This is a genomic window from Thermogutta hypogea, from assembly GCF_055386265.1.
In genome coordinates, this window is the sequence record NZ_AP042425.1 from 2,941,249 (window position 1) to 3,056,591 (window position 115,343).

85 protein-coding genes and 1 tRNA gene (2 of these 86 only partly in view) are annotated in these 115,343 nt (G+C 64.0%); 36 read left to right on the plus strand and 50 right to left on the minus strand.

Annotated elements, in window-relative coordinates; genetic code table 11:
- A protein-coding gene (locus tag ACZ5B4_RS10570; RefSeq protein WP_464911192.1) for an AAA-type ATPase lid domain-containing protein crosses the window boundary here: on the plus strand, positions 1-970 show its 3' portion. Its footprint begins 470 nt before the window's first position; the window shows 970 of its 1,440 coding nt (coding positions 471-1,440); the start codon falls outside the window, past its left edge; it ends in the stop codon at positions 968-970.
- Between the two features lie 277 nt (positions 971-1,247).
- Positions 1,248-2,936 (plus strand): HDOD domain-containing protein, encoded by a 1,689-nt coding sequence (locus ACZ5B4_RS10575; protein ID WP_464911193.1) that lies wholly within the window; start codon positions 1,248-1,250, stop codon positions 2,934-2,936.
- A gap of 21 nt (positions 2,937-2,957) precedes the next feature.
- Here ACZ5B4_RS10575 and ACZ5B4_RS10580 read toward each other — a convergent pair whose 3' ends face one another.
- Entirely contained in the window at positions 2,958-5,783 is a 2,826-nt protein-coding gene (locus tag ACZ5B4_RS10580) for an NPCBM/NEW2 domain-containing protein (protein WP_464911194.1), read from the minus strand.
- 648 nt (positions 5,784-6,431) lie between these two features.
- On the opposite strand from ACZ5B4_RS10580, the gene purN reads away from it, so the two are divergent.
- Together purN and ACZ5B4_RS10590 are read left to right on the plus strand one after the other, a co-directional pair.
- Positions 6,432-7,106: a phosphoribosylglycinamide formyltransferase gene (purN, locus tag ACZ5B4_RS10585; RefSeq protein ID WP_464911195.1), complete on the plus strand. Its 675-nt coding sequence runs from the start codon at positions 6,432-6,434 to the stop codon at positions 7,104-7,106.
- Between the two features lie 123 nt (positions 7,107-7,229).
- Positions 7,230-9,002, plus strand: a complete 1,773-nt coding sequence (locus tag ACZ5B4_RS10590; protein ID WP_464911196.1) for a formate--tetrahydrofolate ligase — start codon at positions 7,230-7,232, stop codon at positions 9,000-9,002.
- A gap of 56 nt (positions 9,003-9,058) precedes the next feature.
- Here ACZ5B4_RS10590 and ACZ5B4_RS10595 read toward each other — a convergent pair whose 3' ends face one another.
- Positions 9,059-9,475 carry a PilZ domain-containing protein gene (locus tag ACZ5B4_RS10595; RefSeq protein WP_464911197.1) on the minus strand — a complete coding sequence of 139 codons (417 nt, stop codon included), beginning with the start codon at positions 9,473-9,475 and terminating at the stop codon, positions 9,059-9,061.
- Positions 9,476-10,005: 530 nt separating this feature from the next.
- Between ACZ5B4_RS10595 and ACZ5B4_RS10600 the strand changes: the two genes are divergently transcribed.
- The 4 genes from ACZ5B4_RS10600 (at position 10,006) to ACZ5B4_RS10615 (ending at position 13,698) form a co-directional block, all read left to right on the plus strand.
- A complete protein-coding gene (locus ACZ5B4_RS10600) occupies positions 10,006-10,593 on the plus strand; it encodes a DUF6677 family protein (RefSeq protein ID WP_464911198.1) in 588 nt (195 codons plus the stop codon).
- A gap of 113 nt (positions 10,594-10,706) precedes the next feature.
- Positions 10,707-10,889: a hypothetical protein gene (locus ACZ5B4_RS10605; RefSeq protein ID WP_464911199.1), complete on the plus strand. Its 183-nt coding sequence runs from the start codon at positions 10,707-10,709 to the stop codon at positions 10,887-10,889.
- Positions 10,890-11,012: 123 nt separating this feature from the next.
- A complete protein-coding gene (gene trkA / locus ACZ5B4_RS10610) occupies positions 11,013-12,362 on the plus strand; it encodes a Trk system potassium transporter TrkA (protein ID WP_464911200.1) in 1,350 nt (449 codons plus the stop codon).
- Between the two features lie 160 nt (positions 12,363-12,522).
- Complete coding sequence (locus ACZ5B4_RS10615; RefSeq protein ID WP_464911201.1) at positions 12,523-13,698, plus strand: aminotransferase class V-fold PLP-dependent enzyme; 1,176 nt, start codon at positions 12,523-12,525, stop codon at positions 13,696-13,698.
- A 99-nt stretch (positions 13,699-13,797) separates the two neighbouring features.
- Here ACZ5B4_RS10615 and ACZ5B4_RS10620 read toward each other — a convergent pair whose 3' ends face one another.
- The 5 genes from ACZ5B4_RS10620 to ACZ5B4_RS10640 form a co-directional block, all read right to left on the minus strand.
- Positions 13,798-14,529, minus strand: coding sequence for an energy-coupling factor ABC transporter ATP-binding protein (locus ACZ5B4_RS10620; RefSeq protein ID WP_464911202.1), 732 nt, complete (start codon positions 14,527-14,529; stop codon positions 13,798-13,800).
- 10 nt (positions 14,530-14,539) lie between these two features.
- On the minus strand, positions 14,540-15,301 hold the full coding sequence (gene cbiQ, locus ACZ5B4_RS10625; protein WP_464911203.1) for a cobalt ECF transporter T component CbiQ: 762 nt from the start codon (positions 15,299-15,301) through the stop codon (positions 14,540-14,542).
- On the minus strand, positions 15,298-16,032 hold the full coding sequence (locus ACZ5B4_RS10630) for a hypothetical protein (RefSeq protein ID WP_464911204.1): 735 nt from the start codon (positions 16,030-16,032) through the stop codon (positions 15,298-15,300). Before ACZ5B4_RS10630 ends, cbiQ begins: the two co-directional genes overlap by 4 nt.
- A gap of 70 nt (positions 16,033-16,102) precedes the next feature.
- A complete protein-coding gene (cbiM, locus tag ACZ5B4_RS10635; protein ID WP_464911205.1) occupies positions 16,103-16,726 on the minus strand; it encodes a cobalt transporter CbiM in 624 nt (207 codons plus the stop codon).
- Positions 16,727-16,741: 15 nt separating this feature from the next.
- Positions 16,742-17,530 carry a DUF4198 domain-containing protein gene (locus ACZ5B4_RS10640; RefSeq protein ID WP_464911206.1) on the minus strand — a complete coding sequence of 263 codons (789 nt, stop codon included), beginning with the start codon at positions 17,528-17,530 and terminating at the stop codon, positions 16,742-16,744.
- Between the two features lie 657 nt (positions 17,531-18,187).
- Here ACZ5B4_RS10640 and aceE point away from each other — a divergent pair.
- Positions 18,188-20,938: a pyruvate dehydrogenase (acetyl-transferring), homodimeric type gene (gene aceE, locus ACZ5B4_RS10645; protein WP_464911207.1), complete on the plus strand. Its 2,751-nt coding sequence runs from the start codon at positions 18,188-18,190 to the stop codon at positions 20,936-20,938.
- Between the two features lie 6 nt (positions 20,939-20,944).
- Here aceE and ACZ5B4_RS10650 read toward each other — a convergent pair whose 3' ends face one another.
- The 3 genes from ACZ5B4_RS10650 to ACZ5B4_RS10660 form a co-directional block, all read right to left on the minus strand.
- Complete coding sequence (locus ACZ5B4_RS10650) at positions 20,945-21,439, minus strand: hypothetical protein (protein ID WP_464911208.1); 495 nt, start codon at positions 21,437-21,439, stop codon at positions 20,945-20,947.
- A complete protein-coding gene (locus tag ACZ5B4_RS10655; RefSeq protein ID WP_464911209.1) occupies positions 21,436-23,133 on the minus strand; it encodes a HEAT repeat domain-containing protein in 1,698 nt (565 codons plus the stop codon). The genes ACZ5B4_RS10650 and ACZ5B4_RS10655 overlap by 4 nt, the downstream gene beginning before the upstream one ends.
- A 369-nt stretch (positions 23,134-23,502) precedes the next feature.
- A tRNA-Asp gene (locus ACZ5B4_RS10660) sits at positions 23,503-23,576 on the minus strand.
- Between the two features lie 457 nt (positions 23,577-24,033).
- On the opposite strand from ACZ5B4_RS10660, the gene ACZ5B4_RS10665 reads away from it, so the two are divergent.
- A complete protein-coding gene (locus tag ACZ5B4_RS10665) occupies positions 24,034-24,180 on the plus strand; it encodes a hypothetical protein (RefSeq protein WP_464911210.1) in 147 nt (48 codons plus the stop codon).
- Positions 24,181-24,196: 16 nt separating this feature from the next.
- Here the strand turns inward: ACZ5B4_RS10665 and ACZ5B4_RS10670 are convergent, their stop codons facing one another.
- Positions 24,197-24,469, minus strand: a complete 273-nt coding sequence (locus ACZ5B4_RS10670) for a Trm112 family protein (protein ID WP_464911211.1) — start codon at positions 24,467-24,469, stop codon at positions 24,197-24,199.
- Positions 24,470-24,565: 96 nt separating this feature from the next.
- A complete protein-coding gene (locus ACZ5B4_RS10675) occupies positions 24,566-25,858 on the minus strand; it encodes a S1C family serine protease (RefSeq protein ID WP_464911212.1) in 1,293 nt (430 codons plus the stop codon).
- Between the two features lie 587 nt (positions 25,859-26,445).
- On the opposite strand from ACZ5B4_RS10675, the gene ACZ5B4_RS10680 reads away from it, so the two are divergent.
- From ACZ5B4_RS10680 to ACZ5B4_RS10690, 3 genes are read left to right on the plus strand one after another with little or no spacing between them, the layout of a single operon-like run.
- Positions 26,446-27,315: an ABC transporter ATP-binding protein gene (locus tag ACZ5B4_RS10680; protein ID WP_464911213.1), complete on the plus strand. Its 870-nt coding sequence runs from the start codon at positions 26,446-26,448 to the stop codon at positions 27,313-27,315.
- Complete coding sequence (locus tag ACZ5B4_RS10685) at positions 27,312-29,621, plus strand: ABC transporter permease subunit/CPBP intramembrane protease (protein ID WP_464911214.1); 2,310 nt, start codon at positions 27,312-27,314, stop codon at positions 29,619-29,621. Before ACZ5B4_RS10680 ends, ACZ5B4_RS10685 begins: the two co-directional genes overlap by 4 nt.
- Positions 29,614-30,927, plus strand: a complete 1,314-nt coding sequence (locus tag ACZ5B4_RS10690) for an amidohydrolase family protein (RefSeq protein WP_464911215.1) — start codon at positions 29,614-29,616, stop codon at positions 30,925-30,927. Before ACZ5B4_RS10685 ends, ACZ5B4_RS10690 begins: the two co-directional genes overlap by 8 nt.
- Positions 30,928-30,963: 36 nt before the next feature.
- On the opposite strand, the gene ACZ5B4_RS10695 is transcribed toward ACZ5B4_RS10690, so the two are convergent.
- Together ACZ5B4_RS10695 and ACZ5B4_RS10700 are read right to left on the minus strand one after the other, a co-directional pair.
- Positions 30,964-31,779, minus strand: a complete 816-nt coding sequence (locus ACZ5B4_RS10695) for a sugar phosphate isomerase/epimerase family protein (RefSeq protein WP_464911216.1) — start codon at positions 31,777-31,779, stop codon at positions 30,964-30,966.
- Positions 31,780-31,971: 192 nt separating this feature from the next.
- The gene (locus ACZ5B4_RS10700; RefSeq protein ID WP_464911217.1) at positions 31,972-33,807 is read right to left on the minus strand and encodes a DUF4838 domain-containing protein; all 1,836 of its coding nucleotides are present in this window, start codon (positions 33,805-33,807) and stop codon (positions 31,972-31,974) included.
- 415 nt (positions 33,808-34,222) lie between these two features.
- Between ACZ5B4_RS10700 and ACZ5B4_RS10705 the strand changes: the two genes are divergently transcribed.
- Positions 34,223-34,867, plus strand: a complete 645-nt coding sequence (locus ACZ5B4_RS10705; protein ID WP_464911218.1) for a hypothetical protein — start codon at positions 34,223-34,225, stop codon at positions 34,865-34,867.
- Between the two features lie 707 nt (positions 34,868-35,574).
- The gene (locus ACZ5B4_RS10710; protein WP_464911219.1) at positions 35,575-35,820 is read left to right on the plus strand and encodes a hypothetical protein; all 246 of its coding nucleotides are present in this window, start codon (positions 35,575-35,577) and stop codon (positions 35,818-35,820) included.
- A 118-nt stretch (positions 35,821-35,938) separates the two neighbouring features.
- Here the strand turns inward: ACZ5B4_RS10710 and ACZ5B4_RS10715 are convergent, their stop codons facing one another.
- From ACZ5B4_RS10715 to ACZ5B4_RS10730, 4 genes are read right to left on the minus strand one after another with little or no spacing between them, the layout of a single operon-like run.
- A complete protein-coding gene (locus ACZ5B4_RS10715) occupies positions 35,939-36,922 on the minus strand; it encodes a ThuA domain-containing protein (protein WP_464911220.1) in 984 nt (327 codons plus the stop codon).
- Between the two features lie 50 nt (positions 36,923-36,972).
- Positions 36,973-39,111 carry a hypothetical protein gene (locus tag ACZ5B4_RS10720; protein ID WP_464911221.1) on the minus strand — a complete coding sequence of 713 codons (2,139 nt, stop codon included), beginning with the start codon at positions 39,109-39,111 and terminating at the stop codon, positions 36,973-36,975.
- On the minus strand, positions 39,108-41,051 hold the full coding sequence (locus tag ACZ5B4_RS10725; RefSeq protein ID WP_464911222.1) for an ABC transporter permease: 1,944 nt from the start codon (positions 41,049-41,051) through the stop codon (positions 39,108-39,110). The genes ACZ5B4_RS10720 and ACZ5B4_RS10725 overlap by 4 nt, the downstream gene beginning before the upstream one ends.
- A complete protein-coding gene (locus ACZ5B4_RS10730; RefSeq protein WP_464911223.1) occupies positions 41,035-41,988 on the minus strand; it encodes an ABC transporter ATP-binding protein in 954 nt (317 codons plus the stop codon). Before ACZ5B4_RS10730 ends, ACZ5B4_RS10725 begins: the two co-directional genes overlap by 17 nt.
- Before the next feature lie 498 nt (positions 41,989-42,486).
- Here ACZ5B4_RS10730 and ACZ5B4_RS10735 point away from each other — a divergent pair, with 498 nt between their 5' ends.
- Complete coding sequence (locus ACZ5B4_RS10735; RefSeq protein ID WP_464911224.1) at positions 42,487-43,266, plus strand: hypothetical protein; 780 nt, start codon at positions 42,487-42,489, stop codon at positions 43,264-43,266.
- Between the two features lie 28 nt (positions 43,267-43,294).
- Here ACZ5B4_RS10735 and ACZ5B4_RS10740 read toward each other — a convergent pair whose 3' ends face one another.
- Complete coding sequence (locus tag ACZ5B4_RS10740) at positions 43,295-44,176, minus strand: 3-keto-disaccharide hydrolase (protein ID WP_464911225.1); 882 nt, start codon at positions 44,174-44,176, stop codon at positions 43,295-43,297.
- A gap of 758 nt (positions 44,177-44,934) precedes the next feature.
- On the opposite strand from ACZ5B4_RS10740, the gene ACZ5B4_RS10745 reads away from it, so the two are divergent.
- The 4 genes from ACZ5B4_RS10745 (at position 44,935) to ACZ5B4_RS10760 (ending at position 51,580) form a co-directional block, all read left to right on the plus strand.
- Positions 44,935-46,077, plus strand: a complete 1,143-nt coding sequence (locus ACZ5B4_RS10745; RefSeq protein WP_464911226.1) for a DUF1559 domain-containing protein — start codon at positions 44,935-44,937, stop codon at positions 46,075-46,077.
- Between the two features lie 258 nt (positions 46,078-46,335).
- Positions 46,336-46,890, plus strand: a complete 555-nt coding sequence (locus ACZ5B4_RS10750; RefSeq protein ID WP_464911227.1) for a manganese efflux pump MntP — start codon at positions 46,336-46,338, stop codon at positions 46,888-46,890.
- 244 nt (positions 46,891-47,134) lie between these two features.
- Entirely contained in the window at positions 47,135-48,955 is a 1,821-nt protein-coding gene (locus tag ACZ5B4_RS10755) for a glycosyl hydrolase family 28-related protein (protein WP_464911228.1), read from the plus strand.
- A 324-nt stretch (positions 48,956-49,279) separates the two neighbouring features.
- Positions 49,280-51,580 (plus strand): diguanylate cyclase, encoded by a 2,301-nt coding sequence (locus tag ACZ5B4_RS10760; RefSeq protein WP_464911229.1) that lies wholly within the window; start codon positions 49,280-49,282, stop codon positions 51,578-51,580.
- A gap of 66 nt (positions 51,581-51,646) precedes the next feature.
- On the opposite strand, the gene ACZ5B4_RS10765 is transcribed toward ACZ5B4_RS10760, so the two are convergent.
- Positions 51,647-52,636 (minus strand): aldo/keto reductase, encoded by a 990-nt coding sequence (locus ACZ5B4_RS10765; RefSeq protein ID WP_464911230.1) that lies wholly within the window; start codon positions 52,634-52,636, stop codon positions 51,647-51,649.
- A gap of 354 nt (positions 52,637-52,990) precedes the next feature.
- Between ACZ5B4_RS10765 and ACZ5B4_RS10770 the strand changes: the two genes are divergently transcribed.
- Positions 52,991-54,886, plus strand: coding sequence for a hypothetical protein (locus ACZ5B4_RS10770; protein WP_464911231.1), 1,896 nt, complete (start codon positions 52,991-52,993; stop codon positions 54,884-54,886).
- A 109-nt stretch (positions 54,887-54,995) separates the two neighbouring features.
- Here the strand turns inward: ACZ5B4_RS10770 and ACZ5B4_RS10775 are convergent, their stop codons facing one another.
- On the minus strand, positions 54,996-56,924 hold the full coding sequence (locus tag ACZ5B4_RS10775; RefSeq protein WP_464911232.1) for a coiled-coil domain-containing protein: 1,929 nt from the start codon (positions 56,922-56,924) through the stop codon (positions 54,996-54,998).
- A 262-nt stretch (positions 56,925-57,186) separates the two neighbouring features.
- Positions 57,187-58,749, minus strand: coding sequence for a sialate O-acetylesterase (locus ACZ5B4_RS10780; RefSeq protein WP_464911233.1), 1,563 nt, complete (start codon positions 58,747-58,749; stop codon positions 57,187-57,189).
- 165 nt (positions 58,750-58,914) lie between these two features.
- Here ACZ5B4_RS10780 and ACZ5B4_RS10785 point away from each other — a divergent pair, with 165 nt between their 5' ends.
- The 6 genes from ACZ5B4_RS10785 to ACZ5B4_RS10810 all read left to right on the plus strand — a co-directional run bounded on the left by ACZ5B4_RS10785 (position 58,915) and on the right by ACZ5B4_RS10810 (position 65,945).
- Positions 58,915-60,366, plus strand: a complete 1,452-nt coding sequence (locus ACZ5B4_RS10785) for a Gfo/Idh/MocA family protein (protein ID WP_464911234.1) — start codon at positions 58,915-58,917, stop codon at positions 60,364-60,366.
- 388 nt (positions 60,367-60,754) lie between these two features.
- Positions 60,755-61,432 carry a 3-keto-disaccharide hydrolase gene (locus ACZ5B4_RS10790; RefSeq protein ID WP_464911235.1) on the plus strand — a complete coding sequence of 226 codons (678 nt, stop codon included), beginning with the start codon at positions 60,755-60,757 and terminating at the stop codon, positions 61,430-61,432.
- A gap of 108 nt (positions 61,433-61,540) precedes the next feature.
- Complete coding sequence (locus tag ACZ5B4_RS10795; RefSeq protein ID WP_464911236.1) at positions 61,541-62,626, plus strand: ROK family protein; 1,086 nt, start codon at positions 61,541-61,543, stop codon at positions 62,624-62,626.
- A gap of 251 nt (positions 62,627-62,877) precedes the next feature.
- Positions 62,878-63,804 (plus strand): glycosyltransferase, encoded by a 927-nt coding sequence (locus ACZ5B4_RS10800; protein ID WP_464911237.1) that lies wholly within the window; start codon positions 62,878-62,880, stop codon positions 63,802-63,804.
- Positions 63,805-64,354: 550 nt separating this feature from the next.
- Complete coding sequence (locus ACZ5B4_RS10805) at positions 64,355-64,990, plus strand: RNA polymerase sigma factor (protein WP_464911238.1); 636 nt, start codon at positions 64,355-64,357, stop codon at positions 64,988-64,990.
- Complete coding sequence (locus tag ACZ5B4_RS10810) at positions 64,983-65,945, plus strand: hypothetical protein (RefSeq protein ID WP_464911239.1); 963 nt, start codon at positions 64,983-64,985, stop codon at positions 65,943-65,945. The genes ACZ5B4_RS10805 and ACZ5B4_RS10810 overlap by 8 nt, the downstream gene beginning before the upstream one ends.
- Positions 65,946-66,025: 80 nt before the next feature.
- Here the strand turns inward: ACZ5B4_RS10810 and ACZ5B4_RS10815 are convergent, their stop codons facing one another.
- The 10 genes from ACZ5B4_RS10815 to ACZ5B4_RS10860 all read right to left on the minus strand — a co-directional run bounded on the left by ACZ5B4_RS10815 (position 66,026) and on the right by ACZ5B4_RS10860 (position 78,970).
- On the minus strand, positions 66,026-67,543 hold the full coding sequence (locus tag ACZ5B4_RS10815; RefSeq protein WP_464911240.1) for a sulfatase family protein: 1,518 nt from the start codon (positions 67,541-67,543) through the stop codon (positions 66,026-66,028).
- Between the two features lie 287 nt (positions 67,544-67,830).
- Positions 67,831-70,143: a beta-L-arabinofuranosidase domain-containing protein gene (locus tag ACZ5B4_RS10820; protein WP_464911241.1), complete on the minus strand. Its 2,313-nt coding sequence runs from the start codon at positions 70,141-70,143 to the stop codon at positions 67,831-67,833.
- A gap of 341 nt (positions 70,144-70,484) precedes the next feature.
- The gene (locus ACZ5B4_RS10825) at positions 70,485-71,360 is read right to left on the minus strand and encodes a DUF2231 domain-containing protein (protein ID WP_464911242.1); all 876 of its coding nucleotides are present in this window, start codon (positions 71,358-71,360) and stop codon (positions 70,485-70,487) included.
- Positions 71,361-71,524: 164 nt separating this feature from the next.
- Complete coding sequence (locus ACZ5B4_RS10830; protein WP_464911243.1) at positions 71,525-72,637, minus strand: hypothetical protein; 1,113 nt, start codon at positions 72,635-72,637, stop codon at positions 71,525-71,527.
- A 12-nt stretch (positions 72,638-72,649) separates the two neighbouring features.
- Positions 72,650-74,020, minus strand: a complete 1,371-nt coding sequence (locus tag ACZ5B4_RS10835) for a replication-associated recombination protein A (protein ID WP_464911244.1) — start codon at positions 74,018-74,020, stop codon at positions 72,650-72,652.
- Positions 74,021-74,055: 35 nt separating this feature from the next.
- Positions 74,056-74,724 (minus strand): endonuclease III domain-containing protein, encoded by a 669-nt coding sequence (locus ACZ5B4_RS10840; protein ID WP_464911245.1) that lies wholly within the window; start codon positions 74,722-74,724, stop codon positions 74,056-74,058.
- A gap of 188 nt (positions 74,725-74,912) precedes the next feature.
- Positions 74,913-76,283 (minus strand): neutral/alkaline non-lysosomal ceramidase N-terminal domain-containing protein, encoded by a 1,371-nt coding sequence (locus tag ACZ5B4_RS10845; RefSeq protein ID WP_464911246.1) that lies wholly within the window; start codon positions 76,281-76,283, stop codon positions 74,913-74,915.
- Positions 76,284-76,357: 74 nt separating this feature from the next.
- Positions 76,358-77,407, minus strand: a complete 1,050-nt coding sequence (locus tag ACZ5B4_RS10850) for a zinc ribbon domain-containing protein (protein WP_464911247.1) — start codon at positions 77,405-77,407, stop codon at positions 76,358-76,360.
- 43 nt (positions 77,408-77,450) lie between these two features.
- The gene (gene ruvA / locus ACZ5B4_RS10855; protein WP_464911248.1) at positions 77,451-78,074 is read right to left on the minus strand and encodes a Holliday junction branch migration protein RuvA; all 624 of its coding nucleotides are present in this window, start codon (positions 78,072-78,074) and stop codon (positions 77,451-77,453) included.
- 50 nt (positions 78,075-78,124) lie between these two features.
- A complete protein-coding gene (locus ACZ5B4_RS10860) occupies positions 78,125-78,970 on the minus strand; it encodes a sugar phosphate isomerase/epimerase family protein (RefSeq protein WP_464911249.1) in 846 nt (281 codons plus the stop codon).
- A gap of 668 nt (positions 78,971-79,638) precedes the next feature.
- On the opposite strand from ACZ5B4_RS10860, the gene metK reads away from it, so the two are divergent.
- Positions 79,639-80,799: a methionine adenosyltransferase gene (metK, locus tag ACZ5B4_RS10865; RefSeq protein ID WP_464911250.1), complete on the plus strand. Its 1,161-nt coding sequence runs from the start codon at positions 79,639-79,641 to the stop codon at positions 80,797-80,799.
- A gap of 27 nt (positions 80,800-80,826) precedes the next feature.
- A complete protein-coding gene (locus ACZ5B4_RS10870; RefSeq protein ID WP_464911251.1) occupies positions 80,827-81,600 on the plus strand; it encodes a hypothetical protein in 774 nt (257 codons plus the stop codon).
- Positions 81,601-81,609: 9 nt separating this feature from the next.
- On the opposite strand, the gene ACZ5B4_RS10875 is transcribed toward ACZ5B4_RS10870, so the two are convergent.
- Both ACZ5B4_RS10875 and ACZ5B4_RS10880 read right to left on the minus strand, forming a co-directional pair.
- Positions 81,610-82,242 (minus strand): histidine phosphatase family protein, encoded by a 633-nt coding sequence (locus ACZ5B4_RS10875; RefSeq protein WP_464911252.1) that lies wholly within the window; start codon positions 82,240-82,242, stop codon positions 81,610-81,612.
- Between the two features lie 150 nt (positions 82,243-82,392).
- Entirely contained in the window at positions 82,393-83,406 is a 1,014-nt protein-coding gene (locus ACZ5B4_RS10880; protein ID WP_464911253.1) for a sugar phosphate isomerase/epimerase family protein, read from the minus strand.
- Positions 83,407-83,890: 484 nt separating this feature from the next.
- Between ACZ5B4_RS10880 and tkt the strand changes: the two genes are divergently transcribed.
- Positions 83,891-85,954: a transketolase gene (gene tkt, locus ACZ5B4_RS10885; protein WP_464911254.1), complete on the plus strand. Its 2,064-nt coding sequence runs from the start codon at positions 83,891-83,893 to the stop codon at positions 85,952-85,954.
- Positions 85,955-86,064: 110 nt separating this feature from the next.
- Here the strand turns inward: tkt and metH are convergent, their stop codons facing one another.
- The 4 genes from metH to ACZ5B4_RS10905 form a co-directional block, all read right to left on the minus strand.
- Positions 86,065-89,874 carry a methionine synthase gene (metH, locus tag ACZ5B4_RS10890; RefSeq protein WP_464911255.1) on the minus strand — a complete coding sequence of 1,270 codons (3,810 nt, stop codon included), beginning with the start codon at positions 89,872-89,874 and terminating at the stop codon, positions 86,065-86,067.
- A gap of 534 nt (positions 89,875-90,408) precedes the next feature.
- Positions 90,409-91,290: a phytanoyl-CoA dioxygenase family protein gene (locus ACZ5B4_RS10895; RefSeq protein ID WP_464911256.1), complete on the minus strand. Its 882-nt coding sequence runs from the start codon at positions 91,288-91,290 to the stop codon at positions 90,409-90,411.
- A gap of 162 nt (positions 91,291-91,452) precedes the next feature.
- The gene (locus ACZ5B4_RS10900; RefSeq protein ID WP_464911257.1) at positions 91,453-92,445 is read right to left on the minus strand and encodes an NADPH:quinone reductase; all 993 of its coding nucleotides are present in this window, start codon (positions 92,443-92,445) and stop codon (positions 91,453-91,455) included.
- 245 nt (positions 92,446-92,690) lie between these two features.
- A complete protein-coding gene (locus ACZ5B4_RS10905; RefSeq protein ID WP_464911258.1) occupies positions 92,691-93,689 on the minus strand; it encodes a bile acid:sodium symporter family protein in 999 nt (332 codons plus the stop codon).
- Positions 93,690-94,080: 391 nt separating this feature from the next.
- Between ACZ5B4_RS10905 and ACZ5B4_RS10910 the strand changes: the two genes are divergently transcribed.
- The 3 genes from ACZ5B4_RS10910 to ACZ5B4_RS10920 all read left to right on the plus strand — a co-directional run bounded on the left by ACZ5B4_RS10910 (position 94,081) and on the right by ACZ5B4_RS10920 (position 99,762).
- On the plus strand, positions 94,081-95,544 hold the full coding sequence (locus tag ACZ5B4_RS10910; RefSeq protein WP_464911259.1) for an alpha-L-fucosidase: 1,464 nt from the start codon (positions 94,081-94,083) through the stop codon (positions 95,542-95,544).
- A 330-nt stretch (positions 95,545-95,874) separates the two neighbouring features.
- The gene (gene gyrA / locus ACZ5B4_RS10915; RefSeq protein ID WP_464911260.1) at positions 95,875-98,655 is read left to right on the plus strand and encodes a DNA gyrase subunit A; all 2,781 of its coding nucleotides are present in this window, start codon (positions 95,875-95,877) and stop codon (positions 98,653-98,655) included.
- 138 nt (positions 98,656-98,793) lie between these two features.
- Complete coding sequence (locus tag ACZ5B4_RS10920; protein ID WP_464911261.1) at positions 98,794-99,762, plus strand: NAD-dependent epimerase/dehydratase family protein; 969 nt, start codon at positions 98,794-98,796, stop codon at positions 99,760-99,762.
- 66 nt (positions 99,763-99,828) lie between these two features.
- On the opposite strand, the gene ACZ5B4_RS10925 is transcribed toward ACZ5B4_RS10920, so the two are convergent.
- From ACZ5B4_RS10925 to ACZ5B4_RS10935, 3 genes are all read right to left on the minus strand, one after another.
- The gene (locus tag ACZ5B4_RS10925; protein ID WP_464911262.1) at positions 99,829-101,955 is read right to left on the minus strand and encodes a serine/threonine-protein kinase; all 2,127 of its coding nucleotides are present in this window, start codon (positions 101,953-101,955) and stop codon (positions 99,829-99,831) included.
- A gap of 255 nt (positions 101,956-102,210) precedes the next feature.
- A complete protein-coding gene (locus ACZ5B4_RS10930; protein WP_464911263.1) occupies positions 102,211-102,360 on the minus strand; it encodes a hypothetical protein in 150 nt (49 codons plus the stop codon).
- 45 nt (positions 102,361-102,405) lie between these two features.
- Positions 102,406-103,380 carry an aldolase catalytic domain-containing protein gene (locus ACZ5B4_RS10935; protein ID WP_464911264.1) on the minus strand — a complete coding sequence of 325 codons (975 nt, stop codon included), beginning with the start codon at positions 103,378-103,380 and terminating at the stop codon, positions 102,406-102,408.
- 305 nt (positions 103,381-103,685) lie between these two features.
- On the opposite strand from ACZ5B4_RS10935, the gene ACZ5B4_RS10940 reads away from it, so the two are divergent.
- The 3 genes from ACZ5B4_RS10940 (at position 103,686) to ACZ5B4_RS10950 (ending at position 106,718) form a co-directional block, all read left to right on the plus strand.
- The gene (locus ACZ5B4_RS10940) at positions 103,686-104,573 is read left to right on the plus strand and encodes an HAD family hydrolase (RefSeq protein ID WP_464911265.1); all 888 of its coding nucleotides are present in this window, start codon (positions 103,686-103,688) and stop codon (positions 104,571-104,573) included.
- A 78-nt stretch (positions 104,574-104,651) separates the two neighbouring features.
- Positions 104,652-105,635, plus strand: a complete 984-nt coding sequence (locus ACZ5B4_RS10945) for a GSU2086 family protein (RefSeq protein ID WP_464911266.1) — start codon at positions 104,652-104,654, stop codon at positions 105,633-105,635.
- 60 nt (positions 105,636-105,695) lie between these two features.
- A complete protein-coding gene (locus ACZ5B4_RS10950) occupies positions 105,696-106,718 on the plus strand; it encodes a ribonuclease H family protein (protein ID WP_464911267.1) in 1,023 nt (340 codons plus the stop codon).
- Positions 106,719-106,765: 47 nt separating this feature from the next.
- Here ACZ5B4_RS10950 and ACZ5B4_RS10955 read toward each other — a convergent pair whose 3' ends face one another.
- From ACZ5B4_RS10955 to ACZ5B4_RS10995, 9 genes are all read right to left on the minus strand, one after another.
- The gene (locus ACZ5B4_RS10955) at positions 106,766-107,722 is read right to left on the minus strand and encodes an exonuclease/endonuclease/phosphatase family protein (protein ID WP_464911268.1); all 957 of its coding nucleotides are present in this window, start codon (positions 107,720-107,722) and stop codon (positions 106,766-106,768) included.
- Positions 107,723-107,734: 12 nt separating this feature from the next.
- On the minus strand, positions 107,735-108,418 hold the full coding sequence (locus ACZ5B4_RS10960; protein WP_464911269.1) for a glycosyltransferase family 2 protein: 684 nt from the start codon (positions 108,416-108,418) through the stop codon (positions 107,735-107,737).
- 411 nt (positions 108,419-108,829) lie between these two features.
- A complete protein-coding gene (locus ACZ5B4_RS10965) occupies positions 108,830-109,171 on the minus strand; it encodes a cytochrome C oxidase subunit IV family protein (protein WP_464911270.1) in 342 nt (113 codons plus the stop codon).
- Between the two features lie 75 nt (positions 109,172-109,246).
- Positions 109,247-110,068 (minus strand): cytochrome c oxidase subunit 3 family protein, encoded by an 822-nt coding sequence (locus tag ACZ5B4_RS10970; protein ID WP_464911271.1) that lies wholly within the window; start codon positions 110,066-110,068, stop codon positions 109,247-109,249.
- 78 nt (positions 110,069-110,146) lie between these two features.
- Complete coding sequence (locus ACZ5B4_RS10975; protein WP_464911272.1) at positions 110,147-111,979, minus strand: cytochrome c oxidase subunit I; 1,833 nt, start codon at positions 111,977-111,979, stop codon at positions 110,147-110,149.
- A gap of 75 nt (positions 111,980-112,054) precedes the next feature.
- The gene (coxB, locus tag ACZ5B4_RS10980; RefSeq protein ID WP_464911273.1) at positions 112,055-113,227 is read right to left on the minus strand and encodes a cytochrome c oxidase subunit II; all 1,173 of its coding nucleotides are present in this window, start codon (positions 113,225-113,227) and stop codon (positions 112,055-112,057) included.
- A 76-nt stretch (positions 113,228-113,303) separates the two neighbouring features.
- The gene (locus tag ACZ5B4_RS10985; RefSeq protein WP_464911274.1) at positions 113,304-114,185 is read right to left on the minus strand and encodes an SCO family protein; all 882 of its coding nucleotides are present in this window, start codon (positions 114,183-114,185) and stop codon (positions 113,304-113,306) included.
- 104 nt (positions 114,186-114,289) lie between these two features.
- On the minus strand, positions 114,290-114,727 hold the full coding sequence (locus ACZ5B4_RS10990; RefSeq protein ID WP_464911275.1) for a hypothetical protein: 438 nt from the start codon (positions 114,725-114,727) through the stop codon (positions 114,290-114,292).
- A 65-nt stretch (positions 114,728-114,792) separates the two neighbouring features.
- Positions 114,793-115,343, minus strand: the final stretch of a protein-coding gene (locus ACZ5B4_RS10995; RefSeq protein WP_464911276.1) for a quinol:cytochrome C oxidoreductase. The gene runs 697 nt beyond the window's last position; only the last 551 of its 1,248 coding nucleotides appear in the window; its start codon lies off the right edge, out of view; its stop codon occupies positions 114,793-114,795.

Genomic DNA, 115,343 nt, shown 5'->3' on the forward strand with positions numbered 1-115,343 from the left:
GCTCTTGCAGGACTTTCGGGCGGAACGCGCATCGCGGGGAATGCCCGCCCTGCTGTTGGGAAATAGCGCCGCGGCGGCGCGGCTGCGATCGCAATTTCGGGCGGCCGCCGGTACGGACGAGAACGTTCTTTTCCTCGGGCCGGCAGCCGGCGGAAAGCGTCTCTTGGCCGCGGCGTTATTCGACGCCTGGCGGAATTCGCCGGACCAGACGCTGATCCCCATCCCCTGCCCGGACTTGGATCCCGACGTCCTGGAGGGCGTGATTCAAGCCTTCCAAGCGGCAAGCGACAAAAAGTCCCGCCCCGATATGCTGCTGCTGGAGGACGTCGATCGGCTGCCGAGCGACGCTCAAGTGGTTTTGCGGAGATGGACGGCCTCGGCATCGCTCCGCCTGCGCATCGTCGCCACCTCGCGCGAACCGTTGCTGCAGGCGGCCGAGAAAGGCCTCTTCGCCGCGGATCTGGCCGCCTGCATCAGCATCTTGATCGTGGAAGTGCCGGAGATCCGCTCCCGGCGCGACGATCTTCCCCTCTTGGCCCAATCCGTGCTGGAGGAGTGTAATGCCGAGGAAACCAAGCAGGTCATGGGCTTCTCGCAGGACGCCCTCGATTTGCTGAGCGTCTACGCTTGGCCGGGCAATTTCCACGAATTGTGCGACGTCGTACGCCTGGCGCACGGAAAGGCCGCCGCCCCGCTGATCGGCGTGGCGGACTTGCCGCGGTCGTTCCTTTCGGCCGTTCGATCCCAGCTCGAAGCGACTGCGCGGCCGGCCGCGATCTCCTTGCCGCAATTCCTGGCGGATGTGGAGAAGGAACTGCTGCAACGGGCCTTGCGCCGCGCCCGCGGCAACAAGACGCTCGCCGCGAAAATGCTGGGGGTGTCGCGGCCCAGACTCTATCGGCGGCTCGTGCAATTGGGGTTGGAAGAACGCCCCGGCAACGATTCAGAGGGCGAGAGCCTCGAGCTCTGAAGGCGACCGTTACCGCCCGCATCCCCCTCGGCAGATTCGCTATGGCCGGAAAAATAGGCCGAGGCCGGCGCATCCCGCGGCGGAAAGCTAGACTTGTCATGGGAGCGCACCTCCCGAGTCGCGCCGCGGTCAGAAAGGCCTTGCCGGCGAAGGGGGGCCTCTTGCTTTCTCTCCAACGTCGCGGCAAGGGCAAGCCGCCGCGGCGCTTGTCAGCCGTGCTGTGCCGCCGGGCGCGCAGCGCCTTGGAGCTTGAGATCGGTTCGCAAAGGCGGGAAACGTGTCCACGCTAACGGAAGAACTGAACGAGACCTTGAATCGTCTGGCGGGGATGGCCGGGCGCCTGTACTCCCTGCCCGGCGTGGCCATGAAAGTCCTCGAACTGGCCGATTCGCCGGACGCCGATTCCACGACCCTCAAGGCGTGCATCGAGAAGGACCCGGCCCTGACGGCCAAGATTCTCCGCGTGGTCAACAGCTCCTTGTATTCGCCCGGCCGACCCATCGGCGACTTGGGCCAGGCCCTGGCCATGCTCGGATCCAAGCCGCTCAAACTGCTGGTCCTCGGCTTCAGCCTGCCGCCCGACATGTTTCAGGGCCTGGAATCCAAGACTTTGGCCATGTACTGGCGGCACACGCTCACCAAGGCCGTCGCCGCCCGCGCATTGATGGAGAACCTATTTCGTCGGTCGGGCGACGAAGCGTTCCTTGCCGGTTTGCTGCAAGACTTGGGCATGCTGGTGCTGATCCAGACGTTAGGGCCGCCTTACCAACGCTTGCTGGAAAAGATTCGCGAATGCGGTGAGGACGTTTACTATCGGGAGCGGGAATCGCTGGGGTTCGATCATACGGCGCTGACGGCCAGATTGCTCCTGCATTGGCAGATGCCGGACACGTTGATCGAGGCGGTGGCCGTCCGTTGCGGCGACGACCAAGCCGAAGGCCGGGAATCCACCTTTCGGCGAGTCCTGTCCGCGGCCGAGACCCTGGCGCGCGTGCTGGCCGACGACCGCCCCGAGTTGTGGCCCCAAGCCGTCGCGGACCTGAGGGCGTTGGGCGGCCGGTCGAAACAGGACCCCGAGGCCCTATTGCGGGAAATCCAGGAAAAGGTCCGGCAGTTGGCGGAGATCTTCTCCGTGCGCCTGCCGCCGGAGCGATCGGTGGATTCGCTACTGGCGGCCGCTCAGGCCAAGATGGCGGAAACGGTGGAGGCCATGCTCCGCGAAGGCGATCCGGCGGCTGAAAAACACTCGTGGAATCCGCCTGCCCCCGGCCTGAATGATGCCTTGCGGCGCTACGTGCAAGGTATCCCGATCGAATCGCACGCGAGGGAGTTCGGCGGGCCGGGGAACCTTGCGTCCGCACCCGGCGGGGCGGAAAATCGTACCCCATCCCCCGCCCTGCCGCTCGCACGCCCGGAACCGCGCGTCGCGGCATCGGAACCGACGGCGGCACGCCGGAGCACGCCGATTACCTCCGCTTGGGACGATGCGAGCCTCGATCCCGGCCTGATGGGGCACCTACGCGCGGCCGTGGCGATCTGCCGCCGCGATCGTGTCGGCCTGAGCCTGCTGTTGGCCGAATTCGTCGACGGGCCGTCGCTGATGATGACGCTCGGGCTGGAGAGACTCGCCGTGCTCCGCCGGGTGCTGGAGGCGGCCTGCCGCCGCTGGGAACACCCGGGGAGCGTGTGCCTGCCTTACCACGATTTCGGTTGCGCCTGGATCTTGCCCGACTGCGATCGCGAGACCGCGGTTGGATACGGCTATCAACTGATGCGGGTCATCAGCCGCCTACCGGCCGAGGATTGGCGGACCGCGAAGGCGCTGACCTTGCAGATCGGGGTGGCCTTCGTCGCGACGCCCGCCCCCAACTTTCCACCCGAGGACTTGTACTCGGCGGCCGCTCGCTGCCTGGCGGCGTCCGCCGCTTCCGGCGGCGGCGTCGTCAAGAGCATCGAGATTTACTGACGGCCGCGGCGCCGGCGCCCCTCAACGCCGGTCCGCGTCTTCGCTTCCCGCCGCATCGTCCTCCTCCGCCTGGATGGAGATCGCGTACCATTCCACCCTCGCTCCCGGCTCGGCGGCCGTACACTCGATGCGCAAACTCACCGCTCGGCCGCGAAGCGATGTCAGGGGAGCGGTGATCGCCTCGGGCGTTTCCTTGTTGCCGCGGCCGGGCAATGGTGCCTCCGCGAGCAGGTCGCCGTCCGCCTCCAACCGCACGCGAACGCGCGGAGACGGCGGAACCGTACGCGCCCGCACCTGAAGCTCCGCGGCGTCGGCGGGAATCATCAGGCGGCGAGAGAGAACCAACGGCTGATCGGAAAGGGTCGTAACCCAACCGAATCTCGGACGGCGTGCGTCTTCCAAGTCGGCATACGTTTCGAGCGTCCAGCCGGGATTCTCGCGGTCGCCGCCGACCTGCCAGCCGTTCCAGGCCGCGATCGCCGAAGCCCACCGCCGCTGCAATTCCCGTTGCATCCACGTCCGGTCGAGAAGCAACAGCGGTTCGCCCCAATCGACGCAGTCGCGAACGTTCCAAGCGTCGGCTGCGGGCGGGCGTTCTTGCTCGGCGTCCTCGGTGAAAAGAACGAGCCGCGAGCCGGCTTCATCGCCCAAGTCCAGGCGGCCGGTGGCCCCCACCGTTCGCGAACCGATCAAGAGATCGCTTCGGAACAGCGCCCGCTGCGAGTCGCCGGCCCAGGCGACGCCGACGCGGACGGAACCGCCGTCACCCGCGGTGCGATCGAGGCCGAACCACGATTGGAATGCAACCGGCACGGGCGGGAGCGGAAAAGCGATTCGGGCAGGAGCGGTCAACGACACTCCCCAACCGAACAGTCGGTCGCCCACGGCAAGCGGTCCGCCCGCCAAATTGCGATCCATGCTCGGTCCCCAATATCCGCCCAGCTTCGGTTGCTCCTCGTATTCCTCGATCGGCAGATGCGTCAAGGGAACGCGGTAGGGCGAGAAGAATCGCCACGCGCGAATCGAACGGTAGGGAATCCACAGCGGTTGCACCGACCACGCAGGAACGACTACGTGGAACCACTGCTCCGGCTGTTCCCCCGGCTGGATCGCCGCGAAAAAGCGGCGGGAGGTCGTGACGGACATGCCCTCGGCAAGCTCCAACCGCATCAGGACGTCGTCACCGTCCGGCGCGACGACCGCCCATTGCGCGGGAAAGACATCCCAGATATCGGCTCGCGGTAGGTGTATCTCGGCCACGGCCTGCAAATCGAGCCGCACCACACCCTGATCGGTCAAGAGGCGGATGCCCTCGGCGTCCCACTGCAATGCACGGAAGGGAATCCGCCGGCCGTCATCAGCGAACACGGTCCCGGGTTGATAGGGGACGTCGAGCGGGCGAAGGATCACGCGTTGCAACCACGTTGTCGTGACGAGAAGGCCGGGCGAGGTCGCGGCGGTGGGAGAGCCGACGGCGGTCTGCGGCAACACTTCGAGACAAGTCGGGACGGAACGCCCCGCAACGACGCCGGCGGGCACGACCCGCAGCACGCGCCCCGGCAGCCGATCGCCGCCGAGGAACTCGATTCCCGGCCCCGCCGCGGTCGCCGCGGCATCCTGCCGCTGCCGTACCCAGAGGACGGGGTTGGCGGGGTCGAAGAACGCTTTGCCGCCGAGTTGGGGCGAACCGCCGCCGGGTCCCCAGCCGCTTATTTCTTCGCCGCCGACGGTCGTACCGTCTTCGAACACCGCAACGTATCGCGCGTCGGGGAGGCTGGGGCGCAGAAAGAACTTGGCCAAGCGGAGGGCGTCGGCGCTCCCGCGGTTATCCATCCCGGCTCGGCGGTAGAGCGACAGCAGGTAATCGCGGGTGCCGGAGGAAAAGGCCTCCGCGTTGCGGACGCCGCGATAGCGCAGCTCGTCCGCCGTCAAATTGAGGACCAATAGGTTGGCGGCATCCCAGGGTACGGCGGCTCCCTTGGCCGCGTATTCGCTCGGTTTGACGGCGGGATTCATCACGCTCTCGCCCTCCGAGAGATCGAAGGCTCCCAGCCAGTGGGCGAATTCGTGCAGCAGCAGCCACCATTGCTCTTGCGGCGTCAAGCCCGCATGAACGTCCGGGATCAAAATATGGGACGCCAGGGGAGTCCGGGGCGCGTGCTGCATGGCCGCCGAAAAGGGAGATTGCAGCCGACTGCTGAAACCGACGATCACGCGGGCCGAATCGGAAGAGGTTTTCTCACGGAAGTCGGCCTCCCGGGCCTCGCGCGCAACCGATTCGTCGCCCGGCGAATCCCACGTTCCGACGGTCGTTACTTGCAACCCCACGCCGCAGGTCGCCGTGAGAACCTCGGAAACGGCCGCCAGCTGAGCGCGCAACCGCGGCTCCCAAACCGATTGCCGGGCAGGTTGGGCATCGTCCGCATAAATCGCCACCGGGATGATGACTTGCCGCGGCGGCTCCGCCAAGATCGCCGGAGCCAGCCACAGCGGCGGCTGCGCGCGTGCCGTCAACGCATTCTCCACCCGGAGTGTTCCCTCCTCGCAACGCAGGGTGTGGATCTCCCAGGGACGCAAGGTAACCTCGGCCGTCGTCGTACCGACCGTTACTCGCGCCGACAACGCCTGAGGCAGGAACAGGGCCGCCGTGGCTTTGGGGGCGACCCGCTGCGTCCGGGCGGAACCCCAAATCGGCTCCGTGGTGACGACGGCCCCACCGTCGCACGCGTTCACCAGCACCGCGACGGCGGCACCGGCGGGGGCGACGGAGAAGATCGCCGACCCCGGCCCGGCAAGGATCCACGCGACGACGACGAGCCGTATTCTTGCCTGATTCCTGAGAGACATGCCGGGCATGGGAAGATGGGAATATGGGGCACCACGGTTCCACTGATAGAACGCCGACCCACGCCGCAGGCTTGCAATCCGGCGAGGGCGACCGCAACCCGCACGCCGCCCCCAAGGGACGCACGATGTGCGAGCCGGACGGTTTCGGCGACGGTGTCTTCCACCGCCATCGGCCATGGGCGACGGCCGGCATGCTCCATTATAACTCCACGGAACGGCTCGGACGCGAAGACACGGCGGAGCATGCCGCCGTCGGGCGCGCTTGCCTCGCAGGGTACGATTTGGCGATGATCGGGCGGAGAGGATCGGTCGCGACGGAGCGCGGTCCTCCATCGCGCCGGAAGTCGGCCATAGCGCCGCAAGTGATTCCCATGGTGCCGTGCATGATTCCCGCATTGCGTCACGGGATTCCATGTACGGCACACGCTCCATCGCGCGGTGCGTACTCCCTGCCGCCGCTCCCGAAAGGAACGGCCTCCGTCGCATCCCGACGCGCCGCGCAATCTTTCCTGAATCTCAATCCATGATCGCGAGGGCGCCGGTTGAGAAAGCGCCGCGCCGCCATTAAATTGTCAATTGATCGTTGTTCATTCTTTCGGGAGCGACTATTCGCTCGCGCGAACTCCATTTTGCGGCCGGGAGGGGAGTGTGCCGTTATCTGGCGGAAGGACGCGAACCACGAAGCGCATCAGGTTGGCGGTCTTGATCTCCGGCGGAGGCACGACGCTGAAGAACCTGATCGAAAAGATCGCGGCCGGCGAACTGCCTGCCGAGATCGTCAAGGTCATTGCAAGCACGGATAAGGCGGGCGGCTTGGACCACGCTCGCAATGCCGGATTGGCGTGGGAAATCGTCGACTGGAAACAGCTTTCCGTCGACGACGCAAGTCGTCGAGTCTTCGAGACGTGCCGTACCTTGCGCGTGCAACTGGTGGTTTTGGCGGGCTTTTTGAAGCCGCTGGTCATCCCGCCGGACTACGAAAACCGTGTGGTCAATATTCACCCGGCCCTGATTCCCGCCTTTTGCGGAAAAGGTTTCTACGGGCGGAAAGTACACGAGGCGGTCCTGGCCTACGGCGCCAAACTCAGCGGCTGTACCGTCCATTTCGCGGACAACGAGTACGACCACGGCCCGATCATTCTCCAGGAGGTCGTGCCGGTCTTGGACGATGACACGCCGGAAACGCTGGCAAGCCGCGTGTTTCAGGCGGAGTGTCGCGCTTACCCGGAGGCCCTCCGCTGGATCGCCGAGAACCGTGTCCGCGTGGAGGGGCAACGGGTACGGGTTCTTCCGCCGCCCTCCGACGGAGTCGAGGAAGTCTAGGGAGATCGCCCGCCGCGCATCGGCTCGGATTCTCCGAGAAATCCGGTGTCTGCCCACCGTACTCGCAATCGGCATGTGCGGCGCGAAAACCGGAGTTCGTTTACAAGAAGAAAGTGGACTCGCATGCCTCTGGATCCCACGCAACACCCCGACTGGGAGATCGCCCTCGACGCCGAATCTCGGATGAAAACCTGCCTGCAACTCGGTGAAGAGTTGGGTTTGCTGCGGGATGAAGTGCTTCCGCACGGTCACTACGTCGCCAAGGTGGACTATTTGGCGGTGATGAATCGCTTGCGGGACGCCCCCGACGGCAAAATGATCGAGGTTACCGGCATCACGCCGACGCCGCTGGGCGAGGGCAAGTCCACCACCACCATCGGCTTGCTGCAAGGCATCGGTAAACGAAAACGTCGCGTTACCGCCTGCATTCGGCAACCTTCCGGCGGCCCGACCATGAATATCAAGGGTTCGGCGGCGGGAGGCGGACTATCCCAGGTCATTCCGTTGGCGGACTTCTCCTTGGGGCTGACCGGCGACGTCAACGCCGTGATGAACGCCCACAACCTCGCCATGACCGCCTTGACCGCCCGGCTTCAGCACGAGCGGAACTACGATGATGAGCGGCTCGCGAAGAGCAATCTGAGACGCCTGGACATCGACCCGACGCGGGTGGAACTGGGTTGGGTGATCGACTTCTGCGCCCAATCGCTGCGGAACATCGTCATCGGGATGGGCGGCCGCATGGACGGCTACATGATGCAGAGCCGCTTCCAAATCGCCAGCTCCTCGGAAGTCATGGCCATCCTCGCCGTTTCCCAAAGCCTGCAAGACCTCCGCCGGCGTCTTGGTGACATCATCGTGGCCTACGACAAGAAGGATCGGCCGATCACTTGCGAGGACCTCGAAGTGGCCGGCGCGATGACCGCCTGGTTGCGATCGGCGATCAATCCCAACCTCATTCAATCCATCGAGGGGCAGCCCTGCTTCGTGCACGCCGGCCCGTTCGCCAACATCGCCATCGGCCAGTCCTCGGTCATCGGCGATCAAGTCTGCTTGAAACTGGCCGATTACCACATCACCGAAAGCGGCTTCGGAGCCGACATCGGCTTCGAAAAGTTCTGGAACGTGAAGTGCCGCTACCTCGGCAAGACGCCCCATGTTTCGGTGATTACGACCACGATTCGCGGGCTGAAGCACCACGGGACGGCGGCGGGAGCGCCTCCCTGTCCGCCGGGCAGGCCGATCCCCAAAGCCTATTTCCAAGAGAACCTGGCCTGGCTGGAGGCGGGGGCCGCCAACCTCTTGCACCACATCCGCACGGTGAAAAAGTCGGGCATGCACCCGGTCGTGGCCATCAACGTCTTCCCCACGGATACCGCCGCCGAAATCCGATTGCTCAAACGGATCGCGGAGGGGGCCGGCGCCCGCGTCGCCGTCTCCAATCATTGGCGCTACGGCGGCGACGGCGCGCTGGAGCTGGCCGACGCCGTCCTCGACGCCTGCGAGGAACCGGTTCACTTCCAGTACCTGTACGAAATGGAGATGCCCTTGAGCGAGCGGATCGAACGGATCGCCCGCGAGGTGTACGGCGCCGACGGCGTGGAGTACACGCGCGAGGCCGAGGCCAAACTCCGCCAATTCGAGGGCAACGAGAAATACCGCGACTTCGCCACGATGATGGTCAAGACCCACCTCAGCCTGACGCACGATCCCACGGTCAAAGGCGCCCCCAAGGGCTGGACCCTGCCCATCCGCGACATCCTCGTTTACAACGGGGCCCGATTCCTTTGCCCCATGGCGGGAGAAATCTCGTTGATGCCGGGAACGGGTTCCGATCCCGCCTTCCGCAGGATCGACGTGGATGTGCAAACCGGCCTGGTCAAGGGGCTGTTTTGATCGTGACGCCGCCAGGGTCGATCGCCGCGAAGGCTTCGTCCCGCGGCGATCCGGCTTCAAAACGCGAGGTCGGCCAGCTCGGGAAAGTCCGAGACGCGCAGCATTTCCGAAAAGCGCAAGCCGAGTTGGTAGAAGCCCGGGCCGATCGGGCTGAGATGAACGGCCTTGGCCAAAATGTAATGCGTTTCCGCCTCGAAACGAACCCCCACGATCACCTGATCCCCCCCCCGAGGCTCCGAGAGAATGACCGACAGCCCGGTCGTGCTCCAGTCCTTCGTGAATCCGGAGAACATCTTCTCGAGCTGCGGCCGGTGATCGCGATACGGTATCAAAAGCACGACCGTGTTGATTCGCACTCGGGTTTCGTTCCGTTTGCCGGGATCGAATTCCGTGAGAGATTCCGCATGATTATTGAGATACTTGAGCAGGAAACTCTGGACTTGATTGAGGCGTTTGCGGGCCGAAAATACCACGGCATCTTCTCCGTTGACCATTCAGCGCAAGAAAACCCGAAAGCGTTCCGCATCGCAATGCTCGCCCCGGGGCCGCGCGAGGTTTATCGGACCAAGGGGCCGAAGGGAACGGGATACGACGGCGAAGCCCTTTCCGCTCTTTGCAAATGTAGGTTGCAGCAGAGCCGACGGATTAGCGGTGGAAAAAAACGTCGAAGCGATCTGCTCCCAAAGAAGTGGGCCCCCGCAAAGTCGTAATAACCCCTTCAATACGATCCCAGCCCCTCATTTAGGTGCATCAAAGACGTTCGCTGCCGATCGTCGTACACTTTTAATAAGGGTTCGCTTGCAATACTCCGTGGGGGAATTTTCACCGCAAAACGGACCGTCTCGCCGCGCCGGAGTTGCAAGATCGGGCCCGGGGGACTAGTTTCAATGGTTTGGCGAACTCGAATTCTCGAACTTTGACGCGGCGCCGGCGTTGGGTCGCGTAGGAGCAATTGTCCTCGCGGGTTGCAGCGGATGACGGTAGCTTGGCACGAGAAATCGGCATGAACGAATCGTTTGTCGATGAGACGGGTCAAACCGTCTCTTTGAAGGATCCTTGGACGGCGGCGTTTTTGGCCTGGCTGCTGCCGGGTCTCGGCCACTGGTATCAAGGACGCCGTGAAAAAGCGGTCCTGTTTTTTGCGTGCATTTTGGGAACGTTTCTTTACGGGTGCTATTTGGGGGGAAGCTCGCAACTGGGCTACGCCCGGGTGGTGTACTATTCCTTCCGCCCCGGCGACACTCGGCTGTACTATTTGTGCCAGGTCGGAGTAGGTCTACCGGCACTGCCCGCCCTTGTGCAGGCGATGCGGGTGCGGCAAGGGAAGCCGGCCTTATGGAACAACTTCATGGCCCCCCCGCGATTGGGTAGCGATGATCGGGATCCTCCGACGCTGGACCGCCTGAATTACGAATTGCACAGTTACTTCGACCTGGGCAGCCTTTTTACGGCCGTGGCAGGTCTGCTTAATATCTTGGTGATATTCGACGCCTGGGGCGGCCCGGTCTTTCCGGAACCGAAACGGCCGGCCGATCCGGGCAGTCGGAACCGGTCCCCAGGGAGCGCCGAGGACGAATCCCGGTCGGCGTGACGCCGCGAAGCCCGCACCGGCCTGGGTTGTGTCACGAGTCGCACACGACGGCCGGATCATTTCTCGGCAGAAGGTACGCCCGAGTTCACGACGTTCCAGCGATTGCATTTGCCATGCACATCAATTACTTGTGGTATTTCGTGCCCCTCTTGGCGACCGTCAGTCTGGTCTACGCCGCAACGCGGCAAGAGCGGATGCGGCCGATTCTGACGCACGCTTTGCACACCGCCGCTTGGATCCTAGGCTTCATGGCGGCCATTGCCGTGATCCTGCAAATTCTCGATGCCTTCTCATGAAGCGCCGCCGGGTCCTGCGGAGATCACCGGCCGACGAGGGATCAGGCGGCCCGCCGCGCCGACGCAGTTCGCGCCGGCAAAGCGGCACGGAGTCGGCCGAAGGGGGGAAGTAGGAGCCGTTTCATGCGGATTTTGGTCTTGGGCGGAGGGGCGATCGGGGCGTCGGTCGCCGAGGTCTTGTGTCCCAAACACCGGGTCACCATCGTGGAGCGCGACCCCGACGTCGTGCGATTGATCGATGACAATCCCGCCATCGACGCCCGCATCATTCAAGGCTCGGCCTCGCAGTCGTCCGCGCTATTCCAGGCGGGTGCTTTGGACTCCGATCTGTGCCTGGCCGTCACCAACGACGACGAGGTGAATTTGGTAGCCGCCTCCGTCGCCAAGGCCATGGGTTCCCGGCGATCCATCGCGCGGGTATATCAACCGATCTTCCTAGACACCAGCACCTTCGATTATCGGCGTCACTTCCACATCGATCGATTGGTCAACCTGGAGTTCCTCGCGGCGCTGGACCTGGCGCGAGCGGTCCGCTTGCCCGGCGCGCTGGCCGTCGAAAACTTCGCCGTGCGAGATTTGGAGCTGCAAGAGATCGAGATCAAGAACGCCACCGCCGCCCTGCACGTGCCCCTGCGGCAATTGAAGCTGGGCAAGGGCGTGCGCGTGGCGGCCATCGTGCGCGGTGACGAGGTCTTCATCGCCGGAGCCGAGGATACGATTGAAGTCGGCGATCGCGTGACGTTGCTCGGCAAACGGGAGGAGATCGACGCCGCGAAGGACCAGTTCGAAATCGAACCGCCCCAACGCATGGGGGTCGTCATCGCCGGAGGCGGCGAAACGGGCTACCATTTGGCCCGGCTCCTGGAAGGCAAACGCTTCGCCGTCTTGCTGATGGAATCCAATCGCGAACGGGCGGAGTTTCTCGCCGCCCACCTCGATCGCACGACGGTCGTCTGCCGCGACATCCGCAATCGGGCGGACTTGGAAGAGGAAGGCGTGCCCAGCGCCGATTTCTTCATAGCCTGCACGGGCGACGATGAGAATAATATCATAGCGTGTGTCGAGGCCAAGGAGCTGGGCGTCAAGAAGGTGGCCGCGGTCGTGGGGCGGACCGACTATCTCCACATCCTCGCCAAGCTGGGAATCGACTATGTGACGACGCCCCGGCAGGTGGTGATTCGCGAGGTCGAGGCCCACCTCAACACGGGCGCCGTCATTTCCCGCAAGCCGCTGGTGCCCGATTCCCGTTTGCTCGTGGTGGAATTGGAGGTCCCGGAAGACGCCCCCGTCACGCAACATGTCCTGGCGACGGTCGGGTTGCCGCATCATTGCCTGATCGCCGCCAGAATTCGCGGAGAATCGGTGACGCTGCCGGGCGCCGACGATCGCATCAAACCCGGCGACAACGTCATCGCCCTGGTCCACGCCGACGTTCTCGACGAACTGGTCCGCTTGTTTTCGCCGAGCGAATGAAGTCCCCGGCGGATCGCAGGGCGGGCGCATCGTTCTCCATCCCGACCTTGGTTCTCGTTTTCTCGCGCCTTGCGCGGCGGATCATCGCTCGGAAGACGCTTTGACGGCTGGAAGGATTCGTGGATACGTCCTCGCCGGCCCGGGGCCGGAGAAAGTCGATATGGCGGAATTGCAACGGGTGTACTTGGACAACGCGGCCACCAGTTGGCCGAAACCGGAATCGGTCTATCGGGCCGTCGATGATTATCAACGGCGGTTGGGCTGTTCGCCCGGCCGCGGCGTGTATCGCAATGCGTCCGACGCCGACCGGGTGGTGGCCGACGCGCGGCATCGCGTCGCCCGCTTTTGGGACGCCGAGGACCCGCTCCACGTGATCTTCGCCTTCAACGGCTCCGATGCGCTGAATTTGGCGATTCGGGGCACGCTTCGGCCGGGCGATCATGCCGTGACCACGGCCGCCGATCACAATTCCGTCCTCCGACCCCTACGATTCCTGGAGGAGACGCAAGGCGTTCATGTGACGCGCGTCCCCTGCGATGCGGCCGGCCGAGTCGATATCGACGCCTTCGTTCAAGCCGTCCACCCCAAGACGCGTTTGGTTGCCGTAAACCACGCCTCGAACGTGACGGGCACCCTCCAGGACGTACCCCGGCTCGTCGAGATCGTGCGACGTCGCGCGCCCGATGCCCTGATCCTCATCGACGCGGCGCAGTCGCTGGGGCACCTCCCCCTCTCCGTCCGCGAATGGGGCGTCGATCTGGCCGCGGCTCCCGGCCACAAGGGTCTGCTGGGACCGATGGGGACGGGCGTGCTCTATATCCGTCCCGGCGTGGAGGAAAGACTCTCACCCTTGCGGCTGGGCGGTACCGGCTCGCAAAGCGACGAGGATCGGCAGCCCGCCATGTTGCCGGACAAATACGAACCGGGCAACCACAACGCCTCCGGCCTGGCCGGCCTATCCGCCGGGCTGGCGTGGTTGGAAAGCCGGACCCCGGCCGCCCTGCGGCGCCACGAGCTGACGCTGATCGAGAACCTCTTGGAGGGTTTGCGCGGCGTTCCGGGCCTGACGTTGTACGGTCCCGAAGACCCCGCGGAGCGCGTCGGCGTGGTCAGCTTCCGCTTAAACGGCTTCGAGCCGCACGAGCTGGCCGCCCTCTTGGATGTCCGTTTCGGCATCCAGGTTCGTTCCGGCATCCACTGCGCGCCGCGGATGCACGCAGCGATCGGTACCCTGGAGCGTGGGGGCACGGTGCGGATCAGCACGGGGCCTTTCACCACGACGGAGGAAATCGAATACGCCGTGGCGGCACTGCGGGAATTGAGCCGCGCCGCCTGATGCAGCCTCCGACGACGACCGTCGAATCGGATCGGCCCGTCGAGCGCGGCGCCTTCCCGCGCATCGGACGCGGGCGGCCGGGCAATCACCGCCGCGGGGTCAGAAATCTTGCACCGCGCGGAGTCGGCCGTCCTCCAATGCCACCAACCGACGGCAAACTCGCCGCAAGAGCGGGCGATCGTGGGAGACGATCAATTTGGCTTGCGGCAGCCGGGTCAAAACGGATACCACACGTTCCGCGGCAGTTTCATCCAGCCCGGAGGTCGGCTCGTCCAGCAGCAAGGCGGCCGGCTCCATCGCCAGCACGGCGGCCAAGGCGACCAGCCGCTTTTCCCCGCCGGAAAGCCGGTAAGTGACGCGGTCCTCGTAGCCCCGCAGGCCGAGCTCCTCCAGCGTGCGAGTTACCAACTCCGCAACCTCGCGGCGGGATCGCCCTTGGTTGAGCGGACCAAAGGCGACGTCCTCGGCCACGGTGGGGCAGAAAAGTTGATCGTCGGAATCTTGAAACAGCAGTCCGACGCGGCCCAGAATCTCGTCGAAGTCCTTGGGACGCCGGGCCTTGCCGAGCACTTCCAAACAACCGGAACGCGGAGCCAACAACCCGCCGAGCAGGTGCAACAACGTCGTCTTGCCGCTGCCGTTGGCGCCGATCAATCCCACCGCTTCACCGGCGTGGATTTCCAAGGAGACGCCGCGCAAGACGTCGCGATCGGGGGAATAGCCGAAAACGACGTCGCGGAGCCGGATCACCGGCGTATCGGCTTGTCCCGGCTCGGGCAAGCCCCGGCCGTGATCTTGGGAGGACGGTCCTGGGGTTGCGGCATGCTTCATGTCCGGGATCTCACGACATCCATTCCAAAACGGCACACGTTGCGAACAAAGCCGCTGCGCCCAGCAGGAAGACACCGTCCCGGGCCGAAAAATGAAAGTGCCGCCACACATGGAATTGCCCGCGAAAACCCCGGCAACGCATGGCCGCCATGATGCGTTCGCTCCGCGCCATGCTGCGCACGAGCAGCATACCGACCATATTTCCATAGGCGCGAAACGTGCGGCGGTCCCATCGCGGCCGAAACCCCCGGATCAGCATGGCGGTGTGAAGTCGCCGGTATTCATCGTGCATGACGTGCAGATAGCGGACCGTGAAAAGCAGCAGGTGGACCAGCTTCCGCGGTACGCGGAGGTGGATCAAGGCGTGGCCCAGGGTGGGAATCTCCATCGTGCCCACCAGACCGGACATCCACAGCACGATGGCATTCGATTTCAGGGCGATTTCCGCGACCACATCCAGTGCGGTGATATCGAACCGTGCCGCCCCATGGCCCGAGCCGAGGCCGGCGGTCCATGGCACCAACACGGCCGAGGCGATCACCACCACGTTGACGGGGATCAGCCGAGTCAGCAGCGTCTTCGCGGAAAGCCCGACCGAAGCTGCGACGACCAGAGCCGCCGCCGGCATCAAGAGCCATACCGTGGGCTTCGTGCTCAATACGATTACGATCGCCGCCGTCAGCAGGGCCGCGATCCGCAGCCGGGGATCGAAACGATCGATCCAGGTCCGCGTAACCGTCGGAACATCGGGCCACCGCGCCACGCGATTCATGAAGCAGCTCCCCTCGCGCGATCGGCTGCCGGCGGAAGGTTCTTCGCGTCGCCGCGGCTCGCACGACGGCGGGCCGACAGGTAGAAGGCGATGCCGGTCAAACCCAAAATATAGCCGATGCCTCCCAAGACGTCGCGCCATTCCGCCCTGTTGCGCGAGGTCTGGATGTCCTCGCGGAGACGTATCACCTCGTCCCGGAGCCGCTCGATCGCCGCCGGAAGCGGCGACGGCTCGCCGATGGATTCGCCCGTTGCGGCCGGCCCGGTCTCGGCCGCAAGGGCCGGTCCGCTTCGCGGGTCCCGACGCCCGGAACCGTTCGGCGGAACGTCGTCGCCCGGCGCGGCGCGGTTGGGCGTTTCGGACGCGGCGTTTCCCGTCTCGGCGGTCATCGTCCCTAACTCGTACTCCGTGGCATGGCCGTCCTCCAGTATTCCCACCAATCGCATCTTCCCCGAGAAGCCGGGCTGAAAACGAAACCGTCCCTCTTCGTCGCAGGTCAGTTCATGCCTTTTGGCGCCGTCGGCGTCGTACACCTCGACTTTCGCCCCCGCGGCCCCGCTGCCGCCGCGGAAATAGACCTTGCCCTCCACCTGATCGCCTCTTTGAGTCGCAAAGATGTACAGCGAATGGGCGTATGCCGTGGAATTGCACAGCATGGCGCACGCGAAGAAGAATGCCGCCGCCCGGGCGGCACAAACCCGACGCAACACACAGCGGCGAGATTGGTTCATCATTTCGTTCCTACCGGAGACCTCGCAGGGGACCGCCGATGCCGCAGCGAGTTTCACCGCCGAAGGCCGGTCACGATGCGGCGGCGGGACGCAGAGCCTCGGGACGGACTTGATGCAAGAAGGCGACGGCCGCGGCGGTCACCAGACCTTCACCGAACGCCAAGCCGCCGTCCGTGATCCACACCAGGACCGAAAGGCCCTGGAGATTGCGTCCCACGGCGAAAATGCACAAGCCGGTCAAGGCGGCGGACAGCACGATGCTGACAAATCCCGCCCCAAACCCCGACCACCACACGGCGGCCGGCCGTGCCGACCGCACGCCGCCGAAGAGCCGATAAACGACTACGGCGGGCAAGGCCATGTTGACGGTATTGATTCCCAGCGTGGTGATTCCCCCTTCGCCGAAAAACAGCCATTGGAGGAGGAGGGCGATCATGATTGCCGGAAAGGCCGCCGCTCCGAGAAGCAGGCCCATCAAACCGTTCAAAACCAAATGAACGGCGACGGGTCCCAAGGGGATCTGCACCGCGGAAACGGCAAAGAAGACCGCCGACATCACCCCGACCAAGGGAATCCGCTCGTAGTCCAGTCGCCGCAACGACCAGCCGACTCCCGCCGCCGCGCCGAGCCAACCGGCAGCCATGATGCCCAATCCCGTGGGCGAAACCGACAAGACCACGTCATTCAAGTGCATGGCGATCGCAACGTGTCACTTCATGTCCACCGTTCGGACCCAGATCAAGTCGCCCAACTCCACTTCGGCAGGCGCTCCCTCGGGGTCGGGCCGTCGTTCCCTGCCCTCCACCAGAGCGGCGAATCCCCACCAACCGGCGCGCGGCATGGCGTAACAAAACACACCGGCGGCGTCGGCCTTGATGACTTGGGTGACATAGGCGTCGTTGGGCGGCGCGACACGGCCGCCTTCGTTCCAATACTCGACTTCCACCGTGGCGAAGGGCACCGGCTCACCTTCCCGCAAGACAATGCCCCGGAATACGTTGCCCGTCCATAAACCGTAGGGGCGTGTCAGCGGCTGGATTTCGACGGGCAGCCCGACCGCTCGCTCCCAGCCGCCTTCATTGCCCAGAAAGTTGGCGACCACCTTGGTGTAGTGGATGATCCACTTCCTCTCGGCCGGTTCCCAATAGGGAGCGGGTAAAACGGTGAAAACATGATCGCCCGGTTCCTCGAATCGGTAGCGGACCGAATAGGTCGAAGCCTTGCCCACGCGACGCTCTTGCAGACTCGCCGACAGATCCGCCTTGGACTCGCCGGCGAACACGGCGCACGCGAGCGGTCGGGCCATCGGCATGATCGGGCCCTGTTCCATGGGATGCGTGAATTGCATTTCGAGCACGACCTCGGGCGGGTCGCCCGGCCCGACCACGTCACGCGACGGCAAGAGGACCAAAAAATGGGCCGATGCCCAGCGGTCGCAAAACAATGCCAACACAAGCCACAAGATCGGATGGAAGGCGCGGGCGATTCGACGCGGCATAGGACGAACCCAGAGGCAAACCGGAACCTGCGACGGCGGTCTCAGGCGGCGGGAAGCGGCATATTACGTTTGCCGTCATTATAATACCGCACATCTCCTGCGTCCATGCGGCGAAGTCCCGGTCCAAGCTCAGCGACATAAAATCCGGCTGTTTGAACGCTCGCCGCGCCGTGCTCCGACTACGTTCTCTTGGTAACGTCATCATCGCAGGCGAAGCACCGCCCTTCTCCGAGGAATGGGCAAAGGCCGGCGACAAGACGGTCGCGGACGGCTTCGCGAATTGCCGCGATCACCGGGTCTCGACCGCAGCTCGCCGAGATGTCCGGAGCTTGCCGACATGTCCGGATGCGAGGAATGCGTCCAACACGTGCCAAATCGCACGCGAGGGTGCAGCAAGCGCCGGCGGAGGCTGCGATGGGTCGCGCGCTCTCATATCTCTTGCGGCGGTCGGCTCGACCCCACCGCCAAGCACACCCCATTTCGGCGTATAATACAACGTTTGGTCGATTTGCGTGAAGAAGGAACGTCAAGGGGGCATCTGGAACTACGCAAGAAGGGTGGTAAATTCGGTGGTGAGGCGATGGCCGCCGCCACGGCGCAACCGGGACAAGACCTCCCGCCCAGCTTTCGCACGGTTTTGATGTCGAAGAGGACGCAATGAGTTCGGTGACACGTGACAAGGCGCAGCTCGATCCGGTGGATCCCGACGCACAGGCGGCGAAGCCCGGAACCAACGGCTTCTCGCCGATCGCCGTGGATTCCGATCCCGCCGAGACGCAGGAGTGGCTGGAAGCGTTCGAATACGTGCTTCAGCGGGAGGGCGGCGATCGCGCGATCTACCTGCTCGAACGGCTGAAGGACAAGGCGTTTCGGTCCGGCGTACCGTTTGCCTCCGCCGCCACCACGCAATATGTGAATACGATCCCGCCGGAGAAAGAGCCGCCGTATCCCGGCGATCGCGCCTTGGAACGGCGCATCAAAAGCCTGATTCGCTGGAACGCCCTGGCCATGGTGGTGCGGGCGAACCGAGAGAGTTCGGGAATCGGCGGACACATCTCCACGTTCGCCTCGGCCGCCACGTTGTACGAGGTCGGTTTCAATCACTTTTTTCGCGGAAAACAGGGCACGGAATCGCCGGACTTCGTGTACATCCAGGGCCATGCGTCGCCGGGGATTTACGCCCGAGCCTTCCTCGAAGGACGGATCGACGAACAACACCTGGAGAATTTCCGCCGGGAATTGGCACCGGGCGGCGGCCTGTCGTCCTATCCTCACCCCTGGCTGATGCCGGACTTTTGGGAATTTCCCACCGTTTCGATGGGTCTGGGGCCGATCATGGCGATTTACCAGGCCCGCTTCAACCAATACTTGGCGGATCGCGGCATTCGTCCCCAAGCCCGCGACTCCAAAGTCTGGTGCTTCGTCGGCGACGGCGAATGCGACGAACCGGAGACGCTGGGCGCCATCACGTTGGCCGGCCGCGAGAAGCTCGATAATCTGATTTTCGTAATCAACTGCAATCTGCAACGGCTGGACGGCCCGGTCCGCGGCAACGGCAAGATCATCCAGGAATTGGAAGGTGCGTTCCGCGGCGCCGGCTGGAACGTGATCAAGGTCATCTGGGGAACGGACTGGGATCCGCTCTTCGCCCGCGACACGGAGGGCTTGTTGGCCCGCCGCATGATGGAGGTCGTGGACGGCCAGTACCAAAAATACACGGTGATGCCGGGAAGCTACATCCGCAAGCACTTCTTCGGCGTGGACCCGCGGCTGGAGGCCCTGGTCGCCGATTTGACCGACGAGCAGATTCGCCGGCTGAAGCGCGGCGGACACGACCCGCTCAAGGTTTATGCGGCCTACAAGGCGGCGGTGGAGCATCGAGGCTCGCCGACCGTCATCTTGGCCAAGACGATCAAGGGCTACGGATTGGGCGAGGCCGGCGAAGGCCGGAACATCACGCACCAACAGAAAAAGCTCAACGAGGACGAGCTGCGCGAGTTCCGCCGTCGCTTCGATATTCCCATTCCCGAAGAGCGCGTCGCGGACGCCCCCTTCTATCGCCCGCCCGACGACAGCCCCGAGATTCGCTATCTCCGCGAACGCCGGCAGGCGTTGGGCGGCCCCGTCCCGCAACGGCGGCACCCCATGACCAAGCTCAAACCGCCGAAATGGGAGGACTTTTCCGAGTTCTTCTCGGGCAGCGAGGGCCGCGAGGTCTCGACCACCATGGCCTTCGTGAGACTCTTGGTCCGGCTGATGCGCGATAAGAACATCGGACGGTACGTGGTCCCCATCGTGCCCGACGAAAGCCGCACCTTCGGCATGGAGGCCCTCTTCCGGCAGTTCGGCATCTACTCCCACGTCGGTCAGCTCTACGAGCCGGTCGACTCCGACACGGTGCTGTATTATCACGAGGCCAAGGATGGCCAGATCTTGGAGGAGGGAATCACCGAGGCCGGTTCGATGTCGTCGTTCATCGCCGCGGGCACGGCGCATTCCACCCACGGCGTGAACATGATCCCCTTCTTCATCTACTACTCGATGTTCGGCTTGCAGCGCATCGGGGACCTGATTTGGGCGGCGGGCGACATGCGTTGCCGCGGCTTCCTGATGGGCGGCACGGCGGGTCGCACGACTCTGGCGGGCGAAGGCCTGCAACACCAGGACGGCAACAGCCACCTCTTCGCCCTGGCGTATCCCACTCTCCAAGCCTACGATCCCTGCTTCGCCTACGAGATGTCCGTAATCGTCTTGGACGGCATCCGGCGTATGTACTACGAAGAAGAAGACATTTTCTATTACATAACCTTGATGAATGAAAACTACGAGATGCCCATCCTTCCCATGGGATCCACCGAGGGCATCTGCCGCGGCATGTATCCGCTCTCGCTGCGGGATTTGGGCAAGGACAGGCCGTTCGTGGACCTGATGGGCAGTGGGGCCATCCTCCGCGAGGTCTTGCGGGCACAGGATATTCTGGATCAGAAATTCGCCGTCTCCAGCCGCGTCTATAGCGTGACCAGTTGGAAGGCCTTGCTGGAGAACGCCCGAGCCGCGGAACGCGCCAATCGCCTCCACCCGCTGGATCCGCCCAAGCCGGCCTACGTGCAAGAGGTGCTGAGCGACTGCCGTGGTCACGTCGTAGCCGCTTCCGACTATGTCTCGGCCGTGCCGCTCTCGTTGGCCAAGTGGATTCCCGGCCGCTACACGGTCTTGGGAACGGACGGATTCGGTCGCAGCGAGGCCCGACGCGAACTTCGGCGGTTCTTCGAGGTGGATGCCGAGCACATCGCCTTTGCCGCACTGTCGTCGCTCGCCGGCGAGGGGCGATTCCCCGTGGAGAAGCTGCCCGTGGTGCTGGAGGAGTTGGGATTGGACCCCGACACGCCGCCGCCCTGGACGCGGTAGCGGAACCTACCCTTGCCGCAGCCTGGGGCCGGACTCCGCCCCGCCGGCCGTAACGCCGACCGAGCAGGGTGCGCCGACCTCTCGCGGAAACAGCCGATCCGCGAGACGCTCCGACATTTCCAAACAGTCGCCGTCCTCCGGTTCCGAAAACACGTCGGGCGACAAGAACACTTGCGCGGCGGGACGCAGACCTTTTCGTCTGGCCAGGCGCCAAAGATGGAAGGACTCGCACCAAGTCAAACCGTGGGCGCGGCAGAGCGACACGAACAACAATCCGCCGCTGCGATACGGCTTGCCCGTCCGAAAGACGTCCACGATTCGCAGGATGACGGCCGTCGCGCCGACGGCCGCAAGGACGGCCGCCGCCCCCCAAAGAAGCGCCCCGACGTCGATCGGCCGACTGCTGCGCCGCTGGAACTCTTGCTGGAGTTGCTCGAGCGGAAAGCGGGAGGAGCCCAGCAGCAGGTTCTTCGCGATCGCGGTGAAGGAAGGCACGATCATGACAACGGCTCCCGGCACTCCGCCAAGGGGAGTAAGGACTGTCCCGGCGGCACAACGCTCGCGAGCGAGGGAGAACGATCCACGGGAGATTCACCGGCGGACGCCTCGCGTGCGTTTTGAGCGCGTTGTTCCTCGCGCAAGCGGAGGCTGTTTTCAGCGACTTCCCGGACCAGTGCGTTCGGATCGCTCAAGGTATTTCTCAGTGCTTGCAAACCCTGGGGGGAATCGGTCAGCGCCAGCGCCGCGGCGGCCTCCGCGCGGATGGCCGGGTCTTCATCCACAAGCAAGGGAATGACCGAGGATTCCACGCGAAAGACCAAATCCAACTCTTGCACGACCAGCAGCGCCCTCAGTCGTCGGGAGCGAAACGGCGAAGCCAACTCCGCTCGTAAGAGACCCGCCGTGCGTCCGTCCACTCGTTTGACCAGCATTCCCGTGTCGCGGCGAATATCCGGCGGAAGCATATCCCAAGCTTCCAAGAATCGGCGGAACGAGAACTCCTTAAGACACCGTCGGGCGGCACGGCGAACCATGGGATGCGTGCTTTCCAGGGATTGCAGGATGACCGGCAGAGCGCCGGCCATGCCGCGGCCTCGAAGCTGCGGCAGCACGGCCGCCACCACCAGAGGATCGGGGTCGTGCGCGGCTTGAATCGCCAACGCATTGGCCTCGGCTCCGTGGTAATGCCCCAAGGCTTCAGCCGCCGCCGCCCGTGCCGCCGGCAGCCCGCGACGCAGAATCTCCCCCACCGCCGCCAGGGCCTGCGCGGCGGGAACCGCCGTCCTCACAACCAGGGATGGGATCAGACTTTGTTCGGTTTCATTCAACTCGGGCAGGATTCGAGGCAAGTTGCTCAAGCACTTCAACTGCCGCAAACGCTTGAGATTGCGGCGCACCTCGGCCGGCGGATCGGCACCCACTTGCTTCACGAATGCCCGCACGAAGGCGGGATCGTCCCGTTGAGACAAAACGCCCAGGATCGCGGTCGGGATATCCCGGAGTTGCAGGAACCCGCACAGGGTCTGAACCGCGGACGGATCCGAGGCGTTCCGGAACATCCGCAGAAGGGCATTGCGAGCCGGATGAACGGTGGAACTTAGAACTTCGCGCAAGATGCCTACGTTGCCTCGGATCAGCGGAAGATACGCCTCGATCACCTCCCGCCGCTCGTGCTTGCCGTAGCGATCCACGCTCAAGGCGAGCGCGCGGCGTGCCTGCTCGGCAGCCCTCTGCAAACCCGAGACTTCCTGGGATGGATGCGACGCCGCCAAGGCATCGGCCAGGCGCCGACTCAGTTCCAGCAAGACTTCACCCGCCCGTTCCGACTGCTCCGCTTCGGGACGCTCCAGAAGATTCACCAACAGGGGAATCATGTCGTAGAGAGAAGACCACAGAACCACCTGATAGGCGCCCTCGCGGAGGTCTTCATCAGTCGAAACCAAAGCCTCGCGGAGGCTTTGCAGGAAGCGGATCGGCAACTGCTCGAATCGGGGAGGCCACGCCGGATCCGCGGGATCGATGCGTCTCAAGACGGCGAAATGGCCGCGTTGCTCGGGCCGCCGCAGAAGGCCCGCGATGGCCCGTTCTCTCACCTCCGCCAAAGGTGAATCCATCGCCCTTTCCAACACGATGCCTGCCGCCGTGTTGGGAGTGCGAACGAGGCGGTCGAAAGTAATGTCCCAGGCTTCGGCCATGCGACACGGACGGGGATGCTGTGCCGATCGTCTGAACTACGTGCGCGGAGTGCTCGCAACCGGCCCGCGCCGGCATTCCGTGAACGTTTCGGCGCCTCCGCGATTCGCGCTGAGTCGATGACACGGTGTCTTAAAAAGTGTAGGTCACGCTGCGAGAAAAGGCGTTTCGAATCCCACACCGGACCACGCAACACCCCCTCGGTTTACGGGAAACGACGGAACAGAGCGCAAATCTCGGCGCGTAAATCTCGTCGTCTGAGAGAGCGCAAAAAAACCGCCGGCGAAAACCGGCGGCTTGGGAACCGCGACATAGGTACAAAAGACAAGCGAGCGTCCCACCACGAAAGGTGACGCAAATGAGACTACAAGCGAGGGCGACGGGACTCGAACCCGCAACCACTGGATCGACAGTCCAGTACTCTAACCAATTGAGCTACGCCCCCGTAGCTAGCGACCCTAAACCGGCCTCCACCGTCGCCCCCCCGCAGCGGAGTTCCTCCCGAACACAACGGTCGGAAGGCCTTCGACGCTTGGAAGCAGGCGATTCGTGACCGGCTGCATCGCAATCGATCGACAAGGCTCGCCTCCCAGGCATTGCCCTGCGATCCACAATAGTATTCTAGCCCTTACTGCCGACCTCTCCAAGTCGGGGAGGCGACAACGCAAGCGACGGCGGCGCGGATCTCGCTCCGCCTTTTTCGATTATCCCGGCGGTTCCGATTTCGGCAAGGGGGTGCGCCCGAACCGGTCGCCGACCCGGGCGTTGCCCTCTCGGCCGAATTGTGAGCTAAGCTTAAGTAGGGCCGCGGGCATTTTCGCGCGTGCTGCCGGAAGACCCATTGCCCCCAATCAGGGGCCTGCCGAGTTGGTCTCGTTCGTGTTTCTCATCGAGATCGGCCTATGTGGTACTATCTGAATCGCGGTTTGAACCTTGCCGCTCGAGAGATCGGCCGCCTGGAACCGGAACATTGGTTGCTGCTCGGCATGCTCGCCGTCGTCTTGGGCATGCTTTGGTTGCGGGGTTTTGGTTCTCGTCGCAACTATTGAATCCGCCCCGGAACGCTCAAAGCCCAGGCTTGAAGGCCAACCCCTCCAAAGGAATGCCTTCGTCAATCAAGAGGACGGGGATTTCCTCTCGAACAGGATAGGCCACCGCCCCGTCTTCCCGGACCAACAGTTCCTCGACCGGTTCGTGGATCACTTGCCCTGCCCGATTCGTTACCCGTCCTGCGGCAATGGCTTCATTGACCGCGGCCAGCAACGCCGGTTCGGCAAGTCGCAGGGGTCGGCGTGTTTCGGGACAGGCCAGGATGGCCAGCAATTGCGCGTCCAGCATCTCTTTCTCCGTTTGCAAAACGTACCGCGGGTTAGGTAGCCCGCTCGTTTCGAGGCTTTGCGTGCACGATCCGCGGCGGCCCCGTTTCGCCGGGCATCAGAACTGCCGCGGCCTTTCGGCGACTTCCACTTCCAATTCCAGTCGCTCCTTGCCGCGGAGGATACCGACTTTGACTTTGGTTCCCACGGCGGATCGGGCCACGGCAATACTCAGGGCGGCCGGCTCCGGGATGGGTTTGCCGTCCCAGGTGAGGATAATGTCGTCGGGCAGCATGCCGGCGGCTTCGGCGGGAGAGCCTGGTATCACGCGGACCACTTTCGCGCCGGATGCCGCTTCCAGGTTGCCGCGCCGGGCGTCCCGTTCCGAGACCTCTTCCATTTGCACGCCCAGCCACCCGCGGCTGATCCGCCCGGTCTGGCGAAGCTGCCTGTACACATCCTGAACGACCCGGCTGGGAATGGCGAAACTGATACCGCGATAAGCCTCGCCGAAAATGGCCGTATTGATGCCGACGATACGCCCCTTCATATCGACCAAGGGACCGCCGCTGTTGCCGGGATTCAAGGCCGCGTCGGTTTGAAGGAATTCCTGATAACCGCCGGCGTTGGTGGCCGCCCGGCGCTCCTTGGCGCTGATGATTCCCGCGGTCACGGTATGACGCAGGCCGTAGGGGTTGCCGATCGCCAGCACGGTATCGCCGACCTCCAATTGATCGCTGTCGCCCCAGGGCACGGCGGAGAGCTTGTCGGCGGAGATCTTCAGTACGGCCAGGTCATTGACGGGGTCGGCGCCCACCACGGCCGCGTTGTGCAGGGTTCGCCCGTCGGCCAAACGCACCGTAATCCGCGAGGCATCGTTGATGACGTGGAAATTCGTGACCAGGTAACCCTCCGGATCGACGATGACGCCCGATCCCATGCCCTCCTCACGGAACTCGGGTTGGAAAAAATGCCGCCATTCATCGGGGACCGAAGCCGGCACGTCGCGGCGCACGGTCTCGATGCCCACGACTGCGGGAGACACGCCGCGGACGATCCAGCGGAACCGTTCGCGGGGTTCGGGCGACTCCTCCAAGAGCCGGCGGGCCACCTCGAACTCAGCCCGCAGCTTGCCTCGCGTCCAAGCGTACGGAATGGCTTCCAACAGATAGGGCGAGGCCAGCAGAGTCGCCAACATCAGCAACAAGAAGAGCAGCAAGCCGACACGCACGCGCCGCGGCGGCCGCTGCACGGTCAGCGGTTCGGGGTGCGGAGGCCACGGCGAGAATTGCGACTCGCCCACCGCCACGGCCGAGATCGGTTCCCCCGCGGGCCACGTTTCATGTTCGCCCGCGGAAAGACTTCTTTCATCCGGGGAAGGCCTGTCCGGTCGGCTCTCGAAAACGCTCATGGCATTCCTTCCAACGCTGGACTACACACCCGACAGCGCTCAAGGCGCCGCGAGGATGCGGCGAACTTTCCCGCAGGACAGACCGTGCGGGCGGCGCGATTACTCACTCCTTCATTGTATCGTTCGTGCCAATCCGCGGCCGCAGCGGGAGGTTGCGGATCGAATCGAACCGGCGTCCTACCGGCAGGGGCAACGGACACGAGCACATTCTTGATGCCGCGCGGATTCCTCGGCGGAAGGCTTGAGCCGCGGCTCCCGCGTGCGGGAACGCACCGCCGACGGAATCGCCGGGACCGGTGACGTGCATCGCGTCGGGTCCACGCCGACTTCGCTCCCCGAGCTGTGCTAAAAGGAAGACGCTTAAAGGAAGACAATGCCACGTCGGACAGGTCGCACCCGGCACGATTGATACAATCGAATCGTCGGGCATTGCTCGACGGCCGACGTGCAACCCGGACGCCGGGGCGACGTACGCACGCCCGGCGGCATGGGATACAATCGCAAAGATGGAGCGTTCGGGCGTCGGGTCACCGGCGTTGATGAGGCCCCGGAATTTGCTAAGCATGACCGGCGGGCGAGAGTCGCGGATGGTCAAGACGAAGAACCTGACGAAGTATTACGACGATCCGCGCGGCGGCATAGTTCGCGCCCTGGACGGGGTCGATTTCGAGGCCCGGCCGGGGGAAATCTTCGGTTTGCTCGGTCCCAATGGGGCGGGCAAGACGACCACGCTGCGGATCCTGAGTACGCTGCTGCGTCCCAGCGGCGGGCGGGCCGTCGTGGCCGGCTTCGACTGCCTCCGCCAACCCGCCCAAGTCCGCAGGAACATCGGCTTCATGTCGGTCAACACCGCCGTCTACGACCGCATGACCGCTTGGGAGATGGTGGAATACTTCGGCCTGCTTTACGGCTGGACGCGGGAACAACTGCGTCCCCGCATGGAGCATCTGTTTGATCGTCTGAAGATGAACGAGATTCGCGACGTGCCGGGCGGGCGGATGTCCACCGGCATGAAGCAAAAGGTCTCCATTGCCCGGGCCTTGGTCCACGATCCGCCCGTGCTGATCTTCGATGAGCCGACCTCCGGCCTGGACGTGCTGGTGGCGCGCAATCTGTTGCAAACGATTCGCGAGCTTCGTGACCAGGGCAAATGCATCATTTTCTCCACGCACATCATGCGCGAGGTCGAGAAGCTCTGCGACCGCGTGGCGATCTTGTGTCGCGGACGCATCCTTACCCAGGGAACCCCCGACGAGCTGCGCGCGCATTTCGGCGAGGCTGACCTGGAAGAGATTTTCTTCCGGCTGATTACGGAGGCGGAGCTTGTCCGGAACGGCGACGGCCGGGAGCAAGGCGAACGTCCCCACTCGGACCGCCGCCGCGGCGAAACCGAGGAGATGGGCGACGCGCCGGGCGCCGCACCGAATCCGTGGACGAAGGAGATGCGGAAGTCATGACCGGGCGGAACGTGCGGATCATTTTCGAGCGTGAAATCCGCGATCAATTGCGGGATCGCCGCACGCTCATGATGGTCGCCGTGCTGCCCGTCCTGCTTTATCCGCTGATGGGGCTGAGCTTCTTCCAAATCTCGCAGGTGATGCATCCCAAGCCCAGCCGGATCTTGGTGCTTGGCGCGCAAGAGCTGGGCGACCCGCCGCTTTTCGAGGAAGGCCGCTTCGCAGCGCACCTGTTTCGGAATCCCGAGGAAGCCCGGCAACTGGAGCTCGAATTCTACACTCCCGAAAAGGCGGCCGCCCTGGGCATTGACCCCGAAAAGGCGGACGACGACCCGGCGGTGGCGGAGGCCGTCTTGCGAACCCGGGCGTTCGACGCCGTCCTGCTTTTTCCGCCCCAGTTTGCTCAGCGATTGGAGACCTTTCGCGAAGAGGTGCGGCGCGCGATCGAACGCTTGAGATTGGAACGGTCGGCGGAGGGTGAGGGGCCGAACGGGGAGCCCTCGCTCTCAGGCGGCGCCGTGGCCCTGATCGTGCCTGAAATCCCCAATCCGCAGATCTTCTACTCCACCGCCAACGAGCGTTCCACCGAGGCCTTTCGGCGGCTGAATGACGTTTTGATGCAGTGGCGGGAGCACGTGGGCGCGGCGAATCTTTCGGCGGGCGGATTACCTCCTCAGGCCGCCAAGCCTTTCCGCGTCCAGGAATCCGATGTGGCGGAGGACAGCGGTTTTCGCGGCGCCGCTCTCTGGTCCAAGATCATGCCGATCTTGTTGGTCGTATGGGCATTGACCGGCGCGTTCTATCCCGCCGTGGACTTGTGCGCCGGCGAAAAAGAGCGAGGCACCCTGGAGACGCTCCTTTCCAGCCCCGCGGAACGCGTCGAAGTCGTCCTGGGGAAACTGGGGGCGGTGATGGTCTTCAGCATGGCCACCGCCGTGCTGAACCTGGTCAGCATGGGACTGACCGGCTGGTTGGCGCTGGGGCATCTGCCCATGTTCGCCCCCCCGCCGTGGTCCGTGCTGTGGCTGATTCCGGCGTTGATCCCCACCTCGGCGGTGTTCAGTTCGTTGGCTTTGGGCATCGCCGCCTTCGCCCGCAGCACCAAGGAGGGCCAATACTATCTGCTGCCGCTGCTGTTCCTGACGTTGCCTTTGGTGGGCTTACCGGTGGCGCGCGGCTTGGAACTGACGCTGGGAACGAGCTTGGTTCCCATTACCGGCTTGGTCCTGTTGCTGAAGGCGTTGATCGAGGGCGAGGCTGCGCAGGCCTGGCCGTTCGTTTTTCCGGTGGCCGCCGTCACCTTGGGCGGGTGCTACTATGCGATCCGCTGGGCGGTCTTACAGTTCAACAACGAACAGGTCTTGTTCCGCGACGCCGACCGCTTCGATCTGCGATTGTGGTTGCGGCGATTGTTTTGGGGACGCCGCGACGTGCCCTCGCCCGCTCTGGCCGCGGCGTGCGGGCTGTTGATCCTTTTTGTGCGGTTCGGCCTCACCCATGTCTTCGCGCGGTGGCAGATCCAGGCCGACTTGATTCGGCTGGCCGTCATCACCCAATTGGCGGTGATCGTGGCACCCGTGCTGCTTATGACCCTGCTTTTCGCGCGGAGCGTGACACGGACATGGCAATTGCACGCGCCGTCTTGGAAGGGGATGGCGGGAGCGATCCTGCTGGCCTTCTTGCTGCAACCGGCGGCGACCTTGCTCCAGCAGACCGTGACGCGGCTCTATCCGCTCGATCCGCTCTTGCGGGAATATCTGTTGGGAATGACCGGCGAGTTGAGCAACCCCTGGCCGATCTTCTTGGCCTTCGCCCTCTTGCCCGCCGTTTGCGAAGAAACCGCATTCCGGGGCTTCATCCTGACGGGGTTGCGGCAGGGAGTCTCGGCCCGAAACGCCGTGGTTTTCAGTGCCATTTTCTTCGGGCTGAGCCATACCATCCTCCAGCAATCGATCACGGCCTTTGCGGCCGGTTTGGTCCTGGGAACCATCGCCTTGGTAACGCGGAGCCTATGGCCGTGCATCGCCTTCCATGCCGTGCACAACTCCTTGACGTTGGGGACCGGCATGTTGGCCGCGGTGTTGACGCAAGATTGGGGACGCTATGAAAGTATGCGGCCCGGCGTGACGGCGATCGTTCGCCGATTGGGGAGTTTCTCGGAGGACGGCTTTGCGTACCATCCCGCCGTGACGGTCCTGTCGCTGCTTGCGGCGGGCTGGGTGCTGCTGTGGATGTATGCACCCGCACACCTCCGCGCCCCGGGCGACAGCGATACCGAACCGCCGCTCGAGGATGAGGATGAGTGACCGCGCAACCGCCACCTCCCAGAGCGCCGGCCTATCCGCGGAACCTGTACGGATTCAGGCGGAATGGGTCTTGCCCATCAGCGGCCCGCCCTTGCACTGGGGTTGCTTGCGCATTCGAGCCGGGCGGATCGAGTCCGTGGAGCCCGGCACGCGCCCGCGTTCGGAACGCGATCCAAGCCTGATCGTTCTCAGCCGCACCGTGCTGATGCCGGGGCTGATCAACGCGCATTGCCACCTCGAACTGAGCGGATGGAATCGGCCCCACGAGGTCCGGCAAGCGTTCCCGAATTGGGTGCCGGAGGTAGTGGCATTTCGCCGCTGCTCGGATTATCGGCCGGGCGAAGCGGTGAGAGCCGGTCTGGCCGAGTCTTTGCGGCATGGCACGGTTTGGATCGGGGACATCCGGCCCGCCGCGCTCTTGGCTCCCGGCTCCGAGGGGCATGAAGGCGACGGCCGGTCGCCCATGGAGGGACCGCGGCCCGGCGTGACCTCCTTCCTGGAAATTGTCGCCCCCTTGGGCAAAGAGCCGCGCGAAATCGCCGCCCTCGTGGAAACGCACTTGGAACGGTGCGAGGCGAGCGGATGGCTGCCCGGCTTGAGCCCCCACGCGCCGTACACCATTCCCTTGGCCGTCTTGGACGAAATCGCCGGGTGGTGCCGCCGCTATGAACTTCCTCTGGCCGTTCATTTGGCGGAAACCGCGGAAGAGCGACGCTTGCTGCAACACGGCGACGGACCGCTGCGCGCGATGCTGGAGCGATTGTCGGCCTTCGACCCGCGGCACTTCCCCGGCGGCCTCGATTGGGCCGATTACTTGGCGCGATTGAGCGACGTTCCCCGCGTGCTGGTCATTCACGGCAACCATCTCGACGAGGCGACGATACGCCGTTTGGCCGCGATGGGAAACGCGACCGTGGTCTATTGCCCGCGGACGCACCGCCGCTTTACCGACACGACGTATCCCATGGCGACGTACCGCGAAGCCGGCATCCCCGTGGCCGTGGGGACGGATAGCCGCGCTACCGCCCCGGACCTTTCGTTGTGGAACGAGTTGCGGGCGGCTCGCGCACACTTTCCCGACCTTTCGCCCCAGGACCTGCTCGAAATGGTCACCGCCATCCCGGCACGGGCTTTGGGACTGGAGCGAGACATGGGAACGCTGGAGCCGGGCCGACGCGCGGACCTGACGGCCGTCACCGTCTCCGCGGCTGTGGACGACCCTTATGCCGCCGTGTTCGCCCCGCAGGCGACGGCAACTTGTTTCCGGCTCGCCGGTCGCCCCGTCGCAAGCCCGGGCGAAACCTGATCGCCGACGCGGGAAGCAAGACGAAGACTTCTTGCGTCAATGGGTGTCCACGATCAGTTGCTTCAGGCGATTCCGCGCGCCGAGCAATTGTTCGGGAGGATTGGGCCACTGCTCCATGATGACGGCCCCGTCGAAGCCCCGTTCCTTCAGCAATCGCAACATGGTCCGCACGCCGGAGTCGTCCTGTCCCGCCGGGCCGGTGAAAAGCGGCAGATGGCTGTCGCCGTCGCCCCAATTCTCGTGGACGTGCAGATGGATGACCGGCACGAAGGATTCCAGTTTTTCGAGGAAGCCGACGTAGTTGTTGCGCGAGGCCGCGCAGAGATTCGCGTGCCCCATGTCGAAACACATGCCCAGGTCGCCGGGTACCTCACCCAGTCGCTTTTGCAGCACGGTGAAGAGTCGATTGAAGACATCGGGGCCGACGAAGACGGTGTTTTCGACACTCAAGCGGACGCCGGCCGCTTTCGCACGCTCGTAGACCGCGGTGAGCGACTCCGCGAAGCCCTCCGGGCCTTGCGAATCGCTGTAGTAGATGTTGACCAGGCCTGCCCCGATGTCGCGAGCGAAATCGATCGAGCGGAATATCTCCTCGCGGTCGGCGGGAGAATTGGCGTCGGCTTGGCATCGGGCGTGGACCGAATAAGCGATCTTGCGATTTTGGCCGATTTCTCGGATGCGTGCCCGATCGTGTGCGTCCGAGTCCTCTTGAGCCCAGCCCCAACCGTGACGCTTGTCGTTGAACCACTCGAAGGCGTCGAAGTTGTTTTCCAAGGCGAAGTCGAAAGGCGCGGTGGGATACGCCGCGCTAAACGCGGTCTGATTGCCGATTCGCAAGGCCGGCCAAGGCATGATAGGCCCTCCCGAGCGGTGTGTTCATTTCGTCCACATTGGAAAAGTATACGTCCTAGCTTGCCTATCCTCAATCAAGACAAGAAAACACCCCTCCACGAGAGGGATCGCACCTCACCTTCAACGCCTCACAAGGCGGTGCGTGATCGACGATTGCCGTCAGGCAGTGCCGGATCTCGGACGCCGTGCTCCCTATTGAGGGATTCCCAAGGCCTTCGCCAAGTCACTCCGGTATTGCTCCAAGTTGAGCGGCTGCCATTCCATGAGCCGGGTGATCCCCGCCGCCGGAATGGTCTCGACAAACGGGGCAAACCGCTTCTTGGCCAGCGACGCAAGCGGCTCCTTGCTCGGTGCCGATCGGGCTCGTTCCACGATGGCGTAATCCACGCTCAAGCGGCCGATGCGGACCCGCTTCAACATCTCCGGCCGGTCGGCGACGGCCTGCTCGGCCTTTTCCCATAGCTCGTCGGCCTCCACCAGCAGCTCATCCGTCAGATGACCGTGGGTCGGCGGGACCCAAATGCTGCAATGCACGTTCTCTTTCTCGGCGTAGTCGTGCAGGCGGTCGATGTATTTTCGGATCAAGGGGGCGGCTTCGCCGTAGTAGGCGTCGAGGAACTCGTTCATGGCCGCATCCTCATCGTAGTCGGGATTCCAGAGGAATTTGGCCGTCATGTATCCGCCCAGCGCCGCCAACTCGCTGTTGGGGGTGTTGTAGGTGTCTTGCTCGAAGATGCCCCGCACGTTGTTGCGAATGAAGAGGCGGATGTTGTCGTTGCGGACCCGCTGATTGGGAAACGGCAGCAGATAGTGGCGGAAATCGGTGACGTAATCCCAGATCCAAAGCCGATCGGCCGCCTTGGCCCAGCCTTGCAGGTCTTCCACGAAGGCCCGATTGGCCGGCAGATCGCACGTCTCCAGGGGGTGCGAAAAACAGCACTCGATGGAGCAAAGGCGGATGATCACGTTCGGTCGGGGCCGGAGCGTCTTGGTCGGCTTGCGCGTCCATTGGTAGGCCAACGTTTCGACGGCCTTGTCGGGATAGCGTTCGGCCACGGCCTCCGCCACGCGGTTCACCAGTTGCAGCACCGGCGCCATCTGCGACCCTTCCGCCTCGGCCAGGGCTTGGCAACGGTCGCACTCGCAATAGTTGTACCAGTCGTTTTGAGAGACCGACCACACGAAGGCATGCGGATCCGACGCGATGGCTTTCAGGATCCCTTCCGTGCACAGGCGGATGACGTCTTCGTTGGTGCAGCAAAGCTGGGAATGCTCCTTAAGGCGTTTCCCCTTGACCAGGCTGAAATACTCGGGGTGCTCGTCGAAGTACTTGTCGGGGGGCACCAGCCGTTCGAAGGTGTGAACGAAAAACCCCGCGCCGAAACGGATCTTGCCGCCGTGCCGGGCCTCCAATCGCCCCGTCGAGGAATTCATCCGATTCCGCGCGCACCAGTCGCCGTCGAAGCAGTCGTAGGTGAACGGCTCGCGGTACTCCAGAACGGGGATTTTCTTCTCGTCCAAGGCGGGCAGCGTCAATCGTTCGTGCTTCGGGATGCGGCTGCAATCGGGCGTGAACCAGCGGCAGCCCCACTTCTCCTCCAGGAGATCGTACACGCCGTAAAGGGTACCCCGCGGCGCTCCGCCCACGATTACCAGGTTCGGGCCGACCGTCTTCAAGACGTAGCCCTCCATGCCCAGCGACGGCACATCCGCGGCGACATGCAGATCCGTCAATCGGGGAGTGGAAGCGAGCACGATCTCAGGCTCGACCCGGGGTTGATCGTCGGTCACCAGAGGCAGGGTCACCCCGGTCATTTCCGCGACGAATCTTTGCAACTCTTCCCCGGCGAAGCGGACGGAGGGACCGGCGTCTTGGGGAATGACGATGCGATAAGGGCTTTTGCCGGACTCAACCAGCACCAATTCCTCTCCATGGAGTACGCCGGGTGCCGGCAACATCGCCGCGATCATCAGTCCGGCACCGAGGAGCGCGACGCGAAAACGGCAGCCGATCGTGGTGTTGCGCATGTTTAGCTCCTTTGCCGCTGGATGGGATGAAGGCATGTCCCGCCGCCGGGCGACGCTCGCCGCCGGATCGAGATGGGGACACAAGCTCGGTTGCCCAAGATAAAGCGCCGCCGCGCCGAATACAAGGGCTGGAAAGAGCCGCGGCATCCGTGCGCCGGGTCGTCAACTGAAGATGGAATCCGGCCCACACGCCGCCCCCGGACGGACGTTCTCGCTCGCGGCCGCGCTTCGAAACGCTCACCCGTGACGGCCGCTTTTCCCGGCCCCTTCGAAAGGCCCGATCTCCGCCCGTTGCCGTTCCGGCGAAACGTCACGAGCATGCATGGACAGCGGGGTGGGCCGCAACTAGAATCAGGGGCGTGCCGGTGGAGCTTCGAAGCCGTTGGGTGTGGAGACGTGAGGGGAAAATCGTCGTATGGATTTCGCATGCTCTCATTGCGGCCAGACGTTGCGAGTGCCGGATGGTAATGAAGGGCGCAGCGCCAAGTGCCCCGCTTGCGGCGGGCTGAGCACGGTACCGGGCGGCCCTTCCCCTGCCGGTGGTGAGGGTTGGAGCGGACAGGCCGCGACCTCGGCCACCGGTTTCGTGCCGGACCCCTCAGTCGGCCCCGGCGGTTTCATCCCCCCGGCAACCCATGCGGCGTACGATCCTCGGCTTGAGCGCCGGGCGGCCAAGGACCGCGTCGCCGGGCCGGCCACCGGTCTCATCGTCTGCGCCATCCTCAACATCATCCTTTGGATCGGATTATTGGCCTTCTATTCCGTCATGGCGTTCGTCGTGCCCATGGAGGAGGAAATGGGCCCCAACGAGGCGGCGTTCGCTATGATCGCGATGATCGCGATTTACGGCACGATGGGCTTGGTGGCGATCGTGGTCAACATCATCAGCATCGTGGGCGCGGTTCGTATGAAAAAGCTGCGATCCCGCGGCTTCGCCATGGCCGCCGCCATCCTGCAAATGATCCCCTGTTTCAGCTCGTGCTGGCCGCTGGGGCTGGGAATGGGGATTTGGGCCATCATCGTTCTGAGTGATCCCGCCGTGGGCCGCTGCTTTGATTGAGGCAGGCTAAGCCGCGGATACGCGGTCGGAACGCCCCGTGGTTCCCGACAGGTTCGTTTTCGTTTTTCGGCCGGGAGGAGTCTCCTCTCGCCTGAAAGAGCGTTCATGTGCCTATTATTCCGCCAGGATTCGGCCGATGAATCTTGCATGTCCCCAATGCGGTAAGCTCTTGCAGGTGCCCGAGACCGGCGTCGGCAATAAGGCAAGATGCCCTGCCTGCCAAGCCGTGTTCGTAGTGGCAGCGCCGGCCCCGGAAACACCCGACGAGGCCGGACCGTCCAGTGTTTGGGACGAGGGCGTGTTCGGACTGAGCGGCGAAGGACAGTCCGGGGCTTCGCCGGGCGCCGGACCGTGGCCGCAACAACCCGGATCAGGGGGCTTCGTTCCCGGGTCGGGCGCCGCAGGCCCCGGTTCGCCCTTTCCTCCCAGCGCGGGCGCGCCGCCGATGTGGGGGCAAATGCCTGGGCCGGCGGCCTACGCCTCGCCGTTTGCCGCCGCGGCGAAATCGAAACTCATGGGGCCGGCGATCGGTCTCATCGTCGCGGCAGGAATCAATCTTCTCATCATGCGCCATGACCCAGCGCTGATCGACCGCGTCTGCGTGTCTCATCGTCGCGGCAGGAATCAATCTTCTCATCATCGGCGCGCGTTTAGCCCTGGGAGGATTGGAGGTCCCTCCTCCTCCGCCGGGCGCCGATCCTTCGTATGTGGCCGGATACCAAATCGGCGCCAAGGCCGTCATGGGCATCATCCTCTTCGGAGGCATCACCAACCTGGTGACGCTCCTGGGATCGATCATGATGCTGCAAGCCAAGATGCGCGGCCTGGCCGTCACTGGGGCCATTCTTGCCATGCTGCCTTGTTTCTCATGTTGTTGGCCGCTCGGCTTGGGGATGGGCATTTGGGCGCTGGTGGTACTAAACCAGCCCGAAGTCCGATCGGTGTTCACCTGACGCGCAGCGGAAGACCACGCGGCGGGCCGATGGAACCCACGGGTGCCGAGGACGCACCGCGCCGGGCGGTTCCTAGCGCGACGGCAATTAGGCCGGGGCTACGGCGTGGCGCACGGCGTCAGGGATTTCCCCACGAACGGATGCGCCGTTCGATCGTCGCGCGATCGAAGGAATCGGGAATCGGCTCGTCCAGATTCTGCAACAGCTCTTCCACGGAGGGCGTCGCGGTCCGCAGCCCTTCCGGCGGAATCTCGATGCCCGCCGCCCAGGCCACGGCGTTGAGCACCACGGTGCGGTAATCGTCGTGGGCCCAATTCCAGTGCCAATGGCCGCCCGTGAAACCAAAGCCTCGCCCGCCTCCGGGGCGTTCGAAGGCCCAAGCGACATGCTCAGGCGTCCCCAGTCGGGCACGGACGGCGGGGTTGCCGCTGTGGGGACCGTCCGGACCTTTTCGCGTGTCGTCGGGCGGGAGGGCCGTCAGGATCGGCGTGACGCCGCGCATCCCGTCCACGAATCGCATGTGGTAATACCACTCGTCGTCGATGGCGAACGGTTTGACTCCGCGCGTGACGGGATGGTCGGGCAGTTCGCGAAACTCCGCCCGCCAATGCGGATTCACCGACCAAAACGTCTCGTAATAGCCGCCGATCCACTGCTTCATTTTTTCCCGGGCGGCGGGGTCCGGCAGGTCCAATGCGTAATGAATCACCACCAGACCGGTGGGGCGGTCGAGAAACGGCTCCAGCTCCGCCAATCGGCGCTGAATCAAGTTACCGCCTCCCCCATCGGCGAAGACCACCACGGCGTCGGCCTCGGCCAATGCCGCGGGGTCGTCCGGCCAAGGGGAATAGACGGCCGTCGTAACGCCGGGCAGGGCCTCGGAGAGTTTTCGCGCCAGCAACAGGCAGCCCGCGCGGTGCTCGTGGCTGCCGAATCCGTGACTCGGCCCCCCGGCCAAGAACACGACATGCTTCGCGGCCTTGTCCTGCGGTGCTTGGCCCAAGGCGAGCAGCGGACGCAGGCCCACCACCGCCCCCAACGTGAGGACGATCGTCGCCGCCATCCGCCGGCGCCGAGCCGACAACGTTAACCTCGATCCCATGATTCGCCTCCCCTTCCGCGACACCAGGTTTACCGATCCCGTTCGTCGGGTCACGATCCGCCGCCGGGATTCGCCGTGGCGGCCGATTCTCGTTGCAGCAGCGGCAGCACCTTTTCCGCGAATTCGCGGAGGGGGTAGTCCTCCGGCAGCGGTTCGTTCAAGGTCGCCAGCAGCCGCCGATAGTTCTCGTGCAATTCCAGCAGCTCCTGCACCGTCTTGCGTTCCGAGAGCCGCATCAAGTGAGGATATTTCCGCAAGACTTCCACCGCCAAAGGCAGGGCGTCCTCGAACAGTTTTCGCGCGGCTTGGAGCTGGGCCGGGGCCGTGCTCTGCAGCAGCAGATAATTGGCCTGCGCCAGGTCTTGCTTGATCCGCTTCATTTCCGGCGACTGCGCGATCTGAATGCGGATCACGTCCCCTACCGCCATCTGGCCCGGGAAGGTGTCGTTCACCGCTTGCAGCACCTGATCGTACAAGGCGGTCATATCCATGATCTCTTGCACGGTTTCCCGATCGGACAGCAACCTCAAACTGGACGCCCGATCCAAGACGTTGCTCCATTCGCGGAAAGCCTCTTCCAAATCGCGTCGCGCGGCGGCGTAATCCCGATCTTTCACCGCCTGCTCGGCCCGTTCCACGAGCCGCGTCAGCGTTTCATGCGCGGCAAGGTTACGGACGTAGCGCCGCACCACGGATTGCAAAGCGAAATCGGGCGGGAAGACGGCATCCAATTGGTCCAGAATCTTCATGTAGCGGTTGATGAAATCCGCCAAGTCGTTGACGACGAAGTCGTCGTACTGCAAGTCGGGATTCTTTTCCAGCACCTCGCGCCATTTGCGTGCGGCCTCGTAGAACAATTCCTGGGCCGAGATATGATCGTTCCGGTGGTAGGCTTCCTCGGAACGATACATCAATTCGCGAGCAGCCACGGCTTGCGGCGTCTGCTCCACTTCGGCGTGGCGCCTCCAGTAGGTGTAGTTCACGATATTGCGGTTATGGGCGATGGCGTCGGCGGTTCGCTCCAAGGCCACGGCTTTCTTGGCCAGCTCCATCGCTTCCTTCCGTTTTTCCGGATCGCGGATGCGGCGGGCGACCTGTTCGTGCGTCATGCGGAGCTTGGTCAACTGCATGGCGGCCGCGATTTGACGCTGCAAGGGCGTCCGCTGTTCGACCGGCGTCATCACCGCGCTGAGTTCCTCCGGCGTCAGATCGGCACGCCGTTCGGCCAGCATCTCTTCACGCAAGCCCGGCTGCAAGGCGTCGATCTGCCGAGCCAGCTCCTCGATCTCCGCGCGAACCCGCTCTTCCTCCTCCAAGCGAATGAACGGCGCGAAGTCGTAGCCGCTGGGCAGTTCCCGCCGCCCGAATTCGTCCCGAAATTCGCGCAAGGCGGTCTCCCAAGCTTGCATCGCGGCGTCGCCGAAGGTCCCCTCTTTTTCGATGGCATCCGAGTAATTCATTTGGCACATCGGCCGGTGCGAGAAGAAGATCAAGGGGGTGGTTCGCAGAATCGCCCCTTCATCGACCAGCTTTTCCGCCTCGGCGTACCAATCCTTGCCGACCAGCCAGTTGTCTCGCGGGGGACGACCGCCGTGGATCTCGTAGGGATCGTTGGGGTCCGTGAAGAGGCGGCGAAAGAGCTTGACCTCGTCGGCCCGCCCGATCTTCTGAGCATAGATCCAAGCCACGTCGCCGTAGAGCAAGGGCTCGCGCTGATTGTAGCGGATGCCGGTCTTGAGGTACTCGATTCCGCGCAAAATCCAACGGAATCGCTCCCGGTAATCGTCGAACTCGACGGAAACGTTGTAGGAGAGGTTCCAGCCTTGGTGCCGCCAGACCGTGATGAAATGCGGCTCCAGCTTGGCCATCTGCTCCAGCGAGGCGGAGAGGTTCGTCCAGTCCTTCTTCTTTTTGTAGTTCTCGGCTTTGCTCCAGAGGATGTGGACGGCCACGCCGCGCATGCCGAGCGTCGCCAATTGGACGGCCTCGCCGCCGGGGTCCAGCTCGCCCAGTTGCGAGGGCGTCAAGCCGGCCTTGTCGCGGACTTGCGCCAACAGCCCGCCGGGCGAAGACTTTTCGCGATCCACCGAGGGGGCGGGCGGCGATCCCAACCAGGCCAACAAACCCAGCAGCACGGCGATCCCCGCCAAGTAACCGATCTTGCGCAGAAAAACCTGACGCCACGTCATGCCGCCACCTCACGCGATTTGAGGAAGAAGTGGCCCAAAACGAATACCGGGACGAAATAACCCAACACTCGCAGAAAATCGATCAGCAACAGTTCGCCGCTAACGTTGTAACCGTTCATCACGAACTGCACGAAACTCATCTGCGAGAGCGGGGGAATGGCGTAGGACATCGATTCCAACCACAGCCGGAATCCGACATCGACCGCCCGCATCACTTGATAAGCGACCGTTTCCGGCATCTCTTCCATCACCCCGGTCTGCGTGACGAGCCGGACGAAGGACTCGATGGGGCCGGCTTGGTAGGGGGTCTCCACGCCCTCGAAGATCTGCCCCACGGCAACCTGGGTGAGGAAAGTATGGGCCAAGCCGCCGATCAGGACGCCCAGCGTCGCCGCCATCGCCACCGGTGCGCTGAGGAACGTGCTCAGCATCACGCCGAAGGCGATCACCATCACCATTTGGCACCACGTCCCCGCGTAACCCTTCATCACGTTCAGGAAGAACGTGCCGTCGCCGACGCGGAGGTAGAGGTCGGGCTTGGCCATGCCGAAATATTGCCCCCCTTCCAAGCATTGCAGCCACACCTCCAGCCGGCCGTCCGGCGTCACCAAGTCGCGAAAGAGATCGAACTCCTTCTGCCGGCCGGGATCGATTTCGGCCGGTTTTTGGGGCGAGAACACGACGGCGCCGTCCGGCGCGCGGGTACGCCGTTGCACAAAACGCGCCGACGCGAATCGCTCGATCTTCTTGGGGATTTGAAGCTGGAGGATGGAAAACTCCTTGGACTCGAAGACCTCCAACTCGACCGTCACGCCGTTGTCCGGGTTGCGGACCAAGAGGCTGCCCAAAATTCCCCGCTGCATGTCGCCCTTGTGCGTGCGGAAGACGCCGATATTCATTTCCACGGGAATGGTGTCACCCGGGAAGTCGGCTTCCCGCATGCCGCTGAACGTCCAGATGGCGGCGGCCTCGGAACCGCCCTCGATATAGCTGCGGTAGGTCCATTCGTCTCCGACGCTGATGCCCTTGACCTCGTCGAAACCCTGTCGGTTGCGGAAGACGAGTCTGCCGTACTTGGGAATGCGGGCGGTCAGCAGCCCTTCGGGACCGCCCAAGACGAAACCGCCCTCCACGCCCGGCTCCGCCTTGGCGACGTGCGTGTGCCCCTGCTCCATGTCCAGCCTAGCCCGACCTTGCAGATCGATGAACACACGATGTCGATGCCCGTGTACCTTGGTGGTCCAACCCTGCTGGAGGGTCTTGGTGGAACCGTCGGGCTGCGGAACGGGATCCCCCAGCGGACGCAGCGTGGCGACGTCGATCTGGTGCGTGTGGGCCAAGCCTCGCACGACGAAAGCGTAGCTGATCAAACCCATTCCCGCGACCAAGACCGTCCCCACCACGGTGAAGCCGAGAATCCGCCCGAGGATGATCTCGCTCGGCCGAACCGGCTTGGTCAACACGGTGTAGATGGTTTTCTTTTGAATGTCGTTGGGCAGACTGAAGACCGTCACCAGCAACATCAATAGCAGAATGAGGTAGTTGCTGGTGCCCAACACGAAGTTCAGGTAGAGCTTGGCGGGATTGTCGGATGCCGGATCGAGAAACCAACCCGCCATCAATAAGATGCCCAGGAAGACGACGAACACGATGATCACGCGGCGGCGGATCGCCTCCTTGACGCCCAACCAGGCGAGCGCGCCCACACGGCGCGGGCTGATCAGCACCAGGTCCGTCGACGCCGCCCACGTCCGGGCCAAGAAGCGCCGGGTCTGGGAGCCGAAAAGCGCCGGATTGCCGACGACTCCGGCATGCAGCAAGGCCCAAATCCAACCCAGCACGAACAGGCCGATGGCCAGACCCGCCAAGGCGATCGCCCAGACTCCCAAGCTGGGGACCAACCAACTGCTGAGTTCCGGGATTTCAGTTTCGATCGGCATTGCCGTCACCTCTCCCATGCACGCGCAAACCGGGGTGGGCTTCGCTCTCGCGAATGATGCGGAGGAACAAGTCTTCCAACGTGGTCGAGGGGTTGCCCCACTCCAAAACCGGCACTTGGTACTTGTTCAAGACCGCTTTCAATTCCTGCTCCGCCAGCGGGCTAAGCCGCGGCAGGCGAATCTCCGTCACGTCCTTCATCGTGACCAGTTGATCCACCCGCCCCAACTCCTTCAGTTCGCCCTGATATAAGATTCCGATACGGTCGCACACGTCTTGCACGTCCGCCAGCAGGTGGCTGCACATGACGACGGTCTTGCCCTGGTCCCGCAGCTTGAGGATCAGGTCCTTCATCTCGCGGGTACCGATGGGGTCCAAGCCGGAGGTCGGCTCATCCAGCAGGATCAACTCCGGATCGTTGATCAGGGCTTGAGCCAAACCGATCCGCCGCGTCATGCCCTTGGAATACTCCTTCAAGGGTCGCCGCTTGGCCCAGGTCAAGCCGACCATCTCGATCAAGTCGGAGACCCGCTGCCGCCGCACGTTCCGCGACATGTTGAATAGCCGCCCGTAGAAATCCAGCGTCTCCTCCGCGTTGAGGAAGCGGTAAAGATAGGATTCCTCGGGTAGATAGCCGATCCGCTCGTTCTTGGCGACGTCCGTGGCGGGGCGGCCGAATACGAAGACGTCGCCCCCGGTTGGAAACAACAGCCCGAGCAGGAGCTTCATCGTGGTCGTCTTGCCGGAACCGTTCGGCCCCAACAGCCCGAACACCTCGCCGCGGTAAATTTGCAAGTCCAACGCCTTGAGCGCCTGGACCTTCTTGCGGCCCCAAAAATCGCGATAGAACTTGGACAGGCCGCGGGTCTCGATGACCACGCCTCGATCCGAGGGCTCCGAGCGTTCAGCGCCGGCCGACTCCATTGAGACTTGAGACATGGCTTTCACCTCATGCCGAAATACGGAACAGATAGCGCGGCTTCTACGCGGACGGCGCGGGAAGGGTTCATCTCCGCCAAAATTCGACGAGTTCAAGCCCCTCCCGGCCGATACCCCCCCAAGGTGGGATTCCTGCCCAGGCGACCGGTCTGATCGACGAATCCATCGCTCCGGGGCCGCTTCCGCCGTCGACACAGAGTTTCACTTCTCACACTTGAGAGGGTAAATCTCCACTATAAGCCCGTTCGTCCAGCGCGGCAACGAAAGGCCGTCCCTCGACTGCGGCACGCCCGGTTGATCACCCGCCGGGGCCGATGGCGCCTGCCGCCGTTCGCTCCCACTGCAACTTTCCCACTGCAACTTTTTCGCCTTGAACGCCCGGCCGATTTTGTTAACCTTCGCGGCAAAGACCATGTATGGGAGCGTGAACGGCGGGAATTATCCCGATTTGGAACGCCGGGCAGCCGACCCGGGCGTCGCTTGCGAGGCTGGCTCTTGATGAACGCGTTTTTCCTCAAACCTTGGCTTGCCGCGACGGTCGTCGCGGTTCTAAGCAGCGCCGCCGTCCGCGCCGGGGACTTCGCCGTCGAAAGCCGGGTCTATCTGGGCCGCGGCGACCGCCCGATCAGCGAGAGCTTCACCGTTTTCCTCGGTCAAACGGCCTACGACTTCCTTTCCGCTCCGCCGGAAATCACGATCGTGGACCCCGACGCCAAACGGGTACGCCTGCTCAATCCGGCCGAACGGACGCAGGCCGAGATCGATTTCGCGGCGCTTGGCATGTTCACGGAACGCCTTCGGGAGCGGTTGGCCGAGCACGAGGACCGCGACTTGCGATTTTTCGCCCGACCGCAGTTCGAAATCCTCCACGACGCCGCATCCGGCACGTTCGAGTTCGACGCTCGGCGGTTGAGCTATCGGGTGACAACGTTCCGCACGGACCCGGCGCGGGCCGGCTCCTACTGGCAGACCTCCGACTGGCTCTGCCGGCTCAACCTGCTTCTGCACCCCGGTTCGCCGAATCCGCTGGCTCGATTGGAGGTCAACGCCGCGCTATCGGGGCAAGGAGTTCTGCCGCGAACGGTCGAGCTTACCCCCGCCCCTCGAAACCTCATCGACTGGCTGCCCCAACGCCGCACCGTGATCCGCAGCGACCACGTCTGGCACGATCCGCCGACCGCCGAGATGCTGCGGCGGGTAAGCGACGCCGACCGCGCCGTGAACGAGTTTCGCCGATTGCCGCTCTCGGATTACCTGGGCAAGACCGCAGCCAAGTAACCCCTCCAAGCCGGTTTCCGCCGCGGTATCAGTACGGCCGACTCTTGGCCTCGTCTTCGATGACTTTCACTTCGTCCGGCGTCAATTGCCGCAGCCGCACGCTCCGAATCACGCCGGTCGAGCACCAGCTCGAAAAACCGAGCGGCTTGCACAGTTCGACTTCGAATCGGGTCGCAATCTTGTTCTTGCCGATGACGAAATCGACGACCTTCTCGCCGTCGATCCAAGCCTCGATCTTGGCCTCCGTGACGCGGACGCGGAACTTGTACCACTGATTGTCCTTGAAGACCTTGAACTGCGTGGTTTCGTTGTCCGAGGCGTCGTAGAAATTGATGGAGGACAGGCCCACGATGGTACCGCCCCAACCGCCCGTCACGAAGCTGCAAAAACTGTCGCCCACGGGAAACGTGGCGGTGGCGAAGAAGTCGATGCCGTCCGTCCGCTTGGCGACCCATTCGATCTCGTAATTCGTTTTCGGGAGGTCCTTGCCGGTGTAAGTGACGCCGGTCATGGTGTCGCCGCGTTCCAAGACGATGGCGCCGTCCTGAACGCGGACCTGGCCTTCCCCGCCGAATTGCGGGGCCTTCCAGTCGTCCAGGGCCTTACCGTCGAACAGCTCCCGCCACTCGTAGGGGGACGGCTTTTTCGCTTCCTTCGCGTCTTGCGATTTCTCCGCGGCCTTGCCGTCTTTCTTTTCGGCAACCGGCTGCTGCGGGGCGGTGCCGGCCTCCTCGGCAACCGCGTTGCCAAGGTTTCCCGCGGCGATCGCCGGCCCACAAAGTAAAAGTAAAACCAGCACCAGCCGAAGGGCTCGCCGGGGCGGAGCGACGACGCTCGGCCGATGTGCGGACCGCCCCCCTGTCGGACGCTCGGGGAGGCGGGTCAAGGGATCTCGCAACAGCGCTGTCATGGTTCCTTCTCCACGGTTCGGTGTGGACATCGACGCATCTATCCAATATCCAGTTCACCCCCTCCGCTCGGCCGACGGCGGCATCCTCAGCGGCGGCCGAGACCGGCGATCGTCCGGTCCGGCGATCGTAGTTGCATTTTGGCGCCGAATTGCAGCCGTTGCAAATCTCCCCGAGCCGCTTGCGCTGCCCGCGGCCACGACGGAGCGCGATCCTCCAGGGTGCGCCCTTGGGCAAGCTTGCCGGCTTGCGATCGGTCGCGTTCGCAAATCCGCGCTGTTTCGCGATCCGGGAACGATGTCGACGGCTCCAACTCCGGGAAATCCCTTGAAGCTGTCGCATTCGGGCAGATAGCCGCAGACCCCGCGGTAGTGCGGCCGGGACGAACGCCCTCGAAGCAACCAAGAATCGTAGGAACCCGGATCACTAAGAATAAAATAAAACCGTACTATAAAAAACCTATACTTATTTACAACTACAATTCCACCGGCTTTTTCGGGCTGCCTCGCCGTTTTTTTGCTACCTAATAAGCGAACACAAAGATGGACTTTATTGATTGCGGGTGATAAACTAAAACCGTCCATCCGGCATTAATCTCGGATGCAATTTGGTATTCCGCTTTCCGGAAGTCGGGCGGTGGAAGCGGTAAAGCCAAGATGGACTTGAGCGCCGGGTTTTATCCCGCGTCTTGTTCGTTGGGCGGTGCAGCCTGACCCGCGGCTTAATTTCGGTTGTCTTTTCTTGTTTTGGGAGATGTGCCATGCGAAGCGGAACATGGTTTCGACCACGCCCTGCGAGGGCGTTGCGCGGCTTCACCTTGGTGGAGCTGCTGGTTGTGATTGCGATCATCGGCATTTTGATCGCGTTGCTTCTGCCGGCCGTGCAGGCCGCCCGCGAGGCGGCGCGGCGTTCGCAGTGCACCAACAATCTGAAGCAATTGGGGCTGGCCCTACAGAACTATCACGACATCAATCTCGTTTTCCCGTATCGCAAGGGGGGGACGGGGACCGGTTGGCCCGGCTTCACCGGCAACTGGGACGGCAACGGAACCCGCAAGTCCGGTTTCATTCCCATCCTGCCGTTCATTGAACAGCGGGCGCTGTACGATCAGATCGCGGCGGGCGATCCCACGGGCACGACCAACGGCGGCACGCCGGTGGCCCCGCACGGGCCGCGAGGATGGCAAGGTTGGTCCGTCTGGAACGATGCTCCCGATGCCTTACTCTGCCCATCCGACAACGGCTATCCCGACAAGCGCGGCCGGTACAACTCCTACGGGTTCAGCATCGGCGACCAAATCGAAAACATCCGCGACGCCCAGGACGTTCGCGGCATGTTCGCCACCGTGCGTTGCTACAGCATGGCCGACGTCACGGACGGCACCAGCAACACCATCGCCATGAGCGAGCGGCTGTGCAGCAACGGCACGCCGAATGCGGAGTACCCGGTTTCGGTGAATGCGCGGCAGGTGGAGCATACCCGGGCGATCGCGTCTCCGATCGGCGGCCTGCGGTTAACCCCCCAGGTCTGCTTGACCACGACGGACGGCAAGTATTATGTCAGCGGTACGACGGTGCAAGGCAACCGCTGGGGCAATTCTTGGACGGACGGACAGCCGATGTACGTCGGTATCACGACGGTTTTGGCACCTAACTCCCCTTCCTGTGCCGAGGATAACGCTCGATACGGCGACGGTGTCCATCTGACGCTGCCGCCCGTCAGCCGACACCCCGGCGGTGTCAACTGCGTCTTCGTGGACGGCTCCGTGCGGTTTATCAGCAATACGATCGACACCGGCAGCCTGGCCGCCGGGGTTACGCAAACCATGTCCGGCCCCAGTCTGTACGGCGTTTGGGGCGCCCTGGGTTCCAAGGCCGGCGGCGAGACGTATTCGAATCAGTAATGAACTGAACGCCACGACTGATCCCGAGCCACCAGCGTAAACTGGTGGTGGATAAAGTGGTGGTGGAAAAACGCGCGATCCACCAGCGTAAGCTGGTGGTGGGAAGACAAGCGAGCCACCAGCGTGAGCTGGTGGTGGGATAGCACCTGAGCCGCCGGCGTAAGCTGGTGGTGGGATCATACACGAGCCGCCGACTTCGGTCGGCGGCGTTGTTTTACCCCCTTATGCCCCCGAACGCTCCCGAATCGAGGAGTCCTCGTGCCGATCTTGGAAATGTTCGGAATCGCGGTCGCCCTGTCCATGGACGCATTGGCCGTCTCGATCGCCGCCGGGATGCAAATCGGCTCCCTGACCGGGCGTCACGTCTTTCGCGTCGCATTCCACTTCGGACTATTCCAGTTCCTGATGCCGCTGGTGGGATGGCTGATCGGTTCCCGATTGACCGCCCTCGTGGCAAGCACCGACCACTGGCTGGCATTCGGCTTGCTGCTTGCGCTGGGCTTGAAGATGATCGGCGAGGCCTATCGCCGCGACGGTACCTCGACGGCAAGGGACCCTACCCGAGGCTGGTCGCTGGTCGCGCTCTCCGTGGCGACGAGCTTGGACGCCTTGGCGATCGGCTTCACGCTGGCTCTGCTCGATGTCGCCGTGTTGGGGCCTGCTTTGATCATCGGTCTGGTGGCGGGAACCTTCAGCACGTTCGGCATACGCTTCGGTGCCTATCTTCGCGGGCAGTGGTCGCGTTGGGCGGAGGCCGCCGGGGGGCTTGTGCTCATCCTGATCGGTTGCCGTATCTTGGTCGAGCATCTTTGATCGACCGATCCCCGGTGATCCCATCCGCGGCATGGGGAACCGGGGCCGCGTCCCGGTGGAATTCCCCCATGCCCCCGTGCTCTTGCGATCCTCGTTGGTACGGGAATACACAGCCGTCGAGCGACGTTACAATGGCTTCTGTCGCGTCGATTTGCGGACGGAGATGACCGCGTTCCGCGCCCCGCCGAGCAGCCTCGCCCGTCCCTCCCAAACGGTCACCCCCATTTCGAACGAGGAGGTTACAATGCGCGTTTCCCGGATGAGAGTGTTGCCGGTCTTCAGCCTTCTGATCGGCATGGCGATCGGTTGCCTTTGCCGAGGTGAAGACGCGGCTCCACCGAGCGGCGAGTATCGTTGGAGCGTCCGTTCCTTTGGGGCCAAGGGTGACGCCGAGACGGACGACACGGCGGCGTTTCAGGCCGCGCTCGATGAGGCGGGCAAGGCGGGCGGCGGCATCGTGGAAGTCCCCGCCGGAAGGTATCGCATCAACGGCACGCTCAGTATTCCCGCCCACGTGACGCTGCACGGCGTTTTCCGCACCCCGCCCACCAGCTTCCGCCGCAACACGACGGCCCACGGCACGGTCCTGTTGGCCTACGCGGGCCGGGGAGAGCCGGAAGGTCCGGCCTTTCTCCGGCTGGCGGGCAGCAACTCCAGCGTTGCCGGCCTGGTCGTCTTCTATCCCGAATGGCGACGCGAAGACGTGCCGCCGATCCCCTACCCTCCCTGCATCTTGGCCCAGGATGTGGAGAACGTGGCGATTCAGGATTGCTTGTTGGTGAATCCCTACGAGGGAATCCGCTTGATTCGCGCCCACCGCCATCTGGTGCGGAACGTGGGCGGCTATCCCATTCGGCGCGGCTTGTATGTGGACGAGTGCTACGATATCGGCCGCGTGGAGAACGTCCATTACTGGCCGTTCAACGTCACGTATCGACCGGACGACCCCTACTGCCTTTGGATCAACACGCAGGGCACGGCCTTCGAGTTCGCGAGAACCGACTGGCAATACGTATTCAACACGTTCTGCTTCGGTTACGGGGCGGGGTATAAGTTCTCGGAGGACAAGCACGGCGGGGCCAATGGCAACTTCTTGGGAATCGGGGCGGATTGCTGTACCCGCGCCGTACTCGTGGAGGCCGTCCAGCCCTGGGGCGTCTTGATCACCAACGGGGAATTCGTGGGCCGATGGCAGAGCCGGGATTCCGTTACCATCGAAGTGCTGCCGGAAGCCCGCGGCAAGATCAGCCTCTCCAACTGCTCTTTCTGGGGGCCGATCGAGCGTTGCATTTGGATGCGGGCGCCGAACGGCTGGTTCAGCGCTGACAACTGCCACTTTTCGGACTTCGATGTGGACGGGCAAGGCTTTCCCGCCCTCCAACTCGACGCCGGCCGGACGATCGTCCAAGGTTGCTCCTTCGCACGGCCGGGATTGCACGTCCAAGTCGGGCCGGAGGTCGTTTCCGCCATCGTCATGGGAAACCAAGCGGAGGGCGGCCTGCGTGTGGAGAACGCCGCCGGGCGCCGGACGCAGATCGGCCTGAACGAACAAGACCCCATCGAATGGACCCCGGAAGCCTTGTCCGCCTATCGCATCCAGGTCGGAGCTTCGTACGACGGGCGCTACGTGGAGAGGTGCTTCGGTCCGGAGAAGGCCGGCCAACCGTTTCGATGGACGGGGGAGAAGGCCGTCCTCAAGTTGCCCGCTCTGCCCGGCAAGCAGTATCGCCTGATCGTCTCCATTCAGATTCCGCCCCAGGCCCGATCGGAGACGGCGGGACTGTATCTCGGCGAAACCCGGATCGCTCCGCTCGCCCCGGTCATGGCGGCTGAGTTACCCGCCGAGCAAGGCGAACAGCGACGCGTCGAAATTCGCTGTCAAGGGTGGATTCCGCGGCAACACGACCCCAATTCCCGCGACGACCGCACGCTGGGCGTGCAACTGCAAAGCGTCGTGATGCTGATGGAGGATCTGTGGCCCGCGGTCGAGCCGGGCACGTTGCCCCAACGGCTTTTCGATGCCAATACCGGGAAGTGGCTCGGCGAAGACCCGAAGGCCGAATGATGCCTTGAGCGTCGGCGGAATCCGTTCCTTCCGCTCGGCCGGCGGCCGGGCATGACATTGTCATGCCGCGTTTGACCGCCGCTGATTTGCGACCTAGCCTTCCAATAGAAGGCGACGGAGGATTCCGGTCCGTGGGTGAGCCGCCCGTCTCCGGCACCGCGCAGGGCCGAACAGCATCGGCTCGAGCGCATCGGCAGGTGAGCGCGCCGCGACTCCGAGGCCGTCGCCGGCCCGCAGCGCTTCTTTTTTTCTGCGAGAGGGCTTTGACGCGCCAAGCTCCCCCGCCGCGGGGTCTATTCGCCGAACGGAACGAGATGGTACCGCATGAGCCGAGAACTACCCACGGCCGACGATTCCAACCCCGGTTTGGCAACCGCGGCGGACGCGCTTACGGGAATTGCGCTCCCGGACACAACGGGAAACTCCGGGGGGGCGGACCTGGCTTGGGCGATTTCCACGGGCGCGGCGACGCTGGAGTGCGGCCGGGAGCCTGGAACCGCATCCACCGGTAGAGCGGTGAGCGAAGAGGACCCAGCGGCCGCGGCCTGGCTCCAGCAACGGCTGGGCGCGGCGGCGGCCTTGTTCGCGGCCCTGAAGGTCCGGCACGCGCCCACGGCGCGGCACGCCCTCCGCGTCGCTATGATCTGCTCGGCCTGGGCCGGTCAGCGAACGCTGGAGGCAGGTCAGCGGGTGCGGCTGGAAACGGCGGCCCTGCTGCACGACGTGGGCATGATCGGACTGCCCGACCAAATCCTGTTCAAGCCCGGCCCGCTCACCGCCGAGGAGGCCTTTTACGTCGAGCGGGCGCGACGCATGACGCTGGATATCATGAGCCGAATCACAAGCGATTCGGAGTTGTTAACGGCGTTGGATCACGTGCCGGCCTGGTTTGACGGCAGCCGCCCCGGCTACAACCTGCGCGGCCGAGCCATCCCCTTGATCGCGCGGATGATCTCCGTGGCCGAAGCGTATGACGCCATGACCACGGATCACCTATACCGTTCCGCCATGAGCGTGGAGCGCGCCGTCGCGGAGTTGTATCACTTTGCGGGCACGCAGTTCGATCCCGATTTGGTGGCGGAATTCGCCGCTCATGATTGGTCGGCGTTTTGGGGAACGCTGAAGCGGACGGAGGACCGATGGCTCGCGGCGATCGATCCCCACTTGGCCGAAAGCCTGTGGGATGCGCCCCCGGCTTCGCAAGCCGTCGTCCCGCCCGAGCTGGAGACCGTCTTCCAACACCGTTTGTTGACGCACATGCACGACGGCGTGGCGTTCTTCGACGCGCAGCGGAAAATCCTCCAGTGGAACCACGGCATGGAGCGGTTGACCGGCATCGCGGCGGACGGCATCCGTTCCCGGCTGTGGAGTCCCGGCATCGTGGGTCTGCGCAACGAGCGCGGCAATTTGATCGACGAAGAGACCTGCCCGGTCGTCACCGCCATTCGGTACGGCATGCAAAACCTGAGGCGATTGACGATCCGCGGTCGCAACGGGGCCCCGATCCCCGTGGATTGCCACGTCGTACCGGTGATCTTGGAAGGCCGGGCGATCGTCGGGGCCGTCATGGTCATGCACGACGCTTCGCCGGAAATCAACCTCGAACAACGCGTCGAGACGCTCAAGGAGAAGGTCAACAAGGATCCGATGACGCAATTGGCGAATCGGGCCGAGTTCGACCGCATGCTGGCGTTCTTCGTCGAGCAGTATCGCCGGCATCACACCCCCTTCAGCCTGATCCTATCCGATCTGGACCGCTTCAAGCAGATCAACGACGTACACGGGCATCAGGCAGGCGACGACGCCATCCGCAGTTTCGCGTCGATCTTGAGCGGCCAGTGCCGGGCGGGAGACTTGGTGGCGCGCTACGGCGGCGAGGAGTTCGCCGTGATTTGCGCCGGGTGCGACGCAGCCACCGCCGCGCGGCGGGCCGAGCAGTTGCGGCGTCTCCTGGCCGGAACGTTGCAACCCCGGCTGGGAGGACGCGCGGTCACCGCCAGTTTCGGCGTCACGGAAATCCAACCCGGCGACACCGCCGAGACCGTGCTCCGCCGTGCCGACCGCGCCTTGCTGGAGGCCAAAGCCAAGGGCCGGAATACCGTCGTCCAGTTGGGAAGCGGCAACAACGGGGAACCCGGCCGGCCCAAGTCGCCTCTTTGGCCCTGGCGACGCAAGTCCGCACCCTTGGCGGTCAGCCGCGTCTTTCATACCGACGTGCCGCCCAATCTCGCCTTGGAAAAGCTCCGGGGATTCATCGCGGATCACCAAGCCCGGGTCACGCGCGTCGATCGGAATCGCATGGACATCGAAATCGAGGATCGTGCCCCGCAACGGCAGCGGCGGCGGAGCGATCGCCCGGCCTGCTTCGCCCTGGAAATCATTCTGGACGAAGAACGCCCGCGAGCAGCGAGCCAGGGCGCCGCACGGACGCGGCTCCAGGTCCATGCCACGCTCGCCCGTTATCGGGACCGCCGGCGCCGCGATTTGGCCGAGCGCCTCCACGACCTCTTGGAGAGCTTCCGCTCGTACATGATGGTCACCGAGGAAGAGGCGACCGTCGTGCCGAACATGCTGCTTCGCGCCGTCTCCGTGGCCGCTCACTGGTTCCGGAAGCCGCGACATTAGAAGCGGAGCCGCTTCGCGTGCCGCCCGGCGTTCCCCGGCGGGCACGGGGGAGTTCGCAAAGGACGATCAGACGGGCGAACCCAAAGCCTCCACGTCGCGACGCATACGGGCAAGGGTTGTTTCGTCCAGCCGCAACGCTCCCGCTTTGGCGTTTTCCTCGACGTGCGCGGACTTTCTCGCGCCCACCAGGGCCGCGGTGATGCCGGGCTGGGCGATCGTCCAGGCCAGCACCAATTGCCCCAACGTGCAGCGATGGGCGTCGCACAGATCGCGCCACCCCTCCAGCATCGCCAACACCCGGCGGCGATTCTCCGGCTTGAACCACGGGATCATGTTGCGGTATTCCCCCGGCGAGAAGGTTCGGTCCATGCCGATGCGACCGGTAAGCAAACCCTGCTCCAGCGGCGAATAGATCAACGTGGCGATTTCGTGGCGGATGCAATAAGGCAGAATGTCCCGCTCGATCCTGCGATCCAACATGCTGTAGCGCGGCTGGCAAACATCCAGTCGCCCCACCGCACGGTATTCATCCATCTGCTCGCACGTCACGTTGGAGGCCCCGATGGCGCGAATCTTGCCTTGCCGCTGCAATTCCAATAGGCACGCCATCGTGTCGGCGATGGGAGTCGCCTCCGGAGGAATCGCCGGCCAATGCGTCTGATACACGTCGATGCAATCCACACCCAACCGGCGGAGGCTGCCCTCGATTTCCTCGCGAATGGTATCCGGGCGGAGCGACCGGTGGATGCTGCGGCCCTCCAGAGTGAAGAACGGAGTGCCCCGCGGGTCGTCCCAAATCAGCCCGCACTTGGTGGCCAGGATGACTCGGTCCCGACGTCCGCGAATCGCCTTACCGACCAGTTCTTCCGACTTGCCGAAACCGTAGGCGGGCGCGGTATCGATCAGGTTGATGCCGGCGTCGACGGCGGCCTGAATGGCGCGGACGGCTTCCTCTTCGTCCGTCGGTCCCCACCAAGGCCCTCCTCCGACGGCCCACGTTCCCAAACCGATGGCGGAGGCCTTCAGTCCTGATCCACCCAATGTGCGATATTCCATAACCCCCTCCGAAGACACGAGAAACCTCACGAGGTCGGACCGCCATTCTAAACGCCCCGCCCCGGCCGAGACAACCGTCACCGCGGGACGGCGAGCCGGCGTCGGCATGGCCACGGTCGGCACTCGCGGCGCGTGCCGAGGAAGCCGAGATCTCGGTCACTCCCACTGCCGGAAAGTTCCCAGGGTTCGCCTCGTGCGGCGGTCGACCTAGAATAAATCCGTTCGGCCCGCTAAACTTGCAAGCACAAGTGCGGAAATCAAACAAGCATAAGTGCGGAAATCAAACAAGGGTTTGCGGAGCCACGCGCTGACCGCTCGGCTCGACCGACGGACCGACGACAAGGAGATTCACCGGTGTTTACTCTGGAACGGATTCACGGCTCGTCCCTAGCGGGGATCGTCTTGCTGCTTGTGCTTGGCGCCGGAATGCGAGGGAATGAGCAAGGGGGGGAATTTCGCCCCGAAACGCTGTTCCCCGATCACACGCGAGGCTTCCTGGCGATCAGCAATCTGCCGGACTTTCGCGAACACCTCAAACAGACGCAATTGGGCCAATTGCTGCAAGATCCCGCGCTGGAGCCGTTCGTCCAGGATCTGCGGGCGCAGGTCGAGTCGCGATTCGACGGCATTCGCAGCCGCCTGGGCATCCGGCTCAACGAACTGGAGTCGATCGTGACGGGCGGACTGGGGATCGCCGTGTTGTATTCCGACTCCGACGGCCAGGCCGGTCTGGCCGCCGTTCTCCAGATCGAAGGCAAAGAGTCGGAAGCCCGGCAAGTCTTGGACCGTGTGGCCAAGGACGTAGGGGACCGGGGCGGCACCGTGGCCGCGGAGCGGATCGGCGGCAAAGAGGTCACCGTCCTTACGCTGCCGCAAGATGAACGCCGCGAGGTGCGGCGCGTGGTCTATTATGTGGACGACCGACGGCTGGTTGCGGCGGATAGCTCGGCGACGATCGAGGGCGTGCTGAAGCGGCTGGACGGCGATGCGTCGGCGACCCTGGCCGAACAAAAGGCCTTCGCGCGGATCATGGCACGTTGCGGAGAAGACGCGCAAGACGCCGCGCCGCAGATTCGCTGGTTCATCGAACCGTTCGGTTACACGGCGGCGGTGCGATCCGCCATTCCGCCCGAGCGTCGCAAGCGCGAACGGCGGTTGGCCGAGGCCCTGAAAGCGGCCGGCTTCTCCGCCCTGCAAGGCATCGGAGGATTCGTGGACGTGGCCGTGGAACCCTACGAAGTGATCCACCGCACGTTCGTCTATGCCCCCGGACCGCTGGAGAAATCAGCCAAGATCTTCAGTTTTCCCAATTCCAAGGAGTTCGCGCCGCCCAAGTTCGTGCCGCGAGATTTGGCGACTTATGCCACCGGCTATTGCGACATTCTCAACGCCTTCGACAATGTCGGCCCGGTCTTCGATCAGACCATCGGCGAGGGCGAGGAAGGCGTGTGGCAAGACGTGCTGGACAGCCTGAAGAACGATCCCACGGGACCTCGGTTCGACCTGAGAAACGAATTCTTCGTGCATTTCGGCCGGCGCATCGTGGTGTTCACCCAATACGAACTGCCCATCACGCCGACCAGCGAACGGATGCTGGTGGCGGTGGAAGTGAAGGATCAGGACGCGGCCGCCAAGGCCTTGGACAAAATGTTCCAGCACGAAGCCCGGTTTGAACGCCGGGAGCACAACGGCCGGATCATTTGGGAGGGATTGCCGGAGGAGAGCAAGGACTTGCCCGACCTCAACCTGCAAGGCATCCCCGGCGTGGGAGAAGACGAAGCGCCCGCCGAGAAAGAGGCCGCGCCGATCTTCCCCAACGCCTCGCTCACGGTCCACGACGGCTATCTCTTGATCGCGTCGCATTACGACTATTTGGTCGGCCTTCTGGACCGCGATCAAGCGCGGGAGTCGCTGGAACGCAATCCCGACTATTTGGTGGTCATGGAGATGATCGAGAAGCTGGGCGGCGTGGAGGCCTGCCTCAAGTCGTTTTCCCTGACGGAAGAAGAGTATCGTCCCACCTACGAGCTGATTCGCCAAGGCAAGATGCCGGAGAGTCAGACCCTGATGGGGCGGTTGCTCAATTCGTTCCTCGCCCCGGAACCGGGCAAGCCGAGGGAACAGCGGATCGACGGCAGCAAGTTGCCGGACTACGAGGTGATCAGGCGGCACCTGGGGCCGGCCGGGCTGTTCGGTACGGCCGAAAGGGACGGCTGGTTCCTCAAGGGTTTCACGCTCCCCAAGGAATAAGGAATAGTGTCGCCCGAAACGGGCGGGCCTCTGAACGGAACCCCTCGGGCATAAGGCTACTGACCCGGCGGCGACGACCTCGGCGTCGCGTTGCTCCGCTTAGCGACGATCATTTTTCACCCCCGGTGTTCTCGTCGGACGCCAAGCCCAATCGGCTCAGCCATCGTCCGCGTTGGGGCTTCCCCTTGGCGTCGCCGCCCGATTTGGTTTCGTCGCGTTCTTGGAGCAGTTCATTCAACTGGCGCTGCCGCTCTTCCATCGCGGCGCGTTCTCGCGCGATCTTGGCCCGCTCGCGCGAGATATCCAGTTCCGCCTGGCGAAGTTTTTCCTTCCATTCCTCCTCCAATGCGCGAAGGTGCTCGCGTTGCTGGCGGATAATCTCGTCCTGCTCGAAGAATTGCCCGATCGCCGCGGCGCCGACCGCCATGGAACCGATGTTGGCCGCCTGGTTTTCCAAAAGGCTCCGCAATTCCGCGATTTCCCGATCTTTGTCGGCCAGCGCGGCCTCCGTCTTCTTGACCACATCTTGAATCTTGAGGCGTGCCGTCCGCCGCTCTTCGTCGTCCTCGTCGCCTTCCGCCTCCAAAGCCGCCAAAATCCGCTGCTTTTCGATCTCCCAATTCATAACGCCTCCGGAGGCGGACGACGGGGATGCCGGGGCCGAGGCTTGGCGACTCTCCGCCTCGGACAGCTTCTTCTCCAATTCCGCGCATCGCAGCCGCCATTCCCGCAGGTCCTGCATGGCCAGCTCATAGCGCCGCGACAATTCTTCGTCCGGAGGAGCGGTCGGCGTGCCCGTCCCCGCACGTTCCAATCGGGCTTCCAACTCCTCGCAGCGGGCGATTAGTGCGGCGAATTGCGACTCGCGCTCGTTCCATTGCGAGGCCCATTGCCGCCGCTCGGTCTCGTATTCCGTCCGAAGCTCGGCCTGCCGATCCGTCAAAGCGCGGATCTCTTCCTCTCGTTGCCGCAATTCCCGCCGCAACGATTCCTCAGCCCGGCGCAGCTCATCCTTTTCGCTTTCCAGGGCGCGGAGCGTCTGCCGCAAGGCATCCGCCTCCGCTCGCAACTTCTCCGCCGCCGCCTCTTTTTCCGCCCAAATTCCTTCTCGTTGCCGCTGGGCCGACACCTCGGCCCGAAGCGTTTCCAGCTCGCCGCGGGCGGCCAAGGCTTGACCGCGCAGCTCTTCCAGCCGCGTCTCCGTTGCGGCCAAGGCGGCAAGGGCCTCATCCCGCGCCGTCACGGTTTGCTGGTGCTGGGCCGCCAACTCGCGGTGTCTTTGTTCCAGGCTTGTCAGGCGGCTCCGCAGCTCCTCGCACTCCCCGCGGAGAGCGTCGCGGGCGGCACGTTCCTCTGCCAGCTCGGCCTGTGCTCGCTCGGCATTTTCCGTAGCGCGGCGGACTTCCTGGAGGAGCCGATCGCGTTCTCCGCGAAGTGCGGCGATCTCATCATCTTTCTCCAAGAGCGAGGCTTGCAGGGCCTGCTCCCGTTGCCGCAGCTTCTCCAGGTGCTCGCGGACTCCCACCTGTTCGGCCAATCGCGCCGAGACTTCGGCATGGGCGGCCGTCAATTCCCGGTGCTGCTGCTGCAAGCCGGCCCAGCGCGTCTCCAGGTCGGCGTACGCCCCGCGGAGCGATTCCAGCTCCGCCGACAGCCCTCGCGCGGCGGCCTCGTGTTGCCGCGCCAGGTCGCGCAGGCGCTGCGACTCCTCGGCCCAAGATTGCTGCCGGGCGAGGAGGCCGGCAAGCTCCTCCTGTTTTTGCCGCAGAGCCGACTCCAATTCCCGTTCGCGTCGCCGTCGCTCGCCGTCGTCGGCGGATCGCTCGGCGTCCGAGTCGTCGCCCGGGGCGGCGGCCAAGGAGTCGATACGACGAATGAGGGTCTCGAGGCGGCCCGTTATTTCTCGCTCGGCAATTCCGAGACGCTCCCGGCGGCGCGCGAGAATCTCCGCCACCCGCAGTCGTTGACTGCGAAGCGCGTCGAGGATTTGCTCGGGAGTCTCGTCGTGAACGGCGAGATGGGCCTGGGAATCATCCATGCCGGAAATCCTTGTTCCCCGCTTGCGGGGCCGAAAGCCGCGGCCGGCCCAAAACGCCCCCCCAAGCGGACACAGGGGCGGCATGCGCGCGAAAAAAGGCCGACCGGCAACCTATCGCCCTGGGCATGACAATGCGATTGCCTATTAGGCTATAGGTCACCGGCCGACCGACGTCAAATGATCGCGCGGGACATGCGGAGTATTCCGGAGTTGCGGGTGGTCGGGGCTGCACCTTCCTCCCACCCCCGAACTCCTCCGCCAATCATTTCGCGTCCACGGTCACGCCGGGGAAGTCGTCCGTGCGGAATGGGCCGGCTGGAAGACCGGCTTTATTCCACAGATTCACCACCGGGTAATTCGCCCAACCGAATCGCACGGCGACCGGATTCGGCACGGCGGGGCTGGAGACCACGACCGTGTCGCCCACGATCTCGGCCTCGGCGTTGACGAATTTCCGGTCTTCGCCGCAGATCGTGAAGCCGGTCAGCTTATCGCCGCGGCATTCCAAACCGCCGCCCAAATGGGTGAAGTGCAGGATGACCTTGCCGTCGCGAATCTCCATGGAATCGTAGATCGGTCCGGAGTATTCGATCTTCTCTCCATAGGCCACGGCACGGGCCGCGATTCCCAAGCGTTCGCCCACCGGCTGCTTTTGCTTGGGGTGGATGTCGTTCTCATCCCCGACGTCGGTAATGACCGCCATGGCCGTGTTGGGGCAGTGCAGCATGGTCAGCAATTGGGCTTCGCGGAGTTCCGCCCAGGCGCTTTCCATGGGCTCCGGCTCAATCTTCATGAAGGGAGCCAGTTGCACGAACAGGAAGGGAAACTCGCCCTGATTCCAGACCTCGCGCCACGACTCGATCATGGCCGGGAAAAGCGTTCGGTATTGATAGGCCCGCCCCGCGTTCGATTCACCCTGATACCAGATGGCGCCGCGAAAGGCGTACGGTACGAGCGGCGCAATCATGGCGTTGTACAAGCCCGCCGGACTGTGCGGGTGCTCGGGCCCCATGGGCGGATTGGGCGGCCGTTTGTTGAACTGCTCGCCGCGTTCGCGGGCGGCGCGGGCCTCCTCGCGGTGCGACTGGAGCGCCGCTTCGTACTTCCGAAGATTCTCAGGATATTGTTCCATCGCTTGCCGGAAGCGGTCCACGATCGGTTGCAATTCCGGCATGCAGGTCAGCTTGTCCCAACTGGTCCAGGCTTCGGCCGGAGTCCCGCCGTACGAAGTGTTGATCAAACCCACCGGCACATTGCGATGCTTCTGGAGGTATCGGCCGAAAAAGTAACCCACGGCGGAGAAGTTGGGCACCGTCTCCGGACCGCACACGGCCCAGGCGGCGTCCACGTCGGCCTGCGGTTCGGGCCTGGCCTGCCGCGGTACCGTAAACAGCCGGATCATGGGATTGGCCGAGGATGCGATCTCCTGCTCGGCGTTGGCGGAAGCGGCGACCGTCCACTGCATGTTCGATTGCCCGCTGCAAATCCATACTTCGCCGATCATGACGTCCGCCAGCACGATGCGGTTCTTACCCGCGATGACCATCTCGTACGGTCCGCCCGCCGGTAACGGAGCCAGTTTGACCATCCATTTGCCGTCATCGCCGGCGACGGTGGAAACCTTTTGTTCGCCGAGAGCGACAGTCACCTCTTCGCCGGGATCCGCCGTGCCCCAGACGGGAATCTCGGCCTGCTGTTGCAGGACCGCATGGTCGGTAAACAGCGCGACGGGCTTGACGTCGGCCCGTGCCGGCAGCGGCAAGACCACAAGGGCGGCCGTCAGACATGCCGCACCGAGCCGCATCCGGAAGGAAAGCGATCTCATGGACTCCTCCTCTCTCGATGAATGGGAAACCACGGTGCCAATCTAGCCCCTACCTGGGGCGACGGTTATTCTGGAGCTTTCGGAGGCGAAGTGCAAGGACGGGCCGCCGACGAGGATACCGACCCTCCGTTGCCTGTGCGAGCTTCTTGGAAAGGGGACTTTCTCATGACAAACCACCTCACCCATCGTCGTGACTTTCTGCGCTTGTCCGCGGCCGTGGCGTTGCCGTCGTTGATTCCCGGTTCGGCCCTGGGATTGGCGGGGCTGTCGGCTCCGAGTGAGCGGGTGACGATCGGGCTGGTGGGCTGCGGCGGGCACGGCGCGGGCTGGAATTTGGCCCAAGTCTTCCGCCACGTCGACGCGCAGGTGATCGCCGTGTGTGACGTGGACGCGCAGCGCTTGGCGGCCGCCAAGAACCGCGTTGATCAAAACTACGGTCCCAAATTGGGCGATGCCTACCGCGGCTGTGCGGCCTACGGCGACTTCCGCGAGCTTATCAACCGCCGGGATCTGGACGCCTTGATGAATTGCACGCCCGACCATTGGCACGTCTTGCCGGCCTTGATGGCGTTGGAGGCGGGCAAGGATGTGATCTGTGAAAAGCCCTTGACCCTGTTCGTGGAGGAAGGTCGCGTCCTGGCGGATAGCGTGGAACGGCACAAGGCCGTTTTCCAGACCGCGTCCGAGAACCGCTCCATCGACGTGTATATTCGGTTGATTTCGCTGGTTCGGGCGGGAGTGATCGGCAAGTTGCGGCACGTGGAAGTGCGTTTGCCGTTAGGCAATACCAACCAGCGCGTGACGGGCGACGCGAAGGACGCGTTCGGTAAGGACACCGTCGAGGATCCGCCGCCCCACCTGAACTACGACATGTGGCTGGGCCAGGCTCCCTGGATGCCCTACATGCCGGCGCGATTGCACGGCAACTTCCGCTGGAATCTGGCCTTTTCGGGCGGCGTCCTCACCGACTGGGGGGCGCACATGATCGACTTGGCCCAGTGGGGACACAATACCGAACGGACGGGGCCGGTAGCCGTCGAAGGCAAGGGCGACTTTCCGCCACCGGATGCCGTCTACAATGCCGCCCCCACCTTCGACCTGCATTACGAATACGCCGACGGCGTGACGATGCGCGTTTCGGCGGGACAAGGCGATCTGGAAACCGGCAGAAGCTACGATATTCCGATCGTGGGCCGGACCTCCTCGCCCGGCATCCGTTTCGAAGGCTCCGACGGCTGGATCGAGTCGCACGGTTGGCGCGGCTCCCTGAAGGCCTCGCGCCGCGAGATGCTGGATGTGGAGGTCGATCCGGCCGCGGTGGGCGTTTTCGTCCCCAGCGAGGTCGTCAAGCGGGAAGAGGGCGGATTGGGCGGCGAGCACCGCAATTTCCTCGATTGCGTCGAGTCGCGGCAGCCCTGCTACGCCCCGGCTGAGGTCGGTCACCGCACCATCACCGTGGCGCACATCGGAAACATCGCGATGATGCTGGGCCGCAAGCTCCGCTGGAATCCCGAGGCGGAGCGCTTTTTGGACGACGCCGAAGCCGACGCTCGGCTGACCCGTGCCCAGCGCGAACCGTGGACGATGAAAAACGTCAAATCCTGGATCCAAGGTTGACGGCACGAAACGCCGACCGGCGATCCCCGGCAACCCTTGCGGGCCGACCTCCACCGGTCGATCGCGAATCCGCGATGCGAAAAGCCGTGCAGCGCGCTCGCGGAAGGACGAGCCGCGGGCGTCACTTCGCGGCGATACGGCCGCGACGCTTCCCGTCGGCCGCGCGGCACGGCGTTCGAACGCCGACGTGAAAAAGCGGAGCGTTGCGCCGGGACGTAGCGCCGGGGTCTATTGAGCGGCGGCAGCAGCGGCGCGATAATCTCGGGCGTGGCGGTCGCCGGCGCGCGTGGCGGACGTTAGATCGCCCCGCAACCGGTCGGGAAGCCCGCGCGGCCCGACCCCGTCTTTTGTTTTCATTTCCGTATGGTCACCCATGGGAGAACCTGTGATGACGCGCACACTTGGGATGTTGGCAGCTTGGATGGTCGTGTTGTCGCCGGCGGCATGGCGGAACGTTTCCGCCGCGGAGGGCTGTTTGACGCAGGAGGAAACGGAGCAAGGCTTCGTCTGCTTGTTCGACGGCAGTTCGCTCGATCAATGGCAGGGCGACACCAAAGGCTATGTGATCGAAGACGGCGTATTAGTCTGCAAACCCGGCGGAAACCTCTACACGAAGAACGAATACGGCGACTTCGTCTTCCGTTTCGAATTCAAGCTCACCCCCAATGCCAACAATGGCGTGGGAATCCGTACGCCGATGGGTTGCGATGCCGCCTATTGCGGGATGGAGATCCAGATTTTGGACGATACGGGCGACACCTATCGTGATAAACTTCAGCCGTATCAGTACCACGGCTCGATCTACGGCGTGGTGCCGGCCAAACGCGGACACCTCAAGCCCGTGGGTGAATGGAACTCGGAAGAGATCCTCTGCCAGGGCCGTCGCGTCCGCGTGACCTTGAACGGGACGGTCATCGTGGACGCCGATCTGGACAAGGTCGAACCGATCGATCATCGAGACCATCCGGGGCTGGCAAGGGAGAGCGGATACATCGGTTTCTTGGGCCACGGAACACGGGTGGAATTCCGGAACATTCGCATCAAGGATTTGTCCGAGAAGAAGTAACCGCCCGTCGCGCGGGGGACTACCCTCCATCGGTTCGGCACGGCATGCCGGGAATTGGAAACGGACGCGGTGTTTGCGCTCCGGGGGGCGTCCCGGGGAGGGAACGGCGTGTCAGAGCGTTTTTTGGGAATCGAGATCGGCGGGACGAAGCTCCAAGTGGGAGTGGGCGTGGGCAGCGGTCCGCCGCTGCTGGCCCTCCGCCGAACCGAAGTTCAGCCCGATAAGGGAGCGGAAGGCATTCGCGCCCAAATCGCGGAGCTTGCGGCTCCTTTGATCACCGAGTATCGACCGAAAGCGGCCGGGATCGCCTTCGGCGGTCCCTTGGACGCCCGAGCCGGCCGCACACTGCTCAGCCATCACATCGCGGGCTGGGAGAATTTCCCCTTGGCGGATTGGTGCCGCGAAACACTGGGTTTGCCCGCCGTGCTGGGAAACGACGCTGATTTGGCGGGGCTTGCCGAAGCCCGCTTCGGGGCCGGCACCGGACACGAGGTCGTCTTCTTTTTTACGGTCGGTACCGGTATCGGCGGGGCACTGATCTATCAGGGCGGAATCTACGGCGGGAGTCGCGGCATCGCGGCTGAGTTGGGGCACCTTCGGCCCGGACCCGTCGCCCGTGACCCCTCTGACGATTTGGAATCCTACTCGGCGGGCTGGGGAATCGCGAAGAACGCCCGGGCGTGCGTCAAGGCTATTCTGGCCGAAGACACCGCCTCGGCCGAGGATGCCGAGGCCCTGCTGCGATGGCGGCGGCGATTGCAATGGGAAGACTTACCGTTGCCTCCCGAGGGGACCCGGGCCGCGGTGATTCGCAAGGCGGCGGAGCAACTGCTGCAAAACGCCGGCGGTGATCCCTCGCGACTGTCGGCGAAGCTGGTGGGAGAAGCCGCCCGGCAAGGCAACCCGGTCGCGCATTGCATCCTCCATCGAGCGATCCGGACGCTGGGTTGGGCGGTCGCTCAGATGATCACGCTGCTGGCCCCCTCCTGCGTCGTGGTGGGCGGCGGGGTCTCCCTGCTGGGCGAAGAACTGTTCTTGGCTCCACTCCGCCGCGAAGTCGAACAATACGTCTTCCCCGCACTGCGCGGTACCTACCACATCGTCCCCGCTGTTTTGGGGGAGGAGGTGATGGTCCATGGGGCGGTAGCCATCGCCGCCGATGCCCTGAAGTCGGGAATGGACGGCGGACGATGACGGACAACTCCCGGCGGAGCAGCCATCCGCTACAGACCGCCCATTTCTCCTGTCTTTCTTGCCGTGCTCCGCTCCGTGTAAAAACATTGCGATCGTAGCGATCCTGATAAACTTCGTTCACGGTATCGGCCGACAAAGATTGGCGAGGCTCCGGAAAGCCATCACTCGTTCCGGTTTTCCGGAGGGGTGCCCGCTGCTTTACCGCGGGCCGATTTCCCACCGTTTGCCGCTCCCATGAGCGAGGTCTTCCCGTGCTGCGACTTTCGGTGTTGATTCCGGCGGCCGGCCGAATCGCTTACCTGGAGGATACGCTTCTCTCCGTGCTGGAGACGCAGCCGGAGGGTTGCCGTGTGATCGTCGTCTTGGACGAGCCTTACGCGGACCCCTGGGAATTGAAGCGCGAATTACGCTTCATCGAGGCGGGTAGGGGTTGTTCGCTGGGTCGCGCGATCGCGCTCGGTTTGGCCGAGGTCGAGACGCCGGTCACCTTCATGCTGCCGTGCGGTCACGAGGTGGAACCGAATTGGGCGGACCGGGCGTTGGCCCTCTTCGAAGACGACCGTGTGGCCTCCGTCGTGCCCTTGGTGGTGCGGCACGACGCGCCGGGAGTGGTGGCCGCGGCCGGAATGGCCTATCGCCAGGATACCGGCCGGCTCGTACCCTTGCAGGCCGGCGTACCTTGCGAGAATACCGCGTTTGCTCGTCGCACCCAAATCCTTCCGCATCGGGCGGGCGCCTTTTTCCGGACCGAGCGTCTCCGTGAATTCAACATCGACTATGTGGTGGGCGAGGATTGGGTCATGGCGGCGGCGGGACGGAGTTTGCACGCGGCCGGTTACCTCAGCGTGCTGGAGCCGTCGTCGCGGATCCGCGGCCGCGATTTCTCCGGTGTCACCGATGTCTTCCGCGACGCCCGCGATGCCGAGGCCTTCTTTTGGCATTGGTGGGACGGCGTCCCCTCGCTTCCCGTCGCGGCGTGGCATGTGGGTCAGGTCCTGGGCCGCGCCGTGGCCGCGCTTCCGCGCGGGGAGTTCCTGGCGGAGCTGTCGGGCAGGCTCTCCGGAGCCGGAACCGTCGCCCGGAGGATCCTCGCCCACGAACGACAGGATTTGAGCGGTCCCCATTTCAGCGTCTCGCGCGTGTCGATGCGATCCGCCGCTCAAGTTGGGCAGGAGTGATTCGCCCGCTTCGTGTCGCGGGATTTCTGCAAATACCTCCTCGATCGAGGCGCTGCCCGGCTGTGTGACTGCTCGGGCGGCGACTCGCCCTTCTTGATCCAGGAATCAAGTCCGAGGATCCCGCCCTTTCGGCGAGCGAGTCACGGATTTCCGCGCTCGGCCGCGACTCTATCCCCACCTAAGGGTCAATCATAACCCTAATCTCAAGCGGGATTCGCTTTTCGCGATAAGATTTCTTTGTTTTCAGAAAGCTCTATTCAGCAATGACTTAGATGCAGAACGCACTTTTTTCCACGAAAAAACATCTTCTGCCGACGTTAATCGGAACGGCGGTTGCTTACGAGGTTGGAAACTCGTTAGTTCGTTCCCGCCTGCCCGCGAATGTAAAAAGGGCGCAAAATCCCACCGTTTTCGCACAGGACCTATTACAATGATCTGTATCCGCAGAATTCGGAAGAAACGGCGTAAACAGGCTCGTCTTCATCGCCGGCCGAAGCAGGGTTTTTCGAACTATTGGCGGATGTTCGCCGTAACTACGATGGATTTCAGCGTGCCTGACGTTCCCGGACTTCCCCCTCGAGCCGAATGGTCGGACGAAGACCTAATACGAGAGTATCAGGAGAAGGGCGAGACCAAGGCCTTCGAGGAGTTGGTCCGGCGTTACGAACGGGAATTGTTCGGTTACTTGTGCCAATACCTGGGCGACCTCCAAATGGCGGAGGACGCGTTTCAAAGCACCTTTATGCAGGTGCATTTGAAATGCGGACAATTCGACCCGGAGCGCCGGTTCCGGCCGTGGTTGTACGCCGTCGCCACGAATCAGGCGATCGACGCCCAACGGAGGAATCGGCGGCATCGCAACATCAGTCTCGATCGCCAATTCGGGGCCGAAAGCGACGGGGACCGCGCGGGAAGCTTGGCCGAGATCGTCGCGGGTGAAAATCCCGATCCCGACGACGACATGCTGGCCGCCGAACGCCGCGAGGGGATGCGCCGGGCCGTGGACGCCCTGCCCGATAACCTCCGGCAGGTTTTGATGCTGGTGTATTACCAAGGACTGAAATATCGGGAGGCGGCGGACATTCTGGATATCCCGGTAGGAACCGTCAAGAGCCGGTTGCACACCGCCGTCCGCAAGTTGGAGTTGCAGCTTAACGCGACTCAAGCGATTTCCCAACATGGATAGACCCTCGCCGACGCAACTGATCGGTTATCTCCTGGACGCTCTGGAAGAGGATGAGCGGGCGGAGGTCGAGCAGTTGCTGCGAGAACGAGCCGACTTGCGGCAAGAACTTTCCCTCTTGCGTCGGCGTCTGGCGGGTCTGGAATGGGCGCGATTGGATTGCGCGCCTCCCCCCGGTCTGGCGGCTCGAACCTGCCAATTCATCTTTTCCGCCGTGCGTGACGGCTTGGTACCGGGTGTGGAAAGCATCGCGCGACCGCGCGCCGGACGGATGCCGCGAGGCCCCTTCCGCTTTACTCCCATCAGCGACTACTGGAGCGGCGGCGCTCCGGCCTGGTCCTGGCTCGATCTGCTCGTGGCGGCCTGCGTGGTCGTCGGCTTCCTGGGTCTGTTGTTCCCCGCCTTGGTGGATCAGCGTGTGCGAAGCCAGGCCGCGCAATGCCGCGAGAATCTCCGCACGGTACATCGGGGCATCAGCGACTACGGCATGCGATTGGCCGGGCATTCCACGCTGCCGACCGGTCTTCTGGAAGAGATCACGGGCCAAGGCGATCACCCGGGCAGTGCGTCTCGGGCTGCTCCCGTGGCCGTTCCTCGCGTGATGTGCTGTCCCACCGCGTTGGCCGCCTTCAAGCGGCAATCCCGCGATCCGGAACCCTGGCCGGCGGCGCTTTCCGCGCAGCCCGGTAAGTCGATCGCTACGGGGGCGAGCATCGACGGTTGGCCGGTCTATCGGGTGGAAACCGCGGCCCGCGGCGAGGCTGCGAGCGAATTCACCGTGCTCCTCCGAGACCCCGAGTTCCGGCGTTCTCCCTGCGAGATCGTGCCCCCGCACGTCCGCGGCTGGAACCTGCTCTTCGACGACGGCCACGTGGTGTTCCTACCGCCCCGTGCGGAGCCTCCGGCTTCCGCGGACTTCGCGATCCGGGCGGCGGCCCTGGTCGATACGCCGCGCTGAGGCGATCGTGCCCCCGCACCGCGCGTTTTCCTACGCGGACTTCCGAACCGCCCGAGCCGGCCGGCGGTGAATCGGGGCGGTTACTCGTCGGCGCTTTGCACGTCATGCGGCTGCACGCCCGCCTCCAGTATCGCGTCCGGATCCTCCGTCTCCGGCAAGATGCCCGGCAGCCGCTGCGTCTTGCGGATGTGCTCCGCCAACAAGCGTTGGAAACTCGCAATGCGTTCTCGATGCTCCGGGGCGGCGACGAGGTTGCGGAACTCACCCGGGTCCTCCTGCAAATCGAAGAACTTGAAGGTCGGTCCCGGCAGCGGACGCTTGGGGTCGTAGCCGTCGTCGCGGACGCGTTTTCCGCGTTGGTACACCAGCTTGTAGCGAGCGTCGCGAATCATGATTTCGTCGTTGTGGGCGTACTCCACGATCACATGGTCCCGATGCTCTTCGGTTCGGCCATCGGCGACTGGCAGCAAACTCCGCCCTTGAACGCGATCCGGGACCGGCAGGCCGCAGACCTCCAACACGGTGGGCACGATGTCCACGAACTCGGTGAGGGCGTGGACGACGCGGCCCTTGGGAAACCGCGGCGGATAGCGGAGGATCAAGGGGGCCGAGACCGCCGGATCGTAGCTGCAATGCTTCTCGAATCGGCCGTGGTGGCCCAACATGTACCCATGGTCGCCCGTGTAAATGACCAGCGTGTCATCCTCCAATCCCGCCTGCCGCAAGGCCGTCAGCACCAAACCCACGTTCTTGTCCATGAACTCCACCGAGGTGTAGTAGGCCGCGTTGATACCGCGCTTTTCGTCGTCGGTCAGATTGCGGAAGATGTCGGGAATCTGGTCCTCGTCTTCGGGACCGACCTCGGGCACGGTGAATTCTTCAGGGCGATGGCGTCCGCGATACTCCACGGGGAAGTGGAACGGGGAGTGCGGCTCGTAAAAACTGACCATCAGGAAGAACGGCTGCTCGTGCTTTTGGGCTAGGAATTCCGCGCCTTTTTGGGCGAAAAACGTCCCCGCCATATCGCTATCCCACGCCGCAAAGGGTGCGCACATGCTGTTCAACCAGATGCGGGCGGGATCCTGGAACGGCTTCCACGGCGGCAGGACCTCCACGCCTTCGGGCAACGGGCGTTGCGGTTGCCGGCGGCGCCATTGCTGCCAGTCCGGCATGTCCAAGCGTTCATCGAAGCCGTGCTTTAGGCCGCTATTGAAGTGCATCTTGCCATAAGAGGCGGTGACGTAGCCGGCCTCCTTCAGCATCTCGGCCAGGGTGACCTCGCTTTGCGGCAGAGGGCTTTTCAATAAGGTTACCCCGACGGTGCGCGGATATCGGCCCGTGATGAACGATTGCCGCGAAGCGGTACAAATCGGGGCGTTGCAGAACGCCCGGGCGAATCGCACGCCTTCCGCCGCCAAACGGTCGATATTGGGCGTGCGGACGATCCTGTTTCCGTAGCACCCCGTCACGTAAGCTGCGTGATCGTCGGAACAGATCCACAGCACATTGGGCCGGTCGGCGGCCCGAGCGGGAGCCGGATCCCGAACGACCGCCACGACCGCCGCCAAAAGCGCGAAACCGAACATGAAGTTACGCACGTGAATACCTCCCCTGTCGAGACGGAAACGATGTCGGCGCGAAAAAGCAGGATGAACGGCGATCGTCGAAGCCGTCCGCCCGAAGCGAGCCACGCTCGCCAGACTCCTGCCGCTGATCCCATCCGCGGATATCAGTGTAGCGGCGGCCCGCGGCGGCATCCACAATTCCGTAACTCCAACGGCAGCGAGCCTCGATCAAGCAGGCCTTCCGGCTACGGTCCGCGACGGTCCGGAGGGCTGCGTTCCGTCGTGGCCGGGAGCTACGCAATCATCCGCGAGACCGCCCCCTACTGCGGACTTTTCGCCCGCACGGTCCTTACGCCGAAAACGCCCCCCGCCCATTTGCCGGGATGGGCTTGGAATCGAACCGTGACTTGGGATTTGCCGCGGGTCAATTCCGGGGGAATGGGATAAACCGCGTCGAAAAATCGGTTGGGCGCGTTGTTTTCGAGCTTCTGCGAGGCGATCGAGACGCCGTCCACGAGAATATCGAATTCGCGATGGCCGCCGCCGTCGCTTCCCCAATAGGTGCAGATCAATTCCACCGGCTGATCGGGATCCACCCGCATCTGGAACGAGAACCAACCGCCGTCCGTCGCGTGCCGCCACTTCCGGCCGAAGGCCTCGCCGGCGCCGGTTCGCTCGCCTTGCAGGTTGTGGTCGCGTTCGGGCTGCATCTCGCCGATCCGCAAGACATCCACGGTGCGTGCGGCCAATTCGGCCTCGCGCAGCTCCGCGGCGCGAATCTCGGCCTGCTTTTTCGCCCAGTCTTCTTCGGTGTACAGATCCAGAAACACCGTGTAGCGTCGATCGTGGAGGCTGAAGAACGGCGTCAAGGCGACGTCACGCGGCCGGCCCACCCCTTCCGTTCGAAAACTTAGCTCGGAGACCGCAACAGGTTTCACCCATGCACTTACCGGTCGCCGGTCGGTCACCAAAACGGGGACGAAGCCGGGCTTGTCGGCGTCGGGGTTGTTCACCGGCCCCAGGTCGGCCGCCAGCAACGTGGGACCGTAAAAAATGCCGATCCGGTCGGGGTTGTCGGGCATCGATTCGGTGCGTAGCGACATGGGAAAGCGGATTTCCACGCGGTCGCCCGACCGCCAGACCCGGGTGATTTCCAAGTAACCGGGGGCCGCATCCCCGTCTCGCCGGTACGTTTCGGCCGCTTCTCCGGCCTCGACCGAGCGGACCCGCGCGGAGATCCCCTGCTCCGCCCAGTGAGGATGACGCAAACGCAACGTCCATTCCCGCGGCTGCTCGCATTCCAACGTCAGCGCGGCCGTATCGCCGTACGGCCAGTCGGTATCCAATCGCACCCGGATGCCGAGGTCTCGCCACTGCAATTCCGAAGGGATGTACAGATTCACCCACAAGCCCGATTCGTCGTGAAAGTAGATGAAATCCCCGTAGCGGACGTGATTCTCCATGCCCGTACCCATGCAGCACGTCCAAGCGTCGTGCAGCGGCTGATACTCTTTGTGATGGCCGGGCTTGAGCGAGAGGTTGTAAATAACGCGGCCGTCCGGGTGCTGCGTCGAACGGATGTGATTCAAAAGGGCCCGCTCGTAGAAGTCGGCCGTGCGAGCGTCCGGATTCCAGCCGAACACATAGCGCGTCAGTTTGAGCATGTTGTAAACGTTGCACGTCTCGGTGGTGTTGGTGGAGAGGCGGTCGTTCAGTCGATCCGGAGGGCCGAAGTGCTCATAATCGCAATGCCCGCCCGTGATGTAGCTGTGGTGGTTCACCACGCGGTCCCAGAAAAAGGCGGCGGCCGCCCGATCCTGGGGATCGCCCGCAAGCTCGTACCGGGCCGCCAGGCCGATGAGTTTGGGGATCTGCGTGTTGGCATGTTTGCCGGGAAGGATGTCCACGCCCTGCGCCAGAGGCTCGAGGATCGCGCGATGATGAAAACGCCGCGACAATCGCAAATAGCGCTCGTCGCCCGTGTCGGCGTAGAGGTCGGCGAACGTCTCGTTGATGCCGCCGTGTTCGCAGGCCAGCACCTTTTGCATCTGTTCGTCGGACAGATTGGCGAACACCCGCTCGTACCAGTCGGCCAAACCCCGTGCGACTTCCAAGGCCTGGGCATTGCCGGCCAAGCGGTAGGCATCACGGAGCCCGGCCAAGAGCTTGTGCAGCGTGTAGTTGGGTACCCACAAACCGTTGAGATCGAAGCCGGAAGAGCGGATGTTCCCGGCGGCGATTTCGGCAAATACGCGGCGGCCGTTGGGGAAGGCGGCGAGATAGCCGTCGCCGCCGGCTTCTTGGCATGCGGCCAGCTCCGCCACCATATAGTCGGCTCGGCGGCGGAACTCCGGATTGCCGGTCGATGCCCAAGCGAGAGAGCAAGCGCTCAGGTAATGTCCCGCGGAATGGCCGGATATCGTTTGGCTCTCCCATCCCCCGTAATGGGGGGCCTTCGGCTGTAGCCCGGCTTCCTTGCGAAAATTCGCCAAGAACCGATCCGGCTCCAGGCTGAGCAGCCATGCGACGGCGATGTCCTGACCCTGTTTGAAGGGGCCGCCGATCACTCTGACGTCGTGCAGACAGAAGGGCCTTGCGCGCGGAGGCGCCGCCGGTGCCACCTTCACCGGCATACGCGAGGCGTCCAGAGGCTCGCCTAGAGCCGACGCCGCCCACCATGCGATCCCTATGCCGAAAATCGCAGACCATGCTTTCACAGCAGTCGCCTTTCTATTGGAAATCTTCTTATCATCCACCGTAGTGAGCGAACCGCCTCCGGGCGGGCGCCGATCCGCTCCCGGATGCACAGCTCGCGCACACCGAGCGACGCAACATCGACCGGCCGGTCGGATCGCATTGGAGGTACCAGGGCGAGATCGAAGGTCGCGTGAGACGTGATTCAAACGCCTCCAGCGACCGCAATCGAACGTCCTTCAAGCCGCTCGCATCCCCCCGGCGGCAGGGCAGGATCCATTCACGTCGCATCGCCGGAAGACGTCTCCTGGGGTTGCGGTGCGGCGGGTTTCTCCTCCGCCGGCTCGTCGGAAGACGGCGTCTCGGCGGGCGGTTCCATGCTCGCCTCGCTCGGTTGCTCCGCGGCGGGCGGCGTGGGGCCTTCCTCGGCCGACTCCGCCGGTTTGTCTTCCGTTTCCGGAGCGGCTTGTTCCGCGGCCTCATCGGCGGCGGCATCCTCGGCCTTTTCCTCCGTCGATCCGGCCGGCTCTTGGTCGGCTGACTCCCCGGTCGAAGCTGCTTGCTCTTCCCCTTGCTCCTCGGCAGCCTCCGCCTCCGTTTCGTCGGCGGCGCCGCCCGACTTGGGCGCGGCGGTTTCCGCCAGCGTCGCCCGAATGCCGTACTCGTGCACCAGGCGACCGCCCAAGTGCGCGGTACCGGACAAGTACAAAGCCGCTCCCGCGGAGAGGACAAGGAAAATCAATCCCAGCGGAATGCGGATCGCCGCCTTGGAGATGGGACTCCAAACCAGCGTGAGGAACACGAAGATCACGTAGGCCGCCGTCAAACCGGTATAGACGTTTCGCGTCACTTCTCCCAGCTCTTCGTGATCTTCCAGCACCTCCAAGGCCTCATCGGAAGCTTCCTCGATGACATCTCGAGCGGTTTCTCCCGTGGAAACGGCCACCCAAGTGCCGGCCGTCCCCAAAATCATCAATAAAGCGGCGACCACGGCGAAGCCCTGCCATCGCGCGGCAACGATCGCTCCCAGAAAGATGAAGAGCGGCGCAACCAAGAGCAGCGCGATCGGAAAATGGATCAGCAGAACGTGATAGCCCTCAGGCGGCGGAGGTGTCGGCGGGGCCGGGGGCAACCAACCGGAGGCAAATAAGGACATGTGCAGACCTCCCTTTGCTTCAAACAGAATAGAGAACCCGTCGCAACATGAACGATCGGCCGCGGTGAACGCCGGCTACGTCGCCGCTCGCCTGCCGGGCATCCGCTCTCTTCTCGGTCTCGCGAGGGACCGACGACTCCGGCGATGAACATCCTTCACAACGCCTAATTCGTATCCAGCGGCGTCCGGCTCGTAATCCAAAGAAACGCGCGACCGGCTTCATCCAGCCGAATTTCGCCCCTTAGTTTGGCCTGAAAAAGCGTCTGTTTCAATAGACGATAATGCGTCGTCTTGGTTTGGGGTACATTCACCAGCAATTCCTCGGGACGAAGCCCGAACCGCGCCAGCGCCACATCGTCCCACAGGTAGGGCAAGTCGATCCGCTGAGAGACCGCCTGCACCACTTCCGAGATGGGGCTATTCGTGATGTCCACCGTCAGGAACTCCAAGAGTTTGGGCTGCGATTCCGTCTCGGGGCCTTCGGGCGGCCAACCGACCGGCCAGGCGGCCATGCCTTTACGCGACGGCAAGACGACCAGCGTCGTCGCCGCGGCATCGGCGCGGGGAACCAGCGCCAAACCCTTGGAGCGCAGAATGTAGGCGACGGCCGTTCCCAAGGCGAATCCCTGCAATTCCGCCGTCACGGGGTCCTCGCCGAGCTTGTTCCTGACGACCGGATCGGTGATGACCGCAAACTTCGTCATCTTCACCAGGGCCGAAAAAACCTCGCTCCGGGGGCGATTCACGGTGGAAAACGTCACCGGCCGGACCAAGTCCTGGTGGATCGCCTGAAAGCGGATGATATCGATGCCGAGCGGCGTTCGTTGCGGTCGCGAATCGGGCGGCCCCTGTTCCAGCAGATCGTCCAGCCACTTCTTGAGCTGCTCGGCCTCGGCGGCACGGAACCGCTCGCCCGGCACCAAAAGTTCGTTGGCGGAATTGATGATCGCGCGGACCGCGTAGTCCGGCGGATCGCCGCCCAGAGCGCGAATCTCGGGTCGCTCATCGGGCAAGCCCGTACGAAGCCGCATCCGCTCGATTCCCGCCGCCGCCAAACGCCGCATCCATTCCTGCTGCGTGGTGGGCGGCAATCGCGGATCGACGGCGATCTCCAACTGCACCCGGGGCTGACGCTGGGCCATCGCGAAGCGGGTGCCAAGACCGGAGTCCTCGATCCCGCCGCAAAGGGCGCAGGCTGCCAGTACCGCCGCGCTCCGGACCAGCCGGCGCGTCAATTTCTCAGCATCCGCACGGATCCACGATGACAACCATGACATGGCAAAACTCCTTCACGCCTGCGGAGACCGGCCGCCTTCCGGAGATCCGTTACCGTCGCCCGCGGTCGCGCGACCGCGTCGGAGCTTTTCCCGAATCACGCGGAGCCTGCATGACAATTCCTGCTCAAAGCCCCGCTCGCTCGGCCGGTAATACTCCTTTTCCACACCCAAGTAGTCCTGCGCGGCGATCCCGTCCGGCTCATGGTGGGCGTACTGATATCCTTTGCCGTGGCCCAGCCGCTCGGCGCCCGCGTAATGCGCATCGCGCAGGTGGACCGGCACCGGCACCGTACGGTCCTCGCGAACGTCGGCGATGGCGGTATCGACGGCTGCGATGACGGCGTTGGACTTGGGAGCGCAGGCCAAGTAAATGACGGTCTGGGCCAAATTGAGCCGGCACTCGGGCATTCCCACGTATTCGCAGGCCTGGGCCGTCGCCATGGCCAGCGGCAGCGCCGCGGGGTCGGCGTTGCCCACGTCCTCGCTGGCCAAAATCACCAGGCGCCGGGCGATGAAGCGGATGTCCTCGCCCGCCTCCAGCATTTTGGCCAGCCAATAGACGGCCGCATCCGGGTCACTGCCGCGGATGCTCTTGATGAGAGCGCTGATCGTGTCGTAATGCGCGTCCCCGGTGCGATCGTATACGGCGGCCTTGCGTTGGAGCGATTCCTCGGCCAAGGCCCGCGTGAACCGGAGCGGGAAGTGCTCCGCCGAGAGGACGCCGACCTCCAGGGCGGAGAGGGCGCGCCGCGCGTCGCCGTCGCTGGCCCGCGCCAGGAAGTCGAGCGCGTCCTCGGCAAGTTCCACCTGATAGTTCCCCAGCCCCCGCTCCTTATCGACCAACGCGCGCAAAAGCAGCTCCCGAATGTGCTGCGGCGAAAGAGGCTGAAACTGGAAGACGCGGCTGCGGCTGACCAGGGCGCTGGTCACGGTGAAGAAGGGATTCTCGGTGGTGGCTCCCACCAAGACGATGACGCCCTCTTCCACGTGCGGGAGGAGGACCTCCTGCTGAGCGCGGTTGAAGCGATGGATTTCGTCGATGAAGAGGAGCGTTCGCCGGCCCTCGACTTCAAGGCGACGCCGGGCCTCGTCGATGACCTCGCGCAGCTCCTTGACCCCGCCGATGACGGCGCTGACTTGTCGGAAAGCGCTTTTGGTTTCGCCGGCCAAGAGCCGGGCGAGCGTGGTTTTGCCCGTCCCCGGTGGGCCGTAAAAGATCACCGATCCCAGTCGATCCGCCCGCAACAGTCGCCGAAGCGGCTTTCCTTCGCCCAAGAAGTGCTCTTGCCCGACGAATTCGGCCAAGGTTCGGGGTCTCATGCGGGCGGCCAAGGGTTGCGCCGCCCGGCGATGAGCCTCCTCTTCCGCCTCGAATAACGACATGGCTGGATATCTTTTCCCGTCCGTCTGCGACCTGATTACGCCGCATCCGCCGGACCGCCTTCCGGGAGGAGGTCTTCGAGCGGGCAGCCTTGGCATTTCGGTCGACGCTTGTTGCAATAGTCCTTGCCCAGCCGAACCAGGAGGGCATGATATTCATTGTAAAGCGCCGCGTCGGCTTCCAAAGCGTCTTCGAACAGGCTTTTCAGTCGATGATAATCGGCATCCCATTCCACCCAGCCGTGCCGCGCGAAGATCCGCAGGGTGTAGGCGTCCACCACGAAGGTCGGCAGGTTGCCCGCGTAGAGCAGAATCGAGTCCGCTGTTTCCGGCCCGATGCCGTTGATCTCCAGCAATTCCCGGCGCAGGCGGTCGCGCGGCGTTTGAAACATGGAGTCGAGCGACCCGCCGTGGCATCGCAATACGTAAGACAAGAGGTTCTTCAGCCGCCGTGCCTTGATGCGGTAGTATCCCACGGGCCGAATCAACTCGTGCAACTCCTCCTCGGCCAGACGGTCCAGTGCCGCGACGTCGCGGATGCCTTCCTCGCGGAGAGCCGCCATCACCTTTTCGACATTGCTCCAGGCCGTATTCTGCACCAGGACCGCTCCAACCAGCACCTCGAAGGGTGTGTCGGCCGGCCACCAGTGCTGCGGCCCGAAATGCTCGTATAGCCGCCGATATATTTCCCGCAAGGGTGCGCTCATGGATGCTTCGCGATCAAACCGCGTAAAATGAATTCACGGACCTGGAGGAGCGATACAGGCAGCGCCCGTTTGCGGCCGCGGCTGGGTTGCGCCGGCAACTCGTTGCCTCGCAAGTGCGCAATGCGAGGCGACGCAAGGGGCGGCACGTGCCTCGGGCGCCCGCCCTGGGTGGAGGAATCTCGCCACGTTCAGCGCACGGCATCCGTCAGCCGTTGTACCTCCGCCAGGATGCGATCCTCGATCTCCGGCTGCCAACGCACGGCAGGCAATCCGTACACGGCAAACGCCCCCGCTTCGTAGCCTCCTTCCTCCCACACGCGGCGCGAGGGAATGTAGGCCATCACGTCGTTGGCATAGCCGGCGACCCAAACGCCGGGCGATAGGCGTTCCTGCAACCGATTCACGTAGTCGACGACGACCTCGCCGCCCAAGGCGACCCAGTATTGATCGGCCCCCAGCCGCCAGACCTGGATCGGATAGGGATACGATCCCGGCCAAGAGACGCCGTTCTCCTTCTCGGCTAGCAAGCGCTGCGCCCATCGGGCCGTGTAACCCGTGCCGGCGGCCGTCTGACGCAAGGTCGCCTCGTCGGGTTGTTCGTACTGAAGGTCCAAAATGGAGAAGGCCGTCTTCAAGGTCGGCTCCGGCGTCCGCGTGGGTCGGGCGATCGCGTCCATCACCGCGGCGGCCAATTGCTTGCCGTACTTCTCGCACAATTCTTGGGAACGCCGGGGAATGGGGTTTTGGTCGGCCCCGCAGCCGGCGAAGAACATGGCCGTCATGCCCGGATTCGCCGCTTCCAGCTCCAATTGAGCGAAACCCGGGTAATCGCCCGACCATTGATAACCGTCCAACACCGTGGCATGGCAGGCATAGCCGAAAACGAGGGCGATCGGCTCGTCCCCGGAATCGCGGACGATCAGGCCCGGTACGCGATGATTGACCGGCCCCGGAAGAGGCGTTCCGCCGGCCCGGAGGGCGGGCACGTCGGCCTCGCGATTGTTGCGGCGGTTGACGGCGAAATCGGCCGTGCCCTCGAAGACGGCGAGCGCGGCCGGCTGGAGGGCTTGCAACGCCCGACCGGCCGTCTCCACCGCAATCGCCTCCAATCGCCTCGTGTAGCGGGAGATCGCCTCGCGTTGCGCGTCATCCAGCGGGTAAATGTCGTACAAGGCGCTTTCCAGCACCGGACCGCTGTGCGTATGACTGGCCGTCAGCATGATTTGATCGCGCCCCAGGCCGTGCCTTTCTCGCAGTTCCGCACAGATCCGCTCCGCCGAGGCTCGGGGAAAACCGAGTACGTCCGCGGTCATCAGCACGGCGCGTCGGCCGTCGGCCGCCTCCAACGCCAAGGCCTTCAGCCACAGGTCGTGCATCTTGCCTTCGGCGGGGCGTTGCCGCGCTGCATAACCGGCCAACCACAACGGCTCGTCCGGCGTGATGATCGACCGCGCAACGCCCGCCTTCCAGGCCGGAGCCTCGGCCCATACGGTATGCGCGAAGCCGCCGCCCGCCGTGCAGAGGACGACGAGCCCGACGAGGAAGCGGTAGCGAGACATGCGAAGATATCCTCCACGAGATTCGGTCCAAGCAACCCGCCGTCTCCGGCCGCGATCGTGCCCGCTTGGAGACATCACCTCCCAAACAGCCACAAGACCAGCCCCGCCAAGATCACGACGGCCAACCCGATCAGGACGCCCATGCCCACCAAACTACCCCAATAGGCGGGCATTTTGCCGACGATTTTGCCCGTCTGGCCGTTCATCAGCAGCCGATAGGATTTTCCGGCATATTGGAAGCGGATGAAATAGACGGGCACGAGGATCAAATCCGAGGCCTCATCGCGAAAGCGCGTTTGCACTTGCAAATCGCGGCAGGCATCGCCCGGCATGAAGGCCCCGACGTCGCGAAACTGCCTGGCGGCGAATTGCCGCTGGCAGGCCTCCAAAGCGGCCGCTGCGTCCACGGTGTATTCCTCGCACTCCCAGCCCGCCAGGTAGGTCGGTGCATACCGGCGCATGGCCGTCGTGTGAAAGGGTTGCAAGGCGTCCAACTGCTCTTGGGGAACACCGCGGCTTCCCGACACCAGGTACCCGCTCAAGTATTGGTGAAAACGTCCCGCCAGCGGCCACCACTCGGTTTCTCGGACCTGCCGGGTCCGCGTGACGGGTTTGCCGTTTTCCATGGTGGTATACGTCTCGGTACGGTACCAGTATTCGCCGATGACGGCCGACCAGTCGCTCTCGGCAAACACGGAAAACGACCACACCGGAACGTAGACGCCGCGAATCTCGGCGGCGGGGAGCGAGAATCGCAGATCGTTCGAACGGAAACCGGCCCGCTTCTGCAAGGCGGACGTCAACAGCTTCCGGGCCTGCTCCCGCGTGACGGCGAAGGGGATGACGAATTCGGGCTTTTGGCGGCGCGTTTGATCGGGCGAGAACTCGATCACATACGTGGAGTCGCAAAACGGACAAACATAGCTGCGCTTGTCCGCCTCCACGCGAATCTCCGCGCCGCAATTGCTGCAACGAAAACTGTGCGCGACCTGGGTGGACGGAGGTTCCGCTGCGGCATGCCGCCCGCCGCACACCGGACAGAACCGATCCGCGGCGTCCAAGGGCGTGCCGCAATGGGCGCAAGGCTCACCGGCCGGGGGCACGGCGGCCCGGTCGAGCGTCACGGCGGCTCTCGGATCGGCCGATCCGCCGGCCGACGCCCGTCCGTCAGGCCGTTTTCTGCTTTTGATAGATGGCATGAATCAGGGACTCGAAGTCGGGGTAAGACTTCTTCTCCGCCAGCGCCGTGTTGAGTAGCTTCCGCGCCTCTGCCTCGGGGTGCCCGATCTTGACCAAGAACGCAAACGTCTCTTCCACGACGTCCGGCGTCACCTCGGCCGCCGCCTCCTCTCGCGTCACCATCAGGGCGAACTTCGGCATCTTGCGACGCAGCTTGGCGATGATCCGCTCGGCCGTCGCCGGACCGATTCCCGGCAGGCTCGAAACCGACTTGACGTCCTGTTGCTCGATGGCCGCGGCGATTTCGCTGACCGGACGGCCCATGGCGCGGAGGGCCTTCTTCATGCCCATCCCGTCCACGGAACACAGCAGCTCGAAGAATTCGCGCTCCACCTCGCAGGAAAAACCCACCAGGCGCGGCGTCAGCCGGCCTTGATTGGCCTGACCCTCGAAAAACTGGATCGTAAACAGCCGGATCGTGCGATCCAATTGATGTTGGAGCTGCCGGCGCGTGTATTCCGGCACCAGCACTTCATATTCGAAATCGCCGCTTTCCAGGTAGGCGGCTTCACCCTCCAACCGGGTCAGCTTGCCTTGAATCCGTGTAATCACCTTGCGATCGGCTCCTCCGTGTACACCCCGCCGCGAGCGATCCTCGGCCCTCAGCCCAGGATCTTCCGTTTCAGATCCTCGATCACGCGCACCGCCTGACCGATCTCGGCCTTTTGGCGCTCCGGCTCCTGGGGGATTTCCCGTTCGATAGTCAGGGGGCCGTCGTAACCGATCTCCGCCAGCGTTCGCAAAAACGCCTCGGCGTTGACGTCGCCGGTGCCGAAGGGGACTTCCGCGCCCCACTCCTCGCCCGGCCGAGCCGCCCATTTGGCGTCCTTGCAGTGGACGCTCCGCACATAGGCTCCCACCTTCCGCAAGGCGGGAAGCGGTTCGCCCGATCCGTACAAAATCATGTTGGCCGGGTCGAAGTTCACGAACAGATTGTCCCGATCCACGTCGCGTAGGAATTGCAGCAGCGCGTCGGCCGATTCCTGCCCGGTTTCCAGGTGAATCCGCTGCCCGTTACCGCGACAGTGGTCGCAGACCTCGCGCACGGCGGCCAATACCTCTCGATAAGTCGAGTCGGCGGGATCGTGCGGAATGAATCCCACGTGCAACCCCACCGCATCCACTCCCAACAGCTTGGCGAAGTCCGCGATTTCCTTGAGTTCTTGCTTGCGTGCCTCGCGGGTCTCCGGCGGCACAAGCCCCACCGTCTTGGCGACGGTCGGAATGTCCGCATAGCTCTCGCCTTCAAATCCGGCAAAGACCACCGTGATCCGCAGGCCGAACTCCCGCAGCTTCGACGAAAACCGCTTGGCGTTCTCCTCCGTGCGGGAGGGCTTATGGGGCGTGTGCAAATGGACCGTCGGCACGCCCAACTCACGGGCAACTTCCGGCTTTACCCCCAACCCGGCATCGATGCTGGCGAACACTCCCACGGGCCACTTTTCCACGATCCACCTCCCTTTTTCATTAGACGAAACGATTGCGATTTTATCTTCCCACCCAAGTCCGCATCGGCCCGGCCGCCGCGATGGACGCTAAGCAACCCGCCGAGAACCGGAAACCCGCCGGCAACGCGGCAAAAGACGCCCCGTTCCGATCGCGCAACCACGTTCACCATCAAGACGGGTTCAAGATAGCCGCCCCGAGCACGGAGTTCAAGCGGCCGGCGTGTCCCCGGATCGGGGTGAAATCGTCTCCTCGCTCATTGCTCATTCGGCGACCGACCGAAACGTCGCACCGGCGGCTCAGATCATTCCGCAGACGCGCCTGGCCGTCGAACGGCCGGGCGGCGAGGCAGCCAACGAGTCCACCACCGGCTCACGCGGGCAGTTCCCCGTCCGCGCGGCACGGCCGCAAGCGCCGTAAACTGGAAGCGTGGACCGCGGCGGCCCTCCCGGAGCAACGTCAGGGAGCCGGAGCTCGTGTTCGTGCCGGTCGCGGGTCCGCTGCGGCTTGCCCAAGTTCACCGGCGGAACCTATAATCAGGGGTTTGACACGGGCGGGCGTATCGTCGGCGCAAAGGTCGGGCGAGCGCCCCCTGCCCCGGCTTTCGCCGATATCACGGCATTTTCCCCGAGGCATCCCGACACTTGGTCTTTTTCTGGAGGACGGCTCCGTGGCGCAGGGTAAGTATCTATTTACAAGCGAATCGGTAAGTATGGGGCATCCGGATAAGTTGGCCGACCGGATTTCCGACGGCATCCTCGACGCTTTGCTCGCCGAAGATCCCGCCAGCCGCGTCGCTTGCGAGACCCTGGTCGCGACGGGCATGGCCGTGGTGGCCGGCGAAATCACCACCAAGGCCGCCGTCAACTACGCGGACGTGGTCCGCGACGTGATCCGTGAGGTGGGCTACGACAGCGACGCCATGGGCTTCAACTACGAGACCTGCGCCGTGCTCGTCTCTCTCCGTCGTCAAAGCCCGGACATCGCCATGGGCGTGGACCGCGAGGGCGCCGGCGACCAGGGCCTCATGTTCGGCTACGCGATCGATCACACCCCGGAGCTGATGCCTCTTCCCATCGCCCTATCGCACCGCATCCTCAACCGACTGACGGAACTGCGTCAGGCCGGCAAGGTGGATTGGTTGCGGCCGGACAGCAAGAGCCAAGTGACCGTCGAGTTTGACGGCGCCCAACCGGTCCGCATCGACACCGTCGTCGTATCCACGCAGCATGCCGCCGAGGTCGAGCAGCGGCAGATCAAGGAGTTCGTGATCGAGGAGGCGGTCAGGCCCGTCCTCCCGCCGGATCTCGTCAACGGCGACATCAAATTTTTCGTCAATCCCACCGGGCGTTTCGTGACCGGCGGTCCCCACGGCGACACCGGACTGACCGGCCGCAAAATCATCGTCGATACCTACGGCGGCTGGGCCAGACACGGCGGCGGGGCTTTCAGCGGAAAGGACCCCACCAAAGTTGATCGCAGCGCCGCCTATATGGCGCGGCACGTGGCCAAAAACATCGTGGCCGCCGGGCTGGCCAAACGCTGCGAAGTCCAATTGGCCTACGCCATCGGAGTTGCCGACCCCGTCAGCATCTACGTCGATACCGAAGGCACCGGCGAAGTCCCCGACGAACGCCTTTGCCAATGCATCCGTGACCTGTTCCCGCTGACGCCTCGGGGGATCATCCGCTATTTGGACCTGTTGCGGCCGATCTATCGCAAGACGGCCTCGGGCGGACACTTCGGACGAAGCGAGAAGGAGTTCGTCTGGGAAAGCACCCATCGCGCGGCGGAATTGCAGGAAGCGGCCGGTCGCATGGCCGTCCGTTGACGCCCCGATCTTGGAAGGGCGCGGCTCATGGCCGACCGATCGCAGCTACTCGGCGGCTGGGAACGTTTTCGCGCTCGGGGAGTCTTCGTATTCAGCATCGTTTTTTGGATGGCCGCGGCTGCGGTGATCCTGGTGTGGCGTAGCGCGCTCGTGCTCCAGCCGCCCATGTCGGCCATGCTCCCGACGTTCCTCGCGTTCGGCGGGTTGCTCGCGGCCGTCCTTCTCGCCGGAATCGCCTGGCGGCAAGCGGCTCGGCGACGCGATCGGCCTTGCGGCGGCGTCGGATCTCCTAAATCGAACGGCGGCGACGGTTGCCGGTCCGGCGGCCAGGTCGGCGTGGACGAAGCCCGCCGCGGCGAAGAAGCGGAAGCATCGTCACCTCACCCACCTGGGCAGGCAACAGCGGAAGAAGAAGAGGAAGAAGAGCAAGAAGAAGAACCGGAAGAAGAATTGGAAGACGAAGAGGAGGAAGAGGAGGAGGCCGACGACTTGCCGCCGCCCGATGTGTCCCAAAAGTGGACGCGGCAGCGTCTGCCGGACGGCAGCGACGTTCTCTCGGTGTGGCATCGATTGGAGTTTTTGCCGGGGCAAACTTACCAGACGGTGCACCTGCCGTTTTGCCCGGCGTTCGACCGCCCTCCTGCGGTAGAGGCTCAGATCATCGAGGGACCGGACGGCAAGGTCAAGGTCTCGCGGGTTTGGGGCTTCGGCGCGCGGTTGGAGGTGCGGCTTACCTCGCCGCTCGAAGAACCCGGCGAAGTCGTGATCTTGACGGTGGCGCAATCCTCGCCGCGCGAATGACCCGCGCTATCAAAGGTCGCCGCAACCGGTCAGCCCCACCGATTGCAGATGGTCCGTCTGATTCACGCTCAAAAGGCGGAATTCGCCGGTCGCGGCATCGGCCTCCAGTGTGGTGATCGAAGCGTTCTGTAATGCCCGCGGGATGCGATGCGCCTCGTGCGGCATCAAAGCGGAAAAGGAGACGACGAACAGCCTTCCGTGGGCGATCACGGCCGCCCTTTGGTAAGGTTGCGCCGCGATCCGTCGCAGGGCCGCGGTTCCGCGTTCGGCCAGTTGGCGCCGCGATTCCCCGCCCGGTATCGCATAGTCCATGTCGCCCCCGATCCAGCGGCGATACTCGTCGGGCCAAGCAGCCTCCAAATCGCGCCGCAATTGGTCCTGGAATATCCCGGCGTGGATTTCCTTCAGGTCGTCCTCCACGAAGATGGGGCAGCGCGCAGCCGCCGCCACCAGTTCGGCGGTTTGGTAGGCCCGGCGCAGGGGACTCGTGAAGACGGCCTCGATCCCCTTCGCGCGAAGCGTTTCCGCCACGGCGGCCCCTTGCCGCAGCCCCAGCGGAGAAAGGGGAACGTCGGATTGTCCCTGCACGCGCCCCTCGGAGTTGTACGTGCTTTCCCCGTGCCGAACGCAATAGAGTATCATGCCTCCTCCGCGTAAGCGCATCCCTCCCGAACGCACGGCCGACGTCGCGGCGACCGCCGCGGGGCGCACAAAAACGACACGGCCGCTCGGCAGGAACGACCGTGTCGCGCCGTTTCATCCATACGCCGTCGCTTCCGTCGCGGACGAGATTCAGGCCTTGGTCTGCTCCTCTTTATCGAAGGCCGAGTCGAATGCCCGCTCGCTGCGGCGGAAGTCCATCTTTCTCACGAACTCGCAGGCCTCCTTGGCCCCGTGTTCGCGATCCATGCCGCTGTCTTCCCACTCCACGGAGAGCGGGCCGTCGTAGCCGATGTCGTTCAGCGCCCGCATGATCTCCTCGAAGTCCACGCTGCCGCGGCCCAGCGAGCGGAAATCCCAGCCGCGTCGCCAATCGCCGAAGTTGAGGTGGCTGGCCAAGATGCCCGCCTTCCCGTCCAATTTGACGATCGCGTCCTTCATGTGAACGTGGAAGATGCGGTCCGGGAAGTGGCGGATGAACTGGGCCGGATTGACGCCCTGCCAAATGAGGTGGCTGGGGTCGAAATTGAAACCGAAGGCCTCGTGGTACTTCAGGGCCTCCAAGGCTCGCTCCGCCGTGTAAAGGTCGAACGCGATTTCCGTGGGGTGAACCTCCAAGGCGAACTTCACGCCGCATTCGGAAAACACATCCAGAATGGGGATGAACCGTTCGGCCAGGAGATGGAAGCCGTCCTCGATCATCTGGGGCGAGACCGGCGGGAAGGAATACAACAGGTGCCAAATGCTGGAGCCGGTGAAGCCGTTCACGATGGAGACGCCGAGCTTCTGCGCCGCCCGCGCCGTGTCCTTCAGCTCATCGGCCGCCCGTTGATTCACGCCGGCAGGGTCACCGTCGCCCCAGACGTGTGGAGGAAGAATCGCTTGGTGCCGTTGGTCGATGATGTCCAGGACCGCCTGACCCACCAGGTGGTTGCTGACGGCGAAGACTTGCATCCCGTACTTTTGCAGCAGAGCCCGTTTCGCCGCGCAATAGCCGTCGTCCTCCAGGGCCTTTTGCACCTCGAAATGGTCGCCCCAACAGGCCAATTCCACACCGTCATAACCGAATTCCTTGACCTTGCCGAGCAAGGTTTCCAAGGGGAGGTCGGCCCACTGCCCAGTGAACATCGTGACGGGTCGCGCCATGTCATAACTCCTTGCTTGATTGAGAGTCAGCGATTCGTGCCTTGCGCAATCACACGGCGGAATCCATTTTGCCCGACACCGCGCCGCGGAGCAACAGCCCCCTCCGCCCGCCGCGGTCCCCCGGATCTGTAGCCGCACACCTTGCGCCTGCCGGAAGGTCGGATTGCCGCCTCCGCACACCGAGTCGCCGCGCTCGCCGAGAACGCCCCCGGGGGCGGCAGGAACGGACGGCGAATCGAACGCAACCGGCCGTCGGGGTGCGTTGACGGGCGGAAAACCGACTTCTAAATTGAATTTTCCGCGCATTTTGCCCTCGTCATCCCGTGCCGGACGCCCAACGCAAGAGAACGCACGCAGAAGTCCTCCCGCGATCGTTCTTTCTCGGGCGGGCGAACACCGGGGCTATGTCGTCTTCGGCGAAAAGCGAGGGACCGCGGGAGGGGTCGCGATCCAAATTGCAAACCACAAGATTCCGGGGGAAAACGTGAGCACGACAGCCGCATCCATCGAACGCTTGGCCATCGACACCATCCGTACGCTGTCCATGGACGCCGTGCAGGCGGCCAAGAGCGGACACCCCGGCACGCCCATGGCATTGGCCCCCGTCGTCTATCTGCTCTATCAAGAGGTCCTGCGCTACGATCCGCTGCGGCCCGACTGGCCCAACCGCGACCGGTTCGTTCTCTCGTGCGGGCACGCTTCGATGCTGTTGTATTCGGCGCTGCATTTGGCCGGCGTGCGTCAACTGGGGCCTGACGGCAAGGCGACCGACGAATTGGCCGTTCCCCTCGAACACATTCAGCAGTTCCGCCAGTTGGGCAGCCGCTGCCCCGGCCACCCCGAGTACCGCCATACCAGCGGGGTCGAGGTCACCACCGGTCCCCTCGGGCAAGGCGTGGCCGCGAGCGTGGGCATGGCCATCGCCTCGCGCTGGCTGGCCGCGCGCTACAACCGACCCGACTTTCCCCTCTTCGATTACAACGTGTACGCCCTGTGCAGCGACGGTGACTTGATGGAGGGCGTAAGCGGGGAGGCCGCCTCGCTGGCCGGCCACCTTAAGCTCGGAAATCTGTGCTGGATCTACGACGACAACGGCATCACGATCGAGGGGCACACCTCCTTGGCGTTCAGCGAAGACGTGGCCGCCCGGTTCCGCGCCTACGGTTGGCACGTCCTTGCGGTGGATGACGTCAACGACTTGGCGGCGCTGCGGCGGGCGATCGCGGCACATGACCCGGCCGGCGAGCATCCCGCGCTGATCGTGGTCAAAAGTGTGATTGCGTGGGGATCTCCGAACAAGCAGAACACGCACGATGCGCACGGCGCGCCGTTGGGTGAAGAGGAAGTGCGGCTGACCAAGCAGGCCTACGGTTGGCCCGAGGATGCCCGGTTCCTGGTCCCGTCCGAGGTCGCCGAGCACTTTCGCCAAGGCGTGGGCACGCGAGGACCGGCCTTGCGAAAACGATGGGAGTCGTTGTTGCAATCCTATGCCGAACGTCATCCGCGGGAGGCGGAAGAGTTACGGCGAATTTTCGCCGGGGAATTGCCGCCCGATTGGGATGCGGAGATTCCCGACTTTCCGGCCGACGCGAAGGGCCTTGCCTCCCGAGCGTCGTCGGGCGAGGTCTTGCAAGGCGTCGCCAAGCGCGTGCCGTGGCTGCTCGGCGGTTCCGCCGACCTCGCGCCGTCCAACAATACGTTGCTGAGCTTCGACGGAGCGGGGCACTTCTCCCGCGAAACCCCCGGCGGAAGAAACTTCCACTTCGGCATCCGCGAACATGCCATGGGAGCGGCGGCCAACGGAATGGCGTTGAGCGGCTTGCGGCCGTACACGGGTACGTTCTTCGTGTTCAGCGACTACATGCGGCCCGCGATGCGGCTAGCCGCCTTGATGGAATTGCCGATCCTGTACATTTTCACGCACGATTCCATCGGCGTCGGCGAGGACGGGCCCACGCATCAACCGGTGGAGCACTTGGCGGCGTTACGGGCGATTCCCAACCTGGTGGTCATCCGCCCGGCCGACGCCAACGAAACCGCCGAGGCGTACCGCGCGGCCTTGAGTTTGAAAGATCGGCCCACGGCCCTCGTACTCACCAGGCAGAACCTTCCCACGCTGGACCGCTCGATCTATGCTTCCGCGGAAGGGCTGCGCCGGGGGGCGTACATCCTCCGCGAGGCGGAAGGAGGCCGACCCGACGTCATCCTCATCGGTACCGGCAGCGAGGTCCACGTTTGCTTGGCCGCTCGGGAATTGCTGGCCGCAGACGGCGTGGCCGCCCGAGTCGTCAGTATGCCCAGTTGGGAACTCTTCGACATGCAGCCCCAGGATTATCGCGAGGCCGTGCTGCCGCCGCGCGTCGATCGCCGCGTGGCCGTGGAGGCCGCCGGCGAGCTGGGCTGGCACAAGTACCTCGGCCCGCGCGGCGTTTTCGTGGGCATGAACGGCTTCGGAGCCTCCGCCCCGGCCGGCGTGCTCATGAAACACTTCGGCTTGACGGCGGAAAACGTCGCCGCTCAGGCCAAACGAATCTTGGCGTCCGGGTGAACCGCGGCCGTCGGCCTTCCCGCTCCGAACTCAAGCCCCTGGGTCGCCACGACGGGGACGAAAGCCGCGTACGGCCTTGACCGACGTGTCGCGACGAACCGTCGCCGCGGTCAGTCGGGATCGTAGGCCAGGTTCGGGGCCAGCCACCGCTCCACCTCTCGCACCGGCAGGCCCTTGCGCCGCGCATACGCCTCCACTTGGTCCCGCTGAATGCGATCCACGGCGAAGTAGCGGGCTTGCGGATGCGAGAAATACCAACCGCAGACGGAGGCGGGCGGGTCCATGGCCAAGCTTTCCGTCAGGCGGATGCCCGTCCGCTCCGTGACCTCCAGCAAGCGGAAGAGCGTCTTCTTTTCCGTGTGATCGGGGCAGGCGGGATAGCCGGGCGCCGGCCGGATGCCGCGGTAACGCTCCTTGATCAGGTCTTGCCGCGAGAGACGCTCCTCCCGGCCGTACCCCCAATCGCGTCGTGCGATCTCGTGCAATCGCTCGGCGAAGGCCTCAGCCAAGCGATCCGCCAGGGCCTTGATCATGATGGCCGCATAGTCGTCGCACCGTTCCTCGAACCGCCGCGCCCATTCCGCCGCCTCCGGACCGGCGGTCACGGCAAAGGCGCCCAAGTAATCGCGTCGGCCGCTTTCGACCGGGGCCACGAAGTCGGCCAAGGCGTAGTAGCACTCCTGACCGCGACGCTGCCACTGCTGCCGCAACGTGAATACCCGCGCCGCCGCCTCCCTCCGCGATTCGTCGGTGAAGAGCAGAATATCGTCGCCCTGGGAATTCGCCGGCCAAAAGCCGTATGCGCCCCGCGGACGAAACATCCGCTCGTCGATGATTCGGCGGAGCATCCGCCGGGCATCGTCCCACAGGGCCTTGGCCTGCGAACCAAGTTTCGGATCGTCGAAGATGCGAGGGAACGTGCCGGGCAGTTCCCAAGCGATGAAGAGGGGCGTCCAGTCGATGTACTCCTCCAACTCCGCCGGAGTGATCTCGATCGTTTTCACGCCCAAAAAGGACGGCTGGGCGATTTCCACGTTCGCCCAATCGCAGGTGAATCGCTTGGCGACGGCTTCCGCGTAGGGAATCAGATTGGCGGCCCTGCGGTCGGCGTAGCTCTTCGCCGTTTTTTCCTGCTCCCGGCGGACGTCGGCCGCGAAGGCCTCGCGATCGCCCGGGCTCATCAGCCGCTCCACCACGGAGACGCTCCGCGAAGCGTCCGGCACGTGGACGGTCACGCCGTCATATTCGGGTGCGATTTTGACGGCGGTGTGCTTGGCGCTGGTGGTTGCCCCGCCGATGAGCAGGGGGACCTTCATGCCGCGGCGCCGCATCTCCTTGGCGACGTGGACCATTTCCTCCAAGCTCGGCGTGATCAAACCCGAAAGCCCCACGATATCGGCACCCTCGCGAACCGCGGTATCGAGGATGGTCTCGCAGGGAACCATCACGCCCAAATCGACGATGCGAAAGTTGTTGCAGGCCAGCACGATGCCCACGATGTTCTTGCCGATGTCGTGGACGTCGCCTTTCACGGTCGCCAACACGATGGTGCCGCGGTGGGAGGTCCCGCCGGCCTGCTTCTCGGCCTCCATGTACGGCGTCAAATAAGCCACCGCCTTCTTCATCACGCGGGCCGACTTGACCACCTGGGGTAGGAACATTTTGCCTTCGCCGAACAAGTCGCCCACGATCTTCATGCCGTCCATCAGCGGACCTTCGATGACGGCCAGGCACGACGGCAAGCGCCCGCGGACTTCTTCCACGTCCTGCTCGATGAATTCGTCGATGCCGTGGACCAAGGCGTGGCGGAGCCGCTCTTCCACGGGTGCTTCCCGCCACAGAGTCCGGTGGGTTGCGGCGGAGTCCTTGTCCGGCTCCAGCCGCGCCGCCAGGGCGATCAGCCGCTCGGTGGCGTCCGGCCGGCGGTCGAAGATCACGTCTTCCACGTGTTCGCGGAGTTCGGGGTCGATATCCTCGTACACGTCCAACTGGCCGGCGTTGACGATGGCCATGTCCAGGCCCGCCTGAATGGCGTGATACAAAAAGGCCGCATGCATGGCTCGGCGGACCGTCTCGTTGGAGCGGAATGCGAAGGAAAGATTGCTCACGCCGCCGGAGGTTTTGGCGCCCGGGCAAAGCTCCTTGATTCGGCGTACCGCCTCGATGAAGTTGACGGCGTAGCGATTGTGCTCTTCGATGCCGGTTCCGATGGTGAGGATGTTGGCGTCGAAAATGATGTCGTGCGGAGGAAAGCCCGCCCGCTGCGTCAGCAGTTCGTACGCCCTGCGGGCGATGCGGACCTTGTGTTCCACCGTGACGGCCTGGCCCTCCTCATCGAACATCATCACGATCACCGCCGCGCCGTACCGGCGGACGAGGCGGGCCTGGCGGAGAAAGGTCTCCTCGCCCTCCTTGAGACTGATCGAATTGACGATCGCCTTGCCTTGGAGGCACTTCAACCCCGCCTCCAGAATCGACCATTTCGAGCTGTCGATCATGACGGGGACGCGGGCGATGTCCGGCTCGGCGGCGATCCGATTGAGGAACTCCGTCATGGCCGATTCGCCGTCCAAAAGGGCGTCGTCCATGTTCACGTCCAGGATGTTGGCCCCCGCCTCCACCTGTTGCCTCGCCACGGCGACGGCCTCGTCGTACCGGCCTTCGCGGATCAATCGCGCGAACTTGCGCGATCCGGCCACGTTCGTCCGCTCGCCGATCAGGGTGAAGTTGCCCCCCGGCCGCAGCACCAGCGGTTCCAGGCCGGCCAGCGAAGTCAGGGTCGAAGGCTCCGGCGGGGTCCGCGGCGGTTTGTCGGCCACCGCCTCGGCGATCGCGCGGATGTGTTCCGGCGTCGTTCCGCAACAGCCGCCCACCAAGTTCAACCAACCCTGGGCCGCGAACTCCCCCAGCACGGAAGCGGTCTGTTCCGGCGTTTCGTCGTAGCCGCCGAATTCGTTGGGCAGTCCCGCGTTCGGGTAACAGCTCGTCCAGACGGGGGCCAGACGGGCAAGCTCCTCCACGAAGGGCCGCATCATCGACGCGCCCAGCGAGCAGTTGATCCCCACGCTGAAGAGCCGGGCATGGGCGATGGAGATCCAAAAGGCTTCCAAGGTTTGGCCCGAGAGCGTGCGTCCGCTGCGATCCACAATCGTGCCGGATACCATCACCGGCACGGCCCGGCCGCGACGTTCGAAAAGCTCTTCCACGGCGAAGAGGGCCGCCTTCAAATTCAAGGTGTCGAACACCGTCTCGAAAAGCAGGGCGTCCACGCCGCCGTCCAACAAGGCCTCCGCCTGTTCGTAGTAGGCCGCCCGGAGATCGTCGAACGTCACCGCCCGATAACCGGGCCGATTGACGTCGGGCGAAAGCGAGGCCGTGCGGTTGGTGGGACCGAGGGAACCGGCGATGAACCGCGGGCCGGGGTGATCGCCGTCGCCGCCCGCGGATTGGATGGCCCGTTTGGCGCAACATACCGCCGCCAGATTGATTTCCCGTACGCGGTCGCTCAGCCCGTAATCGGCCAAGGAGATGCGGTTGGCGTTGAAGGTGTTGGTGGAGAGGATATCGGCCCCCGCCCGCAGGTAGGCCGCGTGAATCTCCGCGATGGCGTCCGGCTGCGTCAGGCAAAGCAAGTCGTTGCAACCCTTGAGAGGCCTCCCGTGATCCCGCAAGTCCGCCGGTGCGACATGAGCAGGGCACGAACAGCCGCCGGGGCGACCGACGGCGGCCCCGATCCCCCGGAACGCCTCCTCATCCAAACCCAAACGCTGAATCTCGGTCCCCATCGCGCCGTCGAGGACGGCGATCCTCCGCCGCAATAGGGCGTGCAACGGGTGGTCCGCGCCTACCGACGGCAATGCGGAAAACAAGGGTCGGGGTTGCGATCGTTCAGCGGGATCCGCCGACTGCGTGGACGCCATGCCTTATTCTTCCTTTTCGCCGAACCCAGGGTAGGCCGCGCTTGCGACCGCGGGCGCCGGAAAACTCGGGCCTCGCAAAAACCCCTGGACAATCTTTCATTATATAAGCCGGGGGGGCAAACGGTTTGCGGCCCGAAGAAGGCCCTAGGCTCGGGCGGCGCCGAAACCACGAAACCGCGGGAGATCCATAGGGCGCGCTAAGCACCTTCGCGGGGAGCGTCACGCGGGACGCGGAGCGGCCCTCCGATAAGGATCCGTCCGATAAGGATCGATAAGGATCCGGTAAATATCCGCCGTGGAGACACCAACGGCTTGCGTCCCCCGATTGATACGCGCCATCCGACGGCACGGAGCGACTCCCTCTCGGGGTAGCGCGCGGCGGAAACCGCCCGTCCACGGCCGGCGCCATGGAGAGCCACGCTACATCGCGGCCGGGATCCCTGCCGGCGCCGCGAACCGGCCTCGCACAACCGAAGCTATTCTGACGCGATTGCGGCTCGGTCCTTTACGAAAACGGTCCGCCCGCGAAGCGATTCAAGCCGGGTGATCGGGATCGAAAAGGAGGGGGAAGAATTGCCCACCCATCGGTTCGCCTTCGGGAATCGGCGGTACGCCCACCAGATGCGGCCGATTCGAAGCGGAACGCACACCGTCGCGAAAGACGTTGATCACCACCGCGCGGCGCGGGCGGTCCGTCCGGTTCTCGTACGAACCGTGCACCGTCATGCCGTCGTGAAAGGCGGCGTAGCCCTGCTTCAACTCGGCGGTAACGGGCCGAAAGGCGGCCTTCTGCTCCGGTGTCAGCACGCTTTGGATGGCCTCCATGTCTCCCGCCAGTCCGGTAATCGGCAAAAGCGGCCAGCGGTGACTTCCCGGAACGTAGTGCAGGCAACCGTTGTCCACCGTGGCATCATCCAGGCCGATCCAGCACGTCAAGTGGGCCATGGGTTGGGTCCGCGTCCAGTACGAGTAATCCTGATGCCATGCCACCACGCCCCCGTGCCGCGGCGGTTTCCAAAAGATTTGGTCGTGCCAAAACCGCACCGGGCCCCCCAGCAACTGAGAGGCAGGCACCAAGAACGCGGGATTCCACAGCACGTCGTGCAGACCGGGCGCGATCCGCCAGGCGCCCAGGGCGTGAAACAGCACCGTGTTCGGGTCGCGCGACTCGTTGGAATGGAACTCGTAGAAGAGGGAGTGGCCGGGGTGTTCGGGGTCCGACAACTCCTCCAACTCCTTCCGCAAAACCTCCACCTGCTCGTCGTTGAGCAGGCGGATGCCGGTCACGAACCCGTCACGACGGAAGGCCTCGATTTGTTCCGGAGACAGCTTGTATTGCTCCCACTCCTCGCGCGAGGCGGGCCGCGGAAACAGGCTTCCCACCGGCTCGTGACGCAACGACAGATCTTCCACCATGGCGGAGCACCTCCAAAAGCAGACGGCCTCCCAGCGGCCGTGTGATCGCGCCGGCGCATCGCACGCTCGCTCTGCCGCGGCGAAGCGAAATCGTGACGCCGGATGACGCGGGAATTCTAGAGGCCCCGACTCGATCGTCAAGCCGCCGGCGGGCCGCCGGAATCACGGCTCCAACACGATTTTGCCCGTCAAATCGCCCCGGCCGCCCAGCGTGTTTTCCTCCTGGATGCGATGGGCCTCGGCTGCCTGGTGGAGCTTGAGGGACTTTCCGATCACGGCCCGCAGCTTGCCCTCCGACAGCCAGCGATTGATGTCGCCGGCACAGTGCTGCTGTTCGACGGGTGAGGCGTTGAACATGGCGAAACCGAACATCTTGCAGTCCTTGACGTAGAACGGGCCGACCGGGAAGATCGGTTTGGAATCGCGTCCCGCCATGATAACGATCCGCCCGCGCGGGGCCATCATCGGCACGATCAATTCGAAATCCTGCTCCCGCAACGTCTCGAACCAAACGTCGATTCCGTTGGGAGCCAGCCTGCGCAAGGCCTCGGCCTCATCTTCTTCGCGGTAGAGCACGACCTCATCGGCCCCCAATTGGCGGCACAATTCGGCTTTCGTCGGGCTACCGGCGGAGGTAATCACTCGGGCGCCGACGATCTTGGCCATCTGCACGACGCACGAACCGACCCCGCCCGCCCCGCCGTGAACGTACAGCGTCTCGCCCGCTTGCAACCGCGCATCGCGAAACAGTCCCAGATGAGCCGTGATGCCGACCAACGCGAGGGCCGCCGCCTCGCGATCCGAAACTTCATAAGGGGTGGGATACAACCATTCCTCATCCGCAACGGCGTATTCCGCGAACGTCCCTTGCCGCCCCAAAAGTCCCTGGTTCGATCCCCACACGCGTTCGCCGGGACGAAAGCGGGTGACTTCCGGCCCCACGGCCTCCACCGTGCCCGCCACATCGCAACCCAAAATGTAGGGTTGCGGCAACGGCATGGGCACCGTTCCGGCCCGCAGGTACGTATCGATGGGATTCACCGACACCGCCCCCACCCGGATCAGAACCTGTTTGCCGACCGGAGACGGCTTCGGCAAGTCACCGTAACGAATGACTTCCGGGGGACCGGGCTGCTCGATATAGGCGGCTTTCATGTTCCAAGGACCTCCTGGATTTGCACTGCGAGGTTTCTATTCTTGGTTATCGGCGGAGGGGCACGCTCCATCGTCTAGGAGAATCCAGTTCCTCTCGCGGGCGATACAACGGCTCGCACACCTCCCTCGCTTCAAGCCCAAAGGGACGATGCCGACCGACCCGCCGCGGAGCCTCGTTGGATTGCCGATATTATACGCGCCGCGTCCGCATTATACGCGCTGCCTCCGCGCCTGGCGGAAAATGGTCAGGCTTGAACCGTAGGACCTTCGCCGAGTTCGCGTCCGCCCCAATACCGCGCCAGCGCCGTGCCGGTAAACATGCATAGGAACGTGTAGCACGCGCAGGGGATGGCGGCCTGGGGCATGTCGGGAAACAGTTGCAGCGTCAGCACCGTGCCCAGGCCGGCGTTTTGCATGCCGATTTCCAGGGTCAAAGCCCGTCGCATGGACGGCGGCATTCCCACGGCCCGACCCGCCGACCACCCTGCCAGATAGCCGCCGAAATTGATCGCCGGCAAGGCCGCCGCCAGCGGCAGAGTCACCTGCTCCAATCGGTCACGGTTGATGGCCGTCACCACCGCGATAATCCAGAGAATGGCGACATGGGCGACCGGGCCGCCCAGCAATTCCGCCGACCTCCGCCAATGGGTCGAGGCGTGAGCGAGAAGCGATCCCAAGGCGACGGGCAACACGACCGTCGTCAGCAATTCCACTCCCGTTCCCACCACGGGAAAGGGCGCGACCCGGCCTACCGTCAGCCACATCGCCGCCGGCACCACCAGCGGCGATAACAGCGTAGCGCTGGTCGTCAGACTGACGGAGTAGCTCACGTGCCCCCGCGCCAAAAGGGTGCACACATTGGAAGCCATGGCGCCGGGCACGCAGCCCACCATCAACACACCGATCAGAAACGGCCCTTCCAAGGACAGGCCGCGCCCCACCACGTAAGCCAACAGCGGCATGGTTCCGTACTGCACGGCCGTCCCGAACAATACCCAAGGCCAGCGCCGGACGACCTCCATCCACGCGCTTTGCGGCAAGAGCGATCCGATGGCCAACATGGTGGCGGCGATCCACCAGCGGAGATGATCCTTGGAAGCGACGAACGGATCTCCCCAGGTTGCAACGGGGAGCCGCGGCCAAATGAAGGCCACGGCACAGAGCGCGACAAGCCACACGATCAAGCCGCGTTCCAAGATTCGACCGAAAACGCGCACGACCCTCGTGATTTGCGACTCCGGCACGCCGAATCTCCCGCCTACTCCGCGACTGCTCGCCAACCATTCCTTTGGACTGCTAGCCAACCATTCCCTTGCCTGCGGGGCTCGGCGAACACCGTCCGCCGGCACCGCCGACCGCAGCGGACCATCATAGCATGCCGTGCGACGCGGGGCAGGTGAGCGGCCAGGCCATCCCCCCTTCCCTCGCCGACAAGACCGTCACGGCCCGCGCCGGGCAGCCGCCGTTCGCCTTCGACGGCGTCCCCGCATGCCGATCGGCCGGGTAGCGTGAAGCCTCGGCCGTGGGGTAGAATCAAGACCCCAATGCTCGCGGCGCCCCGCCGACAAATTCCGCCGGGATCACCGCCGCGCTCCGCGCTTGAATCCGCAACCGTCAGAAACAGGAAACCGTGCCATGAAATGCCCGGCCCCCGTATCTCTTTGCGTGGCGCTCTGCCTGGCGCCGGCGTTGGCTGCGAGCGTCACCGCGGCCGATCCGCCCAAGCCGTACGGCCCCGTCCCCAGTCCCCGGCAACTCCGCTGGCACGAGTTGGAAGTGTACGGCTTCTTGCACTTCGGGCCGAACACGTTCACCGACAAAGAATGGGGCTACGGCGACGAAGCGGAGACGATCTTCCATCCCACCGACTTCGACGCCGATCAGATCGTCTCCGTGGCGAAGGCGGCCGGGATGCGGGGACTGATCCTCACGGCCAAGCATCACGACGGCTATTGCCTTTGGCCCAGCCGGTACACCGAGCACTCCGTCAAGAATAGCCGTTGGCAAGACGGCCGAGGCGACGTGGTCCAGGCGATCTCCGAGGCCTGCCGCCGGCACGGGCTGCTGTTCGGCGTGTACCTTTCGCCCTGGGATCGGAACCACAAGGACTACGGAACGCCCGCCTATTTGACGTACTATCGCAACCAGCTCCGCGAGCTGCTGACGAACTACGGCCCGATCTTCGAGGTCTGGTTCGACGGCGCCAACGGCGGCGACGGCTACTACGGCGGCGCCCGAACCGTCCGCCGCATCGACAATCGCACCTATTATGACTGGGACCGTACCTGGAGCATCGTGCGGGAGTTGCAACCGGAGGCCTGCATGTTCAGCGACGCCGGGCCGGACGTGCGTTGGGTCGGCAACGAGGCGGGCTACGCGGGCGAGACTTGCTGGGCGACCGTGCGAAGCGGCGAGGCCGTGCCCGGTGCCGCCGATCCCGCCGTCCTCAACGTCGGCGTCCGCGACGGCGATGTCTGGCGTCCCGCCGAAGTGGATGTCTCGATTCGTCCCGGATGGTTCTACCACGCCTCGCAAGACGATGCCGTGAAAACGGTGGAAAAGCTCCTGGACATCTACTTCGCCTCCGTGGGACGCGGCTGCAACTTGCTGCTCAACATCCCGCCCGACCCCCGCGGCCGAATCCATGAAAACGACGCCCGGGTACTAAAAGAGTGGCGGGAAGTGCTGGACGGCACGTTCGCCGTGGACTTCGCCCGCGGCGCCAAGGCCTCCGGCGCTATGCGGGGCGGCGACGACCGGTTCGCACCTCGCAACGCCGTGGACGGCGACCGCTCGACCTACTGGGCGACCGACGACGACGTGGCCGCCGCGGAGCTGGTGCTGGAACTGCCGCAATACACCGCCTTCAACGTGGTCCGGGTCCGCGAGTACTTGCCGCTGGGCCAACGGGTCGACGCCTTCGCCGTGGATTGGTGGGACGGCGAGGATTGGCGAGAGTTTGCCTCGGCGACCAGTATCGGCAACCAGCGTTTGCTTCGAACGCCGGCCATCACCACGTCCAAAGTCCGGCTCCGCATTACCAAAGCGGCGGCTTGTCCGGCCATCTCCGAATTCGGCCTGTTCCTCACGCCGCAGTGACCCTTGCGGCCGCAAAACGAACCGCGCTCCCCGGCAACGGGTCCGCCGTACGGCCCGCACACCGTTGCCGCCCCTTCGTCCGATCGACTTTGCGCGGCGGCCTGTCGGCGGGTCTCCTCGGACCGGCTGCCATACGCCGGAAATCGAGCCGCAAATATAATCTTAACAACAACTTACGGCGCTGTTTTCGGGCCGGGTGGCGATTGCGTCACGGACCGAAAGCCGCTAAAATGCAGGGCTTGTCACGGCCGGGAATCGCCGTTGTTGCAAGCGGCCGTTCCCGAGCGAATCCCAGGTGCCTTGCTAGCCTTGCATTGAGAGGAACTTGCGTTGTCCGACGACGCAGAAAATCCCCCTATCCCGGAGAACGGTAACCCTTCCGGCGCGGGTGAAGAGGCCGACTCTTTCTCCGGCAGTCGGGTCGTAGCTCTGGCCATCGAGGATGAGCTGAAGAGCAGCTACCTGACGTACGCCATGAGCGTGATCGTGGCCCGGGCCTTGCCGGATGTCCGCGACGGCTTGAAACCGTCGCAGCGGCGGATTCTGGTCGCGATGAACGACCTGAACCTCACGCCCGGCGCCGCCCGCGTCAAATGCGCCAAAATCTGCGGCGACACCAGCGGCAATTACCACCCGCACGGCGAAAGCGTGATCTACCCGACGTTGGTGCGCATGGCCCAGGAATGGAACATGCGCTACGTCCTGGTGGATAAGCAGGGGAATTTCGGCTCGATCGCGGGCTTGCCGGCGGCGGCCATGCGGTACACCGAGGCCCGGCTCTCGCACTTCGCGGCGATGATGCTGGAGGACCTCAAGCTCGATACGGTGGACTTCATCCCCACCTACGACGAGCGGCATACCGAGCCGTCCGTCCTCCCCTCCAAGTTCCCCAATCTGCTGGTCAACGGAGCGACGGGGATTGCGGTGGGCATGTCGACCGACATTCCGCCCCACAACCTGGGCGAAATATGCGATGCCCTGGTACGGCTGATCGACGACCCCGACGTGACCATCGACGAACTGATGGAAATCGTGCCCGGCCCGGACTTCCCGACCGGCGGCATCATCTGCGGAAAGAGCGGCATTCGCCATGCCTACCGGACGGGGCACGGCGGGATCACGATTCGCGCGCGGGCGGAGATCGAGGAGCACCGTCCCGGCCGATTCCGCATCGTCGTCCACGAAATCCCCTACCAAAAGCAGCGCGACTCCGTCGAAGAGAATCTGGCCAAACTGGTCACCGACGGCAAGATCCCCGGCATTTCCAACATCCGCAACGAGAGCGATCTCAAGGAGCCGGTCCGGCTGGTTCTGGAGTTGAAGCGCGACGCCGATCCCGAGATCGTGCTCAACCAGCTCTACGAGTATTCCGAGCTGCAAACCCGCTATTCCATCAACCTGTTGGCCTTGGTGGACGGTAAGCCGCGGCTTTTGACGTTCAAGGAGATGTTGCAGGAATTCCTGCGGCACCGGGTGGCGGTGATTCGCCGCCGCACGCAATTCCTGCTGCAACGGGCACGGCAGCGAAAGCACACCATCGAAGGCCTGCTGCTGGCGTTGGCGAACATCGACGAGGTCATCCGGGTGGTGCGGACGTCGCAAACGCAGGCCGAGGCCAAGGAACGGCTGATGCAAATCGCCTGCCCGGCGGCGATGCTCGCCCGCGCCTTGGGCGAGGAGGGATTCCGCCAATTCCAAGAGGAGCGGGGGACGGCCGAAAGCTACACCCTCTCGCCCGTTCAGGCCGATGCCATCCTGCGCATGACGCTCGGCCAACTGGTCAATTTGGAGCAGGAGAAGCTGGTCAACGAGCACCGCAGCCTGCTCGCCGACATCAACGAATATCTCCGCATCCTCTCCGACGAGCGGAACATTTTGGCCATCATTCGCGAAGAGCTATTGGAGATCAAGCGCCGCTTCGCCGACGCGCGGCGTACCGAGATCGTGGCCCAGGAAGCCGACAAGTTCGACATGGAGGACCTGATCCCGGACGAGATGATGGTGGTTTCCATCAGTTCGGCGGGCTACATCAAACGGACGCCTGTGACGGCCTACCGCGCCCAGCGGCGCGGCGGAAAAGGCTTGAAGGGCGCCCGGGCCGACGACGAGGACCCCATCGAGCACCTGTTCCTGGCCGGCACGCACGATTACCTGTTGTTCTTCACCAACCAGGGGAAGGTCCATTGGCGGAAAGTGTGGGAGCTTCCGGAGCTGCCCCGCGACGCCAAGGGCCGCGCCATCGTCAATCTTCTCAACTTAAATGAAGGCGAGAAGGTGGCCAGTTGCCGCCCCGTCCGCGACTTCCACTTGCCGGACCATTATCTGCTCGTGGCCACCGCCCGGGGATTGGTGAAAAAGACCGAGCTGTCGGCCTACGGCCGGCCCATGAAGGGCGGCATCATCGCCGTCAAGCTGCGGGAGGGCGACGAACTGGTCGGCGCCGTCATCACGCGCAAGGGCGATGAAATCGTGCTTTCCACGGCCAAGGGCATGGCCATTCGCTTTTCCCAGGCGGACGTGCGCCCCATGGGCCGCAACGCCTCCGGCGTCAAGGGAATTACCCTGGTGGGCAACGACCAAGTCGTCGGCGTGGTGGTCGCGGATCCGGAGGCCGCCCTGCTGACGGTCTGCGCCAAGGGTTACGGCAAACGGACGCCGTTCGGTCCCAATGCCGAACCGCAAGAGGAGGGCGACGCGGACCTCCGTCAAAACGGAGGCGAATCGCCCGCGGACGAACCGGAGAGCGAGGACCTTGCTGCCGAGACGGTGCCGGAGGAACCCTCCGCCGAAGACGTGGAGGACGAGGGCGACGAGGAGGTCTCTTCGCAATTCTATTACCGCACCCAGCGGCGCGGGGGCAAAGGCATCCGAGATATCAAGACCGGCGAACGCAACGGGCCGGTGGTGGGAGTGGTCGCCGTCCACGAGAGCGACCAAGTCTTGATGATGACCGCCTTGGGCAAGATTCAGAGGATCCACGTCCACGAAATTCGCCTCTCGGGGCGCAACACGATGGGCGTGCGGCTGATGAGTCTCGACGAGGGCGACGAGTTGGTGGCCGTCAAGCGAATCCCGGCCGACGAAGACGACGAACCGGCTCCGGTGGCATAGGCTCGCGCGACCGAAGCGGAACCCAACCGTGCCGGGCGGTCCGCTCGCAGCAGCACACGCCTGCCCGGCACGCCGAGAGGGTATCGGGTCGCAAACCCGGCGGTCCCCGCGGATTTTGGCAGCAGCAAGGATTCGTCGATGCCGCGTCAAAGGGCGTTCATCACCGGGGCCGACGGTTTTGTGGGAGGTTTTCTCCTCGAGCACCTGGCGGCGGCGGGAGACGAATTGCTGGGGGCGGTGCCTCGCCCCGTCGTTCCATCCCCAGGGCTGCCCAACATCCTCCGCCACACGCGCCTGGTGGTCTGGGACTTGGCCGATGCGTCGTGCGACGACGGCGGCATGAGAGCGGTTCTCCGAGAGTTTCGACCGCAAGCCATCTATCACTTGGCCGCAATCTCCGTGCCCGAGGACTGCGGCGATGCGACCGTCTCTCCGGTTGCCCAAGCGGTGAACGTGCAGGGCACGGCCCGACTGCTGCGACTGGCCGCCGAGCTGCCGGAACCGCCCCGCGTCCTGATCGTCAGCAGCAGCTACGTCTATCCCTCGTCCGGCGATCGACCGCGGCAATACTCCGAGGCCGACCCCGTCGCACCGCGGCGCGGTTATGGTCGCACCAAGCGCGAGGCCGAGCTGCTGGCACTGGAGGCTTGGCGTCAGAGCGGGCTTCCGGTCGTGATCGCGCGGGCCTTTCCCCATACGGGACCGCGGCAATCCCCGCGCATGATGTTGCCCGAGTGGGCCGCCCAATTCGCCGCCGGCGCCGATCCCATCCGCGTCCATACGCTTCACGCCTGGATCGACCTGAGCGACGTCCGCGACGTAGTGCGGGCGTATCGCCTGCTCGTGAAAGGCGGCGCTCCGGGAGAAGTGTACAACGTCGGGTCGGGCCTGGCCCGCCGCAGCGGCGACGTCTTCGACCTGCTGCGACGGATGGCCGACCCCGCGCGAAACGTGCATGAAATCCGACCCGGCCGGAAATGCGATCCCATCGCCGACATCGGGAAGATTCGCGCGGCGGTGGGTTGGCAACCGGAAATCGGCATCGAGCAAACGGTCCGCGATACCTGGGAGTATTGGCGCACTCTCCAGGCCGGCTCGCCGCGTTGAACGTGCCGTCGGCGACCCATCGTTCGGCGACCCATCGTGTCGCCGGGCATCCCGCGGCGGCTCGTCTTACGGCCCTCGTCCGGCGGTCGTCGGGAAAGCATCCTCGCCCGGCCCACGCTCCGACGTTGCGTCGCCCGCCCGCGAACGGCTCAGCGCCCCGCGCGCCCGTTCCACCAACTCCGCCGCCCAGGGCTTCTCTTGGTACAGCGCGATCACGGCCCGGCGAATGGCATCGGCCTGCTCCGGGTTCTCGGCCTGCAATTCGTCGGCCTGATCCAGACGTTTTCGGACCAAGTCGGATTGATTCCGAATCACATCCCGCAGATCGTCTTGCATGCGAGCGAGACGCCGCCGGGCCAACTCCAGGCACTGGGCCGAGGGGCCGCCGTCGAGCAGACGCGGCTTCGTTTCGGCCGTCTCTTCGGCTCCGCTCGTCTCGCCGGCCGGCCCCGCGTTTTCATGCGGCGGCGCGTCCGGACCGTACAGCGCCAGCAACGCCTCCAGCCGGCGTATCCCCTCCTCCGGGTTGAGCTGGGCGTACCGAACGGCCTCCAAGTAATCGCGCTCGATGGGGATGGCGCCGACGACGCTCCCGCGCCGCCGCGCGTCGAACTCGAACCGCCGCTCCAAACGCTGCAATTCGATCTCCTGCTGAAATGCCCGTACGATCTCCGCGCGGTAATCGCCGGGGAATCGCGTCAGGAACTCGTCGATCAGCCCCTCCGCGGCGGAGAGCCGGTCGGTCGCCCCGTTTTCCGTTCGCACCAGGATCCGATTGTAGAGGGCGTCGGCGGTAGGCGGCTGCAAGAAGTACCAAATCACGCCGCTAAGCAGGAGCAGGCCGGCCGCCAAGACCCAAGTCTGAAGCGAGACTAGCGGTCGCGGGGCCGACGGCGGCGGTTCCACGCGATCCAGCTCATCCGGCGAGACCGTGACGAAACGGGCATTCTTCGCCGTGGATGCGACGAGACCGTTCCCCTCGGAACGCTCCTCCCTTACGGCGCTCGGCGGCCGGTCCGTCGGGGCGGCAGGCGGGGGGGCGGCCGTTCCGTTAGGCATCGCTTTCGCCGCGGGAGCAGATTGGGCGACGGGATACAAATCGAAGGCGTCCGTCTCCCGGGTTTCGTTCCACATGGAGGGCGTGCCGACTACGCCGGGTTTTGACACTTCCGCCGTCGGGCCGTCCGTCGCTTCTTCCTTGGCCCGAGGAGCCGTCACCGTGGGAGTCGGCGGCGGAACGGCGGCCGCGCCGTCGATGGCGCGCGTCGCTGCTTCCGCGAGGTTGGAAGACGGCACCTCGGCGCGCTCTTCGCCGGGTACGCCGAAGGCGATCAAATCGGAGGCGGCCGCGGTGGCCGCCCGCGACTCTTCTCGCGACAAGGCGTGCAGCATCGCTTGCAGGCGCCGCCCCACCAGCGAGGCCGTTGCGATCCGGCGGTCCGGATCCTTGGCTAACAACTCCTGGAGAATGCGGTCCAATTCTTCCGGGACCTGGGGGGCGTACAAGCGAACCGAGTCCGGCGTGGCGTGCCGGTGAAGCTGCAAGATCTCGGCAAAGGAACGGACCTTGAAGGGCGGCCGTCCCGTCAGGAGGGCGTACATCACGGCGCCGAGGCTGTATAAGTCGGCCTTGGGTCCCACGGGCAAGGCGTCAGCCTGTTCGGGAGCCATGTATTCGATGGTGCCCAGCACGCTGCCCGCCCCCGTTTGCCCTTGCGTGCCGAAAAGCCTCGCGATGCCGAAATCGGACAGCTTGATGCTTCCGTCCTCGGCGATGAGGAGGTTGGCGGGCTTCAGGTCGCGGTGAATGATGCCGCGATCGTGGGCGTGCTTCAAAGCCCGGCAAACCTGGATGCCGATCTCCGCCGTCTCGCGCCAGGTAAAGCGGCGGCCGCTGCGCAGCTCATCTTCCAGGCTCTTGCCGCGGACCAACTCCATCACATAGAAGAGCACGCCGTCCTGTTCGCCGAAACCGAGCAAGCGAACGATATTGGGATGGCGGAGCTTGCGAAGGGCCTCGATCTCCAACTCGAACCGGCTGCGGAAATCGCTTTCCTCGGCCAGGGTCAGGGACAGGATTTTGACGGCCGCCGGTTCGCCCGTCTCGCCGTGGACCGCCTCGAAAACCACACCCATCCCGCCGCGACCAAGACGCCGCACGACGCGATAAGGGCCGAGCTGCTGGATATCCATGAGCGACATCCTCCGTCAATCGCGTCGCGTCGATCATCGGACTGCGGCCGAACTCCGCCCGGCTCACCACCCTCGACGGATACCGCGCGAGCAACAGCAGAATAGAAGATGAACGAGCATCCCCGCAACCATGGCACGAAGCAAACGGCTCGCGACGGCTACCCATTTGCCGCACCGTAGCCCCACTCTAATGTAAGGATTCGGGCAGGCCGGACTGAAGAGAATACCACCTCCGGGGGGTACGGTGCGCGACTGTTACTTGTTGTTCATCGATTCCAAGCGTGTGCTGAACCAGGAAAAAACTTCTCCCCACGATCGTGGGCCGAAGTCCAGCATCATCGCCAGGGCGAATCCGCCCGCGAAGTTCAACAGCCCCGTCACGAAGAAAAACAGGATGATTCCCATGGTCGGCTTTCCGCTTGTCCGCGCATGCCCGTGCCATCCGCTGCGTTAGCACTCTTCGTTGAGAATGCGGTCGTAGAACTCGACGTAGCGGAGGCGGGTCTCGGGATTGCCCCGAGCCTGGATGGCACTGCGCGGGTGCAGATTCAATTGGCCCGTGATGTTGTATTGCACGAGCGGCCCCCACTCCACTTCTTGGCGGAGCCGTTCGATATGGTCTTGCAGGAATCGATAGACGGGGCGGAGCTTGAATTTGGGGTTGCGGAGAAAGCCCAGCAACAGCTCCATCGGGCAGTTGCCGGCGCCCCGTCCCAGGCCGCCCATCGTGGCATCCACGCGATTCGCTCCATGGATCACGGCCTCGATGGTGTTGGCGAAGGCCAACTGCTGGTTATTGTGGGCATGGATGCCGACTTCCTTGCCGCGATCCTTAACGTAACTGAGATACTGCTTGACGAGTCGCTCGATCTGCTCGGCGTACAGCGATCCGAAACTATCCACGACGACCACGGTCTGGGCCGGCGTCTCGGCGACAAGCTCCAAGGCCTGGGAGATTTCGGTCTCCGTGGCCCGCGAGACCGCCATCAAATTCGCCGAAACCTCGTAGCCTTTATCGAAGGCATCCTTGATCATTTCGCAGGCCTCGACCGTTTGATGCACGTAGAAGGCCACGCGCATCATGTCGAAGACGCTGCGGTCCTTGGGGAGCACGTCGGTCCGCCAATCGGTCTTGCCGGCGTCGATCATGGCGGCCAGTTTCAAGGGCGTGGGATTGTCTCCGACGACGCGGCGGATGTCGTCCTCATCGCAGAACTTCCACGCGCCGAAGCGGTCGCGTTGGAACACCTGCTTGGAGGCCTTGTAGCCCAGCTCCATGTAGTCCACGCCGGCCTCGACGCAGGTGTGGTAGGCCGCCCTCACGAATTCGTCGGCAAAATGGTGGTCATTGATCAGGCCGCCGTCGCGAATCGTGCAGTCCAAGACCTTCAATTCGGGACGATAGGTAATCCAGGGTGCGGTCACGCGAACATCCTCCCGTTTGCGGGTTCGGCCTCTCTGCCGCAACGCGGTTCCCGACGGGAACCGCCGCTGCGAAGCGGAATGCGTAAAAATCGGATAACACTGTAGTTTACCCGGATTTTCTCGCGCCGCCTACTTTTCAATTCCGGTCAATCAACCATATCTTACGGGAAGAGCCTCTTGCCCGATCGCCGCGGCGATTCACGGCCCGGTCCCGGTACGTATAAACCGAAGAATCCTGGTGTCACAAAAATGGGGATCGTACCGGAGAACCTCCGCCCCTTTCCCCACGCCGAACGGAAACGCCGATGCCTCACGAGCACGAAGAACCGGACTTCCGGAGCCTCGCCGAAGCACCCGCTCATACCCGGTTTCTTCCCGGTACCGCCATCGAGATCGTTCGCCCGCCCGTCCGCGGGCCAGCTTTCCGCTCCGCTCTCTTCGACTTCGACGGGACGCTCAGCCTGATTCGGGCGGGCTGGCAGGATGTGATGATCCCCATGATGGTGGAGATTCTCCTTGAGGCCGCCCCCCGCGACTCCCGGCAAGCGTTGGAAACGCTCGTTCGCGATTTCGTTACGGAACTGACCGGTAAGCAGACCATTTACCAGATGATCCGTCTGGCTGAAGAAGTACGGAAGCGCGGCGGTCGGCCGCGGGACCCGCAACAGTACAAGGCGGAATACCTCCGCCGCCTCATGCAGCGCATCGGGGAACGCCGCGAGGGCTTGCGGAACGGTCGCTACCGGCCCGAAGACTGGCTCGTCCCCGGGTCGCTGGAGCTGTTGGACCTGCTTCGGCAACGAGACGTGGAGCTGTATCTCGCCAGCGGCACGGATCAACCGGACGTTCGCGAAGAGGCGGCCTTGCTCGGCCTGGATCGGTACTTCGAGCACCGTATTTTCGGGGCCTTGGAAGACTACCGCCGCTTTTCCAAGGCCAAGGTGATCCAAGACGCCTTGCGAGAACACGGCGTCTCCGGCGATTGCCTGCTGGGCTTCGGTGACGGCTACGTGGAAATCGTCAACGTCAAGGAGGCGGGAGGGACCGCCGTCGCCGTGGCGAGTGACGAGGCCTTCCGCGACGGCCGCGTGGACGCTTGGAAGCGAGATCGTCTGATCCGAGCGGGGGCCGATCTGGTCATCCCCGACTATCGTCAATGCCACGAACTCATAGACTATCTGTGGAACGCCTAGGTCGCCCGGTCCGCCGCCCGCGGATCGATCGGCCCTACGGCCGTACCGTTCCCGTCACCGCATTCGGAAACTCGTTGCATGCCGTTCCCACGATTCGACCGTCGCCGTTTGCAACTTCGCCCGCTGTCGGAGCGGATCCACGATCTGGATCTGTCTTGCCTAAAACACCCCGGGGATCCGCCGCCGGACTTCGCGCATCCTTCCATTCCGATTTTGGCTCGGAGGATCGTGGAGGCCCGCCGCCGAGGCGCCGCCGTCATCTTCTTCTGCGGCGCCCACGTCCTGCGGCAGGGCAACGGGCCGCTGCTGATCGACCTGATGCGTCGCGGCCGCATCACGCATTTGGCCCTGAACGGAGCCGGTGCCATTCACGATTTCGAGTTCGCCCTGATCGGGGCCACCACGGAGAGCGTGGCGCGGTATATCAAGGAAGGGCAATTCGGGCTGTGGTGGGAGACCGGCCGCATCAACGAAGCCGCCCGGGACGCCGCGCGAGACGACATCGGCCTGGGAGAAGCGATCGGCCGCATGATCGAGACGGAGGCCTTCCCGCATCGCGACATCAGCGTACTGGCCGCCGGTTATCGCCTGCAAGTGCCCGTCACGGTCCACGTGGCCTTCGGCCAGGATATCATCCATGAACACCCCAACTTCGACCCGGCGGCGACGGGCAAGGCCGCCGACAACGATTTCCTGATCTTCTGTCATGGCGTTTCGCAATTGGAGGGCGGGGTGTACCTCAACATCGGATCGGCCGTCGCCGGACCGGAGGTGTATCTCAAGGCCCTCAGCATGAGCCGCAACGCGGCGCGGCAGGAACGACGCGAGATCAGGCACTTCACCACGGCCGTCTTCGACCTCATCCCCATCGAGTCGGACACCACCCGCGAGGTCCCCAAGACGGATCCGCGCTATTATTACCGTCCCTACAAGACGGTCTTGGTCCGTACGGTGGCCGACGGCGGCGAGAGCCACTACATTCAAGGCGAACATCGCCTGACCGTGCCCGCCTTGTACCACGCCGTCCTCGCCGCGGCGGAATCGTCCTCCGGCGATCCGTGAAGGTTCGCGGGGGCGCCGTATCCGCGGTCCGAGACTCGGCCGATCTCCCTGAAAGATTCCATGGCAAACGCGCTGCGGTACTATATCGGAACGGACGAGGCGGGATACGGCCCGGCCATGGGGCCCTTGGTGATCACCGCCACGCTGTGGCAGGCACCCGCCGAGGCCGCGCTCGACACCTGGTATTCCCGACTCGCGCCCGCCGTCGTCGATCCTTCGTCGCGAACCGGTCGCCGAGGCCGCGCGGCGGTTCCCGACGGTTCCGCTCCGCCCTGCGTAATCGGCGACTCGAAGCAAGTGTATCAGTCGGGCAAGGGAATGGGCCGCCTGGAACACTCCGCCCTGGTCTTGTTGCGACAGTGCGGCATCGAGGCCGACACATGGCGCGAACTTTTTCGCCGCCTGGACGGCCGCGGCTTCGCCGATTGCGCCGAACTGCCTTGGTTTGCCGAATACCATACCACGTTGCCGCTGCCGCCGGCCGACGAAGCCGATCGTGCCGCCGTAGCCGCCTCGGCGGCGGCTCTTCGCCGCGCCGCCGCAACGTCCGGAGTCCGGCTCCGTGACGTCCGCTGCCGCGTCCTCTGCGAGCCGCGATTCAACCGGCTGGTCGACGAGTACGAATCGAAAGGCCGCATCCTTTCGCTTCAGACGTTGGCCTTAGCACGGGAATTGATGGAGTCGCAGGCCGACGGCAATCCGGGCCGAGTGCATTGCGACAAGCACGGCGGGCGCGATCGGTATTTCGACGTCCTCTATGAGGCTTTGGCGCCGGATTGGATCGATGTGATCCAAGAAGGCCGGGACGAAAGCCGTTATCGCCTCGGTCGCCCGTTCGAAGGCTGGGAAATCTGCTTCACCGCCCGCGGCGACCGCCTGTTCCCGGTCGCAGCCTCTTCCCTGATCGCGAAGTACCTGCGCGAATTGGCGATGGCGGCAATCAACCGCTTCTGGGCGGCCCGCATCCCCGGCTTGGCCCCGACGGCCGGTTATCCGGAGGATGCCCGGCGCATGCTGCAAGCCATCGATGCGACCCGCGCAGCGCTGGGCATCCCCTTGGATTGGGTGCGGCGCCGGAAATGAGCGGGCCGGTCACGATCCCGCTCCCCCGAAGGCCGGGCGACGCCGTGTTACTGGAGGGCTTCGCGGGTGCTGAATTCGGCCCAGACGGGAAGATGATCGGCGACTTGGGAGGCTTGACCGGCCGAGATCTTGAACTGCCGCACCAGGTCCATCACGCCGTGCTTGCCGGTGTACTCGGTCGTCGCCCGACGGTCGAGGAAAAAACCGTCCACGGCACCCCTGCCGTCCACGGTGGTGGGAATATCCACCGGCACGGCAGCTACGTCGGCCAATCCCGCCGGCCCCCGACGCAAAGGCGCCTCGTCGCCGAAATACCCGGCCAGGAGGATATCGTCCTCGCCGCGGCCGTCGTCGCGCACGGCGCGAAACACGTCATCCAACAAGTCCGCCTCCTCCTTCGCGCGAAGCGTGTCCACCTGGACTCCGATCAGGGCAAAGGTGAAGGCCTCCTCGGGCGGCACTCCCCGGGCACGGAAGGCCGCGGTCAAGGGGAGGAATTGCAGCCGCTTCAACGGATCGTCCACCACCCGTACGGTCCGCCGATCGATCTCCACCCCCGATAGGTCGAAGATGAAGACGATGCCTCGCGTGGCGGACACGCGGAGGGACTCCGGCAGCGTCGCATAACTGAAGACCGGTCGATCGCGATTGACGTAGTCCATCAGCCGCGCGATCACGGCGCGATCCCGCAGTTCCACCCCCTGCAAGACCGTCACGTCGAATTCGCGAATCACGGCGGCCAAGGCGGCGGCCACGCCCGGCTTCAGCAGCTTCTCCTCCGTCAACGGCGTGACGTTCCAACTGCAAATCCGCAGCGCGGGCTGGGATTTGGGCGGCGGCAGGGCCGGGACCGTCGGCAAGTCCGAGGTCTCCCCATGCTTATCGGCCCCGGGGACCGACCAAGCGGGAAACGGCAGTACCCCGCGGGCGACCAGGCGTGGAATCAGCAACCAGGAAGCCGTAATCCCGCCCAGAAGCAATACCAAGCCGTAAAGCGGTCTCATGTTCCCGTCATTTCACTCGCCCAGGGCGAAATCCTTCAGCCCGCGGAGCAGGGCGGGCGCAACGCGAGGAACCCGACGTTGGCCGGCCGGCGGCGGAATCATGCGTTCCTGCGGATCGCAACGCGTGGAAACCCCGGCAAAGCTGGGCGCCTCCTCCCACAACGAGGCGCGCTCCTCTCCCGGCAAGAGACGCACCATCCGGCATTCCCGGCCGAATCGCTCCAACAAGAGCGGAATCCGGGCGGGTTCCGTCAAATAGGGAAGGATCGTTCCGGCGAACGGGCGTTGCACCAAAACGATCTCGTGGTCGTGCCCGCCAGGATCGTCCGCATTCTCAGAGACGCCCAAGACCAGCAGGTGCTGTCTCGCCGCCCACATCCTGTGCAGGGCGTCGCCGGCCGTCCACGACTGGCGGACCGGAATCAGCACGTAGTCGCCGCGACTGTGGAGCAAGGCCGTGCGCAAGGCCTCCAACCTGCCCCGCGGCTGAGCAGGTGTGATCAAACGGACCTGCGGGTATTGCCGCGCGGTTTCCTCAGCAATCTCCGCCGAGGCGTCGCGCGAGGCATCGTCCACGAGAATCAATTCCCAGTTCGGCGTCAGATCGGGCAGGATTTCGATCAGCTCGGGCAAGCGCGAGGCCAGTACCCCCTGACAATTCCGAAACGATAGCAGGACCGACAAGGCAACCGACAACGGAAGGCTCCTTCTGCCGCGGAGAGGCGCAGGCGAACCGCGCGCTGCTCCATCACAAGATGCGAGGACCGATTTAGAACGCTTCCGTACGCGCAATCCCGCCGGACCGTACGGCGGCTCCTCAGACGTCTTTTCGTCGCTGCACGCGGGCCGAATCGACCCAAGTTCCCCGTCGTCGCTTGGCGCCGCTTATGCCGGGGACACTCATGGCACCGGCTTTTCGGCGAAGAACGGCCGTGCCGATGCCGGCCGTTACGAACCGCGTGACGGCGCCCGCCGACAGACGCGCAGTCCCGGCCGGACCTTGCGTCCGGGACGCCGGATGGAAGCATGAGGCCGCAAGAAGAGCAAGAAAACTTCAACCGGCCGAAAACGGAGGCCGGGGCGGAGGTGGAAATCCGCCGACCCGTTTCAGACGGGATTCTCCACGGCGGCCTGAATTTCCGGCTGATACTGCTTGGTATCCAGCAGCGTCAAACCGAGAAAGAGCGTGAGGAAGAGCAGACCCACGACGAAAATCATCGCGTTGAAGGGATGGTCGTAGCGGAGATGCATGAAATACAGGGCCACCAGCGTCGCCTTGACGGCGGCAATACCCATCGCGATGAACAAATTGGCCGCCCCCAGATCGACCCAGGTCGCCGCCACCGTAAGCACGGTCAAGGCAATCAGGGCGGCAAAAACTCCCAGGAGCGTCCCCAAGGGAACCACATGCCCGAAACCTTCTCCATGCTCGGATGCCGCCGTGTTCATGCTTGCACCTGCTCGCCGCGCTCGGTACTGCCGTAGGTTGATTTCCGCCTGCGATGGCCGCCTGCGCTCCCGTCATCAATGGATCAAGTACAGCAGCGGGAAGAGAAAGATCCAAACCAAATCGACCAAGTGCCAGTACAGCCCCACATAATCGACGGGACCGAAATAGAAGCGGTTGAACTCGCCGCGTACGGCCCGAGCCAAGATCCACGTGATGGCCCCGATCCCGCCGATGACGTGCAAGGCGTGCAGGCCGGTCATGGCGAAGTAAATGCTGAAGAACACCCCGACCAGCCGCGGTGCGTCTTCGGAAGAAGTCACGTCCGTCGGCAAATCCGAGGCAAGGGAGGGCGTCTCACCGGCGTTCGGCGGCGTCGCGACCGCCGCGCCCTTGTCGCCCGAAGCCGCCGGCGAATCGTGGCTCGATTCGTGCACGGCGGGGTGATAGCGTCCCGCCCACAAAAGACCGTGCTCCCACTTCTGGCGATATTCCACGTATTTCACGCCCAGGAAGACGAAGGCGCACAACAGCGTGACGATCAAGAATGTCACCAAGGCCCGGCGTTGCTCCAATTGTGCGGAACGGACGGCCAGGGCCATGGTCAAGCTGCTGAAAATGAGGACGGCCGTGTTCAACGCCCCCAGGTTCTTGTCCAAAAAATGATGGGCGTAGATGAACACCTCGGGATGATTGCCGCGATAGACCGCATAGGCGCAGAAAAGCCCGCCGAAGAACAGGATTTCGGTGAGCAAGAAGACCCAAACGCCCAACTTGCCCGCGTTGAACTGCTGTTCGGCGGAGTCGAAATGGTGAGCGACGTAGTCGGGGTGAGCGTGGTGGCCCTGCTCGCTCTGCGCTGCAACCTCGTTGGGGGCCGAAACAGTCGCGTTATTCATAGCCTATCCGCAATCCGAATCGGGAATGTCCGCCTGGGGCGACGACCGGCATGATCGTCGCTCGAATTCGCCCACCGTTCAGGCCAAACCGACAGGCACCCCTTCGTAGGCGCCGGTCTTGTCGTCGTATTCCAAATTATCCAAATAGTACGGGTCGTAAACGTCGCCGAGGACGGGCGGCCGCAGGAAGTTCTCCTTGGGCGGCGGCGAAGACGTCTGCCATTCCAAGGTGGCCGCGCCCCAGGGATTGGCGGGCGCTGCACGACCGCGCCACAACGAGTGCGCCAGGCAAATCGCCACGATCACGAACCCCAACCCGGTCAAAAACGCGCCCGCCGTCGAGAGTACGTTCAAACCGGCGAATTCCGGGTGGCGATCCAATAGCAATGAGTAGTCGAAATAGCGGCGGGGCATGCCGCGGCTGCCGAGCACGAATTGCGGGAAGAAGGTCAGGTTCATGCCGAGGAAGATCGCCAAGGCTCCCAACCGGCCCAAGGTCTCGTCGAACATCTTGCCGGTCATCTTGGGCCACCAATAGTGCAGCCCGCCCAAAAACGCCACCAGCGTCCCGCCGAACATCACGTAGTGGAAGTGCGCGACCACGAAATAGGTGTCGTGCAGATGCACGTCCGTGCTCAAGGCCCCCAGGAACAGGCCGGTCAAACCGCCGATCCCGAACAGGAACAAAAAGGCCAGGGCGTAACACATGGGGGTCTGCAACGAGATGGAACCTTTATACATGGTCGCCAGCCAATTGAAGACCTTGATCGCCGACGGGATGGAAACGCTGAAGGTGAGGGCGCTGAAGATCATGCTGGCCAAGCGCGATTGGCCGCTGGTAAACATGTGATGCCCCCACACCAAGAAACCCAACAGCGCGATCGCCACGCTGGAAAAGGCGATGAAGCGATAGCCGAAAATGTGCTTGCGGCTGAAGGTGGAGATCAATTCGCTGACCACGCCCATGCCGGGCAAGATCATGATGTATACGGCCGGGTGCGAATAGAACCAGAAGAAGTGCTGGAAGAGCACGGGGTCCCCGCCCAGCTTGGGGTCGAAAATCCCCAGGCCGAAAATCCGCTCCGCGCCCACCAAAAGCAGCGTGATGCCGAGCACGGGGGTGGCCAACACCTGGATCACCGCGGTGGCGTACAACGACCAGACGAAAAGGGGCATTTTGAACCAGCTCATGCCGCGTGCCCGCAGCATGTGGACCGTGGCGATGAAATTGATGCCGGTGAAGATGGAGCTGAACCCCAGGATAAAGGCCCCCAAGGCCGCCGTGACGACCCGCGTGTCGGTGGTCGTGCTGTACGGCGTGTAGAAGGTCCAGCCGGTATCCAATCCGCCGGTGAAGAGCACGACCAAAAAGAACACCGCGCCGATCACCCAAAGGTGGAAACTGGCCAGATTGAGCCGCGGAAAGGCGACGTCCTTCGCCCCCAGCATCAAGGGCAGGACGAAGTTTCCCAAGGCGGCCGGGATGCCCGGGATAATCACCAAGAAGGTCATGATCGCGCCGTGCAGCGTGAAGACTTGATTGTACTCGCGCGGGGTCAGCAGGTAGCGTTGCGGCGTTTCCTGAACCGCACTGGCGGCCGTCGCCGCTTCGCCCTCGGCGGCCAGTCCCGCGGCGGCGTCGCCCGGAGCGGCCGTCGCCTGCGGCGCCACGACCGCCGCCGGCTCTTCGCTCGCGGGGGCTTTCGCGGCGGGCGTCCCGCCGTGCATAAGAGCGGGGATCGCCAAGTGCGTGCGAATCGCCAGGGCGAACAGCCCGCCCAGCAGCAGAGAGGCGACGATGCCCACCAAGTACATCACCCCGATCCGCTTATGATCGAGCGTGAAGACCCACGACCAAATGCCGCGATCGGCATGCAAATAATCGACGGGACGCGAGGAAGGGCTATCCATGACGTTCTATTCGTATCTTTGCATCGTTGGTAATAATCTACTCGTACCGCCGCGGGACGCCGCGCCGGCGACGCACTACGGCGAAGCCTCGGGCGAAGTGCTCTTATCAGCCTCCGCCGGTTGCTTCGCATCCTCCGCATGGGCATCACTCAAAGACTTGATGAAGGCGATCAGCGCGGCGATCTTGTCCTCATCCAAAAGTCCCTGGTAGGGCGGCATCTGCGGCGGATAGCCGGCCACGATCTTGGCGTCCGGGACCAAGATCGATTCGCGCAGATAGTTCTCATCCGCGACGGCGGAAGTGCCATCGGCGAATCGGACCTCTTCGCCATACACGTTCTTGAAACTGGGACCGACCTTGCGCGTGCCGTCCAGGGAGTGGCACTGGGCGCACCCTTGCCGCTGGTAGAGAATCCGCCCCGCCTCCACCGGCGACAAATTCTTCATGAAGTTGGATGCCTCCTCCAGCCACTTCTCGAATCGCCCCGGTTCGTGCACCACCACGGTGGAGAGCATGGAGGAATGATTATCCCCGCAATACTCCGCACAGAGCAAGGGATATTCCCCCGGCCGCACGGCATGGAACCAGGTGCTGGTGTAGCGCCCGGGAACCAGGTCCATTTTGAGACGGAACGCCGGTATGAACAGGCTGTGGATCACGTCGCGGCTGGTCATCACTAACCGCACGGGCCGGTCGATGGGCACATGCAGATTCTCGTCCACATAGCCGGTGGGATAGGTGAAAAACCATTTCCACTTCTGGCCCGTCACGCGGATTTCGTAGGCGTCCGGAGGGGCGGTTCGCATCTCCATATAGCCCACGAAACCGGTCGCGAAAATATAAATGACGATACAGAGGGGCACAAACGTCCAGAACAGCTCCAAAGCCGTATTGTGGCTGGGGGCTTTCTCCGCCTTGGTCCGCGAGTCGCGACGGCGATAGAGGACCAGAAAGACCGTCATCAATACGACGATCAGGGCGAAGAAAAAGGCCGAGATGTAGAAAATGGCGTAGAACAGATAATCGGTGTAATGGGCCGTGGTCGAGGCGGGATCGGGGAGCCAGAAGCTGCCGCCCGCCTGAGCCAAGGGGAGCGCCCAAACGAACCGCGGGGCCGGCCGCCCCGTGTCTCGTCCTTCGCTTCTCTCGCCCGCTGCGACATCCGGCAACTCCGGAGCGACAATTGCCGCGATCGGGTCCGGTCCCACGGGATGAGGATCGTTTTGCGATGATGCTTGACGGTTCATGGATGCCGGAAGAATCCCTTGCCCATATGAATATCGGTCCCTTGCGAGCGGCGGTCTCCCACGCCGTCCCGACGTATCAATCCTGACTCCGGCCCGGATTATGCACGTTCCCTTCCGCCGTCGGAGGCGACCGTCGCTGATCGCGGACCCACCACGCTCCCAGCACGACGCCGAACACGGCCAAGGTCAAGGCCGCGCCGAGCTGCATCAGCCTCCAAGCCGCCAGCGTATAACTGCCGCGTGTGGGGTCGAAATGCATACAGAACATCAAAATCCGATCCACCGTGGTCCCAATCTTACCTTCGGCGGCCTCCAGGAGTGCCAGACGGAGCGTTTGGGCCGGGTACTCCACACCGTACAGATAGCGCGACACCCTGCCGTCCGGCGTGCAGACCATGATCACCGCCATGTGCACGTATTGCTTGCCGACGGGATCGTAGCGATAGAAGAATCCTACCGCATCCGAAACTTTTCGGATGTTTTGCTCGCTGCCCGTCAAGAATACCCAATTCTCCGCCCCCGGCACGCGATACGTCTTGCCGTACTTGGCCTTGGTGGCCGCCGCGCGATCCACGGTCTCGTCCGGATTGATGCTGATGGTGACCACGCGGTACTTCTCGCCCATCGGCCAATCCAATCCTTCCAAACCTTCGAACAATCCGTTCAATTGCAGGTGGCACAATTTGGGGCAATTGGAATAGTTGAGCGTCAGGATGACCGGGAGTCGGCCGTCAAAATAGTCCCCCAAGCGAACGTTCTTCCCCTCGGCGGACACGAACTCCAAATCGAGCGGTAACGGGCGGTTGAGGTGCTCTTCGACGCCCACGCCTTCCATCTGATCGGGCGCGGTCTCCGCCAACTGAGCACGAACCGATGCGGCGGCGATGATCGCGGCCAAGCAGCCGGCCGCCGATACGATCGCCAACCATCGGCGCGCGTGCTGAAGTTTCGCTTTCATGAGCTTACCTCCCGTGATCCATCCCCATCCGCCACAACTTATACCCGGCCGTGGGCGAATCCCGGCCTTTATTGGAATTGTAGGAAACGGCCGGGCGGCAAATCTCAACTCCCCCCAGGCAAGGTCGTCCCCGCCGACGTACTTTGGGAACCCGGAACCGGCTCCGAGGGCGGAGCCGCATCGCTCGGCTTCTCCCCCGCGGCGGAACCGGCCGACGGCACGGGCGTGACCGACGGCTGCCCGGACACTTCGCGAATCGGCTTACCTGCCCGCAAATCTTTGACCACGGCGTCCATGGCGGCGGCAATCGGCAGACTCCCCGATTCCGTCCCCTGAGGCGGGACCGGCACGTTCAAGCGCGCCTCTTGCTCCACGCGGACCCGGCTCCATTCGGAGGGGGGAACCTGCCGATCTCGGGCCTCTCTCGCCGATACCCATCGCAAGTAGATCACTTGCAACAAGATGATGACGGCGAAGACGATCAGCGTCCCAATGAAGCCGATCAACGCCACGCTCGAAGTATTGATGTCTCGTTCGGCCATGGTGAGCCTATCTCAATGTGCGGGGCGACGGACCGCGATGCTTTGGTCCCGCCCCGGAGTTGCCCTTAGGTATTCTCGAAATGCAATGCCTCGGACAGCCGCGGGTCGCGAAGCGGTACGACGGGCGCCGCGGCCGCGCGATCCAACACCGCCGCCGAAAACACCAGCAGCCCGCCCGCCGCCGTCAATCCGTCGATCCAAGCGAACCCTGTGAATTCCGGATTCACCTTCGGCATGACCATCCAATATACATCCAGCCAGTGAAAGACCAGCAGCCAAATCGACCAGAAGGCCAGGCTATAGACGTTTCGCTTCGCCGCACGCGACATCAATCCCAGCATGGGGATGAAAAGATGTCCCAAGATCAAGGCGATGGAAACCCACACCCAACCGCCGCTCTGCCGAGGAAGATAATATTGGGTCTCCTCGGGAATATTGGCGTACCAAATGAGCATGTATTGCGAAAAGGCGATGTAACCCCAAAAGATCACGAAGCCGAACAGCAGCTTGCCCAGGTCGTGAAGGTGCTCGACGGTGACGAAACGGGGATCGAGTCGCCCCGTACCGCGGAGAAACAGGATGAGCAGGATCAGGAAGGCCGTGCCGCCGACGATCG

What these genes read in the sequence shown, in the direction of transcription:
- ACZ5B4_RS10870 (WP_464911251.1), top strand. Translation starts at nt 80,827, where the DNA reads ATGGCCGACCGATCGCAGCTACTCGGCGGCTGGGAACGTTTTCGCGCT.
- ACZ5B4_RS10705 (WP_464911218.1), top strand. Translation starts at nt 34,223, where the DNA reads ATGGATTTCGCATGCTCTCATTGCGGCCAGACGTTGCGAGTGCCGGAT.
- ACZ5B4_RS10700 (WP_464911217.1), bottom strand. Translation starts at nt 33,807, where the DNA reads ATGCGCAACACCACGATCGGCTGCCGTTTTCGCGTCGCGCTCCTCGGT.
- ACZ5B4_RS10650 (WP_464911208.1), bottom strand. Translation starts at nt 21,439, where the DNA reads ATGATCGTGCCTTCCTTCACCGCGATCGCGAAGAACCTGCTGCTGGGC.
- ACZ5B4_RS10600 (WP_464911198.1), top strand. Translation starts at nt 10,006, where the DNA reads ATGAACGAATCGTTTGTCGATGAGACGGGTCAAACCGTCTCTTTGAAG.
- ACZ5B4_RS10680 (WP_464911213.1), top strand. Translation starts at nt 26,446, where the DNA reads ATGGTCAAGACGAAGAACCTGACGAAGTATTACGACGATCCGCGCGGC.
- ACZ5B4_RS10880 (WP_464911253.1), bottom strand. Translation starts at nt 83,406, where the DNA reads ATGGCGCGACCCGTCACGATGTTCACTGGGCAGTGGGCCGACCTCCCC.
- ACZ5B4_RS10735 (WP_464911224.1), top strand. Translation starts at nt 42,487, where the DNA reads ATGAACGCGTTTTTCCTCAAACCTTGGCTTGCCGCGACGGTCGTCGCG.
- ACZ5B4_RS10760 (WP_464911229.1), top strand. Translation starts at nt 49,280, where the DNA reads ATGAGCCGAGAACTACCCACGGCCGACGATTCCAACCCCGGTTTGGCA.
- ACZ5B4_RS10990 (WP_464911275.1), bottom strand. Translation starts at nt 114,727, where the DNA reads ATGGCCGAACGAGACATCAATACTTCGAGCGTGGCGTTGATCGGCTTC.
- ACZ5B4_RS10590 (WP_464911196.1), top strand. Translation starts at nt 7,230, where the DNA reads ATGCCTCTGGATCCCACGCAACACCCCGACTGGGAGATCGCCCTCGAC.
- ACZ5B4_RS10690 (WP_464911215.1), top strand. Translation starts at nt 29,614, where the DNA reads ATGAGTGACCGCGCAACCGCCACCTCCCAGAGCGCCGGCCTATCCGCG.
- ACZ5B4_RS10875 (WP_464911252.1), bottom strand. Translation starts at nt 82,242, where the DNA reads ATGATACTCTATTGCGTTCGGCACGGGGAAAGCACGTACAACTCCGAG.
- ACZ5B4_RS10835 (WP_464911244.1), bottom strand. Translation starts at nt 74,020, where the DNA reads ATGTCGTTATTCGAGGCGGAAGAGGAGGCTCATCGCCGGGCGGCGCAA.
- ACZ5B4_RS10985 (WP_464911274.1), bottom strand. Translation starts at nt 114,185, where the DNA reads ATGAAAGCGAAACTTCAGCACGCGCGCCGATGGTTGGCGATCGTATCG.
- ACZ5B4_RS10665 (WP_464911210.1), top strand. Translation starts at nt 24,034, where the DNA reads ATGTGGTACTATCTGAATCGCGGTTTGAACCTTGCCGCTCGAGAGATC.
- ACZ5B4_RS10630 (WP_464911204.1), bottom strand. Translation starts at nt 16,032, where the DNA reads ATGAACCAATCTCGCCGCTGTGTGTTGCGTCGGGTTTGTGCCGCCCGG.
- ACZ5B4_RS10820 (WP_464911241.1), bottom strand. Translation starts at nt 70,143, where the DNA reads ATGCCGGTGAAGGTGGCACCGGCGGCGCCTCCGCGCGCAAGGCCCTTC.
- ACZ5B4_RS10605 (WP_464911199.1), top strand. Translation starts at nt 10,707, where the DNA reads ATGCACATCAATTACTTGTGGTATTTCGTGCCCCTCTTGGCGACCGTC.
- ACZ5B4_RS10715 (WP_464911220.1), bottom strand. Translation starts at nt 36,922, where the DNA reads ATGGGATCGAGGTTAACGTTGTCGGCTCGGCGCCGGCGGATGGCGGCG.
- ACZ5B4_RS10785 (WP_464911234.1), top strand. Translation starts at nt 58,915, where the DNA reads ATGACAAACCACCTCACCCATCGTCGTGACTTTCTGCGCTTGTCCGCG.
- ACZ5B4_RS10780 (WP_464911233.1), bottom strand. Translation starts at nt 58,749, where the DNA reads ATGAGATCGCTTTCCTTCCGGATGCGGCTCGGTGCGGCATGTCTGACG.
- ACZ5B4_RS10580 (WP_464911194.1), bottom strand. Translation starts at nt 5,783, where the DNA reads ATGTCTCTCAGGAATCAGGCAAGAATACGGCTCGTCGTCGTCGCGTGG.
- ACZ5B4_RS10640 (WP_464911206.1), bottom strand. Translation starts at nt 17,530, where the DNA reads ATGCCGCGTCGAATCGCCCGCGCCTTCCATCCGATCTTGTGGCTTGTG.
- ACZ5B4_RS10940 (WP_464911265.1), top strand. Translation starts at nt 103,686, where the DNA reads ATGCCTCACGAGCACGAAGAACCGGACTTCCGGAGCCTCGCCGAAGCA.
- ACZ5B4_RS10965 (WP_464911270.1), bottom strand. Translation starts at nt 109,171, where the DNA reads ATGAACACGGCGGCATCCGAGCATGGAGAAGGTTTCGGGCATGTGGTT.
- ACZ5B4_RS10830 (WP_464911243.1), bottom strand. Translation starts at nt 72,637, where the DNA reads ATGTCATGGTTGTCATCGTGGATCCGTGCGGATGCTGAGAAATTGACG.
- ACZ5B4_RS10810 (WP_464911239.1), top strand. Translation starts at nt 64,983, where the DNA reads ATGGATAGACCCTCGCCGACGCAACTGATCGGTTATCTCCTGGACGCT.
- ACZ5B4_RS10765 (WP_464911230.1), bottom strand. Translation starts at nt 52,636, where the DNA reads ATGGAATATCGCACATTGGGTGGATCAGGACTGAAGGCCTCCGCCATC.
- ACZ5B4_RS10670 (WP_464911211.1), bottom strand. Translation starts at nt 24,469, where the DNA reads ATGCTGGACGCGCAATTGCTGGCCATCCTGGCCTGTCCCGAAACACGC.
- trkA (WP_464911200.1), top strand. Translation starts at nt 11,013, where the DNA reads ATGCGGATTTTGGTCTTGGGCGGAGGGGCGATCGGGGCGTCGGTCGCC.
- ACZ5B4_RS10615 (WP_464911201.1), top strand. Translation starts at nt 12,523, where the DNA reads ATGGCGGAATTGCAACGGGTGTACTTGGACAACGCGGCCACCAGTTGG.
- ACZ5B4_RS10655 (WP_464911209.1), bottom strand. Translation starts at nt 23,133, where the DNA reads ATGGCCGAAGCCTGGGACATTACTTTCGACCGCCTCGTTCGCACTCCC.
- ACZ5B4_RS10720 (WP_464911221.1), bottom strand. Translation starts at nt 39,111, where the DNA reads ATGACGTGGCGTCAGGTTTTTCTGCGCAAGATCGGTTACTTGGCGGGG.
- ACZ5B4_RS10970 (WP_464911271.1), bottom strand. Translation starts at nt 110,068, where the DNA reads ATGAATAACGCGACTGTTTCGGCCCCCAACGAGGTTGCAGCGCAGAGC.
- coxB (WP_464911273.1), bottom strand. Translation starts at nt 113,227, where the DNA reads ATGAACCGTCAAGCATCATCGCAAAACGATCCTCATCCCGTGGGACCG.
- ACZ5B4_RS10950 (WP_464911267.1), top strand. Translation starts at nt 105,696, where the DNA reads ATGGCAAACGCGCTGCGGTACTATATCGGAACGGACGAGGCGGGATAC.
- aceE (WP_464911207.1), top strand. Translation starts at nt 18,188, where the DNA reads ATGAGTTCGGTGACACGTGACAAGGCGCAGCTCGATCCGGTGGATCCC.
- ACZ5B4_RS10695 (WP_464911216.1), bottom strand. Translation starts at nt 31,779, where the DNA reads ATGCCTTGGCCGGCCTTGCGAATCGGCAATCAGACCGCGTTTAGCGCG.
- ACZ5B4_RS10790 (WP_464911235.1), top strand. Translation starts at nt 60,755, where the DNA reads ATGACGCGCACACTTGGGATGTTGGCAGCTTGGATGGTCGTGTTGTCG.
- ACZ5B4_RS10740 (WP_464911225.1), bottom strand. Translation starts at nt 44,176, where the DNA reads ATGACAGCGCTGTTGCGAGATCCCTTGACCCGCCTCCCCGAGCGTCCG.
- ACZ5B4_RS10775 (WP_464911232.1), bottom strand. Translation starts at nt 56,924, where the DNA reads ATGGATGATTCCCAGGCCCATCTCGCCGTTCACGACGAGACTCCCGAG.
- ACZ5B4_RS10895 (WP_464911256.1), bottom strand. Translation starts at nt 91,290, where the DNA reads ATGGTGGAAGATCTGTCGTTGCGTCACGAGCCGGTGGGAAGCCTGTTT.
- ACZ5B4_RS10620 (WP_464911202.1), bottom strand. Translation starts at nt 14,529, where the DNA reads ATGAAGCATGCCGCAACCCCAGGACCGTCCTCCCAAGATCACGGCCGG.
- ACZ5B4_RS10925 (WP_464911262.1), bottom strand. Translation starts at nt 101,955, where the DNA reads ATGGATATCCAGCAGCTCGGCCCTTATCGCGTCGTGCGGCGTCTTGGT.
- ACZ5B4_RS10725 (WP_464911222.1), bottom strand. Translation starts at nt 41,051, where the DNA reads ATGCCGATCGAAACTGAAATCCCGGAACTCAGCAGTTGGTTGGTCCCC.
- ACZ5B4_RS10840 (WP_464911245.1), bottom strand. Translation starts at nt 74,724, where the DNA reads ATGAGCGCACCCTTGCGGGAAATATATCGGCGGCTATACGAGCATTTC.
- ACZ5B4_RS10845 (WP_464911246.1), bottom strand. Translation starts at nt 76,283, where the DNA reads ATGTCTCGCTACCGCTTCCTCGTCGGGCTCGTCGTCCTCTGCACGGCG.
- ACZ5B4_RS10730 (WP_464911223.1), bottom strand. Translation starts at nt 41,988, where the DNA reads ATGTCTCAAGTCTCAATGGAGTCGGCCGGCGCTGAACGCTCGGAGCCC.
- ACZ5B4_RS10920 (WP_464911261.1), top strand. Translation starts at nt 98,794, where the DNA reads ATGCCGCGTCAAAGGGCGTTCATCACCGGGGCCGACGGTTTTGTGGGA.
- ACZ5B4_RS10685 (WP_464911214.1), top strand. Translation starts at nt 27,312, where the DNA reads ATGACCGGGCGGAACGTGCGGATCATTTTCGAGCGTGAAATCCGCGAT.
- ACZ5B4_RS10900 (WP_464911257.1), bottom strand. Translation starts at nt 92,445, where the DNA reads ATGAAAGCCGCCTATATCGAGCAGCCCGGTCCCCCGGAAGTCATTCGT.
- ACZ5B4_RS10755 (WP_464911228.1), top strand. Translation starts at nt 47,135, where the DNA reads ATGCGCGTTTCCCGGATGAGAGTGTTGCCGGTCTTCAGCCTTCTGATC.
- ACZ5B4_RS10930 (WP_464911263.1), bottom strand. Translation starts at nt 102,360, where the DNA reads ATGGGAATCATCCTGTTTTTCTTCGTGACGGGGCTGTTGAACTTCGCG.
- ACZ5B4_RS10945 (WP_464911266.1), top strand. Translation starts at nt 104,652, where the DNA reads ATGCCGTTCCCACGATTCGACCGTCGCCGTTTGCAACTTCGCCCGCTG.
- metH (WP_464911255.1), bottom strand. Translation starts at nt 89,874, where the DNA reads ATGGCGTCCACGCAGTCGGCGGATCCCGCTGAACGATCGCAACCCCGA.
- ACZ5B4_RS10955 (WP_464911268.1), bottom strand. Translation starts at nt 107,722, where the DNA reads ATGAGACCGCTTTACGGCTTGGTATTGCTTCTGGGCGGGATTACGGCT.
- ACZ5B4_RS10825 (WP_464911242.1), bottom strand. Translation starts at nt 71,360, where the DNA reads ATGTCCTTATTTGCCTCCGGTTGGTTGCCCCCGGCCCCGCCGACACCT.
- ACZ5B4_RS10975 (WP_464911272.1), bottom strand. Translation starts at nt 111,979, where the DNA reads ATGGATAGCCCTTCCTCGCGTCCCGTCGATTATTTGCATGCCGATCGC.
- cbiQ (WP_464911203.1), bottom strand. Translation starts at nt 15,301, where the DNA reads ATGAATCGCGTGGCGCGGTGGCCCGATGTTCCGACGGTTACGCGGACC.
- ACZ5B4_RS10745 (WP_464911226.1), top strand. Translation starts at nt 44,935, where the DNA reads ATGCGAAGCGGAACATGGTTTCGACCACGCCCTGCGAGGGCGTTGCGC.
- ACZ5B4_RS10910 (WP_464911259.1), top strand. Translation starts at nt 94,081, where the DNA reads ATGAAATGCCCGGCCCCCGTATCTCTTTGCGTGGCGCTCTGCCTGGCG.
- ACZ5B4_RS10675 (WP_464911212.1), bottom strand. Translation starts at nt 25,858, where the DNA reads ATGAGCGTTTTCGAGAGCCGACCGGACAGGCCTTCCCCGGATGAAAGA.
- cbiM (WP_464911205.1), bottom strand. Translation starts at nt 16,726, where the DNA reads ATGCACTTGAATGACGTGGTCTTGTCGGTTTCGCCCACGGGATTGGGC.